The following is a 109,933-nucleotide window of genomic DNA, read 5'->3' as shown; positions in this document are numbered from 1 at the left end:
TGAGGTGTGCTTGCCTGGCGGTCGTATCGAGGCTGGCGACGAGGATGCGGTGGCGGCGGCGCGGCGCGAGGCATGGGAAGAAGTCGGTCTGGCGCCGGACCGGGCCGAGATCGTCGGTCATCTGCCGCCCTATCTTACAGGCACCGGGTTTCGGGTCGTGCCGGTCGTGGCGATTCTCGACCCGCCGGCCCGGTGGCGGCCGGACCCGGTGGAGGTGGCGGCGGTGTTCGAGGCGCCGCTGGACTGGGTGCTGGCGGCTGACTCCCTGCGGCTGCAACGGCGGCATATCGCCGGTCGTGAACGCCACTTCTACTCCGGCACATGGCAGGGATTTGAAATCTGGGGCGCTACGGCCGGCATGCTGCTGTCCCTGAAGGCGGCCCTGGATCGCCCCGACGAGTCCCTCCTCGCGGACAGCCGCGCATGACTCTCGCCCCCGTCACCCGCATTGACGTCCAGCCTTGGATGCAGGACCCCCACACCCTGTCGGTGTTGGCCCCGTTGCAGGGGGAGGGACGGGCCGCCCGATTCGTCGGCGGCTGCGTGCGTGATGCGGTCATCGGTCGGCCTGTGCACGATATTGATATCGCCACCGAATGGCGGCCGCAGGAGGTCATCTCCCGCCTTGCCGCGGCCGGTGTTCATGTGGTGCCGACCGGTATCGCCCATGGCACCGTAACGGCTGTAGTGGCGCGCCGCCCCTACGAGATCACGACCCTCAGGGTCGATGTGGAGAGCCATGGCCGGCACGCCACAGTCGCCTTCTCCGATGATTGGTCGGGTGATGCCCGGCGGCGCGACTTCACCATGAACGCCATGTACCTCGATTCAGACGGATCGCTCTATGACCCGACCGATGGCCTGCCCGACCTGCACCGGGGCCTGGTGCGGTTCGTTGGCGACGCCAGGCGGCGCATAGACGAAGACGTTCTGCGTCTGCTGCGTTTCTTCCGGTTTCACAGCCACTATGGTCGGGGGGCGCCGGACGGCCAGGCGGTGGAGGCCTGTCGCGCCATGGTCGACCGCCTGCCGGCCCTGTCGGGCGAGCGGGTGCGGGCGGAACTGCTCCGTCTGCTGCTGGCCGGCGATCCATTACCGGCGCTCACCCTGATGGCGGACATAGGCGTTTTCCGCCACCTGCCGCTGGCTGCGGAGGTGACCCCGGCTACCGGTCGCCTGTTCGCCATAGAACGGGCACATGATGGTCCGGATGCCCTGCGCCGGTTGGCGGCGATCATGCGGCCGCAGCCGGCCGCCGTGCGTGACGTCGCTTCACGCTTGCGCCTGGCCAATGCGGAGCGTGAGCGGCTGGTCGCCCTGACCAGTCCGGGGGGCGAGGTGCGGCAGCCACCGACAGATGCGGCAGATGGCCGGCGGCTGGTCTTTGCCCTGGGAGATCATGCGGCGGACCGGATCATGCTGGGTTGGGCACGTTACGGCGAGGTGGGGGCCCCTGCCTGGATCGATCTGTGGCGCCTGGCCCGCCGGTGGAAGCGACCGGATCTGCCGGTCGGCGGGGCCGATGTCATCGCCCGCGGCATTCCGTCGGGCCCGCAGGTCGGCGCTCTTCTGGCCGCGCTGGAGCGGTGGTGGGCCGATAGCGACTTTGCGCCGGAACGGGACGCCGTTCTTGTCCGTCTCGACGCTCTGATTGGCGGCGGAGCGACCGGCGAAGCCGGTTCGGACCCTGACACGCCACAGTGAAGCGGGTCCGATAGTGCGCGCTGACGCTCCGATTATTCCGCGACACGCACCAGATTGCCGCGCACGGTGCGACCCTTGACGCCATCCACCATGCGACGGAACTCCAGCGCCATGCCCTTGCTGTTCAGGCTGCGGTTGTAGACCTGAATATTGTAACGGCCGGTGTCGCCGATGGTGATGATGCTGACCGCAAGCGTGGCGCCGTCGATGGTTGCCCAGCCGAATCCCGCTGGGGACAGGGCATCGTTTGCTTCCTCCGCCAGCCAGACGCCGGACCGTTCGCTTGGACGGAAGGTCAGTTGTGCCGTCCGTCGGGCAGCGTCGTCATTGTCGTCATCCCCGTCGGTGCGCATCACAGTTTTCCAGCGGACCGTAAATCCGCCATCGCCGGTGGGTCGAATCTCCACGTCCAGGTCACGGACCCTGACGGCGAAGAACAGGCTGTCGGCGGATTCAGCGACGGCGGATCCCTCGAATGTCCCGAAGAAGGCGTCCAGCGTCAGATCCTGGGCCCGCACGGATGTGGCGAACACCGCCACGATCATGGTCAGCCCCGCCACCACTCCGGCCAGACGGTGGAGCGTTGTGACGCCATAGGTGCCGGTCATGCGGGTCTCCTGTCTGTGGTCGGGATCAGGGCCAGCTCGCCATTGGCGGCAGGCTCATCAGAATGGCGTCGACATTGCCGCCGGTCTTCAGACCGAAGACCGTGCCGCGATCATAGAGCAGATTGAACTCCACATAGCGACCGCGTCGGCGGAGCTGGTGTTCCCGGTCTTCTTCTGTCCATGGCCGGTTCATGTGGCGGCGGATGATGGTCGGGTAGACCTGGTGGAAGGCGCTGCCCACATCGCGGGTAAAGGCCATGTCGGCAGCCCAGTCGCCGCTGGCCAGATAGTCATAAAAAATACCGCCGACGCCACGCGTCTCGTTGCGGTGTTTGAGAAAGAAATAGTCATCACACCATGCTTTATAGCGCGGATAATAGGCCGAATCATGGCGCGCACAGGCCGTCTCAAGCGCCTGATGAAAGGCGGCGGTGTCTTCATCGTCAGGCGTCATCGGCGTCAGGTCGGCGCCGCCGCCGAACCAGCTCTTGCGAGTCACCAGGAACCGCGTGTTCATGTGGACGGCCGGGACGAACGGCGATTGCATGTGGGCGACAAGAGATATGCCGCTGGCCCAGAAGCGGCCGTCGTCGGCGGCGCCCGGGATCCGCTGGCGGAACTCCTCCGAGAAGGTGCCATGGACGGTGGAGATATTGACGCCGACCTTCTCGAAGACGCGGCCGTGCATGATTGCTATGGTGCCACCACCGCCGCCGGCCGTTGACGGGTCGCTATGGTCCGTACCGCCGGTATCGCGTGTCCAGGTGCGGCGGGAGAACCGCCCGGCCGGCTGGTCGGCGGTGTTGCCGCCAGTCAGCTCGTCTTCCAGCGCCTCAAAGGTCTGGCAGATGGAGTCGCGCAAGCTGGCGAACCAGGTACTGGCGGCGGTCTTCCGGCTGTCCAGCGTGGCGGCGTCGGCGGGCGGGGATTCCTCCACCATGGCGGCCGGCGTACGCTCATCGACCGGCGCGTCTTCCGGTGCTGGCGCAGCCATCGGTCGGGTTGGGGTCTGTGGTGTCATCGGGCGTTCCTGGCGGCAGAAGGCGTTGGCCACCTTTGGTGGCGATCAGGTTGCCAATACTGGCGGAATTGCGACACTTCTACCGCTCATGCGTCAGGTTGTCACATGGCCTGCGGGACGGTATTTGATACGACAACGGTTAGCACGCCGGCGGCAAGTGGCGCGAAGGCTGGGGTGTTGCCGTTCGGACGGGGTGTCCGGTGCGGCAGTGGGCTTGCGCCGCGGGTCATCGTCAGGCATCGGTAGGCGCGGGCACGGGTCGCCAGCGGCCCGGTGTCAATTTCCGATGATGCGCAGCACCGGTCGGGCATGAATCAGCATCCTGCCTGCGGCGGAAAGCCGACCGGGCGAGGGGACGACAGGGAGGGGCAGCATGGCCCATAGTGAGTCGGTGGCGGACACGGCCGGTCACGGTGATGATGGCCACGGCGACGGTACGCGGCGCGATTTCCTCTATCTGACAACTCTCGCGGTAGGCGCGGTTGGTGCGGCTGCGGTGGTCTGGCCGCTGGTTCAGCAGATGAATCCGGCAGCGGACGTTCTTGCTTTGTCGAGTACCGAGGTGGATCTGTCGCTGCTGGTCGCCGGCCAGGCGATCACCGTCAAATGGCGCGGCAAGCCGGTTTTCATTCGCTACCGCACGGAGGCGGAAATCGCCGCCGCCCAAAGCGTTGATCTGGACGCTCTGCCGGATCCGCAGTCCGACGCGGACCGTGTGCAACGGGCCCAATGGCTGGTCATGGTCGGGGTGTGCACACATCTTGGCTGTGTTCCCCTTGGCCAGAAGCAGACCGACCCCAAGGGCGATTTCGGCGGCTGGTTCTGCCCCTGTCATGGCTCACACTACGACACGTCGGGGCGCATCCGCCGCGGACCCGCGCCGCGCAATCTTCTGGTCCCGGACTATGCGTTCATGACCGACACCAGCATCAGAATCGGTTAGGGAAGCTCCGATGGCCGCACCTCAGTTCAAGTCCTCGCTCGTTCGCTGGATTGACCGTCGCCTGCCGGTCTTTACCTATATCCACCACGAGTATCACGAGTTTCCGATGCCCCGGAATCTCACCTATCTGTGGAGCTTCGGGGCGCTGGCGACGATCATGCTGTTGATCATGCTGGTCACCGGCATCGTCCTGGCGATGCACTACACGGCCAATGTGGACCTGGCCTTCGGCAGCGTTGAGCGCATCATGCGTGAGGTAAACTATGGCTGGCTGCTGCGCTATCTCCATTCCAACGGCGCCTCCATGTTCTTCCTCGTGGTCTATGTCCATATTTTCCGCGGGCTTTACTACGGGTCCTACAAGGAGCCTCGTGAGCTGCTGTGGATTCTGGGCGTCGTCATCCTGCTGCTGATGATGGCGACGGCGTTCATGGGCTATGTCCTGCCGTGGGGCCAGCAGAGTTTCTGGGCGGCGACGGTGATCACCAACCTGTTCTCCGCCATACCGCTGGTCGGCGAATCCATCACCACCTGGCTGTGGGGCGGCTTCTCGGTGGATAATCCGACCCTGACCCGATTCTTCGCCCTGCACTACGTGCTGCCGTTTGTCATCGTCGCCGTGGTGGCGCTGCATGTGGTGGCCCTGCACGTGCACGGCTCCAACAACCCGGTCGGCATTGATACGCGCGGACCACAGGACACCGTGTCCTTCCACCCGTTCTTCACCTCCAAGGACAGCGTTGCCGTGATGGTGATGTTGCTGGTCTTTGCCGGGTTTGTCTTCTACGGGCCGAACACCTTCCTGCATCCGGACAACTACATTCCGGCAAACCCGCTGGTGACACCGGCGGAGATCGTGCCCGAATGGTACCTGATGCCGTTCTACGCCATTCTGCGCTCGGTGCCGGACAAGCTGGGCGGTGTCATCCTCATGTTCGGCAGCATCCTGGTGCTGTTCGTCGTGCCGTGGCTCGACACATCGCGGGTGCGCAGCGCCCGTTTCCGGCCGATCTACCGCTGGCTCTTCGTGCTGCTGCTGGTGGATGTGCTGGTACTGCTGTGGGCGGGCGGCAACCCGCCGTCGGGCCCGGCGCTGATCATCAGCCGGATCGCCACCTTCTGGTATTTCTTCCATTTCCTGATTCTGCTGCCGCTGGTGGGCAAGATCGAGCGACCGAAGCCTCTGCCCGACAGTATCCGAACGCCGGTCCTTGGCGGCGGCGCGGTTGGTCGGCCGGCGACGATGGATAAGGTGCGATGATGACGGCCATGCGTTCTCTCTTCATTGGTCTGGTGGTGGCCGCGATGGCAGTTCCGGCGCTGGCCGCGGAAGAGGCCCATTCGCCGCCGGCCCGGGAATGGTCATTCGAGGGGATCTTTGGCGCCTACGACCGGGCCGCCGCCCAGCGCGGTTTTCTGGTCTATGATCAGGTGTGCGCCGCCTGTCACGCGCTGCAGTATGTGCACTATCGCAGCCTGCAGGAGATCGGTTTCAGCGAGGATCAGGTGCGCGAGATCGCGGCGGCCCGATTCATCACCGACGGGCCGGACGAAACCGGTGAGATGTTCCAGCGGCCGGGCCGTCCGTCCGACGCCTTTTTTCAGCCTTTCGCCAATGAGGAAGCGGCGCGCTTCGCCAATGGCGGGGCGGCGCCACCGAATCTCTCCACCATCGTTAAGGCGCGTCATGGCGGGGCCGACTATCTGTACGCCCTTCTGACCGGATATGAGGATCCGCCGGCCGACCTCACCATGCAGGCGGGCATGAACTACAACAGCTATTTCGCGGGCGGCCAGATCGCCATGGCGCCGCCGCTGTTTGAGGGCATGGTGGACTATGCCGACGGTACGCAAGCAACCGTCGAGCAGATGGCCAGCGACGTCTCCACCTTCCTGACCTGGGCCTCACATCCGGAACTGGAAGCTCGCAAGTCCATGGGGCTCAAGGTCATTCTCTTCCTGCTGGTGCTGTCGGCCCTGGTCTACGCGACAAAACGCAAGGTCTGGCGACAGATCCACTAGAGTCGGCCATGCGTTTGGGTCTTTGCCGGGCCCCCGTCCGGGCCGTTGTCAGGCGAGCGATTCCGCCAAAAATATGTTGGGGGCGGACAAACGCCCCGATCCGCTGCGATACTCTGGCGCGTTGGCGGCCGCGGCTGGTTTTGCGGCCGCGCAGGAAGGGACTGAGGTCATGGCCGACCCTATCAAAGGCATCGATCATGTGGTGATCAGCGTCACCGACGCCGCCGGCGCGGCGGAGGCATTTACGCGGCTGGGCTTTACGGTATCGCCGGCCGGTCGCCTGTCCGGCACACGGCTAGGCACCGAAGGCCGCGGCATCATGTTTCAGCGCAACCACATCGCCCTGATCGCGCCAGAGGCCGGGCGCAAGGATCAGCCCGAGGGCCTGGCTCTGGTGGCTATCGGTACCACCGACATGGCGGCGTTGCCGGTGGAGGTCGAGGAGTCCTATGAGGTGGTTCGCATCACCGAGTTGCCGGAGGGTCCGGCTGAGACGCGCCTGTGCATGGGGCGGGTCGGCGACAATGTGATGCCCGGCCTGGTGGCGCAGTTCGTCCAGCGTCTGTCCGATGAAGCGCAACGCAGGGCCGATTGGCTATCCCATCCCAACGGCGCCGCGGCCATCCAGTCCATCACCACCCTGGTGCAGGATCCCGAAGACCTCATGGGCGCCTATGACCGGTTGTTTGGCGAAGGCGCGGCAACCCGTTCCGATTCCATGGTGACCGTCAACACCGGCGACGGCCTGCTGGTCTTCGCCACGCCCAATTCGTTCCGCAACCTGCATCCGGATGTGGAAATCAGCCGCCGGCAAAAGCTGCCGCGCATGGCCGCCATCACCTTTACCGTCAGCGATCCTGGTGTGACCGCCAAGGTGCTGGCCGGACGGGGAATCGACTATACGCGCGAGGCCGATGGCAGTGTCCGGGTCGCACCGGAGGACGCCTCCGGCGTTCTGTTGTATTTCGCCCGCGGCTGACGGCCCGGCTGCAACCTGCATATGAGGCGGGCCGCCTGTGTGGCCCGGTCCCATAGCGCGCCCAGGCCCATGGCGAGCTTAGACGGAGAGCGTCTCGTCGAAAAACGCGACCGTGCGCTGGCGGGCCAACGCCGCCGACTCCGCATGATAGCTGGCCCGGTGGTCACAACCGAAGCCGTGGCCGGCTTTGTCGTAAATATGGACCGGCACGTGCGGATGGGCGGCGGCGACCTGACGGACGCCCTCCAGCGGGATGCCGCTGTCCAGAGCGCCGAAATGCAGCATGACCGGGCAGCCGGGCTGTTCGTCTCTGGCATCGGCGACCCCGCCACCGTAGTAGCCGACCGCCGCAGCCACCCCTGACAGGCGGGTCGCCGCCAGCCAGGCAAGCGTTCCACCCCAGCAATAGCCGACAACGCCCACTTTGCCGCCGGCCGCCGCTTCGTTGACGGCGGCCTGAGTGTCGGCCAGGGCCTGGTCAGTCGGCACCGCTCGCATCAGGCTGCGCGCCTTGTCCATGTCGGCACCGTCATAGCCAAGCTCGACGCCGCGCTCGGCCCGGTCGAACAGGGCGGGTGCTATGGCCAGATAACCGTCGGCGGCAAAGCCGTCCGCCACTTCGCGGATATGGCTGTTAACGCCGAAGACCTCCTGCACCACCACGATCGCGCCTTTGGGCGCACCGGTTGGCTTGGCGCGCCATGCTGCAAAAGTGTGGCCGTCGGCCGCTTTCAGCTCGATCCACTCACCCATGATGAGACTCCCGCATGGTTGTCGCCCGACGGGCCGGGCCAGAACTGGCCGACCATCCTTCAGACATTGAAGCGGAACAGCATGACATCGCCGTCGCTCACTACATAGTCCTTGCCTTCCTGCCGCAGTTTGCCAGCATCGCGCGCGCCCTGCTCGCCACCGCAGGCGATATAGTCATCAAAGGCGATGGTTTCGGCCCGGATAAAGCCGCGCTCGAAATCGTTGTGTATGGCGCCGGCCGCTTGCGGTGCGCGGGCGCCGCGGTGGATGGTCCAGGCGCGGGACTCTTTAGGGCCGGCGGTAAAGAAAGTAATCAGGTCCAGCAGGTCATAGCCGGCACGGACAACCCGGGCGAGTCCGGTTTCCGTAAGGCCCAGTTCGGCCAGGAAGGCGGCGCGTTCCTCGCTGTCGGCAAGCTGCGCGATCTCCGCTTCAATGGCCGCCGAGACGACCACGGAGGCGGCACCCTCCGTTGCCGCATACTCTGCGACTCTGGTCGACAGGGCATTGCCGTCGGCGGCTGACGCCTCGTCTACATTGCAGACATAGAGAACCGGTTTGGCGGTCACCAACTGCAATCTGGCCAGCACGGCGCGGCCATCCTCGTCCAGATCAAGCGCGCGGGCCGGGCGGCCGTCCTGCAACAACGCCATGGCCGCATCGCACATGGCCATCTCCTCACGCGCCTCCCGCTCCCCGCTGCGCACCCGCCGCACGAGCCCGTCGCGCCGTCGTTCCAGGCTGGCCAGATCGGCCAGCATCAGTTCGGTATTGACGATCTCCGCATCGCGCACCGGGTCAACGCCGCCCTCCACATGGGTGACATTATCGTCGTCGAAACAGCGCAGCACATGAGCGATGGCATCCACCTCGCGGATATGCCCGAGGAACTGATTGCCGAGGCCCTCACCGCGGCTGGCGCCACGCACCAGTCCGGCAATATCGACGAACTCCAGAAACGTGGGCACGATCCGCGCCGATTTTGCGAGAGCGGCGATTTTTTCGAGCCGCGGCTCGGGCACGGTGACGCGGCCGGTATTGGGCTCCACCGTGCAGAAGGGATAGTTGGCCGCTTCCGCCCGCGCCGTTTCGGTCAGCGCATTGAACAGCGTTGACTTGCCCACATTGGGCAGCCCGACAATGCCGCAATTAAATCCCATCGTTCGGATCCTCGCCGTTGCCGGCCAGCGGCGCTGGCGGCGGCGCGTTCTGGGCCAGCCGCGTCATGTAGGCGTTCTCATCGCCGTCCAGCAGCAAGGGCAGGGCGTCCGCTGCCTCGTCCAGCAGCGGCGCCAGCCAGTCCAGGTCGGCACGGGAGAAAGAGCGCAACACATATGACAGAACCGCCTCCCTCTCGCCCGGATGCCCGATCCCCAGGCGAACCCGCAGATAGTCGCGGCCGATGTGGGAATCGATATTGCGCAGTCCGTTGTGGCCGGCCGCGCCGCCGTTGCGTTTGACCCGTACCTTGCCCGGCCGCAGGTCCAGCTCGTCATGAATGACGATCACGTCTGTCGCCTCCAGCCTGTAGAAGGCGAGGGCCTTCACCACGGCGTTGCCGGACAGGTTCATGTAGGTTGTTGGCTTGAGAAGAAGGATGCGATGGTCGCCGATGCGACCTTCCGCCGTCTCTCCGTCGAAGCGCTTGCGAAATGGCCCCAGGCCATGCCGCCGGGCAATGACGTCCACAGCCATGAAGCCGATGTTGTGGCGGTCGCCGGCGTGCTCGGGCCCGGGGTTACCCAGTCCGACGATAAGACGCATGACGGCCTCTCTGTCTCGCTGGCCACCGTGTCGGGTTGCCGCCGCAGGTATCCGCCACCAACGGGCGACGGACGCCAGGTGCCGCAGCCGGCTGGCTAGTCGTCGGATTCGGAGTCCTTGTCGTCACCGTCGGTCTTGTCCTCGGCGTCTTCACCCTCGTCCGCGCCTTCACCCTCTTCCGCCTCTTCGCGCATCACGGTCGGGGCGGCAATGGTGGCGATGGTGAAATCGCGGTCGGTGATCTCCGGCCGCGCGCCTTCCGGCAAGGTGACGCTGCTGATATGGACGCTGTCGCCGATGTCTAGGCCGGCCAGATCTATGACCAGCTCGTGCGGCAGATTGCCGGCCGACGCCACAATGGCGACCTCGTGCCGGACAATGTTGAGAACGCCACCACGGGTCAGGCCAATGGACTCATCTTCATTGATGAAGTGGACCGGCACCTGGACGGTAATCCGGGTGTTCGCGCCGACCCGCAGGAAATCCGCATGAATGGGCTGATCATTGACCGGATCAAGTTGCACATCGCGCGGCACAACCTGCACCTTCTGGGCGCCCAGGCTGATCTCGAACAGGGTCGAGAAGAATCCCGGCTGATGCATCGCCTTGAACAGCGCAACCGAGTCCAGGGAGATATTCTCTACCAGCTTGTTGTCACCATAGACGATGGCTGGCACGCGTCCGCCTCTACGGACGGCTCTGGCGCCGCCCTTTCCGGTGCGCTCACGCGGCTCTGCCGCGAGACCCACTAGTTCTGCCATTCCTCTTACTCCCTCTGGCCCCGATGGCCTTAGTCAAACAGGCTCGACACCGAGCTCTCATCACTGATCCGCTGGATCGCCTCGCCCAGCAGGGGGGCGACCGTCAACTGACGGATCTTCGAAACATCCCGCACCGCCGGCGAGGCCATGATGCTGTCGGTAATCACCAGCTCTTCCAGGGGCGAGCCCGTGACACGACTTACCGCGTCCCCGCTCAGGACGCCATGGGTGATATAGGCGGAAACCGCCGTGGCGCCTGCGCTATGCAGCGCTACGGCGGCATTGCACAGGGTGCCGGCGGAATCGACAATATCATCCACCAGAATACAGCGGCGGCCCGCGACATCACCGATGATGTTCATGACCTGGCTTTCACCGGCCTGCGGGCGACGCTTGTCGATGATGGCGAGGTCGGCGTCAAGCCGTTCTGCCATGCCCCGGGCGCGCACTACACCGCCGACGTCGGGCGAAACGATGACCAGATTGTCACCATTGTGGCGGTCGTGGATGTCTTTCAGGAAGACTGGCTGGGCATAGAGGTTGTCCACCGGGATATCAAAAAAGCCTTGAATCTGGCCGGCATGAAGGTCGAGGGTCAGCACCCGATGGGCCCCGGCAACAGTCAGCAGATTGGCCACCAGTTTGGCGGATATGGGGGTGCGCGGACCGGTTTTCCGATCCTGGCGGCCATAGCCGTAATAGGGCAGGACGGCCGTGATGCGGCGCGCCGAACCGCGCTTGAGGGCGTCGATGGTGACCAACAGCTCCATCAGATGGTCGTTGGCCGGGAACGACGTGGATTGCATGGTGAACATATCCTGTCCCCGCACATTTTCCTGCACCTCGACAAACACCTCGAGGTCGGAAAACCGGCGCACGCTTGCCTTGGTCAGCGGGACACCGAGATAAGCCGCAATCGCCTCGGCAAGGGGCCGGTTGCTGTTACAGGTCAGGATCTTCATGGGGCGCCGGACTTGGGGCCGGCGCGGCCGTGCCGCCGCCAGCATTTTGGGAGGCCGGACTTTACCAGCAGGCTGGCCCGGCCGCAACGTGGCTTTTTCTCAAGAAATGGCGGATTTCCGCGCTATACTTCAGGAATCCGATTGCGCGGTGCGGCGCGCCAGATCCGCCAGGCCGGTGATCGCGGCGCTGGCCACCAGCGGCGCAATTTCCGCCCACACGGCCGCCGTCTGGCCGGCCGCAACGGTATTGGCCTGGCGAATGCGTCCGACCTCGCCGCTCGCACCGACCACGACCCATTCGATGGTGATCAGGTCCCCGCTGTCGGTGGTCGTGATGCCGGCCAGCGGCGTGATGGTCAGGCTGGCTTGCAACGGGTTGGCTGCCAGACGCAGGCCGGTGTCCTCGGCCGGCGCGCCGGCCACTGCGGCGCGCAGCGCCCGGGCCAGCGCCAGGCTGCTGGCACTGTCGCCGCCGTCGATCCAGATATGGTGGATGGTGGGCGCTGTCGGTTCGGCCGGCCGAAGGGCGCTGTCCAACGCTGCCACCACGTCCTGCGCCAGCCGTTGCATGAGGGACGGGTCGCCCTGCCGCCATGCGGTGGCTGGCTGCTCCTGGACCTGGGCGAAGGCGGCCCGCGTGTGCCCGTCAGCCGCCAGCAGGTCCCACTCCAGGTGCAGTGTGACCAATCCCTCGCCACTCGCCACGGCCATGGCGCTACCACTGAGAAACAGGCTCTGGCTGTTGCCGGAACCGGCCGCGGCCGGAATATTGGCGTCCTGCAGGGCGGCGATGACTGCCCGCCGCAGGGCGTCCGGGGCCGCCTCCACCGGCAGCACGATAACCCCGGCGGCGTCCTCCACTGTCAGCAGCGGATTGCTTGCCGCCGGATTGGCCGAGCGATGGGCGAAGGGCTGCGGCAGGGGCTGGCACGCCGCCAGCCCGGCCAGCAGTGCCGCCATCACCAGACCACAGGGCCAGGTCCGTCGCCGGCGCCGGGTTGTCATTCGTCGGCGAGGGCGATGGCCGACAGCAGGCGGCCATAGTCCGGCTCGCCGGCCAGCCTGCCGCGCCGGTAGCTGAAAAACCGATGCTCGTCGGCGCAGGTGTCGTTGCCGGTTGCGCTGACCGCCGCCAGGCCGAGTGCCGACAGGCGCTGGCAGAGATAGCCCGGCAGATCGAACAGCCAGTGACCCGCCCGTCGGGCCGGGCGGAAGAAAGCCGCCGCATCGGCCTGGCGGGCGAGGAAGGGCGCGGGGAATTCCGGGCCGACTTCGTAACTGTCAGGGCCGATGCACGGGCCGACCACAGCGATAATGCGCTCGTGGCGGGCGCCGGCGCGGACCATGGCGGCGACGGTCGCTTCGGCGATGCCGCCAAGAGCGCCCCGCCAGCCGGCATGGCAGGCGCCGATGACCCGGGCGTCTCCATCCGCCAGAAGGATCGGTCCGCAGTCGGCGGCCAGCACACCCAGCGCCAGGCCGGGCTGCCGGGTGACCAGGCCGTCGGCGCGTGGCGGGCCGGCCGCGGGCCATGGCCGGTCGACGCTAATCACCTCGCAGCTGTGTATCTGGTAGAGGGTCAGAAGATGGTCCGGGGCGACGGCAAGACTATGGGCGACGCGGCGGCGGTTCTCCTGCACATCATCGGGCGCGTCCCGTGATCCCGGCCCGCAGTTGAGCGAGGCATAAAGACCGCGCGAGGCGCCGCCGTGCCGCGTGAAGAAGCCATGACGCACCCCGGCCACGCGCGCCAGGGCCGGTGCGGTCAGGGGGGTGGGGCCGGTTTCGCTCACGGTTGGATCCGTCTGCCGTGTTTTCAGGTGTCGAAGCCGGGCGGCACCGCCAGGCCCGGTCCGGCTATTGCCAGGACTTTGAACAGGTCGCCCATTTGGCCGGCGGCGGTCAAGCGTGCCGCGGCGCCGATAGTGGCCGCGACCTGCGCCGGTGCCGCCTGCGCCAGTTGGCGGGCCCGCTCTTCAATGCCGAGCTGGTTGAGGAAGCGGCCCTGGCTCTGTGGTCCCCAGGTCTGCGCGCCGGCCGCCGCGGCGGCACGGGCCAGCGCCGAAAAATCCACATGCGCCGACAGATCGGCTTCGCCAGGTCGGGCCAGAATCGGCTCATGACGGTGCCGGCGTATGGCCGACAAGGTGGCGCCCAAGGCGGCGCCGGATGATTCGCCGTCCCGTTCATCTTCGCCATAGCCGTAGTCGACAAGCAGCGCTACGCCGCCGCCAGCAGGGTCGGTCAGACGCTGGGCGATATGCGCCACCAGGGCGCTGCCGGCCACCGGCACCTCAACAATACTGCCGACCGGCAATGCCCGCTGCCGCTCTGTTAGGGTGCCGGCAAGAAGGGATTCGCGCGCCGCCGGGGCACAGACCAGCCGGCCGGCGCCATCGAGCGCCACCAGCATCTCCGACCAGCCCGACCCGCCATCGTCGCGACGGACCAGTTGGCGAACCGGCAGGGCGTCGAAGAACTCATTGGCCAGGAGGATCATCGGCCCGTCAGGCAGTGTGGAAACATCGCTGTGCCAGACCGGCGTCCCGTCGGCCAAGGCGTCAGCCTGGCGGGCCCGCAGGGACTGGCTGCTTTCCACCAGATGGAGACGAAGGGCCGCGTGCCAGTGCCGCGCCCGGCGTGTGGCGCGCAACGCGTCCACCAACAGGGTGGCGCGGCCGGGGCCCAGCTCCACCAGCAGGACCGGGTCGGGCCGGCCCATGCGGTTCCACATCTCAAGACACCAAAGACCGATCAGCTCGCCGAACATCTGGCTTATGTCCGGCGCCGTGATGAAGTCGCCGGCCGCCCCGAAGGGTTCGTTGCGGCGGTAATAGCCGTACTCGGAATGGCCCAGACACACCGCCATATAGTCGGCCAGGGTCATGGGCCCGTCGCGGGCTATGCGCCGCGCCAGGATAGCGGCAAGCGGCGTCGGCGCCCTACTGATCGGCTCGTCGTCCGGCACGGGCGGCGCGGTGGCGGACACTCAGGACCGGCCGGTTGTGCCGGCCGGGGTCTGTCGCCGTCGCACGGCCCAGGCGATCAGCGCGACGCCGCCCACAATCATCGGCAGAGACAGCACCTGACCCATGGTGGCGCCAGCGGCGAGGAAGCCGATATGGGCGTCCGGCTCGCGGAACATCTCGGCGACAAACCGCGTCACGCCATAGCCGGCAACAAACACGCCGGTCACCGCGCCCGGGCGGCGGCCCAGCGGGGTGTGGCGAAGAAGCACATAGAGCACAGCGAACAGAAACGCGCCTTCCAGCAGCGCCTCGTAGATCTGGCTCGGATGGCGTGGCCATGGTCCGCCACCGGGAAAAACCACGGCCCATGGCGCATCGCTCAGTCGGCCGAACAATTCGCCATTGACGAAATTGGCGATGCGTCCGAAGAACAGACCGATGGGGGCGGCGGCGGCGATGGCATCGGCCAGAGGCAGCACGGGAATGTGTCGTTTACGGGCGAACAGCCACAGCGCCACCACAACCCCGACGGCGCCCCCATGGAACGACATGCCACCTTGCCAGACGAACAGGATCCGCAGTGGCTCGGCCAGGTAGAACCCTGGCTGATAGAACAGGACATAGCCGAGCCGACCGCCCAGCACCACGCCGATCAGGGCCCACATCAGGAAATCGTCGACCTGGACGGGCGTTATGGCGTGACGGGCTTCGCGCAGCATCCAGCGCGCATAGCGCCATCCCAGCAACAGGCCCGCAACATAGGCCAGGGCATACCAACGGATGGCGAAGGGGCCGAACTCCACCAGGACAGGATCAATGGCCGGAAATGCGATGGCGAGCATGCTTGCCCTGACGGTGGGTGATGGCGGGGTCGGAGCCAGCCAGTCTAGCGGTGTTTTAGCGAAGGCTCCATTGCCTGCCGGCGGCACGGCGTTGCTGCTGGTCGGCAGCGACGGCATAATCAGGTCTCACCGGCCGACGGGGAAACGCCATGCAGAGCGAGAAGAAAATCCTGGATGACCTGGCCCGAATGGCCAATGCCGTGTTGGGCACGGTCATGGGCGCGCGCGAAGAATTGAGCGTACAGATTCGCCAGCGCATAGAACGCGTCCTCACCGAGCTTGATCTGGTGCCGCGTGACGAGTTCGATGCCGCCCGTGACATGGCGGCCCGCGCCCGCACCGAGAACGAGGCCCTGGCCGCCCGCATTGCCGCGCTGGAAGCCGCCATGAAGGCTGCCGGCATGGCGGTCAGCAAGGCTCCGGCCCGCAGCGCTGGCGCGGCCGTGACCAAAGGCAAGAGGGCCACGGCGCAGAGGAGCCCGGCAAAGGCCCCCACGGCGAAGCGGAAGACCGCGCGAAAAAGCAAGACCAAGGTCAAAGCCGGGTCGAAAACGGGCAGTCGGTCGGCGGCGGCCAAGTCCACCCGCAAGGCCGCGTCAAAGACCGCGCCGCGCGCCGGACGACGCACCGCAGGGCGCGGTTAACGCCACCGGCCAGTCCATCGGCCAGTCCATCGGCCAATCCACCGGCCAATCGCGACGGGCCGGGGTGCATTGGTCTCTGCATGGACTCTTGCGAGCGGATTCCGCATCTGTCACCCTACGGGTCGTATACGGGGCGGACGTGAACACCAGATGATGTGGTGACCGCCACATATTGGGGTTTGGTTCGGCCAACAACCAAACGGGTGGGGGATGTTCATGGCGACCGGCATGGAATTCGTGGAGTCCGCTGCCAACCCCCTGGATGTGGTGGAAGAGATCGTCAGCGCCAATGGCTGGCCCTTTGATCGCGCCACGTCGCAGGAACTGTATGCGGAGATGACCGGTGACTGGTGCGGCTATCGTCTGTGCTTCACCTGGACCGCTGAAATGCATGTTCTGCACGTTGCCTGCACCTTCGATATGAAGGTGCCGGCGACGCGCCGTACAGAGGTCAACAGCCTGCTGGCCCTGGCCAACGAACGACTCTGGCTCGGCCATTTCGAGGTGGATTCCGACGATGGTGTGCCGGCCTTTCGTCACGCCATTCTGCTGCGTGGCATGTCCGGCCCGCGCGTCGAACAGCTCGAGGATCTGGTGGACATCGCCGTCACGACCAGCGAGCGGTTCTACCCCGCCTTTCAATACGTGATCTGGGGTGGCCATGGCGCTGAGGAGTCTATCGCCGCCGCTGTCCTGGAGACCGTAGGCGAGGCCTGAACCCGGTCATGTCCTTGTCGCCCGACGGCGCCGTGCTGCTGGTGGGTGGCGGCCGCATGGGTGGGGCGCTGGCCGCTGGCTGGCTGGCCCGCGGCATGGCGCCAGCCGAGGTCAGCATCATCGAACCCGACGACAAGGTTGCCGCGGCGCTGGTTGCCCGCCTGTCGGTCCGTCGCATCAGGGAGGTGTCGGCGTGGCCCGACGCCCGCCCGCCGGCGGTCGTCCTGTTCGCGATCAAGCCACAGACCATGGATGCGGTGGTGCCTGACTACCGACGCTTTGTCGGGCCGGACACCTTGTTCCTGTCCATCGCCGCCGGCCGCACGCTGGGTGGTCTCACTGCGCTTCTGGCGCCGGCCGATGCGCCGCTGCGCCTGGTGCGGGCCATGCCCAACACGCCCGCCGCGGTAGGTCGCGGCATGACCGTGCTGTGCGCCGGCGCCGGGCTGGATACGGCCGGCCGTGACCTGGCGACGGGGCTGATGGCGGCGGTGGGGGATACCGCCTGGGTGGCGGACGAATCCCTGATGGATGCGGTGACCGCCGTCAGCGGCAGTGGACCGGCCTATGTTTTTCTACTGGCGGAGGCGCTGGCCGAAGCCGGCATCGCCGCCGGCCTGGATGCGGACCTGGCCCGCCGGCTGGCGCGGCAGACCGTCACCGGGGCGGGAGAGCTGATGTATCGGGCTGAAGAGACGCCGGCCGACCTGCGCGCCGCGGTGACCAGCCCCGGCGGCACCACGGCGGCGGCGCTGCAGGTGTTGATGGGACCTGATGGCTGGCAGGACGCGCTGACCCGGGCGGTGGCGGCGGCGACCCAGCGGTCGCGGCAGTTGGCCGGCTGACCTTCTGACCCGTCCCTCCGCCCGGCTCCCCGGCGCCCGGCTGCGTGCTAGGATGTCACCATGAGTGACATGAGTGACACGGCTGACACAACCCGGACCGAATCCATCGCCGGCGCGGCGCTGGATCTGGCGGCGCGGCACGGCTGGCGCAACGTGACCCTGGGCATGATCGCCCGTCAATGCGGCGTTCCGCTGGTCGACCTGTCGCCGGACCTGACGGGTCGGCAGGCGGTCTACACCGCGCTCGCTGACGCTCTGGTGCGGCGCGCGCTGCAGGATAATGAGGCGCTGGGTGGCGACGAGTCAGCGCGTGACCGTCTCTTTGCCATGATCATGGCATCCTTCGATCTGCTGGCGGCACATCGCGCCGGCGCGCTGGACGTCCTGGCCGCCATGCGGCGCGATCCGGCCCGGCTGGCCTGGGGTTGGCGCCGTCTGGTGGATGCCGCGCGTCGTATTCTGCGGGCGGCAGCACCGGCGGAGCCCGACGGTCACGCTGGCCAGGCCCGGCCGTGTGCCGGTGTATGCGATGGCCTCGGCGCGCGGGTGATCGCCGGTGTGTGGCTGGCTGGCTTGCGTGCCTGGAAGGACGAGGACTCGCCCGACATGCCAGCCACCATGGCGGCGTTGGACCGGGCCCTGGACCGGGCCTATGGCTTGCGGACCGCCATCGCTGATCCGAGGGCCGCTGTCGGGCGTTTTCGCGACCAGATTCGTGGCTCATGACGGATACGCCAGACGCACCGGATGCAGCGGGCGCTCCGGTTAAGCCAACTCTCCGGCCCGCGCCGGTCACTATCGACGATTTTCTGCGTCTGGATATCCGTGTCGGTACGATTGTGGCGGTGGATCCGTTTCCCCAGGCGCGGCAACCGGCGTGGCGGCTGGAGATTGATTTCGGACCGGCCATCGGCCGCCGCCGCTCGTCCGCCCGGCTGACGGCGCTTTACGGGCGCGAGGATCTGCTGGACCGTCAGGTGGCGGCCGTGGTGAATCTGCCGCCACGCCGTATCGGCCCTTTTGACAGTGAGGTTCTGGTGCTGGGCTTTCCCGATGACGGGGGCCGCGTGGTCCTGATTAGCCCGGAGCGGCCCGTGCCTGATGGCGGTCGACTGTACTGATGCCGGGCGACAGCGGGCACGGGGTTTTATTCGGGTAACTGCACCACGGCGCCCAGCCCGCCCAGCGGGCTGTCCTCCAGATGCACGTCGCCACCGTGGCCGCGCGCAATATCACGGGCAATGGCCAGGCCCAGCCCGGCGCCGCCGGTATCCACGTTGCGGGAAGGATCGAACCGCAGGAACGGCCGAAAGGCCAGTTCCCGCTTGTCGGGCGGAATCCCCGGGCCATCGTCATCGATGCGGATCTCCACGCCGTTGGCGACGCGGCGCGCGGTAATCAGCACCTGGTCGGCATGCCGCACGGCATTGCCCACCAGATTGCCAAGGCAGCGGGCCAGTGCCTGTGGCCGCACCGGCAGCCGCAGATCGTCCGGCGCATCGATCCGGATCCGGGCCTCACCCGCCCGGCGGAATCCGGCCACCACCTCTTCCAGGTGCTGGCGCAGGTCGACCTCGCGAGTGGCCTCGCCGCCTTCGCCCCTGGCAAAATCCAGATAGCTCTGCAGCATGGTTTCCATTTCCGCCACATCGGCCTCAAGGCCGTGGGCGACCTCCTTATCCGGCAGCATAGCCAGTTGCAGCCGCATGCGTGTCAGCGGTGTGCGCATGTCGTGCGATACGCCGGTCAACATGTCTGTGCGCTGATGGAGTTGGCGGGCGATGCGTTCCCGCATGCGGACAAAGGCGGTTGCCGCCTGGCGCACCTCCTGCGCGCCGGCAACATGGAACGGTCCGCTGTCCCGCCCCTTGCCGAACGCGTCGGCGGCCAGCGCCAACCGACGGATCGGCCGCACCTGGTTGCGCATGAATACGGTGGCGATGGCGAACAGCACCAGCGAGGTGCCCACCATCCACAAAAGAAAGACCGTGGTGGTACCGCTGAACAGGCGTTCGCGGGTGGTGTCGATTTCCAGGATCCCGGCGGTCAACTGCACCTGAATATGAATCTCATTGCTTTCGGCCAGCACCTGAAAGCGCACCGGCCGCCGGACCCGGTTGGCCAGCGCGTCGTCAAACAACTGGGCGAAGCGTGCCGACGGTGGATCGGCCGCCGCATTAGGCAGAATGGCATCGCGTTGCAGGCCCACCGTCATGCGCAAATGCCCGGCCCGGCTGGCGATTTCGGCCATAGCGGCGGCGGAAGAGTCGTCTTCCGCCATGGCCACCAGCAAGGCGATCTCGCCGGCCAGACCGTCGGCCAGGCGGCGGGTGACGGTGTCCCACGGCCGGTCGAAGAAAATAAAGGCCGATACCACCTGCAGCAGAATCAGGGGAATCACCAGGATCAGCAGCGAACGGCCGAGCAGGCTGTTCGGTAATACGGCTTTCAGCGACCAGGGCCGCCGGGTCTCGGCCCCCGCCGCTGACGGTTGCCGGTCGCGGTTCAGTCCGTCCACAGGACATAACCATGACCGCGAACCGTCTTCAGATAGCGCGGTAGTCGGGGATCGCGTTCGATCTTGCGCCGCAGGCGGGTGACCTGCACATCCACCGCGCGGTCACTGCCGCCGATGCCGCAGTCGTGCTGCAGCCGCTCGCGATCCACGGTCTGTCCCGGATGCGCCGCCAGGACCGCCAGCATAACAGCCTCGGTTTCGGTCAGGCCAATCAGAGAATCGCCCTGCCGCAATTCGCGACGGTCAGGATCGAACACCATGGCGCCCAGGCGGATAAGCCGGCGCGGCTCACTGGGCGGCCCGGCGCGGCGCAGGATTGTGCGCAAACGCAGGATGAGTTCGCGTGGCTCGAACGGCTTGGTCAGATAGTCGTCGGCGCCGAACTCCAATCCCTGGATGCGATCAGACGGTTCGCCCATGGCGGTTAGCATGAGGATCGGTATGGCCGACTCGGTGCGCAGGCCCCTGGCCAGGTCGAGTCCGGACTCGCCCGGCAGCATGAGGTCCAGAACGATCAGATCGAACTCCATATTGCCGATGGCCGCCCGTGCCTCCTCGGCGTCGGCCGCCACCGACACACGAAAGCCATTGTCGCTCAGATACTGACGCAGCAAGTCGCGCAGGCGGGCATCATCATCCACCACCAGAATATGCGACTGGGCCGGCTTCTGCGGCGCGGTTGCCGGTGGTCTGGTCATGGCTCCACGCCTCCGCTGGCTGTATGGTCCGGGGCCGGGTCTGCCGGCCGTGGCCAGGGTTTCCGGTTTGTGCGGGAAATTGCTAGCTTGCGGTGAATCATACGCTTGGCAGGCGGCGGAAAACAGGGACTTATATCCCGCAATGGCGCTGATACGGCTGCAGGCGGCGGAGACGGAGCATCATGGCGATTATTCCTTTTGACGACCGCGATGGGGTCATCTGGTTCGATGGCGAGCTGCGCCCCTGGCGTGAGGCCAGGGTCCATGTGCTCAGCCACGGTCTGCACTATGCCAGTTGTGTCTTTGAGGGTGAGCGCTCCTACGGTGGACGCATCTTCAAATGCGACGAGCACACTGACCGCCTGTTTCATTCGGCCAGTGTGCTGGGCTTCGATATTCCGTACGACAAATCGGTGATCACTGCGGCCAAGTATCAGGTGTTGCAGGAGATGGGGATCGCCGACGGTTATGTCCGGCCGGTCGCCTGGCGTGGCAGCGAGATGATGGCGGTTTCGGCCCAGCAGACGCGCATTCACGTAGCCATCGCCGCCTGGGAATGGCCATCATACTTCAGCCCCGAAGCGCGCCTGAAGGGCATCCGCGTACAGACCGCGAAGTGGCGGCGGCCGGCCCCCGACACGGCGCCGACCAACAGTAAGGCGGCCGGCCTCTATATGATCTGCACCCTGTCCAAACACGAGGCAGAGCGCAACGGTTTCCAGGATGCGCTGATGCTGGACTGGCGCGGACGCATTGCCGAACTGACCGGCGCCAACATCTTTTTTGTCAAGGATGGTGTGATCCACACGCCCGAACCGGATTGCTTTCTTGACGGCATCACCCGTCGCACCGCCATCGAACTGGCGCGGGCGCAGGGCATGACCATTGTCGAGCGCGCCATCATGCCGGATGAGCTGGCGGATTTTGACGAGGTATTCGTCACCGGTACGGCGGTGGAAGTGACGCCCATCGCGGGAATCGATGATCGTGCCTATGCGGTCGGTCCCGTCACCCGTGCCCTGGTGGCGGCCTATGACGCCCTGGTTGTGGCCCATCGCGGCGGGGCTGCCAACGCCGCCGAATAAGCCTCCGCCGCCGTGGCCGGCCGGTTATGGCTGCAGGCCATAGCCGCGCGGGCCGTCTTCACCACGCAGGCCATAGGTCCGTTCAAAGGTGCGGATTTCATCGTTGAGGCATTTGTTGAAGGCCGGCGTTTCCGGGGTTATGCCGCGGGCGGCGCAGGCTTCATGGAAGCGATCACCGGTCGTGCAGGCGGCAAGGGTCACGGCGGTCAGCGCGAATGCGAGTGCGAGCCGGCGACGGCCCATGGGACACATCTCCTGTGCTGGCCCGCCTCAGACGGCCCCGGTCGTTGCTTCCTTCTGCCAGCGGGCGGCGGCGTCTTCATCATCCTGGCGGGCTTCGACCCAGCGTGTACCGGAGGCGGTCTCTTCCGCTTTCCAGAACGGCGCCCGGGTTTTGAGCCAGTCCATCAAAAAGCTGCACGACTCAAATGCCGCTTGTCGATGGGCCGATGCGGTGACGACGATCACGATCCGTTCACCGGGCGTGAGACGGCCAACCCGGTGGATGATCAGAACCTCATCCAATGGCCAGCGCCGCCGCGCTTCCGCTTCGATGGCGTTCAGCAGCCGTTCGGTCATGCCCGGATAGTGTTGTAGGGTCAGGGCGCGAATGGCCTGGGGGTCGCCCTTATCCGCCGCGCGGACCACACCGACGAAACTGACGATACCGCCGGTGCGGCCTGATGTGGCGCCGACGCGGTCAATTTCCGCACCGACGTCGAAGTCCTCGCTCTGCACGCGGATCATGGATCAGCCGCCGGTCATGGGCGGAAAGAACGCGACCTCGTCGCCGGCTGACAGTTTGTCCTCGGGTGCGGCAAAGACCTGGTTGACGGCGGCGCGAATGGCGTCCCGCTGGGCAAAGGCGGCAGCATGGCCGGGGCTGCGTTGACAAAGGCTGTCAATCAGCGCCTCTACGGTCACAACACCGTCCGGCAGCTCGATGGATTCCTCAGCCTGGCCAATGCGGTCGCGCAGCCAGGCAAAATACAAAACTGTAATCATGTGAGCTCGCCATAAGAATAAAAGGTGACCAGGTCGCCCGGCGTTACTTGGGTGGTGTCCTCCGGCAATTCAACCAGACCGTCGGCTGCCGCCAGGGACGATAGAATACCAGCGCCGTCGCTGGCGAATCGCTCGGCCGCCATCTGGTCGCCGGGACCTTTCACCAGACGGACGCGAACCCACTCCCGCCGTCCCGCTTTCTTGGCCATGGCAAATCCGGCACTGACGCCTTGCGGGTTGGGGATGGTGTCGGTTGCCCCGGCCAGCCGCAGCAAGGCCGGCCGCGCCAGCCGCATGAAGGTCACGCCGACCGCCACCGGATTTCCCGGAAGGCCAATGAATACAAGGGGTTCGCCGCCGGCCGCCGCTGCCGGATTGGCCTTGTGCCGATCAACCGCGCCCATCGCCACGGGCCGCCCGGGCTTTATGGCCAGGCGCCAGAAATCCAGACGCCCCACCGCCGCCACGGCGGCGCGCATATGGTCTTCCTCGCCGACGCTCATACCGCCGGAGGTGATCACCACATCGGCGGCGTCCGGGCCGTGCGCCGCCCGGGCCAGGGCCTCGCTGATCGCTGCGGTGGTGTCGGGCAGGATTCCAAGGTCGAGAGTGTCCATGGCAAGCCCGTCCAGCAGGGCCACAAGCATGTATCGGTTGGCATCATAGATGGCGTCATGCGGCGCAACAGCGCCGGGCTCATGGACTTCATCACCGGTGGACAGGACCGCGACGCGCAGGCGGCGGCGGACCGCAACCTCGGCCAGCCCCTGGGCCGCCAACAGGCCGATATCGGCGGGCCGCAAACGTCGTCCGGCGGTGATCAGCACCTGCCCGGCCATAACGTCCTCGCCGGCCTGTCGCCGGTTGGCGCCGACGCGAATGCCCGGGCTGACGGTGACCGTGTCGTTGGTTTGCACACAATCTTCCTGCATCAGGATGGTGTCGGCGCCGGCCGGCATCACGGCGCCGGTGAAGATACGCACCGCCTGCCCTGCCTGGAGATGACCGGGCCAGGGGTGGCCGGCAGTGGCGCGGCCGACCACGGTCAGTGTGCTGGCGGTATCGGTGCGCAGATCCGCATGGCGCACGGCATAGCCGTCAACCGCCGAATTGTCGGTTGGCGGCACACTGCGTGTGGCCATTACATCATTGGCCAGAATGCGGCCGGCCGCTCGGGACAGGGCGCAAGGTTCGTCGGGTACCACTGGCTTGAGCCGTTGGTGCAGAATGGTCAGCGCCTGGTCCAGGGACAGCAGTGCCGTGCCGGGATCAAAGCAATCGTCGCTCAGTTGCGCCATGGACCGGGCTTAGTCCGGCTTCAGATGGCAGTGGGCCACGATGAAATCGGCGATGGCCGCAATGTTGTTCACGTCCAGCCGCGGCCGGTCCAGGTCCGGCAAGGGCACGTCGCTGGCGACGGCGACAACATGCGGGTCGTCCGGCCACAGACACGCACTTCCATTGTCCTTGCGGTGCACTTCCAGCTTGTCGTGGGGATGCTTCTTGAACCCCTCCACCAGCACCAGGTCCACCTCCGCCATCTGTTTCAGGGCCTGATCGAAGTCGGGCTCGGGCTCGTCACGCAGTTCATGCATCAGGGCCCAGCGTTTGCCAGATACGATCATCACCTGCCGCGCGCCGGCGACACGGTGTTCATAGGAGTCCTTGCCTGGCGTATCCACGTCAAAGTTGTGATGGGCATGTTTGCAGGTGGACACCGTCAGGCCACGGCGGGTCAGCTCTGGAATCAGCCGCACCAGAAGGGTGGTCTTGCCGCTGCCGCTCCAGCCGGCGATGCCAAAAACCTTCATTCCGCCGCCGTGTCCTGTTTGGTCGGATGTGCCGCCGGCCCGTTCAGCACATCGCCAAGATGCGCCCGGAAATAGTCGAGACCGGTTATCACCGAGAGGATCGCCGCCAGCCACAGGCTGGCCTCCCCCAGCCACTGGGTATTGGGCAGGGGGTCGCCGTGACCGCCCAGAATCAACAGGCCCAGAGCCACCATCTGCACGGCGGTTTTCCACTTGGCCAGGCGGCTCACCGGCAGCGCTCGCCGGGCCCCGGCCAGGAACTCCCGCAGGCCGGAGATGACAATCTCACGCAGGGTGATGACGAACGCGGCGATAAGCGTCCAGCCGTCGATGCGATCAAGCGCCACCAAAGCGAGGATGACGCTGGCCACCAGAATCTTGTCGGCAACCGGATCGAGGAAAGTGCCAAAGGGGGAAAGCTGGCCTCGGCTGCGTGCCAGATGACCATCGAGATAATCCGTCAGTGCGGCCAGAATAAAAACTGTCAGCGCGGTCCATGATGCGCTTGATCCCGGCAGGAACAGGGCGACCATTACCACTGGCACGGCGAACAGCCGTGACCAGGTCAGAATGTTGGGAAGGTTCAGAGGCATCGCAAACGGGCCGCGAAAAGGATCGGCAGTCTAACCTTCGGCGCGAAAATAGCCATAGAGTTTCTCCGCGGCGGCCCGGCTGATTCCGGGTACTGTCTGCAGATCCGCAATGCCGGCGCGGCTGACCGCCTGGGCAGAGCCGAAGCGATGCAGAAGCGCCCGTTTGCGAGCGGGGCCGATGCCCGGCACATCGTCCAGCGGAGAGCGTGACAAGGCCCGGCTGCGGCGTGCCCGGTGGCCGCCGATGGCGAAGCGATGGGCTTCATCGCGCAGACGTTGCAGGTAATACAAGACCGGATCGTTTGGCGGCAGCCGTCGCGGCGACTGCCCCGGCAGATGAAAGACTTCGCGGCCGGCATCACGGTCCGGCCCCTTGGCAATGGCCATCAGCGCGATGCCGGTAATGCCCAGATCGCTCAATACGGACAGCGCCGCGGACAGATGCCCCGCCCCACCGTCAATCAGCACCAGGTCCGGCCACTGACCGGACGTGCGCTCCGGGTCCTCCTTAAGGGCGCGGCTGAAACGGCGGGTCAGAACCTCGCGCATCATGGCGAAATCGTCGCTCGCCGCCGCCTGGCGGATGTTGAAACGGCGATAGGCCGCCTTGATCGGTCCGTCGGGTCCGGCAACCACCATGCCGCCCACCGGATTAGTGCCGGAGACGTGGCTGTTGTCATAGACCTCGATCCGCTGTGGCGGACCGGCCAGGGAGAAGCGTTCGGCCAGCTGGCCCAGCAGCGCCGTCTGGCTGGCGGAATCGGACATCCTGCGGCCGGCCGCTTCGCGGGCATTGTCCAGGGCGTGGTCGACGGCCTTGCGGCGGGCGCCGCGTTGTGGCGCCGTCAGACGGACCCGGCGGCCGGCGCGCACCGACAGCGCCTCCGCCAGCAGGGCGCCCTCTGGCAAGGGCTCGCTGACCAGAATCTCGGCCGGCGGCGTTTTGTTGTCATAGAACTGGGCGATGAAGGCGGCCATGACATCGGCCGTCGCCATGCTCCGGTCATGTCGCGGGAAATAGGCCCTGTTGCCGTAATTGCTGCCGCCGCGGAAGAAGAATATCTGAATACAGATCTGGCCGCCTTCGGCCGCCGCTGCAACGACGTCCGCCTCACCCAGCAGGTCGAGATTGATGTCCTGGCGGGCCTGCACCTGGCTCAACGCCCGGATGCGGTCACGGCACAGCGCCGCTGTCTCGAAGTCCATCTGCTGACTGGCGGTCTCCATGTCACGCGCCAGTTCGCCCTGCACGGTGGCGCTGCGGCCGCCAAGGAAGGCACGGGCCTGATCCACCAGACGGCCATAGGCGGCCTCGTCCACATGACCGACGCACGGCGCGCTGCAGCGCTTGAGTTGGTATTTCAGGCAGGGGCGGGTGCGGTTGGCGAACATGGCATCGGAGCATGTGCGCAGCAGAAAGGCGCGTTCCAACGCATTGAGGGTGCGGTTGACCGCACCGGCGGACGCAAAGGGTCCGAAATAGTCCCCGCTGGCGCTGCGCGCGCCGCGGTACTTGGCAAGGCGCGCGAAGCGGTGACCACCGGCGATCAAGATGTAGGGAAAAGACTTGTCATCCCGCAGCAGGACGTTGAAGCGCGGTTTCAGGCGCTTGATCAGGTTGCTTTCCAGCAACAGCGCCTCTGCTTCGGTGTGGGTGGTCACCACTTCAAGGTCCGCCGTCCGGGCGATCATCCGTTGCAACCGGGCCGGCTGGCGGACGGGCTGGGTGTAGCTGGTCACCCGTCGCCGCAGGTTGCGCGCCTTGCCGACATAGAGAACCTCGCCGGCGGCATCGAGCATACGATAGACCCCCGGCCCGTCGGGCAGGGTGCGGACCCGGCGCAGCAACGCCTCGACCCCGGCGGCCAGACCGCCGGCCTCGGTCAGGCCGGTATCATGCGTGGTTTCCGGCCCGTCTTCCTGTGGCCCGACGTCGTCGGTCGCCGCATCATCGGCTGCGGTTTCATCCGGCGGCGTCAGCAGCGGGGCGGCGTTTTCGGCCAGCCCGGTCGGCAGATCGTCGGCGATGGCGGGTGGTGATGGCGGGCGTTGGGCTTTGCTCGGCATGATCGGGGTGGGGGCAATGCGACGGCGGGGCGGTGGCGCCAAGACAGTCATACTCGCCGCGGCGACGCAATGGCAGGGCCGGGGTCCGGTGCGGTGAAGCCGGGGGACCTGTGACGCCCCCCGCACCGCGCTCCGCCACAGGCGCGGCCGTGCGCCGCGATATCCACGGATATTGTGGACAAGTATGTCGAAAAAACCTCTCGCCAAGTCGTGAGGCCGCCCAAAACCGCCTTGAAGTGCGATCTGCACAAAAAAGGGGCAGAAATAATAAGTTGCTGATATATAACGTATTTCCTGCCACGAAAGACGGTATGTCCGGCGCCACCCAGCCTGATACACGGAACCGTCGCGGTCCGGGCGGGAGGAACGGGCGTCTGTGCACAACTATAAAGGGCGGGAGCCCGTTTCGGGGCGGAAACCGGCCACTTGGACCATGGTTTTATCGTGCGGGCGCGGGCTCCGGTACCGCGGGCCGGGCCAGGTCATGTCACTGGTCCAGTGGTGCGGCCTTGCCGGGCGCCCAGTTCAGGTGCTGGCCGCCATCCAGCGCCAGCATCTGGCCGGTCAGCGACGGGCTGGACAGGATGAACAGGACCGCACGGCGGATTTCCTCCGGTGACGCCGGGCGTTGCAGCGGCTGACGGGCGGCATAGGCGGCGAACTGCTCGTCGCTCTGGTGGGGGGAGGGCAGGGTCGGCCCCGGCCCGATGCCGTTGACCCGCACTCGTGGCGCCATGGCCAGCGCCAGCGATTGGGTCAGGGCCCAAAGACCCGCCTTGGAAACGGTGTAGGACAGGAAATGAGGCGTCAGGTTCCAGACACGCTGGTCCAGCAGGTTGACGATATGGCCGTCCGCGCCATCTGGCAGCCCGGCATAGAGTGACTGGCTGAGGACGAAGGGCGCCCGCAGATTGGGCTCCATATGGGCGTCCCAGCTTTCGCGGGTGGTGCTGGCGACCGAGTCATAGTCGAAACGCGACGCATTGTTGACCAGGCAGGTATAGGCCCCCAGCTCGTCCTGCACCCGACGCGCCAGGGTCTGCACCTGATCCTCGCGGGCGAGGTCGGCGGCATAGGCCCGCGCCCGGCCGCCGGCGGTCTTGATCTGCACAACCGTTTCTTCTGCCTCGGCGGCGGAGCTGTGATAGTGGACGGCCACTGTCCATCCGGCCTCGGCCAGGCCCAACGCAATCTCGCGGCCGATCCGTCTGGCCGCGCCGGTGACCAGAGCGACGGGGGATGGTTGGTTCAGGTCTGCCGCCACGTCATGTCCCTCGCCGTGAATGTTTCGCGGCCAGTCTTATGCCGCGCCGGTGTACTGGTAGGTGGTGTAGGCGCCATAGGCCAGCAGGAACCCGATGCCCAGGCCCCGTGAAGTACGCCCGGTCAGCAGGGCGCTGCCGGCAAATACCAGAGTCACTATGAGCATCAGCCAGATGTCCAGCCCGGCAATCGAGGGTGGGATCGTTACCGGCGCGATGATCGCTACCAGACCCAGGATGAACATGATGTTGTAGGTATTGGCGCCCAGGATATTGCCCAGCGCTACTTCCGGGTCACCCCGTCGCGCCGCCACCACGGCCGTCGCCAGTTCGGGCAGGGAGGTTCCGACGGCGACTACCGTCAGACCGATGACCGCGTCCGAAACGCCCAGGATCTGCGCCATGGTGACGGCGCCATCCACCAGCAGCGGCGCGCCGATCAGGATGCCGACCAAGCCGCCCAGCAACAGGCCGCCGGCGGCCGGCAGCGAGCTCGGTCCCTTGGGCAGTTCCTCTTTGGAAATCTCCGCCGCCAGCCGCCGCTGTCGGCGGTCGCGCCGCACCGACCAAAAGGTCAGGCCGACCAGCAGAGCGATCATGCCGATCCCGTGCCAGGGGGCCAGCTTTCCGTCCAACGCTAGCGCGGCCAGCAGGAAGGCCGCGAAGATGGCCACAACGCCTTCGCGGCGCATGGTCCGGCCCTCGCAGGGGATCGGCGCGATAACCGCGGCAATGCCCAGAATCAGCAGGATGTTGGCGATGTTGCTGCCCACCACATTGCCGATGGCGACGCCGACGGCGCCGTTTCGCGCCGCCTCCAGGCTGACCACCAGTTCCGGCATGGTGGTGCCATAGGCGACGATGGTCAGACCGATGATCATCGGCGATACGTGGATACGATGGGCCAGGGCCACGGCGCCGCGCACAAGGATTTCCGCGCTGCCGATCAGCAGGACAAAACCAAGAAGGATTTGCAGGGCGAACATCAGGACGGCCTTTGCCAGTAGAGCGACAGGGGAGCGATTGGATGGTGATTTCGGTGGAAGGTCCTACCATGCGCCGTGCCTGCGGGAAACGCTGCTCTGTTCGTGGCGGGCTCAGCGTCGGCGTTGCTTGCGGCGGCGTCCCGTTGACTGCGCGCCGGCGCGGCGGTCGCCTGCGCCGTCGCTAGCCCGGCCGCCACCCCGGCCGCCAACGGAGCGACCGCTGGTCGGGTCACGGAACGCCAGGTCGGCCGCCTCCAGGCGGCGGATTTCGTCACGCAGGCGGGCCGCCTCCTCGAACTCCAGGTTGGCGGCGGCGGAACGCATGCCTTCTTCCAGCGCGGCCAGCGTCTCATCCAGGCTCTGGCCGAGCTTGATGGTTTCCTGACCGACGCCAAGATCAACCGTCACATAGTCGCGTTCGAATACGCTGCCCAGAACGTCAGAGATGGTCTTGCGCACGCTTTCCGGCGTGATGCCGTGCTTGGCGTTGTAGGCGCGCTGCCGTTGTCGTCGGCGTTCGGTTTCCTCCAGCGCCTGTTCCATGGAGCGGGTTACCGAGTCGGCGTAAAGAATGACCCGGCCATCCAGATTGCGCGCCGCCCGGCCGATGGTCTGGATGAGGGACGTGCGGCTGCGCAGATAGCCCTCCTTGTCGGCGTCGAGGATCGCCACCAGGGCGCATTCGGGAATATCCAGGCCTTCGCGCAGCAGATTGATGCCAACCAGTATGTCAAAGGCGCCGAGGCGCAGGTCGCGGATGATCTCGATTCGCTCCAGGGTCTCAACGTCGGAGTGGATATAGCGCACGCGAATGCCCGCTTCGTGCATGTACTCGGTCAGGTCTTCCGCCATGCGCTTGGTCAGGGTGGTCACCAGCGCCCGCTGCCCGTTCTGCGCCACGGCGCGGCATTCCGCCAGAAGATCGTCCACCTGGTTGGCGGTCGGCCGGATGATGCACGGCGGGTCCACCAGGCCGGTCGGCCGCACCACCTGCTCCACGAATGCGCCGCCGGTGCGGCCAAGCTCCCAGTCGCCTGGTGTGGCGGAGATGAACAGGGTCTGCGGCCGCATGCGGTCCCATTCCTCAAACTTGAGCGGGCGGTTATCGACGCATGACGGCAGGCGGAAGCCATACTCGGTCAGGGTGGATTTGCGTGCATAGTCGCCGCGGAACATGCCGCCCACCTGCGGCACGGTGATGTGGCTCTCATCCACCACCACGATGGCGTCTTCCGGCAGGTATTCGAACAGGGTCGGCGGCGGCTCGCCTGGCTTGCGGCCGGACAGATAGCGCGAGTAATTCTCAATCCCGGCGCATGACCCGGTGGCCTCGATCATTTCCATATCGAAGTTGGTGCGCTGTTCCAGCCGCTGCGCCTCCAGCAGCTTGCCGGTGGTCTGCAGTTCATCGAGACGGCCGGCCAGTTCCTTGCGGATTTCCTTCACCGCCTGATGCAAGGTCGGCCGTGGCGTCACATAGTGGCTGTTCGGGAAAACCCGGATCGATTCCAGAACCGCGGTCTTTTCGCCGGTCAGCGGGTCGAACTCGTGGATGGCCTCGATTTCCTGATCGAACAGGCTGATGCGCCAGGCACGATCCTCATAGTGGGCCGGGTAGATTTCGATGGAATCGCCGCGGGCGCGAAAGGTGCCACGGTGGAAATCGGTGTCGTTGCGCCGGTATTGCAGTTCCACCAGCCCCTTGAGCGTCTGCGCACGGTCCAGCACCTGACCGGTTTTGAACTCCATGGTCATGCGGGCATAGGTTTCCGCCGCACCGATGCCGTATATGCACGACACGCTGGCGACGATGATCACATCGTTGCGCTCCAGCAGGGCACGGGTCGCCGAATGGCGCATGCGGTCGATCTGTTCGTTGACCGAGGCTTCCTTCTCCACATAGGTGTCGGTGCGCGGCACATAGGCCTCAGGCTGGTAGTAGTCGTAGTAGGAGACGAAATACTCGACCGCATTGTCGGGAAAGAAGGACTTCATTTCCTCATAGAGCTGGGCGGCCAGGGTCTTGTTGGGGGCCAGCACCAGCAATGGCCGCCTGACCCGGGCGGCGACGTGGGCGACGGTGAAGGTCTTTCCCGACCCGGTGACCCCCAGCAGAACCTGGTCCTGTTCGCCGGCGCGCAGGCCGTTCACAAGCTGCTCTATAGCCTGCGGCTGGTCGCCGGCCGGGGAAAAATCACTGACCAGGCGAAAGGCCGCCGTACCGTCGGCGCCGCTCGGCCGGGTCGCCGGCGGATCGTTATTCTGCAGGGTTTCGCTCAGGGTTCGGCTCATGGGGGTATAGTGGGTTGGCGGCGCGTCAAAGGCCAGACATGCTGGCACAAAGACATCGTCTGCCCTTGCCCGACTGGCTAGCCGGGCGGTCTAATGAGCCGTCGCCTGTCTGGCCCGTAACACCGTGGAGATCCGCCATGACCTTGCTATCCGAAATGGCTCCTGCCGACCTGTCGCCGCCGCCGCTGCGTCGCCTGTCGGCGGATCAGATGGCGACGTGGCGGGCCGATGGCTTTCTGCGGATCCCGGCGCTGTTCAGCCAGGCGGAGATCGACATCTTTCATCGCTTCATTACCACCGAGACAGAGTTCCGCGACGGCCGTGTGGGCGTCATCAACGCCGCCGGCAAGCCGGCGGAGCTGTTTGGTTGGAGCGGCCATTCCGAAGATCTTCTCGGCACCATGACCCGTATTCGCCGGGTGGTGGATATGACCACTGATCTGCTGGGCGGCGAGGACATCTATCACTGGCACTCCAAGATATCATTCAAGGAGCCGCACAGCGAAGGCGCGTGGGACTGGCATCAGGATTATGGAAGCTGGTACCGCGAAGGCTGCCTCAGGCCGGAAATGCTTACCTGCATGATCGCCATTGACGCCACCGACCGGGACAATGGCTGCGTCAATCTGGTCCGCGGCTCGCACCTCATGGGCCGGGTGGATCATGTCCCCATCGGCCAGTCGGTCGGCACCGACCCGGAGTTTGTCGAGAAGGCGCTGGGCGATATGGAGCTGGTGGAATGCGATCTGGCGCCGGGCGACGCGGTGTTCTTTCACGGCAATACCCTGCACGCCTCCGGCGCCAATACCAGCGACCGCAACCGCACCGTGTTGCACCTGTCATACAACACCGTGCGCAACGCACCGTTTCGCGGTTTCGATGGCCACAAGTATGTGCCGCTGCAGGTGTTGGACGACGACACGATCCTCTCCGGCACCTATCGGCCGGGGGTGGATCCCGCCAATCTGTGGGGCAAGCGCTCCCGGGACTGGAAGGAAAGCCGCACCGCCCGCAACGACTATGGCTATACGGTGGCGCCGCCGCGCAAGGCTGGTTGAACGCCCCGTCGCGCCGTCGCGCCGCCGGTCCGTCCGGCCCTCGCTTGAACCTGCTGTAGGCCGGTCTTAAGGTGCCGGCGGCAGCCGCCATTTCTTTCTCAGGAGTCACCTGTCATGGGATTTCTCGCCTCGCGCCTCGACCGCGTCCGGCCATCGCAGACCGTTGCCATTACCACCCTGGCGCGCGACCTGCAGGCGGCCGGTCGCGACATTATCGGCCTTGGCCAGGGAGAGCCTGACTTCGATACGCCCGAGCACATCAAGGCGGCGGCCATCAAGGCGCTGCAGGACGGCGATACCGGCTACCCGCCACCCAACGGCTCGCCGGCCCTGCGCCAGGCCATCTGCGACAAGATCAAGCGCGACAATGGCCTGAACTACGGGCTTGACCAGATTCAGATCGGCGTCGGCGGCAAGCAGATCCTGTTCAACGCCCTGATGGCGACGATCAATCCCGGTGACGAGGTGATCGTGCTGGCGCCCTATTGGGTCAGCTACCCCGACATGACCGCCATGTGCGAAGGCGTGCCGGTGGTGGTGACGGGGCGCGAACAGAATGGCTTCAAGGTAACCGGGCCAGAGCTGGAGGCGGCTATTACGCCGAAGACCAAGTGGGTCATCCTCAACAGCCCGTCCAATCCTACCGGCGCCGCCTATACGCGGGCCGAGATGAAGGGGTTGACCGACGTTCTGAAGAAGCACCCGGACATCTGGGTGATGAGCGACGATATCTATGAATACATCCTGTTCGATGATTTCAAGTTCGTTTCGCCGGCGGAGATCGAGCCGTCCCTGAAGGACCGCATGTTGATCGTCAACGGCGTGTCGAAGGCCTATTGCATGACCGGCTGGCGGCTCGGCTGGGGGGCCGGCCCGAAACCGTTGATGGCGGCCATGAACAAGGTCATGAGCCAGTCCACCACGTCCACATCGTCCATTGCCATGGCCGGTGCGCTGGCGGCCTATACCGGTCCCCATGACTTCATTGCCGAACACAATGCGGTCTTTCAACAGCGCCGTGACCTGGTGGTCTCCATGCTGAACCAGGCGCAGGGACTGACCTGCCGCCGGCCGGAGGGGGCGTTCTATGTCTATCCGTCCTGTGCCGGGGTCATTGGTCGCAAGGCGCCGGACGGCAAGACCATCGACAATGACGAGGCGTTCGCCGCCTACCTGCTGGAAACAGAAGGGGTTGCGGTGGTGTTCGGCGATGCCTTTGGCCTGTCTCCCTATTTCCGCATCTCCTATGCGACCGCCACGGAGCTGCTGGAAGACGCCTGTACGCGTATTCAGCGCGCCTGCGCCGCACTCAGCTAAGGCTGGCAGAGCCGGCAGGGCCCCTGATGTCCCGCAAGCAGATACCCCTGCCGCTGGCCCTTGTCCTGGCGGTTGCCGGACCGGCCGGGTTGCTGGCGTGGGCCTGGGCCGGCGATGTCCTGTCCACTGCTCATCACGCGGCAGCGGTCCTCGGCATCGCCCTGGCATCCGTGGTGTGGGTCGCGGCGCTGGCCTGGTGTCTGGGTGGCGGCGAGGCGGCGCTGGCGGTACGCGAACACCGGGCGCGCCAGCGCCTGCGCCAGAGGGCTGCGGCGACGGCGGACCATTAGTCCGGACTAAAGCAGGCTGTTCAGGGATTCAGAAGCATCGTCCTGGCGGACCGTGGCCACATTGGCGACGCGCAGCAGGTTGGTGGACCCGGCTGTGCCGAAGGGTACGCCAGCGGTGATCACCAGCCAGTCATCGTCCCCGGCAAAGCCTTCACGACGGGCCACACTGATCGCCTTGTCCACCATGTCATCGGCATCGCGGGCGTCTTCCGTGCGCACGCAATGGACGCCCCACACCAGACTCATGCGCCGCGCGGTCACCGCGCTGGGAGTCAGGCCCAGGATCGGCACCTGCGGCCGCTCCCGCGCCGCCCGCATGGTTGTTTTACCGGTCAGCGAATAGGTGATGATGCAGGCGGCGTTGATGGTCTCCGCCACCTGGCCGGCTGCCGCGGTGATGGCGCCGGCGACATTGGTTTCGGGCCGCGCATGAACCGAATCAATCACCATGCGGTAGTGGGTGTCGCCCTCCACCCGGCGGATGATCCGGCTCATCATGGTAACGGACTCGACCGGATGGGCGCCGGCCGCGGTTTCGGCCGACAGCATCACCGCATCGGCCCCGTCATAGACCGCGGTCGCCACATCGGAGGCCTCCGCCCGCGTCGGCGCCGGACTGTTGATCATGGATTCCAGCATCTGGGTGGCGATCACCACCGGCTTGCCGGCCTGGCGGCAGGCGCGGACGATACGTTTCTGCAGGCTGGGCACATCTTCCGGCGGCAGTTCGACCCCCAGATCGCCGCGGGCCACCATGACCGCGTCGGCCAGCGCGATGATTTCATCAAGCTGCTGAATGGCGGCGGGCTTTTCCAGCTTGACCATGATGGCCGCCTTGTCACCGATCAGGGCACGGGCTTCCGCCACATCCTCCGGACGCTGAACGAAAGACAGCGCCACCCAGTCCACGCCGATCTTCAGCGCTGTTTTCAGGTCCTTGCGATCCTTGTCGGTCATCGGTGACAGGGGCAGCAACACACCGGGCACGTTGACACCCTTGCGGTCGCGAACGGTGCCGCCGGTCATGACTTCCGTATCCAGAGCATCGGCCCCGGCACTCACCACGCGCAGGCGCAACCGTCCGTCGTCCAGCAGCAGTTCGCTGTCCGGTCCCAGGGCGCCATAGACCTCGCTATGGGGGAAACAGACGCGGCGATTGTCGCCTGGCGCCGGATCGAGATCGAGGCGGAAGGGCTCCCCGGCCTTCAATGTCGCCGATTCCCCCGTGAATACGCCCAGCCGCAGCTTGGGGCCCTGCAGGTCGGCCAGGATGGCTATAGGCCGGTCGCTCTCGTCTTCCAGCATGCGGATGGTGGCGGCGCGCGCCCGGTGGTCGTCCGCGGTGCCGTGACTGAAGTTGAGGCGAAAGATATCAACGCCGGCGAAAAACAGATCCGCAATCACCACCGGATCACTGGACGACGGGCCCAGGGTGGCGAGGATCTTTGCCGCCCGGTTGCGCCGCATCATGGCTTGGCCCTGCGGGCGGCGCAGGGTTCGGTTGGGTTATGGCGAGTCATCATAGTCGCGGTCATGACGCCTGAGGGTCGGACGGGTGGCAAATCAGTGTGGCCCTGAAATCATTAACATTCGTCAGTGTCGGGCCCGTGACAATCAGGCCGCCGGTGGCGGAAAACAGGCTGTAGGCATCGTTGTCGTCCAGTCGGGCCGCCGGGTCCAGCCCGCCACGACGGGCGCGCTCCAGCGTCGCCGGGTCGAAGACGACGCCGGCGGCGTCGGTGATGCCGTCGATGCCGTCGGTGTCGCCGGCGAGCCCGGCAATGCCGGCGGCGCCGTTCAGCGCCACCGCCTGGGCCAGTGCATATTCCGCATTACGCCCGCCTTTGCCGGTGCCGCGCACCACCACCGTGGTTTCGCCGCCACTCAACAGGACCAGTGACTGGCCGGCGGCCAGCGCCGCCTGACGGCGCAAGGCGAGGGCGGCATGGTCCTGGCCGACCGTGCGGGCGTGCCCTTCTATGGCATCGCCCAGATTTTCAACGCCCACGCCGGCTTTTTCGGCCAGCGCCGCCGCCGCCGCCAGCGCCGCCGCCGGCGAGGCAATCATATGATAGGCGTGGCCGGCCAGCCGGGGATCGCCCGGCTTCGGCGTCTCGTCGCCGGCTTCGCGCAGGATGCGGCTGGCGGCCGGCGGCAGGTCCAGGCCATAGCGGGCGACGATGGTGCGGGCCTCGCCATAGGTGGACGGGTCGGCGACGGTGGGGCCCGAGGCGATGACCGACGGGTCGTCGCCCGGCACATCCGATATGGCCAGGGTGACGACCCGGGCAGGTGCCGCGGCGGCGGCCAGCCGGCCGCCCTTGATGGCCGACAGGTGCTTGCGCACCGCGTTCATCTCACTGATGGACGCCCCCGCCCGCAGTAACTGGCGATTGATGTCCTGCTTGTCAGCCAGGGTCAGGCCGTCGGCCGGCGCCGCCAGCAGGGCCGAGCCGCCGCCAGAGATGAGGCACAGCACCAGGTCATCACGAGTGAGCCCGCGTACCAGTTTCAGTATGCGCCGCGCCGCCGCTTCGCCGGCCGCATCTGGCACCGGATGGGCCGCTTCGACAATCTCAATGTTCTTGCACGGCGCGCCATGGCCATAGCGTGTCACCACCAGACCGGACAGGGCGCCACGACGGCCGTCGGCCGCCCATGCCTGCTCCACCGCCTGGGCCATGCGCGCGGAGGCCTTGCCGGCGCCGATCACCAGGGTGCGGCCGGCCGGCGCGGGCGGCAGGAATGGCGGTACGCAATTGAGCGGATCGGCGCTGGCGATGGCCGCCCTGAACAGGTCTTCCAGAAAGGCGCGGGGGTCGTCCAACGGCCGGCTCACGGCGTTGCCATCACCGGCCGCCGCCGGCCTTTGCGGGCGATGAACACGCCACCCAGAACGATCACGCCGCCTATGGCCTGCAGCGGCCCTAAAGCCTCCGCCAGCAGCAGCCAGGCGAGAATCGCCGCCGCCACTGGCTGCAACAGCAGACCGACGGAGACGAATGTCGCCGGCAGATGGGCCAGCGCATAGGCGATCAGGCCCTGACCGCCCGCATGGGATACCGCCGCCAGGCCAAGCAGCACCAGCCAGCCGGACAGGGTTGTCGCCAGCAGGGGTTCGCCCGCCACCAGCAGGGCCGGCAGCATGATGAGAGCGGTGAACAGGCTCGACCAGAAAATGATGCGGCCCGGTCCGTGCTGGCGGCGCAGGCGCTCCACCACCAGGAAATAGCAGCCATAGAAGAAGGCCGTAACGATGGATAGCCCGTCACCCACAAGGGTGGATGCACTGACGGAAATGCTGTCGCCCATCAATACGGCCATGCCGGCAAATGCGACGGCCATGCCGGCCAGAAACAGGCGCGTCACCCGCTCGCGGAAAATCAGCCACGCCACTAGCGTGACAAAAATGGGCGCAGTGTTGGGTAACAGAGTGGCATTGGCGACTGATGTCAGGGCGATGGAGAAGTGCCAGAAGCCGAGGTCACCGGCGAAGCACAGTCCGGCCAGGGCGAACAGCGCCAGGTCGCGCCGGGTCATGGGCCGATGGGCGGGTGTCTCCACCGGCGTCGCCGCCAGCCACAGCCACAGCATGGGCATCGCCAGCAGCGGTCGCCAGAAGGCCGTGCCAAGCGGGCCGATTTCGCTCAGCCGCACGAAGATCGGCGCGAAGGCGATGGCCAGCGCGCCACAGGCCAGCGCGGCGAGAGCCAGACGTTCGCGTCGGGCAAGCTGAACAATATCAAGCGATGTGGCGGACATGGCGCCTGTTCTAGAGCAGTCGCGGGCCGGATGGAATTGCCGCTGCTGGCCCGGCGGCCAGCCGGGATTTCATCCGGCCGTGTGCGGGTGGCGGTTCTGCATAGCCCTGGCCGCCGTTAGACTGCCCGTCCCCGCGTGTGCCGGAGGTGTCCCATGCCATTGATCGGTCCCGATGATCCACCGTGTTTTGACCGCCTGGCCGGCCCGGCGGACGCGCGTGTGTTGCTGGTCTGCGATCATGCCAGTGCGCGGATTCCGGCCTCGCTCAAGGGGCTGGGCCTGAGCGCGGCTGATTTGCGCCGTCATATTGCGGTGGATATCGGTGCTGCGGCGCTGACTCGCCGTCTGGCGGCGGCGCTGCGGGTGCCGGCCATTCTCGCCGGCTATTCGCGGCTGGTGCTGGACGTCAATCGGCCGCCCGGCCATCCCACCGCCATCCCCCAGGTGAGCGATGGTACGACTATTCCGGGCAACCAGGGCCTGTCCCGGACCGCCAGACAGGCGCGGCACGATGCGCTGTTCGTCCCGTACCACCACGCCATCGCCATGGAACTGGACCGCTTGTCTGCCGCCTGTGAAGCGCCGGCCTTGATCTCCATTCACAGTTTCACGCCGGTCTTCGACGGCCAGGTGCGGCCGTGGCAGCTCGGCGTCCTGTGGGACTATGACCCGCGTATGGCGGTGCCCCTGATGGAGGCGCTGGCGGCCGATCCGGCTCTTACGGTCGGCGACAATCTGCCCTATTCAGCCCGCAACGAGACCGGCTATACCGCCGCTACCCACGCCCAGCCGGCCGGCCGGCCCCATGTCATGATCGAAGTGCGGCAGGATCTGTTGAGCGACCCGGCCGGCGTGGCGCACTGGGCCCATGTGTTGCTTGGCGCCCTGCGGCCGATCCTCGCCGACGGGACGCTGTACAAGCGCCAGATGCACCGTCGTACTCCGGCCTGGCAGCCGGACCACATGGCTTGACGGCAATGCTGGACAGCGCGCCGCCGGCGACCTAGCTCTAGCCCCACCGGCCATCCGACAGAGAGGGACCCGACCATGGACGACAAGACCCGGACGGAACTGGAAGCGGCGGCCTTTCGCCAGCTTGTGGCGCATCTGCGCGAACGCACCGACGTCCAGAATATTGACCTCATGAATCTGTCCGGTTTCTGCCGCAACTGCCTGTCCAAATGGTATCGGGCAGCGGCGGAGGAGCACGGCCTCGCCATGGATTATGAGGCGGCGCGGGAGATCGTCTATGGCATGCCCTACAGCGAATGGAAGGCGAAGTACCAGCGCGAGGCCACCGCCGAGCAGAAGGCGAAGTTCGCCGACAGCCATTCTCACTAGGCCGATCCCCCTGGCCGGCCTGCTTCGCCGGTCCATCGGGCTGGCCAGCTAAACCGGCCGAACGCGACGGCACCATTGTGCGCGCCGTCGCGCCCGGCGTGCCAGGCATTGCCCCTCTCTCGGGGGCATGGTTGCACCGGCCCGGCCCGCTTCCTATCGTGCGCCCCTCGCGGCCGCAGTGCGGTTGGTCGCGCATTTCACGCCAGGAGCCAGACATGAATGACCTGCAGGGCAGTGCGGCAGAGCGGCTGCGCAGTTTCATCGAGCGTATTGAACGGCTGGAGGACGAGAAGGCGGCGCTGGCGGCCGACATCCGGGAAATCTATGGCGAGGCCAAGTCCTCCGGCTTCGACGTCAAAATCATGCGCCAGATCGTTCGCCTGCGCCGCATGGACTCTGCTCAGCGGGCGGAGCAGGAGGCCCTTCTCGACACCTACCGCAGCGCACTTGGTTTGTAGGCCCTTTCATGGATGATCTGCCGCTGCCGCCGGCGTGTCTGGCGGTGATCGAGCGGGACACAAATGCAGCCGGCTTCGCCATGCCATCGGAGCATCGCACGGGCGCCCTGCTGCGTCTGCTGGCGGCCAGCCGGCCGGGCGGCCGCATGCTGGAGCTGGGCACAGGTACGGGGCTTGGCACGGCCTGGCTGCTGGACGGTATGGACCGCGCCGCACACCTCACCAGCGTCGATCCCGATGCGGCGGTGCAGGCCATTGCCCGTCGCCATCTGGGTGACGATCCACGGCTCAACCTGGTGACCGGGCCGGCCGAGGACTGGTTGCCGCGAGCCTCCCCTGGATCATTTGATCTCATCTTCGCCGACGCACTGGTCGGCAAGTATGAACGGTTCGATGAGGCCTTCCGCCTGCTGCGGATCGGCGGGCTTTATGTGGCGGACGATATGTTGCCGCAGACCAACTGGCCGGATGGTCATGGGCAGCGGGTGGCCGCTCTGCTGGTAGCGCTGGATGGGCGCGCCGATGCGCGGGTCGTTCGCCTGGCCTGGGCCAGCGGGCTGGTGTTGGTCGTACGGACCGACCCCTAGAACTTCTCCACCCACGGCCGGAGATCCAGTTCCTGAGTCCAGGCGCTGCGGGGCTGGCGGTGCAGGTGCACATAAGCGTCGGCGATGGCCTGTGGATCGAGAAACGAATCCTCTGGCTGGTCGCCCATGCGCGGGTGGCTGCGACCCTCGGGCGGGCGGATGCCGCCGTCGATATTGACGTGCGCCACATGCACCCCCCTTGGACCCAGTTCACGGGCCAGACTCTGGGCGATGGCGCGCAGGCTGAACTTGACGGCGGCAAAGCCGGCGAAGTTGGCGCCGCCGCGCATGCCGGCGGTGGCGCCGGTATAAATGATTGTGCCCGCACCGGCCGGGACCATGCGGCGTGCCGCTTCCTGGCCAGTGACGAAGGCGCCCAGAGCGCCGGCCCGCCAGGCCTGGGCTATGGCTTCAGGCTCGATGTCCAGGGCGCTGCCGCGAACGCCGGCGCCCACATTAAAGACCACCAGGGTTGGCGATCCCAGGTCCTTGTCCACCGCCGCGAACAGGGCGGCGAGGGCGGCAGGATCACCACTGTCGCAGCCATAGGCGCGCGCGCCACTTTCCTGGCAGAGCGCTTGCAGCTTGTCTGGTGAGCGCGCCACCGCCGCCACGGCCATACCCTCGGCGGCAAAGCGCCGGACACAGGCGCTGCCCAGTCCCGGCCCCACGCCCACTACAATAGCGACTTCAGAGACTTCCTGGTTCGCCATGAGTTGTCCTCCCGTTTGTGCCATTGGATTCGTGCAATCCTGCAATCAGCCTAACCTCCGCCATCGTCTTTGGAAAACCGGCCGCCGGTGGATGAACGGGAGGCGCTGACACGCTATAGCAGTCGCGAGCAGCCGGGCCATCAGGCGGGCCATCAGACGGGGCTAGAGATCATGACCATACTCGTCACCGGCGCTGCCGGATTCATCGGTTTTCATGTGGCCGAGGCATTGCTGCAGCGTGGCGAATCGGTGCTCGGTCTCGACAATCTCAACGCCTATTACGATGTGCGGCTTAAGGAGTCGCGCCTTGCCCTGCTGCACAATCACGAGCGCTTTCGCTTTCAGCGGCTGGATATCGCCGATCGCGCGGCCATGGAGAGTCTGGAGGCCGCCGGCGTCGACCGCATCGTCCATCTGGCGGCACAGGCCGGTGTGCGCCACTCCCTCATAGACCCCTACGCCTATGTCCAGGCCAACCTGCTGGGCCATCTGACGGTCATGGAACTGGCCCGTCGTCTGCCCGGCTTTCGGCACATGGTCTATGCCAGCTCGTCATCGGTCTATGGTGGTAACACCAAACAACCGTTCAGCGTGGAGGACCGGGTGGACAGTCCGGTATCGCTTTATGCCGCCACCAAGCGGGCGGACGAGCTGATGAGCCACAGCTACAGCCATCTGTTCGCAATTCCCATGACGGGACTGCGCTTCTTTACGGTCTATGGTCCGTGGGGCCGCCCCGATATGAGCGCCTATATCTTCACCCGGCGGATTCTCGCCGGCGAGCCTCTGGCGGTCTTTAACCACGGCCGCATGAAGCGGGACTTCACCTATATCGACGACATCGTTGCCGGGGTTCTGGCCTGCCTCGATTCACCTCCGGCCGGCGGCGGGCCGGCCGGCGGGGATGCGCCGCATCGTGTCTACAACATCGGCAACAACCGGCCGGAAGACCTGCTGCATTTCATTGATCTGATAGCGCGTGCCTGCGGCCGCCCGGCAAAGCTGGAGATGAAACCCATGCAGCCAGGCGACGTGGCCGAGACCTATGCTGATATCGACGCCATCAGCCGGGATGTGGGCTTTCGCCCCACCACCTCTATCGAAGACGGCATACCGCGCTTTGTCGCCTGGTATCGCGAGTATCACGGCGGCCAGCCTTAGCTCTGGCGGTACAGCGCCTCCAGACGGTCTCCATAGGCCTGTCGAATGGCGTGGCGCCGAATCTTCAGTGACGGCGTCATCATACCGTTTTCAGTGGTGAAGGGATCGGTGGTGACGGCGATAGCGCGTACCCGCTCGACCGGTGACAGTTCGCGATTGACCCGGCCCACCACCTCCATCAGCGCCGCTTTCAGGTCACCGTCGCCATGGCCCGCCACGAACTCTTCGTCCGGCACCAGCAAAGCCACCAGATGCGGCCGACGGTCACCATAGACCATGGCCTGGGCGATCTCCGGCTGCAGGGTAAGCATGCCCTCGATGCGCTGCGGCGAGACGTTGTCGCCACCGGAATTGACGATAATGTCCTTCTTGCGGTCGGTGATTTCGATCCGGCCCCTGTCATCCAGTCGGCCAATGTCGCCGGTATGAATCCAGCCATCGCGCAACACTTCGGCCGTCGCCTGCGGATTGTTCCAATAACCCTGCATGGTCAGTTCGCCGCGGACCAGGATTTCGCCGTCGTCGGCAATGCGCACCTCCGCCCCTTGAATCGGCGGGCCGACCGATTCCATACGGACACTGTCGGGCCGGTTGCAGCTCACCACCGGCGCCGTCTCCGTCTGGCCATAGCCTTGCAACAGGCGCAGGCCCAGCGCCGAGAAGAACAGGCCGATCTCCGTATTGAGCGGCGCACCGCCGCTCACCAGGGCCTTGAGGCGGCCACCGAAGCGCTGCTGCACCTTGCGGCGCACCAGGCGATCCAGCACCAGATTGGTAAGCCGTTCACTGAGGCTCAGTGAGCGTGGATCGAGAAACTTTTTCCGGCCCAGCGCCAGCGCCCGGTCGAACAGTCTCTTTTTCAGTCCGCCCTGGCGGTCCATGGCCGCATTGATCCGCCGGTGCATGGTCTCATAGAGACGCGGTACCGCCGTCATGATGGTCGGACGCGCCTCCACCATATTGGCGCTCAGGGCATCAATGCCTTCCGCATAATAGATCTGCGCACAGATGCTGATGGGAAAGAACTGGCCGGCGGTGTGCTCATAGGAATGGCTCAGCGGCAGAAAGCTGAGGAAGACCTCATCGTCCAGGCCCAGGGCCAGCAGCAGGTCGAAGGCGCCGCTGCAATTGGACACAATCGCCCCATGGCTCAGCATCACGCCCTTCGGCACGCCGCCGGTGCCTGATGTGTAGATGATGCAGGCGGTGTCACCGCGGCTGATCTGCCGGACACCGTCGGCAATGGTGTCGGCGTCGGCCGCGCCATCGGCCACAATCCGGTCCCAGTCATGGATGGTGACGCCGGTGGTCTGCTTCAGTCCCGGCGCCTCCATGGCGATGACGTGGCCCAGCGCCGGCGCGGCGATGGCTGCGGGCAGCAACCGGTGGGCCAGGCGCGCCGAAGAGACGATGGCCGCGCTGGCGCCACTGTCCTGCAGGATGTGGCGGTGGTCGTCGGACGTGTTGGTGGTATAGGCCGGTGTGGTAATGGCGCCGATGCTCATGATGGCCAGGTCGGCTATCAGCCACTCCGGCCGGTTCTCCGCCACCAGAACCACGCGGTCGCCGGCCGCGACTCCCAGGCGGCGAAGCCCCGCTGCCAGGCGGCGCACCTGATCGGCCGTCTCGGCCCAGCTCAGCGATTGCCAGCGACCCTGCGTTTTGCGCCACACGAACGGCGCATCGCCCATGGCGCCGGCGCGATCGAAGAACATGGCCGGCAGGCTTGTCCAGCCGTCGTAATCCTCTACTTTCACGATGGCACCATTCCCGGTCCTCCCGGCACCGTCGCTGGCCGTCCAGCGTCCCGTGGTCCGCAGCCAGAATATAGCCTGATGCCTGACAGCAAAGACAAACCCCCTTGCACCGACCTGCCACGGTGGCGTCTGGATGATCTGTTTCCTGGCCCCGAATCGCCGGACCTGGCGGCGGCTCTGACGGCCGCGGCCAGCGGGGCAAAGGCGCTGGCGGATCGCTATGCCGGTCGTCTCGGCGGGCTGTCCGCGGCCGGTCTGGCATCGGCCATTGGCGCGCTGCAGGCGGTCGAGGAAGGCCTCGGCCGCATAAGCGCTTATGCGGATCTGACCTTTGCCGGCGATGTCAGCGACGCCGCGACCGGTCGTTTGGTACAGCGCCTGCGCGAGCAGGTCTCCGACATAGCCGCGGGTCTCGTTTTCTTCCGGCTGGAAATCAACCGTCTTGACGATGCGGTCTTCACGCGGATGGTCGCCGACCCCGCGCTGGCGCGCTGGCGGCCATGGCTCGATCAGGTGCGCACCTTTCGTCCGCACAGCCTGGCGGATGATCTCGAACGTCTGCTGCACGACAAACAGGTCACCGGCAGCAGCGCCTGGGCGCGTCTGTTCGACGAGACGATGGCCGATATGCGGGTGGTGGTGGACGGTGAGAGTCTGCCTGAGACCGAAGTGTTGGAACGGTTGAGCGATACGGCCCCCGAACGGCGTCAGGCCGCCGGCCAGGCCTTCGCCGGGGCCCTGCGCGAGCGCCGCCGGTTGTTCGCCCTGATCACCAATACCCTGGCCAAGGACAAGGCCATTGAAGACGGCTGGCGCCACTATGGGCGGCCGGTATCGCCGCGCAATCTGGCCAATCAGGTGGAAGACCCGGTGGTGGATGCGCTGGTCAGCGCGGTGACCGGTTCCTACGAGGCACTGAGCCACCGCTACTACCGCCTGAAGGCGACGCTGTTCGGTGTGGACCGTCTCGCCTGGTGGGATCGCAATGCCCCGCTGCCCGGCGGCGAGCGACAGATCCCGTGGCCCGAGGCGCGGCGCTTTGTGCTGGAGGCCTATGGCGCTTTCGCACCGGAGCTGGCGGATATCGCCGGGCGGTTCTTTGATGGCGGATGGATCGATGCCCAGGTGCGAGCGGGCAAGGCCGGTGGTGCCTTTGCCCATCCCACGGTGCCGGCTGTGCACCCCTATGTTCTGTTGAGCTATCAGGGCAAACCGCGCAGCCTGATGACCCTGGCCCACGAACTGGGTCATGGCTGTCATCAGGTGCTGGCCGCAGGGCAGGGCTATTTCCTTTCCCAGACACCGCTGACCCTGGCGGAAACCGCCAGCGTTTTCGGCGAAATGCTGGTGTTCCGTCGGCTGCTGGCGGCAGAGGATGACCCGGCGCGTCGGCGCGTCCTTCTGGCCGGTAAGATCGAGGACATGCTCAACACCGTGGTCCGCCAGATCGCTTTCCATCAGTTCGAGACAGGCCTGCATGAGCGCCGCCGTAGCGGTGAGCTGACGGCTGACGATATCGACGCCCTTTGGATGGAAACCCAGAGCGAGAGCCTGGGTCCGGCCATCCGGCTTGATGACGACTACCGCACTATGTGGGCCTATATTCCCCACTTCCTGCACACGCCCTTCTACGTCTATGCCTATGCTTTCGGCGACTGTCTGGTGAATGCGCTGTATCAGCGCTATCAGGACGCCCCCGACGGCTTTGCCGCGAAATATCTCGATCTGCTGCGCGCCGGCGGGTCCATGCGTCATGGCGAGCTACTGGCGCCTTTCGGCCTGGACGCGGCGGATCCGGCCTTCTGGCGCGGTGGCTTGGGCGCGGTCAGCCGGCTGATCGACGAGTTCGCCACGGTGGTTGACTGATGGCGGTTGCCGGCCCGGACGGCGGACATGCCGCCGCTGCCGCCCGTCAGGCGGTCGCGCCACTGGTCGATACGTTTCGCCGTACCGGTGGCCTGCCGGACGGATTCTGGGACGATGCCTATGTCTTCGGCTATATGGGCGGCACCGCGGCCATGGCCGCGCGGCTGGCGGCCGGCGGCTCGCTGGACGAAGAGACGCTGGGCGAAGTGGTGCTGAGTGTGCTTGAGGAATGCGCCGGCCGCGACCGGGACTGGCTGGCCGGCCGCGCCGAAGCGCTCCACGGCGCGGCCGATGCGGCCTTCGCTGAAGGGCGGCGCAATGCTGAAAAGGTGATGACCGTCGCCATGGGCGGCAGGCAGTTCGACAAGGACCCCGACGTTCGGGCGGCGCGCGACCTGGTGCAGCGTATGCGGGCCATGAAGCTGTTGCAGAAAAATGCCGAGCCCAGGGCCGATGTAGCCGCCTGCCTGCAGACCCTGTTGCTGTTTGACCGCGTGCGCCATAGCGGGGACGAGAGATGAGCGGGCGCAAACGCGCCGGCTCGGGCGAGACGCCGCCGCCCGACCGTGAGGATGAGAGCCGCCTGGGTGGTCGTCTGATGCGCTATGCCCGGGTCGGCACCACGGTTGGCGGTCTGGCGGCTCGGCTGGCGGCCAGTCGCTATCTCGGCGTCGGCCTCGACCAGGATCGTCACGCCAGCGACCTGCGCGCGGCATTGGGCGGCCTCAAGGGTCCTCTCATGAAGGCGGCCCAGCTTCTCGCCACAATTCCCAATGCGGTGCCGGATTCCTATGCGGTGCAGTTCGCCGAGCTGCAGTCCAACGCGCCACCCATGGGCTGGCCGTTCGTCCGCCGCCGCATGGCGGCGGAGCTCGGTAGCGACTGGCAATCACGTTTCGCGTCTTTTTCCCATGAGGCGGCCCATGCGGCATCGCTGGGCCAGGTCCACAAAGCGGTGCATCCCGATGGCCGGCTGCTGGCCTGTAAGCTGCAATATCCCGATATGCGTTCGGCTGTGGAGGCGGACCTCGATCAGTTGCGTCTGGCCCTGTCGCTCTATCAGCGCTCCGACGGCGCCGTGAACATGAGCCACATCCAGGAGGAACTGGCCGCCCGCCTGCGTGAAGAGCTGGACTATGAGCTGGAGGCGGCGCACGTCCACCTCTATCGCCTGATGCTCAAGGACGTCGCCGGCGTCCATGTACCGGAAGTGGTGGGTGCGCTGTCCACCCGTCGCCTGCTGACCATGACATGGCTGGACGGCGGACGACTGCTGGATGCAGTGGATCTCAGCCAGGCAAAACGCAACGCCATCGCCCACAACCTGTTCCACTGCTGGTATGTGCCGCTCTATCGCTTCGGTGTGCTGCATGGCGACCCCCATCTCGGCAACTACACCGTGCGCGACGATGGCTCCGTCAACCTGCTCGATTTTGGCTGTATCCGCATCTTTGAGAGCAAGTTCATCGGCGGTGTCATCGCCTTGTACGAGGCCATCCGCGATGGGGATGAAGCCAAAGCGGTCAGTGCCTACGAGGCCTGGGGATTCACCGGCCTGTCGCGCCAGACCATCGCCACACTCAATCTGTGGGCCAACTTCATCTATGGCCCGCTGCTGGAAGACCGGCCGCGCACCATCAATGAAGGCGACGAGGCCGAGCGGGGGGTCTATGGCGCCCGCGTCGCCAATCAAGTCCATCGGGACCTGCGTCAGCAGGGTGGGGTGACTCCGCCCCGGGAGTTCGTCTTCATGGATCGTGCGGCAATTGGTCTCGGGTCGGTGTTCATGCGGCTGGGTGCGCGGCTCAACTGGCATGCTTTGTTCGAGTCCCTTATCGAAGGCTATACCGAGGTATCCATGACCCGTCGTCAGGCCCGGGCCATGAAATCTGCTGGTGTCGACGCTCCTCTCTGACGGCGCCGTTACGCGCCGGCCTGCCTTTGAAACAAAGGCGTGATCGTGTATGTCAAACAGGCAGGTCACGGCCCATCGGTTGGCGCCTCTACCCTGTCGGTCCGGCTACAAACCGTTGGTGCACACGCAGCATGAAGGTCGTTGCTCCCAAAGAACGACGGGACGGGGAAACACGGGTCGCGATTGTGCCCGATGCCGCGCGACGCCTGATTTCCCTGGGCCTTGAGGTCGCTGTAGAGGCCGGCGCTGGCGCCTCCGCGGGATTTTCGGACGAAAGCTACGCAGAGGCCGGCGCCACCGTCGTGGCGGATGCGGCACAGCTTTTTGCCGCCGGCGATATCGTCTTCAAGGTGCAGCGACCGCTGACCGCGAACGAGGGTGCGCCCGACGAACTGGCCATGATGAAGCGCGGCGCCATGCTGGTAGCCTTGCTGTCCCCCTATGACGGCGCCGAACCGGCCAAAGCCTATGCCGCCGCCGGCATTGACGCCTATGCCATGGAGTGGATGCCGCGCATCAGCCGGGCGCAGTCCATGGACGTCCTGTCGTCACAAGCCAATCTGGCGGGCTATCGCGCGGTTATCGACGCAGCCCACGCCTTTGGCCGGGCCTTTCCGCTGATGATGACGGCGGCGGGCCGGATCAATCCGGCAAAGGCCTTTGTCATGGGGGCCGGCGTCGCCGGTCTGCAGGCCATCGCCACGGCCCGGCGTCTTGGCGCTGTAGTCTCGGCGACGGACGTCCGGCCGGTAGCCAAAGAGCAGGTGGAAAGCCTTGGCGCCACGTTCGTCATGGTCGAGTCGGAAGAGACCCGTGCGGCCGAAACATCGGGCGGCTATGCCCGGGAAATGAGCGCCGAGTATCAGGCGCAGCAGCAGGCCCTGATTGCCGAGACCATCAGCGATCAGGACGTGGTCATTACCACGGCGGCGATCCCCGGCCGGCCAGCGCCAAAGCTGGTCAGCGAGGACATGGTGCGCTCTATGCGCCCGGGGTCGGTCATTGTCGATCTGGCGGTGGAGACCGGCGGCAACTGCGCGCTGAGCGAGGCCGGCGCTGTGGTGGAGCGGCACGGCGTCACCATCATTGGTCACCGCAATGTGCCGGGCCGGTTGCCGGCGGATGCGTCGGCGCTCTATGCCCGCAATCTGGTCAATTTCCTGACCTCGCTGATTGATCGCGAATCGGGTGCGCTCAAGATCAATCCCGACGATGCCATCGTCGCCGGCACGGCGCTGACCCGCGACGGTCAGGTGGTCCATCCCAACTATCTGCCCAAGGCGCCATCCGAGGAGACGCACAATGGCTGATCCGATCCTGGTTGGCGGCGTTGCCGACACGCTGTCACGACTGCCGGCGGAGGCCACGTTGCTCCTGGCCCAGGTGGGCGGTCATGGCGAGGCGGCGGGCCGTGATCCGCTGCTTTTCGGTCTGACCGTTCTGGTTCTGGCCGTGATCGTTGGCTACTACGTGGTGTGGAGCGTCACGCCGGCGCTGCATTCGCCGCTGATGGGCGTCACCAACGCCGTCTCCAGCGTCATCATCGTTGGCGCCCTGATCGCCGCCGGCCCGGCGGAGTTCGGCCTGTCCAAAGGGTTTGGTTTGGCCGCGGTGGTTCTTGCTTCGGTCAATATATTCGGCGGATTTATCGTCACCCAGCGCATGCTGGCCATGTTCCGTCGCCGCAAGCGCGACTGACGGCCATGACCCCCGAACTCGCGGCCATTGGCTATCTCATCTCCGGCGTGCTGTTCATCGGCGCGCTGCGCGGGCTGTCCCATCCGGAATCCGCCCGGCGCGGCAATGTCCTCGGCATCTCTGGCATGGCCATTGCCATAGCCGTGACGCTGGCCCTGCCCGGTGTGGTCAGCCTGGTGGAGATCATCCTCGGCATTGCCATCGGTGGCGCCATAGGGGCGGTGATCGCGCTGCGCATCAAGATGACGGCCTTGCCGCAACTGGTGGCGGCGTTCCACAGCCTGGTCGGTCTTGCCGCCGTCTTCGTCGCCGCCGCGGCCTTCCTGGCGCCGCAGCGCTTTGACATCGGTGTGGTGGGCGATATTCACACCATCAGCCTGATTGAAATGAGCATCGGCACCGCCATCGGCGCCATGACCTTCACCGGCTCGATCATCGCCTTCGGCAAGCTGCAAGGCATCCTCAGTGGCCGGCCGCTGGTTTTTCCGGCACAGCATGCCCTGAACGCCCTGCTCGGCCTCGGCCTTATCGCGATGGTGGCGTGGCTGGTGATGGCCGGGGAAAGCTGGACCTTCTGGTCCATCGTCGGCGTTGCCGGGGTGCTGGGCGTCACCATGATCGTGCGCATCGGCGGCGCGGACATGCCGGTGGTGATATCCATGCTGAACAGCTACTCCGGCTGGGCCGCCGCCGGCATCGGCTTTACGCTTGGCAATGATCTGCTGATCATCACCGGGTCGCTGGTCGGCTCGGCCGGCGCCATCCTAAGCTACATCATGTGCCGCGGCATGAACCGGCCGTTTCTCAGCGTCATTCTTGGCGGCTTTGGTGGTGAGACCGCGGCGGCGGCCAGCGCCGGCGGTGAGGACCGCAGCGTCAACCAGGGCGCGGCGGATGATGCCGCCTTCGTCCTGTCCAATGCCGCTTCCGTCATTGTCGTTCCGGGCTATGGCATGGCCGTCGCTCAGGCCCAGCACGCCTTACGCGAGATGGCCGATATCCTCAAGGAGAAGGGGGTAGAGGTGCGCTACGCCATTCATCCGGTGGCCGGCCGGATGCCCGGACATATGAATGTCCTGCTGGCGGAAGCCAATGTGCCCTATGACGAAGTGCTGGAGCTGGACGAAATCAATCGCGACTTCGCCAAGACCGAGGTTGTCTTTGTCATCGGCGCCAATGATGTGACGAACCCGGCGGCGCTGCATGACGAGGCCAGCGCCATCTATGGCATGCCCGTCCTTCACGTGTGGGAGGCGCAGCAGGTGCTCTTTGTCAAACGGTCCATGGCATCGGGCTATGCCGGTGTGGAGAACGAGTTGTTCTTCCGTGACAACACCATGATGCTGTTCGGCGACGCCAAGAAGATGTGCGAGGACATCGTCAAGGCCCTGGGCTAGTAGGCCCGGCCTGGAGTGAGGGATAGCGGGCCCGGTCGCGACGGCTTGCGCGGTCAGGGTGAGCCTCACGAACAAAACCGCGCCGGAGGGCGCGGTATGTCAGAGCTGGCAGAACAAGAGGATCGGTCGGCGCCTGATCGGCGCCGCGGCGGTCTAGCTTTCGCGCTCGGCGCGCTTGCGGGCCAGCTTGCGGGCACGCCGGATGGCTTCGGCCTTTTCCCGCGCCCGACGCTCGGACGGCTTTTCATAGCTGCGGCGCAGCTTCATTTCGCGGAATACGCCTTCGCGCTGCATCTTCTTTTTCAGCGCCTTCAGGGCCTGATCGACATTGTTATCACGGACGACGACTTGCACGTGGATGAACCTCCCCGGTTCGGCATGCGGCAAAACGAACCCGCTACAGGCGCCGGCCGGCTATGGCCAGCGTTCTGCAACGGGTGGCGGACCCTAGCACAGGCTGGCGCCTGGGGGAAAGGGCGGGTTTTAGGGCGACCGCAGGGCAGGCGCTGTCAGGCTGGCTGGGGCCGGCCCCAAAGCCCTATAGTGGGCGCGGGGTAGCAGACTCTCACGACCCGCGTCCAGCCAGGAAAAGATCATGGCCATTCGTAAGATCGCCCGCATGGGGCACCCCGTCCTGCGCCGTCCGGCGGCGCCGGTGCATGACCCGCGGGCGCCGGAAATCCGCCAGTTGATCGCCGATATGGTGGAGACCATGGAGGATGCGGACGGGGCCGGGCTGGCCGCGCCGCAGGTCCATGTGGGGCTGCGCGTGGTGATGTTCCATGTGCCAGCGGACCGCCAGTCTGCCTCGCTGGATGGCAGCTCGGCGGCGGACGACTCGGATGATGATGGGGGTGATGACGGGGCGGTGCCCCTGACGGTGCTGATCAACCCTGTAGTGGAGCCGCTGGATAGCGACACGGCCCTGGGTTGGGAAGGCTGTTTGTCGGTGCCGGGCCTGATGGGCGCGGTGCCGCGCTGGCGGCGGGTGCGCTATCGCGGGCTGGATCCGGACGGCAAGGTGATCGAGCGCGAGGCCGAAGGATTTCATGCTCGCGTGGTGCAGCATGAATGCGACCATCTCGATGGTATTCTCTACCCGCAGCGCATGAGCGACCTGTCGCTCCTGCTGTTTGCCGAGGAGACGCGCCACGGCTTGCCGGATCTGCCGTCGGATGGCGAGGATATTGATGTGATGGTGGACTGACATGGCCACGCCCGTTAACGCCGACGCTGATCTTGCGGAGGCCGTTTTGGCCAGGCTGGAATCCCACCTGCCTTTCGATGGCTGGTCGGAGCAAAGCCTGATCCGAGCCACCACTGATGCCGGCCTGCCGCGGGGCGCCGTCTGGATCGCCTTTCCGCGCGGCATCGGCGATGCTCTGCCGGCCTGTCTGGCGCGGCACCGGGTGATGCTGGCCGACCGGCTGGCGGCGGCCGACCTGGCTGGCATGCGGGTACGCGACAAAGTCGCGCTCGGTGTGCGCGTGTGGCTGGAGACATGGCCGGCCGACCGCGAAGCCCTGCGTCGCACCCTGGCGCGGCTTGCCCTGCCGGGACACGCCCGGCTGGCGGTGGCTGATCTGTGGAGCACCGCCGATGTCATCTGGCGCGCGGCCGGCGACCAGGCCAGCGACTTCAATCACTATACCAAGCGGGGCCTGCTGGTCGGCGTGCTGGCCACCACGCGCACCGTGTGGGTGGCGGACGACTCCCCTGGGGCCACTGCCACATGGGGCTTTCTGGAGCGCCGCATCGGCGATGCTCTGCGCTTGCCGCGGGCCGCCCAGCGGCTTGGCCGGATCGCCCGCTGCCTGCCGTCGCCGGTGGCTTTCTTGCGTCGCCGTGCCACGGCCCGCGCAGCGGCCAGGCCGGCCGGTCGCCCGGCTGACGAGCCTGTCTGACGCCGCTGACCGGCGCGGCCGGGGCTGCCTAACGAATTGTTAACTATGACTGCCCATGCTCGCTTCCCTGGCGGGGCCTGACTCCCGCCGGCGTTAGGCTATGGACGGACGGGCATGAAAATCGACGGCACGCGCAAGACCAACGAAGCGGCGCATGCTGCCTATCGCAGCACCGTTAAGGCCACCGGCGGCGGTCAGGCCCGGGTCGTCCGTTTTCCCGACAGCAGCACCGTTCTCGGCATCCCCGATGGCGAACTCACGCCTAAGGTGCGGCACGCCATTGAATCCCTGATGGCGGAAGTGGAGCGCCTGCGTAACGAACTGGCCGAACAGACCCGGCGGATCGGCTATCTGGAACGTCTGGCGGACGAGGATTCACTGGTGCCGGTCGCCAACCGCCGCGCCTTCGTCCGCGAGCTTGGCCGGATGTTCGCCTATGCCGAGCGCTACAAGGTGAGCGGCGCGGTGCTCTATTTCGATATCAATGACATGAAGACCATCAACGATAAGCATGGTCACGGCGCCGGCGATGCGGCCCTGTCTCTGGTCGCCAATGTGCTTATCGAGCAGGTGCGTGAATCTGACATTGTCGGGCGATTGGGCGGCGATGAATTCGGCGTCCTGCTGGCCCAGACCGACCAGGCCGGCGCCAACGAAAAGGCTGAACGTCTGGCCAGCGCCATCATCGACCGCCCTTTGCAATGGAACGGCGGCGTGATCCCCATCACCCTGTCCTATGGCGCCCATGCTTTTTCCGGCGGCGACAATCCGATCTCCGCCCTGGAGGCGGCCGACCGGGCCATGTATGTGCGCAAGCAGATGCAGCGACCGGCCTGAAGCCTCTGCTCAGGCAATAATGTCAGGCAGGAGGCGGCTCTCAAGCCGCTGAATCTGGTCCTTGAGGGCCAGTTTTCTTTTCTTGAGCCGTTGCAGGGTCAGTTGATTGAACGGTCCGCCTTCGACGACGCGCGCGATGACGTCGTCAAGCTCCTCGTGCTGGGCCTTGAGATCAGCCAGCCGTATCGCTACTTCGTCATTGTCGTCCATGGGGTTCGACGGGTCGCCTGAAAGGGCAATCAGATTAACAGGCCGTCGCCGCACACGCACTCCCGTGCCGCGGTCAGCGCGGCCGCGGAGCGCTGTATGACCCGGCACATCGGCGTCTTAACCAGTGGCGGTGACTGCCCGGGTCTCAACGCCTGCCTGCGGGCGATCACTCTGCGGGCTGTCCACACCTATGGCTGGCAGGTGAGCGGGTTGCTGGATGGCACGCTCGGCTTGCTGGACAATCCGCCGCGCAGCCGCTCGCTGACGCCGGCGGATTTTGGCGGTGATGTCTTTCGCCAGGGCGGAACGCTGCTTGGCACCACCAATCGCAATGATCCTTTTGCCTGGCCCATGCCCGACGGCAGCCGGCGTGATCGCTCGCCTGAACTGATCGCCGGCTGGCGCCAGTTGGCTCTTGACGGGCTGATCGCCATTGGCGGCGATGGCAGCCTGGCCATTCTCCGGCGTCTGGCGCAGCAGGGCGGCATTCCGCTGGTCGGTGTGCCGAAGACCATCGACAATGATATCGCCGTGACCGAGAACGCCATCGGCTATGACACGGCCGTGTCCGTCGCCGTCGAGGCGCTGGACCGGTTGCAGCCCACCGCCGCCAGCCATCACCGCATCATGCTGCTGGAGGTGATGGGCCGTGACGCCGGACATATCGCCCTTTATGCGGGCATTGCCGGGGGCGCCGACATCATCCTCATTCCAGAGATCGCCTGGCGGCTGGAACCGCTGGTCGCGCGGCTTGCGGCCTTGCGCCGTGGCGACGCGGGGCGCACCACCGGCAGCGCCCTGGTGGTGGTGGCGGAGGGGGCGAGAACGCCGGACGGGCGGCAGATCCGGGTCCGGGAGAAAAGCGGTAAGGGCCGGCTTGGCGGCATCGCCACCTGGCTCGGTCGTCGCCTGGCCGATGCCATCGGGGCGGAGGTGCGGGTGACCACCCTTGGCCACCTGCAGCGGGGCGGCGCGCCGACGCCACGGGATCGGTTCCTGGCGGCGGCCTTTGGCGCCGGTGCGGTCGATTCCATGGCCGCCGGGCACTATGATTGCATGATTGCCTGGCAGAACCGCCAGACTGTGCGGGTGCCGTTGGCCGATGCTGTGGCCAGCGGGCAGCCGGTGGACCTTGCCGGAACCATGTTGCGGACCGCTCGCGGTCTTGGCGTGTGCTTTGGCGACGAGCCGGGAGAAGCGTGATGGCAGCGGAGCAGCCGACGTCGGCCCACAAGGAGCAAGACACCTTTGCCGCACTTGCCGCGTTTGCCGCGCGACTGGAGGCAGCGGAAGACGCCCACCAGGCCGTTGGCGATCTTGCGTCACGCCGCGGTTGCAACCGGGACCTGCTTATTTTGCTGTGCTGGCTGGCGGCAAGCGGCCGGCCGGCGCTCGACGGCGATGCTATCGCGGTTCTGCTGGACACCGCCGATGCATGGCGCCGCACGGTCAGTGATCGGGTTGCAGAGATGGCGCTGCAGGCCCAGGCGCAGTCGGCGCTTCTGCCTCCGGCCACGCTGGATAGCTTTCTGCGTGATGCGGCGGCCCTGGAACTGAGCGCCCGCCATATAGAGCGGGCCCTGATGCTTGACGGTGTGGCTGACAGCTCGGTCACCCCGGCCCCCGCGGCCGATGACCATGCGGCCGCGCCGGCACTGGCACACAGCCTGACAGCCTATTTCAGCGCATTGGGGATTGCCGCTGTTCCGCGCGACAGGGTCATGGTGGCGCGGCTTCTGCGCTTTGTCGCCCCCCATCTGCCGATCGACAGGGTAGAGACCCTGTCCCGGCTGGAGGCTCTGGTCGGCGACGGCCGATCCATCTTCCAGCACGAGGTCAACTGGGTGCGCTGAACGCGGCTCCGCTCAGGCGGCCACAGTCGCCCGTTGCGCCTGGCACAGCCCGTCAGTTGTTGGAGACAAACCCCGCAATGGCTGCCGCCGCCGCGGCAGTGGCACTCTGCCGACCCTCATCCGCCGGCTGAGCCGGTGTCTCGCCCGGCGTCTTGTTCCGGGACTCAGTGTCGCTCTTGTCCTTGCCGCTGGTCTTGCGGCGGATTTTCGACACTGCATCGTTGAGGTCTGTATAGGTGCACAGACCCGCATCCATCGGGCTCTTGGGCTGCAACTGGTTGCTGTCGCGATGGGTGCCTTCGCGGATAGTCTTGACCGTGGGCTTGGTGGTGCCGATCAGACGACAGATCTGGGCGTCGGACATATCGGGATAGCGCCGCACCAGCCACAGGATGGCTGCCGGCTTATCCTGGCGCATGGCCACCGGCGTATACCGTGCGCCCTTGGCGCGCCGCTGCAACTCCGGCAGGTCACGATCCTGCATCTGCACAGGCTGCAAGGCATCGGCTTCACAGCGGCGAATTTCCTCGGCCGACAATTCGCCAGCGGCAACCGGATCGCGACCCTGGATGCCGGTCGCCACTTCACCATCGGCAATGCCCTGCACCTCAAGCGGATGCAGGCCGCACAGCTCGGCAATCTGGTCGAAAGTCAGGGTGGTGTTGTCCACCAGCCAGACCGCCGTCGCCTTGGGCATCAGCGGGTGGGCCATCTTGGAGTCTCCCCAATAGTCATCATGCCGCCTGAGAAAGGCGGCCCGGTTTCGTCAATAGATAGTGGCCATGCCAGCCAAGGTCAAAGCGTTACCCCGGTTTTGCCTGGCCAGACTGGCTCAGGCGCCCACGGAAATAGCGATTTTCCCGATATGACCACCGGCTTCGATCTCGCGGTGGGCGGCCGCCATGTCCTCCAGCTTGTAGGTCCGGTGGATCACCGGCCGGATCCGGCCGGCCTCGATCAGGGGCCAGATGTGCTGGCGCAGAGCCTTCGCGATCTCGCCCTTCTCGGCAACCGAGCGAGGCCGCAGGGTGGAGCCGGTCATGGTCAGACGCTTGCCCAGCATGGGGCCGAGATTAAGGCTGACCTCACCACCGCCGCGAAAGGCGATGAAGCTCAATCGCCCTTCCAGCCGCAGAATATCCAGGTTCTTCTGAACATAGTCGCCGCCCACCATGTCCAGAACGACGTCGACGCCATCACCGCCGGTTGCCTCGCGTATCGCCGGCAGCCAGTCGCCGTCCTGCGGGTTGACCGCCTTGACCGCCCCCAGCGCCTCACAGGCGGCGCATTTCTCCGCGCTGCGCGCCGTGGCGAAGACCGTGGCGCCCATGGCCCGTGCCATCTGGATGGCTGAGACGCCGATACCGCTGGACCCGCCATGCACCAGCAGGCTTTCACCTTTGGCCAGCCGGGCGCGGTTCCACACATTGGCCCACACGGTGAACACGGTCTCCGGCAGGGTTGCCGCCTCCAGAGCGGTCCAGCCTTTGGGGACCGGCAGACACTGGGGAACCGGCGCCAGGCAGTATTCCGCATAGCCGCCGCCGGCGACCAGGGCACAGACCTCGTCACCGGGCTTGAGTTCACTGACGCCTGGTCCCACCGCCACCACCGTTCCGGCAATATCCAGCCCCGGAATGTCGCTGGCGCCGGGCGGTGGCGCATAGTTGCCCTGGCGCTGCATCAGGTCCGGCCCGTTGACCGACGTACCGGCCACCTTGATCAGCACCTCGCCGGTGGCCGGCTGCGGCGTGGGGCGGGACACCGGCTGCAAACCCTCCGGGCCGCCGGGGGTCGTTATCTCTATCGCGGTCATGGTGGCGGGCAGGGTCAGGTTCATGGGGCTGTGTCCTCGGTTGGGGTGGGGCGGAGTGGGCCAGGCGATGGCGGCCAGAGCCTTGCCGGCACGCTGGCGACCCATCATCCTGTGTCAGGGCTGTATCTGAAGCGGGCCATTCTGGCCCGTGCCGGTGCGCCCGGCAATGCGGCGGGCCGCCCGGCCACGGCCAGTAGTATTTGGGGGAAGACATGAGCGACGAGGAACCGACCCGGTCGCGGGACTTTCCAACCAAGAGCGAGCTGGAACGCATGGCGGTAGCGGACCTGCACGCCTATATCGCCCGGCTGGAAGAGGAAATCGGCCGTGTCCGGCAGATGCTCGACTCCCGGCAAGGAACGCGGGCGGCGGCCGAAGCGCTGTTCCGCAAGGGTTAGCGGCGGCGGCCCGGCAAGGTCCGCCGTTAACCATTTCTTTACACGAGCCCCCTAGGGTGACTGACAGATGCAGAGATGCATCGCGTCATCCAGTCTCGTTGACGCCTCCCTGTTGTGAACTGGGCCGTCCACCCCCATGGACGGCCCTTTTTTTGTGCCGCCGGAAATCTGAAAGATCGAGCCCGCCAGGAAAAGAAAAAGGGCGGCGCCTGCTGACGCCGCCCTTGCGGTGTATACCGGATGGCCAGTGGCCTAGGCGGCTTTACGGCCCTCGATGGCCTGCCCGCTGTTCACCTGGATGCGACGCGGTTTCATGGATTCAGGAACCTCCCGTTCCAGAGCCACGATCAGCATGCCGTTCGCCAGGCTGGCGTCGCGCACCTCGATGTGGTCGGCCAACTGAAAACGCCGTTCGAACTGACGGCTGGCAATTCCGCGGTAGAGATAGGACGTGTCCTTGTCATCCTCCGCCTTGATCTGGCCGGTAATGGTCAGGGTGTTGTCCTTTACCGTCACGTCAATATCGTCCTCGCCAAACCCGGCGACCGCCAGGGCGATGCGGTAGCGGTTCTCGTCAAGCTTCTCGATGTTGTAGGGCGGATAGCCGACAGAATCCCCGTTGGCCGCATCCATCAGGCGCGACAGGGTTTCAAAGCCGACGGTATTCCGGAACAGGGGCGAAAAATCGATCGTACGCATGGCATTTGTCCTCCGTTGAGCAACAGCCATCGGGACCACCGGGCCCCGACCGTTGGTCGCGGGCCATGCAACGCATCAGCCCGGACCATCCGGACCCGCAAGGGCGTCCGGATGCTTTTCCATCTGGGGAGGCTTGCCGGGATTTCAAGGGGTCGGCGCCCCAAACTAGCAACCGCTAAGGGCTTATTTCAGGCCGAACTTGTCGAAGCGCCGGCTGAATTTCGCGAGCTGGCCGCCGCTGTCCACCAGGCGGTGAACGCCGGTCCAGGCCGGGTGGGTCTTGGGGTCGATTTCCAGGCGCAGCGTATCGCCCGCATCACCATAGGTGGAGCGGGTCGTGAAGCTGGTGCCGTCCGTCAACTGGACCGTGATCTCGTGATAATCGGGGTGGATGTCGCTCTTCATCGGTCCTGGCTCCGGTCGAACAGGCGAAAATAGCAATATTGGCAGACCGGCCGGATGTCGCCGGCCGGCCGGGCGAGGCCGGGTTATAGCCAAGGCGGCGGTGGCATGCAACGGCCAGGCTGCCGTACGGCCGGCTGCCCGGCGGCTTGTTGGGCCGGCCGGGCGCTGATAAGACGGCGGCTTCCCGGCAAAGACGGCGACCATGGCGCGATCACCTCATTCCACCGGCCCGGCGGGCAGCGGCCTGTCGGGCTCCCGTCTTGCCGACCGGCCTGCCGGCCACGGCCTCGGCACCTTGCGGCGGCTGGCGCCATTCCTGCGGCCCTACTGGCCCGCAGCGGCCGGCGCGGGCATAGCGCTGGTGATCGCCGCCGGCACGGTCCTGGCACTTGGCCAGGGACTGCGCCGTCTGATCGATCAGGGCTTCTCCCAGGCCGATGGCGCATTGCTCGATCAGGCCTTTGTCATACTCCTGGTGGTGGTGGTGGTTCTGGCGGGCGCCACCTATGCCCGTTTTTATCTGGTGTCGTGGATCGGCGAGCGGGTGGTGGCTGACCTGCGCCGGGCGGTCTTCGAGCGGGTCATCGCACTGGGTCCGGCCTTCTACGAAGTAACGCGCACCGGCGAAGTGATCTCTCGCCTGACCACTGACACCACCTTGCTGCAGACGCTCGTCGGCTCCACGGTTTCGGTGGCGCTGCGCAACGTGCTGTTGCTGATCGGCGGCAGCGTCCTGCTGGCGGTCACCAGCCCGCGCCTGACCGGCTTCGTCTTTCTGGTGCTGCCGTTCGTTGTCCTGCCGATCATCATTCTTGGCCGGCGGGTCAGGCGGCATTCACGCTGGTCGCAGGATCGCGTGGCTGATGTGGCCGGGTATCTGGATGAAACCCTGCACGCGGTGCGTACGGTTCAGGCCTTCAACCACGAGCCCCACGACCGGCGACAATTCTCCACCATTACCGAGGCCGCGGTGCAGGCGGCACTGGTGCGGGTGCGCTGGCGCGCACTGCTGACCGGTCTGGTGATCGTTCTGGTGTTTGGGGCGGTGGCAGCCATCCTGTGGCAGGGCGGTTATGACGTTCTGGAAGGGCGCATGAGCGCCGGCGAGCTGTCCGCCTTTATCTTCTATGCCATCGTCGTGGCCGGTGCGGTGGGGGCGGTCAGCGAGGTGGCCGGCGACCTGCAGCGCGCCGCCGGCGCCACGGAGCGTCTTATGGAATTGCTGGCGATGCGGCCCGACATTGCCGTGCCCGATCACCCGGTCGCCCTGCCGCAGCCGGCACAAGGCGCCGTAGCCTTTGACTCGGTCACCTTTCGCTATCCCGCCGCGCCCCAAACGGCGGCGCTGGATGATGTGAGCTTCACCATTGCGCCGGGCGAGACAATCGCTCTGGTCGGTCCGTCCGGCGCCGGCAAGACCACCGTGTTCCAGATGCTCCTGCGGTTCTACGATCCGGCGTCCGGCACGGTACGCCTCGACGGCGTGGATCTGCGGCAGGCCGATCCGGCGGTGGTGCGCCGGCGCATCGGGCTGGTGCCGCAGGAGCCGGTGCTGTTCGCCGCCGATGCCTGGGAGAATATTCGCTATGGCCGGCCCGAGGCCAGTGACCGTGAGGTCGAAGCGGCGGCCGAGGCGGCCGCGGCCGGCGAATTCCTGCGTCGCCTGCCGCAGGGTTTCGCCACCCACCTCGGCGAAAAGGGAGTGCGCCTGTCCGGCGGTCAGCGCCAGCGCATCGCCATCGCCCGCGCCATCCTGCGCGACCCGGCCCTGCTGCTGCTGGACGAGGCGACCAGCGCTCTCGACGCCGAAAGTGAACGCCTTATTCAGCAGGCGCTGGAACGCCTGCGCGCCGGTCGCACCACTCTGGTCATTGCCCATCGTCTGGCGACCGTGCGCAAGGCCGACCGGATTATTGTTCTGGATGCCGGCCGCATGGTGGCGACCGGCCGCCATGACGCCCTGGTGGCCGAAGGCGGGCTCTATGCGCGGCTGGCGGCGCTGCAGTTTTCCGACCGGGCGGCTTGACCGGGCCTGTCAGCCCGCCGGCCGGTCACCGCTGGGTCAGCTTCAGCTCGATGCGGCGGTTGCGGCGGAAGGCGACTTCATCATCGCTGTCGTCAATCGGCTGGAACTGGCCATAGCCGGTGGCCGACAGGCGTTCGGCCGGGATGCCGGCACTGGCCAGGGCCTTGACCACGGTGATGGCCCGCGCCGTCGAAAGCTCCCAGTTGGATGGAAAGCGACCGGTTGAGATCGGCACCACGTCCGTATGGCCGGAGACCTCGAGAATCCAGTTGATCTCCGGCGGAATCTCGCGGGCGATTTCGGCCAGGGTGCGGGCCAGGCTTTCCACCTGCTGGCGCCCCTCGGGGCCCAGCTCGTCGCTGCCGGAGGCAAACAGCACCTCGGACTGAAAGACAAAGCGGTCGCCGACGATGCGGATGTCCTGGCGGTCGCCCAGCACCTGCCGCAGGCGGCCAAAGAACTCAGAGCGAAAGCGTGACAGCTCCTCCACCCGGGTTGCCAGGGCGGCATTGAGGCGCTGGCCGAGATTGGTGATCTGCACTTCCTGCTGGCGGTTTTTAGCCTCCGATGCCTCCAGCGCCTCGGCAATCGCCGCCAGTTGTTCCCTGAGGGCCAGAATCTGCCGGTTGAGCAGGGCCACCTGATCTTGCGCCTCGGCGGTCAGTTGCCGCTGGGCCGTGGCTTCCGATTCCGCCTGCGCGGCGCGCACTTCCAGCGTGCTCAGGCGGTCCCGCGCCGCGGCCAGATCGCTGCCGGCCTGATCCAGCGTGGCCAGAAGCTCGCGGTTGGTCAGCTCCGCCTGTTCCAGCGCGCCAGCCAGGCGATCACGTTCCCCCAGGGTGGCACGCAACTCGTTGGACAGGGCGTTGACCGTGCTTTCCATCTCCGCCCTGGTGGACCGCTCGAGCTCCAGAATCTGCGCCAGCTCGGATATCTGGCGGTTGAGTTGGTCCAGCTCGCGATCACGGCCGCTCAGCGCTTCGCGCAGGACGAACTGCGCCACCGTGAACACCATCAGCAGAAAAATGATGACGATCAGCAGGGAGGCCAGGGCATCGACGAAACCAGGCCAGATGTCTGGTGGTGCGGTGCGCCGTCGGCCGCGGCCGTAGGTCAGCGACATGCCGGGTTCGACGCCGGCCTAGGCGTCATTGCGTCCGCTCTCCTCGCCCAGCGCCGCGAGGGTCCGGGTCAGAAGGCGGAACTCATTGCGGATTTCACCCATGGTGTCGTGCCGGTTCTGCGACAGCTCCTCGCTCATGCGTGTCAGATGCACATCGATGTTGCGCAGGTGGCCGCGCGCCGCTTCGTCAAACCCACCGCCCTGACCGGTTGTGGCGGCCAGCCGCGTCAGCACCGGCTGCAGCGCCATCTGGCTTTCGGCGATCTTGACCATCAGATTCTGCTCCGTGCGCATGCTGTCGGTCAGACTGCCGATGCGTTCGCCGAGCGTGGCCAGCCGCTGGTCCGCCTTGATGCGGCTTTCCTCGCCGCGCACCAGAGTGCGCTGCAAGGCCTCCAGGCTGTCGGCTGTCTGCTCCAGCAGCGCCTGCACATAGGCCGGTACGGAGGTCTCGCCGTCGCCGCCGATGGCGCCGCCGCCGATCCGTGTATGGCCGGATAACCATTCCTCCAGCTCATTGTAGAAGCGGTTCTGTGCCTGACCGCCCTGCAGGTCGAGGAAGCCAAGAACCAGGGCGCCGGCCAGACCGAACAGCGAGCTGGAAAAGGCGGTGCCCATGCCACCAAGCGGCGCCTGCAGGCCACGGGTCAGGGTCTCGATGAAGTCCGCCGCGTCCGCGTTGACCGTGTCCAGCCCGGCGATCAGGCCGCCCACAGCGCCGATAGTGCGTAACAGCCCCCAGAACGTGCCGAGCAGGCCAAGGAAGATCAGAAGGCCGATGATGTAGCGTGAAATCTCGCGCGATTCGTCTAATCGTGCGCCGATCGAATCGAGCACCGAGCGCATGGCCGGCGCGGTCAGCCGCATATGCTCCTTGCGCTCGCCGAACATGCGCGCCATGGGCGCCAGCAGCCGTGGCTTGGGGCCGGACAGGCCGCCGGTGCCACGCTGGAACGCCTCCATCCACTCTGCTTCCCGACGCAGTGTCAGGACCTGCCGGAAGACAAAGGCAATGCCCAACGCAAACGAAAAGAGAATCAGGCCGTTCAGCGCCACATTGGTCAGGAAGGCCGTCAGCAGGGGCTGCCACAGCAGCCCGGCGACGGCAGCCACGAGGCCGATAAAGACAATCATGCGGACCAGGTAGCGACGCGAGACGGTCATGGCGTTTCCCTAGCGAAGGAATGTGACCGGATTGCGCCGGCAGTTTTTCAGCCGGTCACGACCGTCTGGGCGACGGCGATACCCACAGGGCTCAGCCGGCCACAAGCATCAGGTCCACCCGGTCCGCCGGACCATCTTCCGCGCGATTGCCGAGCGCACGCACGTCCATACGGGTGCCGCCGATGCCGTTGTCGATAAGGTACTTGCGCACCGCCAGCGCACGGGACAGGGACAGGCGACGGGCCTGACTGCTGGTCTCGGCGGTACCGGCGGCATAGGCCAGAATCTGCAGCCGCAGGGTTTCGTCTGCCGCCATGCGGCTGATGATGGCATCCAGCAAGGGCTCCACGCCCTCCGGCAGCGCGGCCGTCTCGGCAGCGAACAGCAGCCGCTCCTGGCGGGCAGACGGCGGCAGGGCGGCGGTCTGGCTTGCCGCTTGCTGAGTCGTCGCTTCCGTCGTCGCTGCAGCGTCGGAGGTGGTTGCGGTGGCTGTCGTATCGTCTGTTGTGGCGACCGGGACGGCCGGCGCCGCGGCGGTGGCATCGGCACTGGCCGGTTCCGCCATGGCGGTGGCGGTGGGCTCGGTTGCGGCGTCCGCCGTCACGGCCGGCAATTGTGCAGCGGCGGTGTCCGCCGCGGCTTCATCGGCGTCTGTCTGGGCGGCGGTCGCCGTCAGGGCGGTAGCCTCTGTCGCTGCGGACTCTGTGGCGCTGGCCGGCGGACTGCCGGTTGTCGCCACAGCCGCCGTACTGGCTGCTGGCGCCGGCGGCGGGCGCAGGCTGACGCCTGGCAGTTGTCCAAGAGTCTGCTGTGCCGCCAATGCCGGTGTACGGCCGGTCGCGGCCTGGCCGCCCAGCAGAGCCAACGCCGCCGGTGACAGGCCGGAGCGTGGTGGGCTGGCCGGCGGAAGCTGAACGGCACCGGCGACGGGCAGGACAGACGATGGCGCACTGCCCGGCAGGCCGCCGCGATAGAAATCGGCGAGGTTGGGTGCGCGGCCCAGGCTGTCGAGGACGGCCTCGTTGACCACCACGCCGCCGCCGCTGCCACCGATGACCGTCGTCCCCTGGGCCAACGCCGGCAGGGACGGCACGGTCATCAGGCCAAAGCCAATGGCCATGGCCCATACCGCTTGTGACGCATGTGATCTGCGGGGGCCTCGCGGCGTCCGCTCGGGGGCACGTCCTGTCGGCATCTGTGTTTGCACGTGGCCAGCCTTCCCTAGGGTCTCCGGCGGTGAACGCCGCCGGGCCAAGATCGTCGGGCCAGAGTGTTTTCGGCCCCGGATTGGCCGCAAAACATAGCCCATCGGCCGGAATGGCCACAACCTGACTTTATTGGCTCGCCGGATCGGCGATACCCGGCCGTCGGGGCGGGCCTCAGGCCGTCATCTGACGGGGCGCCCGCAGACCCATGGCCCGCCGCAACAGCCGGCCGATAGCCTGGTGCATACGGTCATTGGCGGCCAGCACATCCCCGGCCGGCAAGGGATCGGTCGCCCCGTCAATCGCCGTTGCGAAGCCGCCCGCTTCGCGCACCAGTAGCAGGCCGGCGGCGATGTCCCATGGCTTCAGGCCAAATTCCCAGAAGCCCTCATAGCGTCCGGCGGCAACATAGGCGAGATCCAGGGCGGCGGAGCCGGATCGCCGGACGGAGGCGACCTCTCCCATCACCGCCTGCAGGGTGGCGAGATAGCGCTCATGGTCGCCCTGGCCCATGTTGGGGATACCTGTGGCGACTACCGATTCGTCCAGACGGCGGCGGCCGGATACCCGCAACCGGCGGTCGTTGATATAGGCGCCGATGCCCTGGGCGGCCCAGTAGAAATCATCGGTCAGCGGATGATAGACGGCGCCGGCGGTGATGCGGCCGGACTCCTCCACCGCAACGGAAATCGCAAAGTGCGGAATGCCGTGAATAAAGTTGGTGGTGCCGTCCAGCGGGTCGACGATCCAGCGCGTCAGCGCGTCGGGCGGACCGGAGACGCCGCTCTCCTCCATGTGCAGGGTCCAGTCCGGGTGGGCCTTGCTCAGATCTTCCTTCAGGGTCTTTTCCGCCTTGAGGTCGGCGGCGGTCACGAAATCGGCCGTGCCTTTGCGTGAGACCTGGAGTTCCTGCACCTCGCCGAAGTCGCGCACCAGGCCGCGGCCGGCGCGGCGCACGGCCTTGTCGATGACGTTGATGACGGGCGGGCGAAGTGCAGCCATAGCGGGCGCCGGGCGCCTAGTCCCTGGCCCGCTCGACGTAGGTCCGCTCTGTCGGATTGACTACCAGCCGTGCGCCGGCCTCGATGTGAGGGGGCACCATGATTCGCACACCATTACTCAGCATCGCCGGCTTGAAGCTGGACGATGCGGTCTGGCCCTTGACCACCGCATCGGCGTTGATCACTTCCAGAATGACATTGTCCGGTAGTTCAACGCCAAGAACCTCGCCCTCATAGGATTCGATGCTCACCCTCATCCCATCCTGCAGGAACGGCACCAGCTCTTCGCCGATGGTGGACGCGGGAATTGTCACCTGCTCATAGGAGTCGGGGTCCATGAACACATGCTGTTCGCCGTCTGCATAAAGATACTGGAACGACTTCTGCTCAAGCCGGACCCGTTCCACTTCTTCTGACGAGCGAAAGCGCTCGTTCAGCTTGGAGCCGTTGCGCAGGTCGCGCAGCTCCGCCTGCATATACGCGCCGCCTTTGCCGGGCTGGGTATGCTGCACCCGCGTCACCCGCCACAGGCGGTCTTTGTGCTCGATGACGTTGCCGGGACGCAGGGCATTACCGTTGATTTTCATGGGGCACGCTTTCGCAGGCAGGGCGCGCCGGCTGCGGGCGCGCAGGGCGCGGAAGCTATCAACTCGCCCCTTCGCGCGCAACGGACGGGTCGACCGGCGTACGGGCGATGACCGTGTGAAACGCCTGCACGGCTCTGGTCGGGCCTTCCGAATGGTTCCACACACCGCCGGAAACCGCGAGGAAATCCACTCCCGCCGCTACCAGCGGCGCACAGTTTGCGGCGGTAATGCCGCCAATGGCCACCTGCGGCACGGTCGCGACCTCATGCCACCAGGCGATCAGCCACGGCTCCGCCCGGGTCTTCGCCTCTTTTGTGCGGGTCGGAAAGAAGGCGCCGAAGGCCACATAGTCGGCGCCATCCTCCGCCGCCTGGAACGCCAGATCGCGGGAGTTGTGGCAGGTGACACCGATAACCGCGTCGGCGCCCATCATTCGGCGGGCTTCGCGTGCTGGCGTATCGTCCTGGCCAAGATGGACGCCGTCCGCTCCCATTTCCACCGCCAGATCGGGCCGGTCGTTGAGCAGGAAGACCACGTCGTGGCCGCGGCACAACGGCAGCAGGCGGGCAGCAGCGCGTCGCACACTGTCATCATCGCTGCCTTTGAGGCGCAATTGCAACGCCGCCACCGCGCCGCCGTCCAGCGCCCGCTGCAGGGCATCGGCAAAGGGTTCCAGATCAATCGCCGGCGGCGTCACCAGATAGAGCTGGCAGCCTGGAAAATCACCCATGTAGGGTTCGTCGGTCATGACGCCCGTGTCCGGCATGCCGGTTTGCGGGCGGGCGTGGCGCTTCCAGGGACCCTTGGCGCTTCATCAAGCCAGGCGCGGCAGGCGGCGACCGGGTCTGCCTGGCGCGACAGGTCGAGGCAGGGGCCGAGTTCGGCGACCATCCGGATGCCGGCCTCGCCGGCCATGGCGCGCAGTTTCGAGGCCACCGCCGGTGGTCCGTCATAACGCATGGCGGTAACTGGTTCCGCCAGCCCGGCCATGACATCACCGGCCCGGTCACCGCAATCGAGAATGGCAAGCGCAACGGTGCCGGGATACTCCGCCGCAACCGTGGCGGCCATGCGGGCGAACCAGCCGGCGCCGGCATAGGCCGACGCCGCCTCCTGGCTGGCCAGGCAAAAGGCCTTGCCCAGGCCGGCCGCCGCGGCGGCGGCGAGGCGGGCCTCCTCCAGTCCGCGCACCCGGATCACCGGTGCAGGCAGGATTGGTGGCCCGGCCCGGCCGGGTGCATTCATCGCCGCGCCTGTTTCAGCCGCCCCATGGCGGCCGCCACATCCACCATGCGGTGTGAATAGCCCCACTCATTATCGTACCAGGCCAGGACCCGGGCGAAGCGGTCGCCGATCACCTGGGTCTGAGTCAGGTCAAAGATCGCCGAGGCGGTGGTGTGGTTGAAATCGCTGCTGACCAGCGGCTCTTCATTGACCTCGAGAATCCCCTTCAGACGCGGTGAACGGCTGGCGGCGGTCATGGCCTTGTTGATGCCCTCCACCGTCACCTTGCGGCTGGCGTTGAACGAGAAATCAACCAGCGACACATTGGGTGTCGGCACCCGGATCGCCGTGCCGTCCAGCCTGCCTTTCAGTTCAGGCATGACCAGGCCGACCGAGCGTGCCGCACCGGTTGAGGTCGGAATAATATTGATGGCGGCGGCGCGGGCGCGGCGGAAATCACGGTGGTTCTTGTCCACCGTGTTCTGATCGCCGGTATAGGCATGGATGGTGGTCATATAGCCCTGTGCTATACCGCATAGTTTGTGCAGCACGGAGACCACCGGCACCAGACAGTTGGTGGTGCATGAGGCGCATGAGACAATGCGGTGGCCGCGCTTCAGCTTGTGGTCGTTGACTCCCTGAACCACCGTCAGATCGGCGCCGGTGGCGGGCGCCGAGACCAGCACCTTGCCGGCGCCGGCCTCCAGATGCTTGGCGGCTCCGTCTTTGCTGGTGAAGCTGCCGGTGCATTCCACCACCACATCCACCTTCAGCGCGCCCCACGGCAGACGGGTCGGATCACGCTCACTGAATACGCGAATGACGCCGCGGCCGATATCGATGCCGGTGCGCGTTTCCTTGATCCGGCCGGGGAAGGGGCCGTGCACCGAGTCATGGCGCAGAAGATGGGCGTTGGACTCGATGGAGCCGGAGCCGTTAACGGCAACGACCTGAATGTCGCGCCGTTTCGATTCATGAACCGCCCGTAAGACCAGGCGGCCGATGCGGCCGAAACCATTGATGGCAACGCGCACTGGCATGTCTGTCTATCCCTGCTGTGATGTCGGAGTCGGCACGAGGTGTGGCCGGGTAATCAGCCGCTCCGTTTCATGACCGTCCGGGCGCGCTGGGCAATCGCTTGCGGCGTGATGGCGAAATGATTGTACAGGTCGTCGGCCGGGGCCGAGGCGCCAAAGCCCGGCATGGCCACCACATCGTCTTCGCTCGCCACATAGCGGGTCCAGCCAAACGCCACGGCCGCCTCTACCGCAACGCGCGGCGCCGTGCCCAGCACGGCCCGACAATAGGTCTCATCCTGGCTGTCGAACAACTCCCAGCACGGCATGGAGACGACCGCCGCGGCAACCCCTTCCCGGGCCAGCAGATCCCGCGCCGCCATGGCCAGATGCACCTCCGACCCGGTAGCCAGCAGGGTGACCTGCCTGGCGCCCTCGGCCTCGGCCAGTACATAGGCGCCGCGGGCGCAGCGATTGTCGCGCCCGCTGTCATTGCGCAGCGCTGGCAGGTTCTGCCGACTCAGCGCCAGTACCGATGGCGTGGTGCGGCTTTTCAAAGCCAGAATCCAGCACTCTGCCGTCTCAATGGCGTCGGCCGGGCGAAAGACCTGCAGGTTGGGCACCGCGCGCAGGCTTGCCAGATGCTCCACCGGCTGGTGAGTCGGTCCGTCCTCGCCCAGGCCAATGGAATCGTGGGTCAGCACATAGATCACTCCCAGGCCCATCAACGCCGACAGGCGCAACGCCGGCCGCAGATAGTCGCTGAACACCAGGAACGTCCCGCCATAGGGGATGAAACCGCCGTGCAGGGCGATGCCGTTCATGGCCGCCGCCATGCCGTGTTCGCGGATGCCGTAGTGCAGGTAGCGATTGGTGAAATCGTCGGCTGTGATCGGCGTCATCACTTTGGATTTTGTATTGTTGGACCCGGTCAGGTCGGCCGAACCGCCGATCAGGCGGTCAATGCGCGGCGTGATGACTTCAAGCACTTCCTGACTGGACTTGCGCGTTGCCCAGTTGGGCATCTGGCCAGCGAATTGTCCCTTGATTTCCTCCAGCAAGGCGTCCAGGCCAGGCGGCGTATGATGCCGTTGCGCCGCGCGATAGGCGTCACGACGGTCAGCCGGCAGGGCGTCCAGGCGCTTCTCCCAGGCGCTGCGTGCCGCCGCACCGCGGCCGGCCGTGCCCCGCCACGCCGCCAGGATCGGTGCCGGCACGTCGAAGGGTGCGTACGGCCAATCGAGCGTCTGGCGGGCGCCGGCAATCTCTTTCTCGCCCAGGGCGGCGCCATGGGCGGCGGCGGTGCCCGCCTTGGTCGGCGCGCCATAGCCGATGGTCGTGCGGCAGGCGATAAGGGACGGGCGGTCGGCCTTGCGCGCTGTGTCGATGGCCTGGGCAATGGCCTTGGGGTCATGGCCGTCGATGCGTTCGACGGCCCAGCCGCTGGCGGTGAAGCGGCCCAACTGATCTTCGGACGTGGACAGGCCCGTCGGCCCGTCAATGGTGATCCGGTTGTCGTCAAACAGGACGATCAACCGCCTGAGGTGCAGGTGCCCGGCCAGTGAGATTGCCTCCTGGCTGACTCCCTCCATCAGGCAGCCGTCGCCGGCCATAACATAGATATAATGATCCACCAGATCGCGGCCGTGCCGCGCCGCCATCAATTCGGCGCTGATGGCCATGCCGACGCCGGTCGCCAGGCCCTGGCCAAGCGGGCCGGTGGTGGTCTCGATCATTGACCCGTGGCCATATTCCGGGTGGCCGGCGGTGCGGCTGCCGAGCTGGCGAAAGCGCTTCAACTCTTCGATCGGCATGTCCGCATAGCCGGTCAGATAGCCCAGCGCGTAGAGCAGCATCGAGCCATGTCCGGCCGACAGGACCAGCCGATCGCGGTCGCTCCAGTCAGGCCGCGCCGGGTCGAAGCGCAGGAAGCGGTCCAGCAGAACCGTCGCCACGTCAGCCATGCCCATGGGCATGCCGGGGTGGCCGGACTTCGCCGCCTCCACCGCATCCATGGCAAGCGCGCGGACGGCGTTGGCCATGTCGCGGTGGCGCTTCTCATCGGCATTCAAAAGGATGCCGGCGGCAGGTGCGGGGTTCAGCGGATCGGCCGGGGTCATGGCAGCGTTGCCTGGTCTGGAACGGGCCTGTATCGGGACTCACGTCGGGACACACGGGGCCGGCGGGGATGACCGGCACCATGCCGCCCGTCCCTGGCACCGTCAACTGCCGTCGCGTTGGCGATGGTGCCGCGTTGCGGTTAAAAAATGCAGGGCGTAAGGTCGCCACAGTCCGACCCGCCGCGCCTGCAGGAGACACCATATGAGCGACATCGACGCCGCCCAACAGAAACTGAGCGACGCCCTTGGCCGACTGGAGACTGCGGTCGAAAGCTGGAGGAAGAGCAGTGCGGCAAAGGCGTCGGATGCGGCAGCCGCGGCGGAGCGTATGGCCCGTCTTGAGGCGGAGAATGCCCGTCTGGCGGCACTTGCCGCAGAGGCGGGTGAGCGGCTGGAGGCGGCGATCAGCCGCATTAATCAAGCCCTCGCCGGTGGTGCCTGAGCCATGGCCCAGGTCAGCATTACTATCAACGGCCGCGCCTATGAAATCGCCTGTGATGACGGACAGGAATCCCATCTGCAGGAGCTTGGCCGCTACGTGGACAGTCGCGTCGCGGAACTGTCCGGGGCCTTGGGCCAGATCGGCGATGCCCGCCTGCTGGTCATGGCCGGCCTGCTGATTGCCGATGAATTGGGTGAGCTGCGCGACTCCCTGGCGGCGGAGGACGACAATCGCGCCGCCGCCGGCGCGGCTCATGACCAGACCGTGGCCAGCGGGCTGGCCGCCGCCGCCGACCGCGTCAACAGACTTGCCGCGCGCCTCGCGGCCACCTAGATTCCCTGCCGGGCGGTGGCTGCGCGGTTCGTTGGCATCGCATTCCCTGGGGCTGATCGTTTCTCTCGGGAGCTGTCCCTGTTCTGGCCCTGGCCAGGATATATGGCGCCCACCTGCATACGCAGGCCACAGAGGAATCATAATGCTGACGGCCGAGGTGGCGCCGCCCAATTTTTCCTCACCCGGGCCGGGCCCGGGCCCGGCCCGACATGCGGCGCTTGAGCGGGCCTGTGCCGATGGCTTCACTGGCTGACCTTCCGTCGCCCAACATGACCCGCCCCGGCCGCCGGCCTTTGTGCCAGCCGATTGCCTGACTCTGCAGCGACATATCAAAACCATGAACTCCACCCCCGCGCCTCAATCACCGTCTGCCGCGCACGGCACGGCGGCTATAGTCGCCGCCAAGAGTGCCTTGCGGGCCCAAATGATGGTGCTGCGCGATTCGCAGAGCGGCGACGGCGGACCTGCCGCCGCTCGTCGTCTGCGCGACAATTTCATGGCGGCCATCCCCCGCCGGCCCGGTGAACCGGTGTCAGGCTTCTGGGCGACACGCAGCGAGATCAGCACCGTGCCGTTGCTCACCGCTCTGGTGGAACAGGGCCATGCGGTTGGCCTGCCGGTCATGCAGGGGCGTGGCAAGCCCCTGCGGTTTCGCCGCTGGACGCCGGGTGCGGCGCTGGTGCCCGGACCGTTCTCTATTCCGGTGCCGGAAGACAGCGCCGAATCGGTCGTCCCCAGTCTGGTGATCGTGCCGTTGCTGGCCTTTGATAGCGCCGGTTATCGCCTGGGCTATGGCGGTGGATATTACGATCGCACCCTGGCCGAACTGCGCGGCGCCGGGTCCGTTCTGGCCGTGGGCATTGCCTTTGCCGCACAAGAAGTCGCCGCGGTGCCTCGCGAGTCCTTCGACCAGCCGCTCGACTGGATTGTCACGGACGACGGCGCGCGGGCCTTTTCCGGGTCTGCGGCGTCGACAGGTCAGGCGGGCTGATGCGGATTCTGTTTCTTGGCGATGTGGTCGGACGCGCCGCCCGCTCCGCCGTGATGGGCACCATGCCGGGCCTGCGTCAGGCGCTGGACCTGGATTTTGTCGTGGTCAATGGCGAGAACGCAGCCGGCGGGCGTGGCCTGACGGTGCAGATGGCCCGCGACTTCTATGCCGCCGGGGTCGATGTGCTGACCACCGGCAACTGGGTGTGGGGTCAGCGCGAGATCATCGCCTATATCGACAGTGATCCGCGCCTGCTGCGGCCGCTCAATTTTCCGCCGGGGTCGCCCGGCCTCGGCGCCGGCCTGTTTGACGCGCGCGGCCGGCGCAAGGTGGCGGTCATTCATGTCATCGGTCGCGTCCACATGGAGCCGATGGATGACCCCTTCCAGGCGGCCGAGCGGGCACTCGAACGCTATTCCCTGGGCGGCGCGGCCGATGCCATCATTCTTGACGTGCATGGGGAGGCCACGTCGGAGAAGCAGGCGCTGGCGCATGCCGTGGATGGACGGGTCAGCGTCGTGGTCGGCAGCCATACCCATGTGCCCACCGCCGACAATCACATCCTGCCCGGCGGCACCGCCTATCAGAGCGATGCCGGCATGTGTGGCGACTATAATTCGGTGATCGGCTACGACACTGACCACTGGGTCCAGCGTTTTGTGCGCAAGCTGCCCATGGCCCATCCGGCCGGGGTTGCCGGCGGCGAGCCCAGCCTGTGCGGCCTGTTTGTGGAGACCGATGACGCTACCGGCCTGGCCAGACGACAGGCGCCTGTGCGCCTGGGCGGCGTATTGTCGCCGGCCTGGCCGGGCGATTCGCCGCCGCCGCCCCTGATCCTGCTGGATACGGTCTGACCCGGCCAGCGTCCTGCCGACCGTAGCAGGCTCCTATAAGCCCCTATAAAGGGGTGCGGAGGGAACTGGGCCCTATATATAGGGAATCGTGGTATGCTATTGCATGCGCCAAGGGCGGGCCACGGGCCCGCTCGGGCGACGCTAGTCCTGTGCGGCCACGAACCGGTTTGACATCCCATGGCGGGGCATTCCCAGTTTAAGAACATCATGTTCCGCAAGGGCGCGCAGGATGCCAAGCGCGCCAAGCTGTTCACCCGTCTGGGGCGGGAAATTGTCGCCGCCGCGCGGCTTGGCGGGACGGACCCGGACGCCAACGCCCGACTGCGCGCTGCGATTACCGATGCCAAGCGCGCCAATATGCCCAAGGACCGTATTCAGCGGGCGGTCCAGCAGGGCAGCGGTGCCGGTGATGACAGCAACTATGAAGAAATCCGCTATGAGGGCTATGGCCCGGGCGGTGTCGCCATCATGGTCGAGGCCGTGACCGACAATCGCAACCGGACGGCGGCGGAGATTCGCTCTCTGTTTAACAAGAATGGCGGCAGCCTGGGTGAAACCGGTTCGGTCCATTTCCTATTCAACCGGGTCGGCGAGATTCGCTATTCGGCAGATGCGGCGGCTCCTGAGGCGATGTTTGAAGGGGCGCTGGAGGCCGGCGCCGACGACGTGGACTCAGGCGAGGACGGACACGTCATTACCTGCCAGGCGGGTGATCTGCACACCGTGGCCGAAGCGCTGGAAGAGCGTATCGGCGCGCCGCAGAGTGTGCGCCTGGTGTGGAGTCCGACTACTACGGTTGACCTGGATCAGGACGGCGCCGAGGCCCTGTTTCGCCTGATCGACGCCCTGGAGGAATCGGACGATGTGCAGGATGTCTCGGCCAATGCTGAGCTGTCCGACGATGTTGCGGCGCGGCTTGAGGGCTGAATGAGCCGCGGTCCGGCGATGGCGGGCTGGCGGCGATGATCATTCTCGGTCTCGATCCCGGTCTGCGCCGCACCGGCTGGGGCGTTATTTCTCTCACCGGCAACCGCCTCGACCATATGGCAAGTGGTGTGATCGACACGTCCGGCGGCGACTCTCTGGCTCTGCGGCTGGTTGCCCTGTTTGACGGCGTGGGGGCGGTTATCGCCGATCACCGGCCGGATACCGCGGCGGTGGAGGAGACCTTCGTCAATCGCAACCCGGCCTCTGCCCTGAAACTCGGTCAGGCGCGCGGTGTGGTTCTGATGGCGCCGGCCGCGGCCGGACTGCCGGTTCATGAATATGCCGCCAATCTGGTCAAGAAGACCGTCGTCGGCGTCGGCCATGCCGCCAAGGATCAGGTGGCGCTCATGGTCCGGCGCATTCTGCCGACCGCCCGACCTGCCAGCCACGATGCCGCTGACGCTCTGGCCGTGGCCATCTGTCATGCCCATCTGGCGGCCACCGCGCAGCGGGTGGGCGCCGGCAGCACGGCCGCCGCTACCACGGCCACCTGGGACAACTACCACGCCGCCGCGGGCAACGGACGCGGCCGGTGATCGGCAAGCTTACCGGACTGGTGGACGAGGTGCGGGGCGATCACCTCATTATTGATGTGTCCGGCGTTGGCTATCTGGTGCAGGCGTCGGCGGTGACGCTGGCCCAGTTGCCGGGCCATGGACGTAAGGTCAGCCTGCTGATCGAAACCGACGTGGGCGAGGACCATATTCGCCTCTATGGGTTCGCCGAACCGGCGGAGCGTGACTGGTTTCGTTTGCTGAACGGGGTGCAGGGCGTCAGCGGTCGGCTGGCCCTGGCGGTCCTGTCGGTCATGCCGCCGCGCCGCCTGGCGCAGGCCATTGCCGCTGACGACCGCCGTGCCCTGACGGCGGCTGATGGCGTCGGGCCGAAACTGGCGGCGCGCATCACTACGGAGTTGAAGGACCGGGCGACCACCCTGGCCCTGATGTCCGGCGCTTTGGCGGCCGGTGCCGACGGCGCCGCGCCGGCTGTGTTCGATGATGACCGGACCGGCGGATCGGCTTTGTCGGTGCTGGCCAATCTGGGCTACGGCCGCAGTGAGGCCTTCGCCGCCCTGGCGGCGGCCGAGCGCCGACTGGGACCGGATGCCGCCCTTGAGTCCCTGATCCGCGAGAGCCTGCGGGAGCTGGCATCGTGAGCCGTCCTTCTGGTCGACGCTCCAACCAGCGCTCAGGCCAGCGTCCGGACCACGCCGCGCCGCGCGACCCTGTGGCCGCCGCCGATACGGATGGCGCCGGCGGCGCGGGCCGCGATGTGGCGGCCGGACCGCAGACCGGCGACACGGTCGAAAGCGGGCTCCGACCGCAACGGCTGGCGGATTTCGTCGGTCAGCCGGATCTTTGTGGCAACCTCTCCGTTTTCATCGCCGCCGCCCGCCAGCGCGACGAGGCGCTTGATCATGTGCTGCTCTATGGCCCGCCGGGCCTCGGCAAGACCACCCTGGCGCAGATTGTCTCGCGTGAGCTGCGCACCGGCTTTCGCGCCACCTCCGGCCCGGTTCTGGCCAGGGCCGGGGACCTGGCGGCGATTCTCACCAATCTGGAACCGCGCGACGTTCTGTTCATTGATGAAATCCACCGTCTCAACCCGGCGGTGGAGGAAATCCTTTATCCGGCCATGGAGGACTTTGAGCTGGACCTGCTGATCGGCGAGGGCCCGGGCGCGCGGTCCATCCGTATCAGCCTGCCGCCCTTCACACTGGTTGGGGCCACCACCCGCACCGGCCTGGTGGCGTCGCCCCTGCGCGAACGCTTTGGCATACCGCTTCGCCTGTCTTTCTATGCGCCGCGCGACCTGGAGATCATCGTGCGTCGCGCCGCCGGTCTGCTGGACATGGTGATCAGCGACGACGGCGCGGCGGAAATCGCCCGCCGCGCCCGCGGCACACCGCGCATTGCCCTGCGCCTGTTGCGCCGGGTGCGGGACTTCGCGGCGGTGGATCAGGTCAGCGAAGTGACCGCGCGCGTGGCCGACGCGGCGCTGCTGCGGCTGGCGGTGGATGGCAGCGGTCTGGACGCCATGGACCGGCGCTATCTGCGGTGTATCGCTGAGAATTATGGCGGCGGGCCCGTCGGCGTGGAGACCATTGCCGCCGCCCTGTCGGAACAGCGTGACGTGCTGGAAGAGGTGATTGAGCCCTTCCTGCTGCAGCAGGGGATGCTGCACCGCACACCGCGTGGCCGGGTCCTGTCCGAAGGGGCGTGGCGCCACCTGGATCTGGCGCCGCCGGCGGCGGCGCAGCTCAGCTTGCTGGCCGGCGCCGACCCGGACCTGGATGAGCCGGACCCGGATAGCCATGACCCTTGACCGGCGGCCAGCCACAGGCCAGGGCAGCGCCGGCGGCGGCCATCGCCACGACGTCCGCGTCTATTACGAAGACACCGACGCCGGCGGCGTTGTCTATTACGCCAACTACTTGCGCTATGCGGAGCGGGCGCGGACAGAGTTTCTGCGCAGTCTCGGGGTCGAGCAGGAGATGCTGCGCCGGACCCAGGGTTTGGCTCTGGCGGTGCGGCGGTGCGTCTGTGACTTTCACCGGCCGGCCCATCTGGACGATGTGCTGACGGTGGAAAGCGCCCTGGTCGGGCAGGGACCGGCCCATCTGGACCTCAACCAGACGATCCGCCGCGAGGCCCTCACCCTGGTTGAACTGTTCGTGACCATCGTTTGCGTACGGGACGGGCGGGCGGCCCGGATACCGGGCCCGGTACGCGCCGCTTTCGCCAAACTTGAGTCGGATTTGCCATTTTCACGTCGAAAAGACGTGGTCAGGTCACCCGCTGCCCGCGGGGTCGGAGCCGGCTGAGCCCGTCTGTCAGGACGGACATTGGCCATACAGCACAGGGGAGGAAGGCCAGGGTATGGAAAATAGCGTCGTCGAATCCGTCACCATCGGGACATCCGTGGGGGCTGCGGATTTTTCGTTCATCGGGCTCATCGTGAAGGCTGATCCCGTGGTGCAGACGGTGTTGCTGCTGCTGTTCGCCAGTTCGATCTGGTCGTGGGCGATCATCTTCGAAAAATGGCTTCGCCTTCGCCGCATCAATCAGCAGACGGACGCCTTCGAGGATCGCTTCTGGTCCGGCGGCTCGCTTGATGATCTGTATGAGCACGAAGGCCAGACGCCGGCCGAACCCATGTCGAGCATATTCTCCGCCGCCATGCGTGAGTGGCGGCGGTCTCTCGACAGTCCGGCGCTGCGCCATGCGGCGGGCTCGGTTCGCAATCGTATCGAACGCTCGATGGAAACCACCATGGGGCGGGAGACGTCGCGCCTGGAGCGTTACATGATCTTCCTCGCTACCGCCGGATCGGTGGCGCCGTTTGTCGGGTTGTTCGGCACGGTATGGGGCATCATGAACTCGTTCCGTTCCATCGCCGCGACCCAGAATACGACCCTGGTGACCGTGGCTCCGGGTATCGCTGAAGCGCTGTTTGCTACGGCTCTGGGCCTCGCTGTCGCCATCCCGGCGGTGGTCGCCTACAACAAGCTGGGTCAGGATATTGCCCGCTATGCGGCGCGTCTGGACGACTTCACCAGCGAGTTCAGCGCCATTCTGTCGCGACGCATTGAGGAATCAGAGTAGCCATGGCCGGCAATCTCACTGGCGGGTCCATCGGTCGCTCCGCCGGTCCGTCCCGCCGCCGTACCTACCGGCCCATGAGCGATATCAACGTCACGCCGTTTGTCGACGTAATGCTGGTTCTCCTGATCGTGTTCATGGTCACGGCGCCATTGCTGACCGCCGGCGTGTCGGTCGATCTGCCCCGGACGGACGCCCGGCCACTGACCGACTCGGTGGAACCCGTGGTCGTTTCGGTTGATGCGGAGGGGCGCATCTATCTGCAGGAGACAGAGATCGACTCCGCGACACTGGTGCCGCGTCTGCTTGCCGTGACGGAAGAGAATACCGAAGCCCGCATCTATGTTCGCGGTGACCGTGCCATCGACTATGGGCGGGTCATGCAGGTTATGGGATTGATCAGTCAGGCCGGTTTTGTTCGCGTTGCGCTGGTGGCCGAGGTGGCGGTGCCGGATACGGAGGCGGGCGGCGCGCCCTGACCGATAGCGATGCGCGGACTGGGCACATCCATTGCGGCGCACGTGGTGCTGGGCGTTGTCGCCATTTTCGGCGTGCCGTTTCTGGCGCGTCCGTTGCCGCCGCCGCCTAATGTGATCCCCATCGATGTGGTCGAGATCGATCAGATCACACAGGCGCCGCGGCGGGTGCCGCAGGCGCTGCCGGAACCGGAAGTGGTAAGCCGGCCGCAGCCACCGCCCCAGGCGCCGCCACCGGAGCCGGCAAGCCCGCCGCCCTCGCCGCCGCAGGCGGTCGCCCCGCCGCCGCCACTGGAGGTGGCGAAGGCAGTGCCGGAGCCCGTACCGGCGGTGCCGCCGGCCGCGCCGGCCGAACAGACGCAGGTGCAGCCGCGCCAGAGCGACCCGGCTGTCGCCGTGCGCCGCCGGCCCGCGGACGAAAACCGGCTCGATTTCGGCTCGGTGCTGCGCGATCTCACGGAACGGCGCCAGTCACAGTCGGCCGAAGAGAGTGAGCCCCAGGCCGCAGCGCAGGCGGCAACCGAGCCACAGCCGCCGCAGGTGCGTGACGGCGCCCGCATGACCCTCAGCGAGATCGACGCCATCCGCCAGCAGATCTATGGCTGCTGGAGCGTACCGGTTGGCGCCCGCGGGGTCGGCGAAATGGTGGTAGACGTGGCGGTGGACGTCAATCCTGACGGCGAAGTTCTGCGGGCCGAGATCCAGAGTCTCAGTCGCATGTCGGATCCGTTCTATCGCAGCGTCGCCGAAAGCGCCCGTCGCGCGGTCCACATCTGCAGTCCACTGCGCCTTCCCGCCGGCAAATACGAAGAGTGGAAGTCGTTTATTCTGTCATTCAATCCAAGGGACATGATCCGCTCATGACTGAAACGCTGCCGACCCGACCGCTTTGGCGGCGCGGGGTTCTCTTGTCCGGTCTGATGTTGCTTGCGGTCGTGCTGCTGGCGGCGCCGGCGCGGGCCGAACTCAGGATCGACATCACTCGCGGCCAGGTGGAACCGGTGCCGGTTGCCATCGTGCCGTTTCAGGGCGAGGGCGGCGACGCAACCCGCATCGGTCGCGAGATCAGTCAGGTGATCAGCGCCAATCTGGAGCGTTCCGGCCTGTTCCGGCCAATCGACCCGGCATCGTTCATCGATACCGCTACCGCCGTCAATTCCCGGCCGCGCTTCGGGGACTGGCGAATCATCAATGCCCAGGGGCTGGTCCATGGGGCCGCGGACCTGCAGGCCGATGGCACGCTGCAGGTGGAGTTTCGACTGTGGGACGTTTTCGCTGAGACGCAGATGGAAGGCCAGCGTTTCACCACCCAGCCGCAGAACTGGCGTCGTGTGGCCCACCTTATCTCCGACAAGATCTATGAGCGCCTGACCGGCGAGTCGGGCTATTTCGATACGCGAGTCGTCTATGTATCGGAATCCGGCCCCGGCGATGCCCGGATCAAGCGTCTGGCCATCATGGACCAGGACGGTGCCAATCACCGCTTTCTGACTGACGGCAGTTTTCTGGTGCTGACGCCACGCTTTTCACCGGCGGCTCAGGAGATTACCTACTTGTCCTATGAGAACGATGAGCCGCGCGTCTATCTGCTGAATATCGAATCGGGCCAGCGCGAACTGCTTGGTGATTTTCCTGGCATGACCTTCGCGCCGCGCTTTTCGCCCAACGGCAATCAGGTGATCATGAGCCTGGCCACGGCTGGCAATTCGGAGGTCTACACCATGGATCTGCGCACCCGGGCGGTGCGCCGCCTGACCAAGAACCCGGCGATTGATACCTCACCCAGCTATTCACCGGACGCCAGCCAGATCACTTTCACGTCCGACCGCGGCGGCACCCCACAGATCTATGTAATGGATGCGGACGGCGACGACCCCCGGCGCATCAGCTTCGGCAAGGGGCGCTATCTGACCCCGGTCTGGTCGCCGCGTGGCGATCTGATCGCTTTCACCAAACTGACCGGCGGGCGGGCCTTTATCGGCGTCATGGCGCCGGACGGCAGCGGCGAGCGGTTGCTGGCGGAGGGCGACTGGGTGGAAGCGCCGACCTGGGCCCCCAATGGTCGGGTTTTGATCTTTTTTAAGGAGACCGACGTTGATCCCGGGGGCCTGCGCAAGGCGGTACGCCTGCATTCCATTGATCTGACCGGGTTCAACGAGCGTCAGATTCTGACGCCGTCAGACGGCTCAGACCCCGCTTGGTCGCCCTTGATTCCTTAGGGTTCTCAAAGTATAGAATAAGTGGAAGCTGCAACTGGCGCACCGGCGACTCCACGCAGCCTTTGGGTCTGTCGGTGTATATCCGGGAGACACCCAGGCTCCGTTACCATCCGGATGTCGCCGAGGGGGATATCGTAAGATGAAGACTAAAGTCGTTACCCTTATCGCGGGTCTGTTTCTGCTGGCCGCATGTACCACGGCTGGCGATCAGGGTGCCGGTGCCGACGCTGGCGGCGGAGCGGCTGCCGCACCGCAGGTCGCTGCGGCGGTTGGCATTGTGCCGGGGTCGCAAGAGGACCTGGCTGTCAATGTTGGCGACCGTGTCTATTTCGCCTTTGACAAGTTCGACCTGACGGACGAGGCCCAGAATGCCCTGCGCGCGCAGGCGCAGTGGCTTGCCCGCAACCCGTCTGTGACGGTCACCATCGAGGGCCATGCGGACGAGCGTGGTACGCGGGAGTACAACCTCGCACTGGGTGAGCGTCGTGCCAATTCAGCCAAGGAGTTCCTGGTTGCGCTGGGTGTCGACGGCAGCCGTGTGACCGTCATCAGCTTCGGCAAGGAACGCCCTGCCGTTCTCGGCAGCAACGAGGCTGCATGGGCGCTGAATCGTCGGGCGGTAACGGTGGTCAATCCCGCCGAGTAAGGACCGCAGAGGCGCGGGCGGGCCGGTGTGCCCGCCCGCAGCCGCTGCAGACGTGTCGAGGATCGGGCGGCTATGGCCGTCATGTTCAGGTGGCGGGTCGTACAGGATAAGGGCCGCAAGGTCCGGTCGCCTGTCGTCCGCCGCCTTTTTGTTGCCCAGGACTGGGCCTATCAGGGACCGGACATGACGTCGCTACTGTCAACCTTCGGGCCGCTCTTGGGGCTGGCTGGCCGCCATCTGGCCGCCTTTGCCGGCGGGCTGATTGTGGCTGCCGGGCTCCTGTTCTCTCTGCCAGCCGCCGGCCAGACCGTGCAGCCGAACGACATTCAGGCGCTGCTCGCCCGCATCCAGAGCCTCGAACGGTCCCTGTCCACCCTGGAGCAGCAGGTCTTCCGCCAGGCTGCCCAGGGCCAGGCTGCCCAGGCGGCATCGGCTGCGCCGGCTGACACCGCGGCCCTTCTGGTTCGCCTGCAGACGCTCGAATCGGAATTGCGCACCACCACCGGCCTGGTGGAGGAGCTTTCCTTCGAGATCCGTCAGGTGCGCGAGCGTCTGGACAAGCTGGTTGCTGACATGGATTTCCGTCTGCGTGCGCTGGAGGACGGCGCAACCGGCGGCGCCGTGGCGGCGGCGGCCGATCCTGCGCCGACGACAGCGGCCGCCCGCCCGACCGCCGGTACGCCGCAGGAGCAGTATGATGAGGCGCGCCGCCTGCTTCTCGCCCAGGACTTCGCCGCGGCGGAGATTGCCATGCGTCAGTTTGTAGAGACCCATCCGACCGACGATCTGGCCGCCGCCGCCCAGTACTGGCTGGGGGAAACCTACTATGTGCGCAGTGATTTTGAGAATGCGGCACTGGCGTTCGTTGATGGCTACCAGACCTACCCGGCCAGCACCAAGGGGCCGGACTATTTGCTGAAGCTTGGTATGTCCCTGGCGCGTCTTGGCCGCAACGAGCAGGCTTGCGCCACCTTCGACGAGCTGGATGCCGCCTTCCGCACGATCGCCAGCAATATCCGTCAGCGCATGGCGGCGGAGCGCGACAACCTGTCCTGTCCCTGACCGCGATGACGGTTGGCCCGGCGCGCGTTCTGACCCGGGGTGCGCCGGGGCCTGACCGTGCGGCGGCGCAGCCCTGCCTGCCGGATCGGTGGTTGCCGGGTGAGGACGCCTTTCGCCGGGCCATGGCCCTCTTCCGGCCTTTCGAACCCTGCCCGCACCTGGCCATAGCCGTCTCTGGCGGGCCGGACAGCGTGGCCCTGCTGCATTTCGCCCGGCGCTGGACGGCTGCCGTCGGCGGCCAGGTGACGGCGCTGACGGTTGATCATGGCCTGCGGTCGGAGTCCGCCGCCGAGTGTGCCGCCCTGGGGTCGCGTCTGGCCGCCCGGGGCATCCCCCACCACCGTCTGGTCTGGGCGGGCCGGAAGCCCGCCACCGGGGTGCAGGCGGCGGCGCGCCAGGCGCGCTACGACCTGCTGGGGCGCTGGTGCGAAGATCACAACGTGCTTCATCTGCTGTTCGGTCATCAGGCGCTGGACCAGGCAGAGACCGCCGCCATGCGGGCGGAACGCGGCTCGGGCACGGCCGGCCGGGCGGGCATGAGCGCGCAGCTCTTCCTCCCCCGTTTGCGTGTCCTGCGACCGCTCCTGGCGGTGTCGCCGGCTGATCTCCGGCTGGCTCTTCGCCAGTTGGGGGAAACGTGGATCGAGGATCCATCAAACCACGACCACGCATGGCGGCGCAGTCGCATGCGCCACCACCTGAAACAGCAGGATGCGGCGGCAAGGGGCGGGATGCCGGACGAAGCCGCCGCCGGCGGTTCCGCATGGTGGCTGCGGCAGGCCGCGTCCGCCGCCGCGATGCGCTGGTCCGATGCCTGCGGTGTCGCCTGGCTGGCGGCCCGCCATGTCTGCATCGACGCGCGCGGTTTCGCCTGGCTGAACCGCTGGCGCGCCCTCTCGCCAACTGCCCTGACAGGTTTGCTGGAGGTCCTGTGCCGGTGCATTGCCGGTGTGCCCTACCCGCGGCTGCGGCAGGCGGACAGGGCGGCGACGCGACTCATCGCCGGGGCCGGAGGGGCGACACTGGCCGGCTGCCATGTGGTCGTCCGCGGTGCGGCCCTGCTGGTAGTGCGCGAAGTGGCGCGAACGCGCCCTGTGGCCGCCAGGGAGCGTGGCCGGTGGGACGGAAGGTTTGCGTTTTGCCTGGATCCTGCCTACCGGCAGGCGGACATGGCGGTCGGCGCCCTGACCGTCGCGGGCTGGTCCGAGGTCCGGCGCCTGCGCCCGGACCTGGCCCGCACCGCGCCGCCGGCCCCGGCCCGTTTTTCCCTGCCGGCTCTGTGGCAGGCTGACCGGGTGCTGGCGGTGCCGGGTCTGGGCGCCGGATCGGGATATCTGGCGGCTGGCCGGGCCATTCCACCGTTCCAGAGGCTCAGTTTTGAGCCGCCGCACCCGGTCGTGGCGGCCGGGTTTTCGTCGCCTGACGCGGGTTTGTGTTCACCATTGCGTAAGGCCGCCATTGTGTAATCTGGCTGCGACCCTATGTCTTGGCCTATGTCTTGGTATGTTTGGGCCTGGGTCTTGGTATCTTTGTGACTGATACTGGCACTATCCTGAACGATGTCTGGCGCAGTCTGTTGCGCTTGCCGCCGGACCCACGACAATGACGCAACTGCGGCTCGCTTCTCGGGTCGCGCAGGCAAGGCGGATCAGCGCACGTGAACAATCTCGGTAAGAACCTCGCTCTATACATCATCATCGGCCTGTTGCTGGTGGCTCTGTTCAATCTTTTTCAGGGCTCTTCCATGCGCAGCAGCGATACGAGCCTGGCTTTCTCCGACTTTCTCGTGGAAGTGGACGCCGGCCGCGTGTCCGATGTTTTGATCCAGGGAAATAATGTCAGCGGCACCCTGTCCACCGGCGAGCCCTTTACGTCCTATGTGCCCAATGACGCCAATCTGGTGGAGCGACTGACCAGCGCCGGGGTGCGCATCAAGGCCCAGCCTGCGGATTCCGGAATGAGTCCGTTGTGGAGCATCCTGATCTCCTGGTTCCCGATGCTTCTGCTGATTGGTGTGTGGATTTTCTTCATGCGCCAGATGCAGTCCGGTGGCGGCCGGGCCATGGGCTTCGGCAAGTCGCGGGCGCGGTTGCTGACCGAGAAGGTCGGTCGGGTGACCTTCGATGATGTGGCCGGGATCGATGAGGCCAAGCAGGAGCTTGAGGAAGTGGTGGAGTTCCTCAAGGATCCCCAGAAGTTTCAGCGCCTCGGCGGCAAGATTCCCAAGGGCGTGTTGCTGGTCGGTCCGCCCGGCACCGGGAAGACGCTGCTGGCCCGGGCCATTGCCGGTGAGGCGAATGTGCCGTTCTTCACGATTTCCGGTTCGGATTTCGTCGAGATGTTCGTTGGCGTCGGCGCCAGCCGCGTGCGGGATATGTTCGAGCAAGGCAAGAAGAATGCGCCGTGTATCATTTTCATCGATGAAATTGATGCGGTCGGTCGTCACCGTGGGGCCGGTCTGGGCGGTGGCAATGACGAACGCGAGCAGACGCTGAATCAGCTTTTGGTGGAAATGGATGGCTTTGAAACCAATGAAGGCGTCATCCTGATTGCGGCGACCAACCGGCCGGACGTTCTGGATCCGGCCTTGCTGCGGCCCGGTCGTTTCGACCGCCAGGTGGTGGTGCCCAATCCTGACGTTCTGGGCCGTGAAAAGATTCTGAAGGTGCACATGCGCAAGGTGCCGCTGGCGCCTAACGTGGACGCCCGCATCATCGCCCGTGGCACACCCGGCTTTTCCGGCGCCGATCTGGCCAATCTGGTCAACGAAGCGGCGTTGCTGGCGGCGCGCAAGAACAAGCGCATGGTCGCCATGGTCGAGTTCGAAGAGGCCAAGGACAAGGTTATGATGGGAGCCGAGCGGCGCTCCATGGTGATGACCGACGAGGAAAAGACGCTGACCGCCTATCATGAGGCCGGTCACGCGCTGGCGACGATTCACTCGCCGGCGTCCGATCCTATCCACAAGGCGACGATCATTCCCCGTGGCCGTGCGCTGGGCATGGTCATGCGTCTGCCGGAAAAAGACCAGTTGTCGCAGACCCGCGAGCAACTGGAGCAGTTTCTGGTCATCGCCCTTGGTGGCCGTGTGGCGGAAGAATTGGTGTTTGGCCGTAACAAGGTTACGACCGGCGCCTCCAACGATATTTCGCAGGCCACCAAGATCGCTCGCAAGATGGTCACCGAATGGGGCCTCAGCGATGTTCTCGGTCCGCTGCGTTATGACGACAATGACGAGGAAGTGTTCCTCGGACACTCGGTGACCCAGCGTAAGAACGTGTCGGATGACACCGCGCGCCTCATCGACAAAGAGGTGCGTGCCATCATTGATACGGCGGAGGTCGCCTGCCGCAAGATTCTGACGGAACGGCGCGATGAGCTGGAACGTATCGCCCAGGGTCTGCTGGAGTATGAATCGCTGACCGGTGAAGAAATCAAGGCGCTGGCCCGCGGTGACAGCATCAGTCGGCCAGAGGATACGGATTCTGCGCCGCCGCGGGGCAGCGATCCGGCAAAGCCGGAAGCGCCGGCGTCGTCGGTGCCCAGCGCCGGCGGCCGCGGCAAGGATGGCTCCGGGGGAATGGCGCCGGAGCCCCAGCCGGGCTCCTGAGCCGGGCTACGGGGCTGTGCCACGCGCCGGGTGAACCGGCACGGGCAGGGTTCATCCGGGTCTGCGATTTGTTGCTGTCATGTCCTCTGTTGATCAAACCCCCACTGTTGATCAGGTCATAGAGCGCGTCAGTGCTGTGGATGCGCTGCCGGCGATCACGGACATTGCCGCGCGCAGTGTCTATCTGCGCCCTGTATTCGACCATGCCGCGCCTGGCCCGAGCACGGTTCCGGCCGGGTGGGACATCCTGGTGCGGCGGACCGGTGGTGCGCTGGCGGTGCGGGTTGCGCCGGATGGTCTGGCCGCCTGGTCGGCCGCTCAGTCGACAGCGGTGCAGGACCGTTTGGCGCTGTTGCAAGAGCGGGTGCGGCGGCGGGCAACAGCCTTTGCCGGCCTTTCGCTGGTCCGCACCCGGGTCATGGGCATCGTCAATGTGACGCCGGACAGCTTTTCCGACGGCGGCCAGTTCGCCGACGCGGCGGCGGCCATTGCCCGTGGCCAGACCATGGTGGACGACGGCGCGGATATACTGGATATCGGGGGTGAGAGCACCCGGCCGGGAGCGACCCCGGTCGATCCGGCGGAAGAGATCGAACGGGTGCTTCCGGTGATCGGCGGTCTTGTCGGCGCCGGGCCGGTTCTGTCGGTTGATTCGCGACGGGCCGCGGTCATGACCGCTGCCGTCAGTGTGGGAGCGACTGTCATAAACGATGTGACCGCGCTGGCCGGCGACGACAGCAGCCTGATCACCGTGCCCGCCCTGGCCACCAGGGAGGGGGCTGAACCGTCCATCATTCTTATGCACATGCAGGGCGATCCGCGCACCATGCAGGACAATCCGCGCTACGCGTGCGCGCCGCTGGACGTGTTCGACTATCTGGCGGACCGCATCGCAGCGGCGGAGGCGGCGGGTATTGCCCGCCACCGCATGGCCATTGACCCCGGTATCGGCTTCGGTAAGACCGTCGCCCACAACCTGCAGATCCTTCACTGGCTGGAGCTCCTGCATGGCCTGGGCTGCCCGATTGTGCTGGGTGCGTCGCGCAAGGGCTTCATCGCGCGCCTGAGCCGTGGCGAGACGGCGCGCCAGCGGCTGCCGGGGTCGCTGGCGGTGGCCCTGGCCGGCGTCCGCGCCGGGGTTGGCATCCTGCGTGTGCACGATGTGGCCGCCACGGTCCAGGCCCTGGCCCTGTGGCGCGCCGTGGCGCGGGCGGCGCCGTCCTGACAGGGGCGGTCAGGCCGGTTCTGGCCGCGCCGGAGCGTGATATAAGACCCACAGGCCGGACGGACCGTCCGGTGGAGGCCTGCCATGACACGCACCCTGTTCGGCACTGACGGCGTCCGCGGCACAGCCAACACCGAGCCCATGACTGCGGCGACGGCGTTGCGTGTCGCCATGGCCGCGGGTATGCATTTTCGCCGCGACGGCCCCCATCGGCTGGCGGTCATCGGCAAGGATACGCGTCTGTCTGGCTATATGCTGGAGCCGGCCATGACGGCCGGGTTCATTTCCATGGGCATGGACGTGGTCCTGCTCGGACCGCTGCCGACGCCCGCCGTGGCCATGCTGGCCCGTTCGCTCAGGGCCGATCTCGGGGTGATGATCTCTGCCTCGCATAACCCGTTTCAGGACAATGGCATAAAGCTGTTCGGCCCGGACGGCGGCAAGCTGTCGGACGCCATCGAAGGCAAGATCGGGGCGCTGGTGGAAAACGGCGTAGAGGACCACCTGGCCTCGCCCAGGGATCTGGGTCGCGCCCGCCGGCTCGACGACGCCCAGGGACGCTATATCCAGTTCGTCAAGCAGACCCTGCCGCCGGGCCTCAGCCTCAATGGCCTGCGCATCGTCATCGATTGTGCCAATGGCGCCGCCTATCGGGTTGGCCCCAGTGTCCTGTGGGAACTGGGGGCCGATGTCATACCGCTTGCCGTGGAGCCCGACGGTTTCAATATCAATGCCCGCTGCGGCGCCACGGATACAGAGCGCATGGTCGATCAGGTGCGCTTTCACAAGGCCGATGCCGGCATCGCCCTGGACGGGGACGCCGACCGTATCATCATGTGTGATGAGACAGGCGCTTTGCTGGACGGCGACAAGATGCTGGCGGTCATCGCCGCCGACTGGGCCGCGTCGCAGCGCCTGGCGACGCCCTCGGTGGTTGCCACGGTCATGAGCAATCTGGCGCTTGAGCGTCATCTGTCGGGCCTTGGCATACGCCTCGACCGGGCGCCGGTGGGCGACCGCTATGTTCTGGAGCAGATGGCGGAAAGCGGCGCTAATCTGGGCGGCGAGCAGTCGGGCCACCTGATCATGAGTGACCACGCCACCACCGGCGATGGCCTGATCGCCGGCCTGCAGGTGCTGGGTGTGCTGGTCAAGTCCGGCAAGCGCCTGAGCGAGATCGGCCATCCCTTCACGCCACTGCCGCAGGTCCTGCGCAGTGTGCGCGGTGACCGCGCCATTGCCCGGCTCGATAGCGCGTCTTTCCGCGATAGCCTGGCGCAGGCGGAAGCCAGCCTGGCCGCCGCTGGCCGTATTCTGGTCCGCAAGTCTGGCACCGAGCCTGTGGTTCGGGTCATGGCGGAGGGAGAGGACCAGCAGCGGGTCGTCGCCATTGTTGACGGTCTGGCCCGCGCTCTGGAGGCCGGTTGACCACGCCCGTGCCCCGCGTTCTGACAATTGCCGGGTCTGATTCCGGCGCCGGCGCCGGTATTCAGGCGGACATCAAGACGGTCATGGCTCTTGGCGGCTACTGCCAGACGGCGATTACCGCGCTCACTGCTCAGGACACCCGTGGGGTAGGCGCCGTCCAGCCGGTGCCGGCCAGTTTCATTCGCCGCCAGATTCACATGGCGTTTGACGATATCGGCGTTGATGCGGTCAAGACCGGAATGCTGCACAGTGTGGAGGTTATCGAAACCGTTGCTCAGGCGCTGTCGCAGCGCTCCGGTGTGCCGGTTGTGGTGGATCCGGTCATGGTCGCCAAGGGCGGTGCCCGCCTGCTCGACCGTGACGCGGTCAACGCCCTCCTGTCCGCCCTCCTGCCGCTGACCAGTCTGCTGACTCCTAACGTGCCGGAGGCCGAAAGCCTGGCCGGCATGTCTATCCATGACACGGCAGACATGGCGCGGGCGGCGGAGAGTCTGAAAAAGCGCGGCGCCGGCGCTGTTCTGGTCAAGGGCGGCCATATGCCGGGCCAGCAGGTGGTGGACCTGCTGCTATGGTCCGGCGGCGTGACGCGGTTTGCGGATGCGCGGATTGCCTCGCGCAACACCCATGGAACCGGCTGTACCCTGGCCGCGGCCATAGCCTGCGGGCTGGCGGCCGGCATCCCGCTCGACAAGGCGGTGGCCCGGGCCCGCGCCTTTGTCCGGCAAGCGATCATCCGGGCGCCTGGCCTGGGCCACGGGCAAGGCCCGCTTGGTCACGCGGCCGCACAGTGTAGCGACACGGCTGATGGCTGACTCCGTGATCATCGCGGCCCAGGCCGACCTGCCGGTGACGGACTTCATCGACGTGCTGCGCCGCTCCGGTCTGGCCGAACGGCGACCGGTCGATCAGGTGCAGCGCATGGCCGCCATGCTGGCGAACAGCGATCTGGTCCTGACGGCGCGCGCGCACGGTGTTCTGCTGGGTGTGTCGCGGGCCATTACGGATTTCCAGTCCTGCTGTTATCTGGCTGATCTGGCGGTGGACCGCGCCGCGCAGCGTCAGGGCATCGGCCGCCGGCTGGTGGCGGAAACTCACCGTCTGGCCGGCGGCGACAAGGTTTCTCTCATTCTGCTATCGGCGCCGATGGCGATGGAATACTACCCGCGTATCGGGCTTGCCCCGCTGGACAGCGCCTTTGGCCGCCTGCGGCGGTCTTGAGGCGGCTGGCCGTGGCCTTTGCCGCACCCTATGATGGGGTGAAACAAAGCGGGAGATATGCGTGATGGCCGACATCGAAATTGTCAGCACCAAGACTTGTCCCTATGCCCAGCGCAGCCGCATGGCGCTGGTCGAAAAGGGTGTCGACTTTGACTACAAGGCCGTTGACCTGTCCAACAAACCGGACTGGTTCTTGCGCCTGTCGCCATACGGCAAGGTGCCGGTGGTCCGGCGTGGCGATGAGGTGGTGTTCGAGTCCGCCATCATCAATGAATATCTTGATGAGATCTTTCCGCAGCCGGCGCTGCTGCCGCGCGATCCCTATCTGCGCGCCTGGGCCCGCATCTGGATTGATTTCGCCAATACCCGTTTCACCGCTGCCTATGGCGCGGTGATATATCATCCCGATGCGGACAAGGCGGCGGTCGACACGCTTATGGCCCATGTCCATACCATGGAGAGCAATGGTCTTGCCCGCTTCGCTGACGGTCCCTACTGGCTGGGCCGTGATGTCAGCCTGGTGGATATCACCTATTGGCCATGGTTTGAGCGCTGGACCGCCCTGGCCGAGGCGCGCGGTATCGCCATACCTGCCGACTGCGTCCACACGCTGAAGTGGGTCGACGTCATGCGCCAACGGGAGTCGGCCCGGCAGACGGCCAATCCGCCGGAGTCGTTCGTTGAATCCTGGCGGGCAAGACTGGCGCCTCGCCAGGCCGCTGAATAAGAGCTTCCTGCCACCCGGATGGATGCGCCGGGGCGGCGCCGAGGCTGCCCCCGGGGCCCGGAGTGCGTGTGATGATCGCCCAACCCAATCTGCGTCCGGCCCGGCCGCACTTCTCGTCCGGGCCGACCGCCAAGCGGCCTGGCTGGTCGCCCGATGTGCTGGCGGGTGCTGCGGTGTCGCGTCTGCACCGCTCGCCGGCCAGCAACGCAAAAGCGCATGAACTGATTGCCCGAAGCCGGCGGCTGCTGGGCCTGCCGGACGACTTCAGCCTGGCCATCGTTCCCGGTTCTGATTCCGGCGCATTCGAGTCTGCCATGTGGAATCTTCTGGGGCCGCGCGGCGTGGATTGCGTGTGGTCTGACGCCTTCGGCGCCCGCTGGCATCATATCGCCCGTGACCGGTTGAGGCTGCCGGACGTGCGACAGATAGCGGCGCCCTACGGGCGGCTGCCTGACCTCAACCGGGTGGACTGGTCACGGGACGTGACTTTCGTGTGGAACGCCACCGCCGGTGGCGTTTGCATACCGGATGGCCATTGGATCGCGGCCGATCGCCAGGGCCTGGCCATGTGCGACGCCACAAGCGCCGCCTTCGCCATGACCCTGCCATGGGAAAAGCTGGATGTGGTCACCTGGTCCTGGCAGAAGGTCATGGGCGGCGAGGGGGCCCATGGCATGCTGGCGCTTGGTCCCCGCGCCATTGACCGGCTGCGCGCCCACACCCCGTCATGGCCGTTGCCCTGGCTCTATCAATTGACCGCCAATGGTGAGCCGCTGGACCATGTCTGGCGTGGCGAGGCCATCAACACCATTTCCATGCTGTGTGTGGAAGACGCGCTCGACGCGCTGGGCTGGATGGAGTCGATCGGTGGTATCCCGGAAGTCATCCGTCGCAGCCGCGACAACTATCGGCGCATAGAAGACTGGGTGGAGCGCACCGATTGGGTGGCGTTTCTCGCTGCCGATCAGGCCAGCCGTTCGTGGACCAGTGTCTGCCTTAACCCGGTGGCGCCCTGGTATACCGCGTTGCCGGAGCGCGCCCGCGCGGCCACTATCGATAGTCTGGCCGGCACACTGGAGCGCCATGGCGTGGCCTTTGACATCAAGACCTATCGTGACGCGCCGCCGGGCCTTCGCCTGTGGGCTGGGGCGACCGTGGACGGAGCCGATCTGGACGCCCTTTTCCCCTGGCTGGACTGGGGGTGGGAGCAAGCCAGGCTCGCCTCATCCGCCGGAGTCGTATCCGTCTGAATCCTTTCCGGAGATCTGAAGAATGGCCAATGTGGTGGTGGTCGGCGCCCAGTGGGGTGACGAGGGCAAGGGCAAGATCGTCGACTGGTTGTCGGAGCGGGCCGATGTGGTCGTGCGTTTTCAGGGCGGTCACAATGCCGGCCACACCCTGCAGGTGGGTAATACCACCTACAAACTGAGCCTGTTGCCGTCGGGTGTCGTGCGGCCGGGTAAACTGTCGGTCATCGGCAATGGTGTGGTGGTGGATCCGTGGGCGTTGCTCAAGGAAATAGAGACCGTGCGGGCCGCCGGCGTCACGGTGACGCCGGAGACCCTGCGACTGGCGGACAATGCGGCGCTGATTCTGCCGCTTCACCGCAGTCTCGATCAAGCGCGGGAGCGGGCGCTGAAGAAAGATGCCATCGGCACCACCGGCCGCGGCATCGGTCCGGCCTATGAGGACAAGGTGGGACGTCGGGCGATCCGCGTTTGCGATCTGGCTGATGACGATGTTCTGGCGCGGCGGGTCTCTGCCCTGCTCGACCATCACAACGCCTTCCTGCGGGGCGTCGGTGCGCCAGAGGAAGATGCGGCCGACCTGCTCTCGGCCCTGCGTGACGTGGCCCCGAAGATTCTGCCATACGCAGAGCCTGTGTGGCGTAGCCTGAACGCGGCGCGCCGGGCCGGCCGTCGCCTGCTGTTCGAGGGCGCGCAGGGGGCCATGCTCGATGTGGACCACGGCACCTACCCCTACGTCACTTCGTCCAACAGCGTCGCCGGCCAGGCGGCAACCGGCAGCGGTCTGGCGCCCGACGCCATCGGCTATGTGCTCGGCATTACAAAGGCCTACACTACCCGGGTCGGCGCCGGTCCGTTTCCTACCGAGCAGAATAACGATACGGGCCGGTTGCTTGGTGAGCGTGGCCGCGAATTCGGTGTGGTTACCGGCCGCGCGCGGCGCTGCGGCTGGTTCGATGCCGTCATGGTGCGGCAAGCCGTCCAGGTCGCTGGTATCAACGGAATCGCCCTGACCAAGCTGGACATCCTGGATGGATTCGAGGCCATACAGGTCTGTACCGGTTATCGCTACCGGGGCGAGACCCTTGATTACTTCCCGGCCTCCGTCAGCGGCCAGGCGGGAGTCGAGCCGATCTATGAAACCATGGAAGGCTGGTCGGACAGCACCCGTGGCGCCCGTTCCTGGGCGCAGTTGCCGGCGACGGCGGTCAAATACATCCGTCGCATTGAAGAGTTGATCGACTGTCCCGTAGCCCTGCTGTCCACCAGTCCGGAGCGGGATGACACCATACTGGTTCACGATCCCTTCGCCGACTGAACGGCCCTGATCCGGCTGGCGCAATGCGGCCGGGTCGTTAACAGTTTCTTTGCCGTCTTCGGCAAGACTCGTGGCGGGAAGCCACTGCCGGAGCGAACGCCCATGGCCGATGCGGGCCAGACCGAGGCGGCCGTTCACCAGCCCGCCAGCCAGTTTTCAGACCAGGGGGATGGCGCGGTGGTCACGGCCGGCCGCTATGACATTCTTGTCAGTCAGCGCCTGGAATCCTTCGATTCCCCGCAGGCCCGCGCCTATGCGGTCACAGATCGCGAGTCCGGGCGCCGCGACCTTGTGGCCCTGGTCGCCGGTCGACGCCTGCCGCCGCGACGCGCCATGCTGGATAAGCTCGTGCGCTTCGAAGTGCCCGATAGTGTGCGCGTCTATGACACCATGGCGACGCCATGGCCACCGGCCGCCGGCGCGGCGGCCGGTGGCACGGTTCATGTGACAATCATGTCGCGGCCGCCGGGCGCACGCATCATGAGCGGGCCGCAAGCGCAATTTACGCCATGGCCGGCGCGCGCCCTGCTGGATGGGTTCCTGCAACCGGCGGCGCGGGCGATGATGACGTTCGCCAGCCATGGTCTGACCAGCCGCGCTGTTCGGCCAACCAATTTGTGGCGCGTCGGAGAGAGCGACGCCGTCGTTCTTGGCGAAGCCGTCTCGGCGCCGCCGGCCATGGATCAGCCCGCGGTCTTTGAGCCCGTGGAGTCCATGATGGCGGACCCGGCGGGTCGTGGCGACGGCAGACCGCCTGATGACATGTATGCGGTAGGTGTTTGCCTGCTGGTCCTGGCGACCGGTCGATGGCCGCGGATTGATCTTGATGATGCGGCTCTGCTGCGGGAAAAGCTGGAGCGGGGCAGCTATGCCACGCTGGCCGGTGAGTACACCTTGTCGCGGGATATTGCCGAGGTGCTGCGCGGCCTTCTGGTCGATGACGGACAGGCGCGCTGGACGGCGGACCGGCTGTCTGCATGGTTGGCCGGCCAGCGGCTGGGATACAGTCAGGCGCCGGTTGAGCGACAGGCGGCCCGGCCGTTCGAGTGGCGTGGTGCCCGTCACGGCACCCTGCGCGCGGTGGCGCACCACCTGTCGGTGGACTGGCAGGAAGCGCCGGAGCTGCTGGCGGACAGCAAGCTTGATATCTGGATACGGCGCAGTGCGGCCCGGCCAGAACGCGCCGATGCCTTGCTGGTTTCCGCAGACACGCCGCAATCTGTGGCTCTCTCGGATGACCACAAAGTGTCGCGGGCGGCGGCCGCGCTTGATCCGGCGGCCCCTCTCCGGTTTCGCGGGCTGGCCTTCTTCCCCGATGCCACCGGTTCCATGCTGGCCTCGGCCATGGGTGATGAGACACGCATCCGCTCGCTGATTTCCCTCCTGACCAGCATGACGCCGCAGTTCTGGGCACGGATGCAGGCATCGATACGCCCTGGCCAGGAAGCGGACGCCACCAATCGCACGTTTGACACTCTCAGAGCCTATCTGCGGTCCCCGGCGACAGGGCGCGGCGTAGAGCGCTGCGTTTACGAAGCCGATGCCGCCATGCCCTGTCTCAGCCGGGTTCTGGAGCAGGAACTTGTCAGCGACCCTGAGATGCTGCTGCCGGCGCTGAACCGGGCGGCGGAGTCGGCCGACCGTCAGAGGCTGCCGATCGACCGGCATGTGGCGGCGTTTATCGCGGCCCGTGGCGGACGTGCGCTGGAAACGACGCTGGAAAGAATCCGTCCGGCCGGTGAACCGGCGGGCAGCGCTCGTGCCTGCCTCTATGCTCTTGCCGAGATGCAGAAACGGTATCGGCATGGCCCGTTGCCGGCGCTGGCGGCATGGATGAATGAAGTGCTGCGGCCGGCCTTTCTCACCTATCGCCACGCAAAAGTGCGCAACGGGCTGGAGCGCGAAGTGGCAGAAGCCGCTACGGCGGGCAGTCTGACGGAGATGCACCGCATCCTGGAAGACCCCGCCGCCCGGCAGGCCGACAATGCCGGTTTCGCCGCCGCCCGACAGCGCTATCGCGCGCTGGCCACTCAGGTCCATCAACTGGAGACCAATCCGGCCTGGCGCACCGGCCGTATCCGGGCTCTTGGCAACCGCCTGGCGCTGTCGCTGGCCGGCGCAATTTCCGCCGGCGTTATCGCCGTCGTGGTGAGCGGCTGATCATGGTTCGTCCGCCCGCCCGCGTGTCACGTCCAACCGCTGACGCCACCGGTGTGCCGAGCTCGCGGATACCGACGGCATGGATTGTTCTGCTGGTCGGCCTGATCGGCCTTCTGGCCATTGCCCTGCCGACGGCTATCGTCGTTGGCGTCGGAATGGCGCCGAGTATCGTCGCCTTTGTCGCGGATGTGGAGCGGCCGCGCTATCGCACCTACACCATCGGCCTGCTCAATATGGCGGGAACCATGCCGTTCGTCTTTGATTTGTGGAGTGGCGCCAACACGCTGGCGACCGCGGTTGCCATTGTCGGCAACGTCTATGCCTGGTTGGCCATGTATGGTGCGGCCGGAATCGGCTGGGGCCTGACGGTCATGATGCCGGGAATTGCAGGCGTTTTCTTCAATGCCTGGGCCGAGCGGCGCATCGTGCTTGACCGTGAAGAGCAGGTGCGCCTGGTTCAGGACTGGGGGCCGGAGGTGGCCGAAGGCGACAACGGCCCGACGCCGCGGGTGAGACTCTGACCACCGACGATCCAGTCACGCCGGCACGGTGAGATTGTCGTCAAGCCGCTCCTTCTGCGCCATGTCGCGGATGGCTTGCTGCAGCTTCTCGAAGGCGCGCACCTCGATCTGTCGGATTCGCTCCCGACTGACGCCATAGTCCTCACTCAGGGCTTCCAGAGTAAGCGGTTCCTCACGCAGGCGGCGGGCCTCGAGTATGCGGCGTTCGCGGGTGTTGAGCGTCTTCAGCGCCCGGTTGAGCAGGTGGCGCCGGGCTTCTGTCTCGTCCTGTTCGGCCAGCGCCACATCATGGGTCTGGCGGTCGTCGCTGAGCCAGTCCTGCCACTCCCCGTCACCGTCCTCGTGCACCGGGACGTTGAGTGAACGGTCAGGGCCGGCCAACCGCCGGTTCATCTGGATAACGTCGTCCTCGCTGACCGCCAGGGTGGTGGCGATCTCGCTTACCTGCTCGGGGCTGAGGTCGCCCTCGTCAATGGCTTTCATCTGTCCCTTGAGCCGTCGCAGATTGAAGAACAGCTTCTTCTGTGCCGCGGTCGTGCCCATCTTCACCAGTGACCAGGAATGCAGGATGTATTCCTGAATCGAGGCACGAATCCACCACATGGCGTAGGTGGACAGGCGGAACCCGCGCTCCGGGTCAAAACGCTTGACCGCCTGCATCATGCCCACATTGCCTTCGGAAATAAGTTCAGCCAGGGGCAGACCGTAGCCGCGATACCCCATGGCGATCTTGGCCACCAGGCGCAGATGACTGGTCACGAGTTGGTGCGCCGCCTCCTGGTCCCCGTGCTCCTTCCAGCTTTTGGCCAGCACATACTCTTCATCCGCCTCCAGCATGGGAAACTGGCGGATGTCATGGAGATAGCGGGAGAGATTGCTCTCCGGTGTCAGAACGGGGGCCAAAGCCCGGCTACCGCTCATTCCAGCCTCCGAACGGTCATGGACGACAAATCCCCAGTGGGCCCGCGGGGCACGGACAATCCAATGTATTACAAACGGCGTCCGTGACCAATTCGTTCACGTCGGGGCCGGTTCAGTCCAGCATCTGATCAAGGATTTCGGCCCTTGCCAGCGTGTCTGGCCACTGGCCGCCACTCAGTCCGGCCAGGGCCGCCCCCAACTTGTTGAAGTCGGCCGGTGGTTCAGCCCGAAAGAGCATGGAGTCTCCGCTCGCCGGGTGGCGGAAACCAAGGCTGGCGGCATGCAGGGCCTGGCGCGGAAATGCGCCCAGCAAAGTGGCCGCTGCGGCCTCCATCTCCGTCTGGTGGCTTGTGCTCGCCCGGCGCGGCCGGCGCCGGCCATAGACCGGATCGCCGACCAGCGGGTGGCCCGCATGGCTCAGGTGAACCCGAATCTGGTGGGTGCGACCGGTGGCCAGGCGACACAGCAGCAGGCTGGCATAGGGGGCAAAGCTGAGCAGGCGGCAATACGCCGTGGCGGCGTCGCGGCCGCCGCTGTCCACGACCGCCATGCGCTTGCGGTCGTGGGGGCTGCGGCCAATGGCGCCGCTGAAGTGTCCTGTGGCCGGCCGTGGCTGGCCGTGAACCAGCGCCAGATAGCGCCGATGCACCGTGCGGGCGGAGAACTGGGACACCAGATCCGCATGGACAATCCCTGTCTTGGCGACAACCAGCAGGCCACTGGTATCCTTGTCCAGGCGGTGGACGATACCCGGCCGGCGCTCGCCGCCGATGCCGGTCAGGCTGTCGCCGCAGTGGGCCAGCAGGGCGTTGACCAGTGTGCGGTCGGGATTGCCGGGGGCGGGATGCACTACCAGACCGGCCGGTTTGTTCACCACGATCAGGTGGTCGTCCTCATAGGCGACGGCCAGGTCCATGGCCTGCGCCGGCAGGGTGGTGATCTCGGCTGGCGGTACGTCAACGCGCCATTCTTCTTGCAGTTTGACCCGGTGCGCCGGCTCTCTTATGGTCCGGCCGCCCACAAGGGCGACATGGCCGCCTTCCACCAGCGCCTTGGCGCGGGAGCGGGACAGCGGACTGAGGGCTTCGGCGACAAACCGGTCCAGCCGCTTGCCGGCATCCTCCTGGCCGACGATGGCCATATGGCGTTGGGGCGGGTCCGCGGGCACCGTCATTCACAGGCAGTGGATTGGGGCGACACGATCATGCAGACGACTCCGGTCAATCTCCGCGCCCTCAAGATGGCCGTGGTCATCATGGCAGTTCTCATCGTTCTGGTGGCGTCAGCCATTGTCGCGGTCATTGCTTTTCGCCTGTCCGGCGGGGCGGAGAGCCGCCATACGCCGCCGCCTGCCTGGCAGGTAGAGATCGCAGCGGCCGCTACCATTCTTTCAGTCGTTGCCACCGATGACGGACTGGCCATCCTGGTGGAGGCCAGAGACGGTCGCCGGTCCGTGCTGTTGATGGACCCTGATGATGGCCGCATCCTTGGCCGGGTTGAGGCGACAGAACCCTGATGGGGACGGGTCAGGCGGTTGCCTTGAACTTACTGCGATAAGCCATGGTTGTATCGAAGCGGCCAAGCACATAGTCACCGGCCAGCACGGGTTCATACTTCGAGTCCATGCCTGCGGGCAGTCCGGCGTCGCGCGGATCAACCACCGTCTCATAGGTCGGGTCGTAGAAGTGCGAGATGGAATAGCGCGCGTGGCCCGACCGATTGATGACCCGGTGCGGCGTTGACGTAAACCGGTCATTGCTCCAGCGCTCCAGCAAATCGCCTACATTGATGACGAATGTGCCGGGGATCGGCGGGGCTTCGACCCATTGGCCCGCCTTGTTCATTACCTGCAGGCCACCGCTGGAATCCTGTGACAGGACGGTCAGGCAGCCATAGTCCGTATGCGGCGCCACGCCGAACTGGTCATCGCCCCGTGTGGGATCCTGGTCGGGATAGTAGAGCAGTCCGGTACGGGCGATGGGCTTTGCATAGCGTTTGGCGAAGAAGTCCTCGGCCAAACCAAGACTCACCGCCGTGGCCCGCAGAATGCTGGCGCCTATGCCCATGACCCCCTCGAAGTAGGCATAGACCGTATCTGCCATGCCCGGAACATCGTCGGGCCAAACATTCGGTCCGGCCAGAGGCAGGCCCGCCAGCACATCCGGATCATCCAGCGGCAGGTCCAGCCCGATCTTGAAGCTCTCTTTCAGGTCCGGCAGCTTGGCCCCGGTCATTTTCGCCTGGCCCTCGGCAATCCAGCCGCGGTTAATGGCGTTGATCTCCACCGCCTTCTTGCGGGCTTCGGGCAGGTCGAAAAACTGCCGCGACAGATCGTAGGTGCGGCTCACCAGATCCGCCGGGAGGCCATGGCCTGCCACATAGAAAAAACCGACGCGGGTGCAGGCGTCATAGATTTTGTCGGCGGTTTCCTGCAGGCGCCGGGCATCGCGGTCGGCGCCTTCGATGTCGATGACCGGTACGCTGTCGAACGACGGCGTTGATCCGGCTGGGGGCTGGCTGTTGGACATGGGTGGATCTCCCGGGTCAGGCGGTCAGGGGTTCAACGTGTGATGCGGCAGCCAGATGCACGCCGCCGCCACGGCGCATATACAGGCGGCAGCCATCGGCAGTGGAGCCAGTGAACGATTCTCCGGGCGCCAGATTGAGCCAGGCGCCGGGCGGCCGTGTGCCGCCACCACTGGTGAGTGTGCCCGTGACAATGAATATCTCCAGCCCGTCCGGGCAGGCCGTTGGCGTGTGGACGTGCCCGGCCGGCCAGTCCTCCAGCCAGGTGGCGTCGGGCTGGTCGGCAGGGCGGTGCAGGTCGAGGTGCTGCGGCCCGCCGACCTGGCCCCGCCAGGCGGCCTCGCCGCTCGTGGTCATGGCGATCGCCCGGCGCGGGCCCGGGTGTTGGCGCAGCCGCACGAACAGCGTACAGCCTGTTTCCGACCATGGGGCATGGACGAACCCTTCCGGGTTCAGCAGATAGGTGCCGGCTGGCCAGTCACCCTGCGCGTCGCTGAATACACCGTCCAGGACCAGGATTTCCTCACCGCCCGGGTGAGGGTGCATGGCAAAGCGGCTGCCCGCCGCAAAGCGCACCACCGACGTCACCTGGCCGGACTCGGGCGGCCCCAGATGAATCAGGCGCTTGCGGGATACGCCGCCGGCTGGACTCCCGGTCCAGGCCATGGTGCCGGTGTCACACCAGCCGGACTGACAATGCCGTGTCATGGGCCGGAGTCTGCCACAGGTCAGGCCGCAAGGGCGAGGCGGCTTGCGCCGTTTGCCGTGGCGCACCCGGCGCGGCCCCTGCCGGCTGCGGTCAGGCCTTGAATCCGGCCGCCCCTTCCCTTAGGTGAAGGTCCGCCGGTCCCCTTCGTCTAGCGGTCCAGGACATCGGCCTCTCACGCCGGAAACACGGGTTCGATTCCCGTAGGGGACGCCATTTCTTGTGGATTGGTTTGTATGGATGGTGGATCAGTCCGCCGTCGGGTCCTCGCTGTCACGCAGCAGGGCCGCCGCCTCACCGGCGATACGACGCAGTTCTTCCGGCGCGCAGGCCAGGCTCGATAGCCAGATAAGGCCGGTCAGCACCCGGTCGCCATCCACCGTCGCCCAGATCGCCTCGTCCGCTACGTCTTCCTGCGTGATGTCGCTGGCCATCAGGGCAAAGGGCGGCGGCCCCAGATGGGCGACCCACGCATCGTCGCCCACCAGCCCTTCATCGCTGTCATACAGGCTGCCGATCAGATATCCCGTCGGCATGTCCTCCAGTTCCACCCGTGTCTGGGCCGGGGCATAGCCACGGGTCGTGATGCCGATCAGGTCGAGGACCATATCGTCTTCGATGGCCGCGACCATGCCGGCAATGGCCTGCGCCACAACCGCCATGTCGGCGGGCCGCGGTTCGAAGAAGACCAGATTGCCCAGCGCCAGACCCGACCGGTTGGCAAAGGCGATCCGCGCCTCGGGCAGGCGGACCAGGCCATCGGCTGCAGCGTCCCCATCCTCCTCGCCGTCCCCATCCGCATCCGGGTCTTCGGCCGGCGGTTCCACTACGCGCATGAAAAAACCCGGCTCCTCCAGGTGAATGAGCCAGATATCCTGTCCGTCATCGCTGAACTCCGGCCAGCCATAGAGCCGTCCGGCAAGGATTTGCGCCATGCCTATGGCATACAGAACGCCGGGGATCGATCAAGAGCCGGCCGCGGGGCGCCATTTTCGCTCTTCTTTCAACCTTTGGTTAAGACGGGGATGCTTTGCTGTGCGGCTGGGCGCTATGCCTACGGCCTCGGGGGAGGGATTCATGACTGAGTCCGAAGCGGCGCTGCGCCGGGATGCAAGTGTGATATCGCAGGACGCCGGCGATTGCGACGGGCGTCTGGAGGCGATTCGCGAGCAGGTGCGCGGCACGTCGATCAATGACGAAACCCTCCTGACGACCGACTACCTCAATCGGTTCAACGAAATCCAGATGGTGATCGATCTCATTGCCGAGGATCGAGGCGCCCTGGACGAGGTCCGCAACTGGAAGCCGGTCAGCTACCAGGAGCATTTCCATCGTAGCCAGCTAGCCTTTCGCGAGCTTGCCGTCGAGGCCTATGAGCAGTCGCCCGACCCTTACAGGAGGGAGTTCGACTCTCTGATCGAGTGCATGAACGATCTCATCAGAGATAATATCGTCGCCATTGAGAAAGCCATTGCCGCTGACGACCAGAAAGCGCTGCAAGCGGTCAGTGCCGCCACCCGCGAGCAACTGGACCTGATGCTTGTCGAGGCCCGCGCCATCGTTAATGCCGGACGGGAAAGTCTTGGTCAGGACGCCATCGACGATTTGTTCTGATCGTCTGCCTCTATAGACCGGCGCGGCGCAGCGCGGCCCAGGCGGAACGGACGGCGTCGCTGCGCTCCCCCGATACGTCCAGCCTTGACCATGTCATCGGGCCGGTATCACGGGCGGCCTGTATGGCAACCACCTCCGGGGTTGCGTCGGATTCATCACCGGTTCGACCGGCGATGCGCGACGTCAGGGTTGCCGTATCCGCCTCCAGCCACAGTCCGGCAAAGGGCGTGCCGGCGTGCCGCGCCACGTCGGCAATGGCGGTTCGCTCCTGCGGCCGGCCATGGACCGCATCAACGATGACGCTCTGACCACGCGCCAGGCCATCGGCCGCCATCTGCCACAACCGTCCATAGACTGCGGCGCTGCTCTGCGGCGTATAGGAATCCGGCCGCAGGCGGTCCAGCCGGCCGGCCCCGGCCATGATCTTGCGGGTCACATCGCTACGCAGGACCAGGGCGCCCGGCGGTGTGCCCAGGTCAGGGGCCAGCGCCCGGGCCAGGGTCGTCTTGCCGGTGCCCGAGAGGCCACCGATGGCCGCCAGCCGTGGCGGGCGCGGCGCCAGAAACAGGCGGGCGCTCCGCAGATAGGCACGGGCTTCGTGGGCCAGAGCCGCCCGGCCGCCAGGGGGCGCCAGTGCATGGGCGCTGGCCGCAACCTTCGCCCGAATCACTGCGCGTGCCGCCAGATACAGAGGCAGCGGCGCCATTCCCGCATAGTCAGCGGTGTTCTCCGCGTAACGGTTCATGGCGCCATTGGCCAGATGGCGGGCGCCGCGATGCCACAGGTCCATCAGCAGGTAGGCCAGATCGTCCCACACGTCTACCGTCACCAGATCAATGCTGAACTCCGCCGCGTCGAACGGCACGGGCCGTCCGTCCGCCGTCACATAGACATTGCGCAGATGCAGATCGCCATGACAGTGGCGAACGAAACCGTCCCGTCCGCGCTGGTCCATCATCGGTCCGAAGCGGGCCATAGCCTGCCTTGCCGCCTGGCTCAGCGCCGCGACGTCGGTGGAGGGAAAGAGATGCGGTGCGCTGCGCAGCTCGTCCAGAGATTCCTCCAGGCTGGAGGCAAAGCGAGCCGTCGTATTGTCCTGCCGGCGCGGTTGCACGGAGCCATGGAAGTGCGCCAGTTCATCCACCAGGCGGTTGACGGTCGCCAGGTTCAGCCGGCCGGCCTCGGCCATGGCGGACATAAGACAGTCATTGTCGAACCGACGCATGGTGACCAGCCAGTCCACCACGCTGTCCGCCTCCGGCACGGTCGCATCGGGCTCCGTCAGACGGCCGAGAGCCAGGCCCGTACCGCGCTGCACCACGGGCGTCAGGCCGAGATAGAGCTCGGGTGCCGTGCGGCGATTGATCCCGACCTCGGCCCCGGCCATGGCATGTCGCCGATCGACGGTGCTGTAGTCGAGATAGGGATAGCGGACGGCGCGTTTGAGCTTGTAGGCCCGTTCTCCCGCCAGAAAGACCCGGTGCACATGGGTCTCGATTACCGTGACCGGGACGCCGCCATGGGTCGCCGGGTCAGCCAGCAGGCGGACCGTCCGGGCCTGGCTGGCCTGATTGTCTGCCAGCGGGCCTGCCGCCTTCTCAGAGCCGCTCATAGGCGATCGGACCATGGCGGTCGAGCCGCGCTGGCGCCGCCGGCATGGGGTATTTGAGCGGTGAGCCACAGTTGAACAGAACCACATGGGCATCCTTGTGGATCAGCCCGCGGCTTACGGCCTGGCGCCAGGCGGCGGCCGTGGCCGCGCCCTCCGGTCCCAGCAGCATGCCGTCCGCCGCGGCGATCTGCGCTTGTGCCGCCAGAATATCCGAATCGTCCACGGCGATGGCAAAGCCGCCGCTGTCGCGCACCGCCCGCAGGATAAGGAAATCGCCGATGGCCACCGGCACCCGGATGCCCGCCGCTACCGTGTGCGCGTCCGGCCAGACCGGGGCGCTGTCGGCACCGTCTTCCCAGGCGCGGACCATGGGGGCGCAGCCGCTGGCCTGGACCGCCACCATGCGCGGTCGCCCGGCGCCGATCCAGCCAAGCTGCTCCATCTCGTCAAAGGCCTTCCACATGCCGATCAGGCCGGTGCCGCCGCCGGTGGGATAGAAGATGGCGTCCGGCAGGGTCCAGCCGAGCTGCTCCGCCAGCTCCAGGCCCATGGTCTTCTTGCCTTCGATGCGATAGGGCTCCTTCAGGGTCGATGTGTCGAACCAGCCCATGGGCTCCTTGCCCTCGCCGACGATCCGGCCGCAGTCATTGATCAGACCATTGACTCGCCACACGCGGGCGCCCTGCAGGGCAATCTCCCGTACATTCACCTCCGGCGTGTCGTCCGGGCAGAAGACATAGGTCTCCATGCCGGCGCGACGGCCATAGGCGGCAAGTGCCGCCCCCGCATTGCCATTGGTCGGCATGGCCATGCGCGTGACGCCAAGGGCTTTCGCCATGCTCACCGCCATGGCCAGACCCCGCGCCTTGAATGACCCGGTGGGCAGGCGGCTTTCATCCTTGACCGTCAGGCGCCTGGCGCCCAGCTCTCCACCCCAGCGTGGCAGGCTGACCAGCGGCGTCATCACCTCGCCCAGGGATACGATATCCTCGGTCCGGCGCACCGGCAGCAATTCGCGATAGCGCCAGAAGTCCGGTGCGCGCCGTTGCAGGGCGTCGCGGTCCACGGCGCGACCGACAGCCGCCAGGTCATAGCGCACCAGCAACGGCGCGCCCGCATCGGACAGTCCCACCAGCGCGTCAGCCGGCCTTGTGGCGCCGGTGCGGCTGCACTCCAGATGGGTTGTGAAGGTCGGCCGCTCGCACGCGGTATTGTCTTCCAGCAGGGCCATTGGCAGGTCCGTCCGTAGGAGGCGGGGGAAATCGATCAAACGATCCTAGCCTCCCGCCGTTCTGCTGTCGGCCCCGGTCGCGGCCCTCAGGGCTAGCCCGCTTCTTTTTGGTCCGCCGGCATGTCGTGGTTGGCCGCGACGCCCCGTGCCCGCGCCGCCGGCAGCACCACGAGCGCCGTGGTGCCGTGTCCGGGCCGGCTGGTCATATCCAGCCGTCCGCCATGCAGCTCGACCAGGCGGCGGGCGATGGGCAGGCCGAGGCCGGTTCCGGAGTCGCTGCCTGAATTATCGCTGCCGGTGATCTGGCCGAAGGGCGTGAAGGCGATGGCGATCTCGCGGGCCGTCATGCCGCGCCCGCTATCGCGCACCACCAGGTGGCCGTCCCCGTTGGCCGCCCTGGCAATGCGCAGGCTGACGCGACCGCCGGGCGGTGTCGCCTTGAGGGCGTTGGACAGGAGGTTGAGCAGTACTTGCCGCAAGCTTCGGTGATCAACGATAAACGGAGGCAGCGGCTGGACTTTGAGGGACAGAGTCAGGCCGCGGCGGTCGGCGTCCGGCTTCAGCATGCGCGTACATTCTGTGGCCAGGTCAGCCAGGCTCACTTCCGATTCGGTCAGCCGGACGGCGCCGGCCTCCAGCTTGGCGTGATCCAGCAGGTCGTTGATCAGGGCCAGCATGTGCTCGCCTGAATCGTGAATGTCCTTGAGATACTCGGCCAGGCGTGGGTTGTTCAGCGGGCCCATATGGCCTTCGCGCATCAGATCGGAAAATCCCATGATGGCCGTCACCGGCGTACGCAACTCATGGGTCACATCGGCCAGCAGGCGGCGGCTTCTGTCACTGGCCGCCTCGGCCTCCAGACGCGCTGTTTCAAGCGCGGCCTGACGGTGTTTGACATCGCTGATATCCACATAGGTGGAAATCGTCGTGCCATCGTCCAGCTTTCGTTCGCGGACCCAGATCCAGCGGTCATCGGGCAGTTGCTGCTCGAAGGCGCCGGACGGGTGTTCATGTCTAAGCATACGCTGACGCAGCCGCTCTTCCACCGATCCGGTGCGACGGGCCTGTTTGCGCGCCGCGGCGCGGGTCTCCACCCGGACCAGGCTCCTGAAACGGACACCGGGTCGGATCATCTGGCCAAGATGGGGAAAGAGATCGCGGAAGCGGTTGTTGCAGCACACCAGCCGGTCCCTCGCGTCGAACACGGCAACCCCTTCCTGCAGCGAGTCGAGAATCGCATCCAGGGCTGGCGCGTCGGCTGATGGATTGCTTGGCCGGGGCGTGGGCATGACGACGACAGCCGGTGTCGCGGCGGTGCCCTCAGCAATTGGAGCTTGGGCGGCTGGGACCGTGGGGGCTCTTCGCGTGGCTTTCATGGCTCACTCCATCCCGGCTGCATCGCACCAGGGTCGAGACGCCTTGCCGGCCCCGACTACAGGGGCCCCCTCCTGTGGATAACAACCGCTTGTGCGGCCGTTCTTAGGGTTAACAACGCAACATACAACCATGAATTGTAGCTGTATTGCAACCTTCTTTGTTAAAGCTATGATTAATAGGGATTATGGCAAGGGCGTGTCCGTTTTTGGGCTTTTGCCCGGTCTTTAGCGTAATGCCCGGGCCGGCATCTCGATCTGCCGGATCCAGCCTATGTACTCGGCCATCGCCGCGGCCAGCGGTGTTGGCTGCCAGCCGAACTCGTCCCTGAGCCGCGCGATGTCATAGGCACCCCAGCGGCCGCCGGTATAGGGGCCGCCCTGCAGCACGTCGGCGCTGTCCGCCGCGCTCTCCTGCCAGCGGGTCTGGGGCAGCACCGCCCGGGTATGGCGCAGCAGATCAGCCACGGTATCGGTGCGGCCCTGGGCGATATTGTAAACGGAGTGACGGGGCGACTCCGCCAGCAGCAGGTGGACCAGCGCACGGGCAATGTCCGGCGCGCTGATCCAGTCACCGATGGCGTCCAGGCGGTCGACCCGGATGGTGCGCCCGGCGAGCGCCAGATGCGCAACACGGTTCGGTGCGCACTCATAGGTGCGGGCCGGTGTGGCCCGGTCGAACGGGCCGAACACGCCGGACAGGCGGACCGACACGGCACTCAGGCCGAACAGTTCCGCATAGCGTCGGGTGATCAGCTCCGAACTGTATTTGGAAACAGCGTACAGCTCGTGCGGTTCGACCCATCCGTCCTCCGGCAACGGCGCACCAGCGATGTCCGGTCCATGATCGCCATAGACCGACCCGGAACTGACATAGATGAACCGCTTCAGGTCAGGGCACTGACGTGCGAACTCCAGCATTTGCACGGTGCCCATGATGTTGACGTCGAGAATGCGCGCCGGAATATCGCGCTCTGGCACCACCTTGGCTTTCTCCGGTGGCCCCTGGGTATTCGGCGTGATGGTGGCGGCATGGACGATGGCGCGGATGGTGCGGCCGGCGACCGCATGGTTCCAGCTTTCCGGCCGCGTAACGTCGGCCTGAACATAGGTCAGCCGGTCGCCCGCATCGGCAAAGGCGCGCCGGAATACTGGGTCGGGTGCGGCCGCGTCCAGCACCACCACGTCAGGCGATTGGCCATCGGGCGTGGACTCCAGCCACAGCCGCGCCAGGTTGGCCATGACAAAGCCGCCGCCACCGGTGATCAATACGGTCATCAATCGCTCCCCAAACGCTGCCCGGGCGGACCCTAGGCGATGGTAGCGCAGGCCGAAAGGTCGCTCCGCCCGGTCTGGACCCGGGTATCAGCCGGATGGGACAATGGGGCCGAACACAGTGGAATACAGCGGAGAGGCGGCATGGATCAGCCACGCGACGAGTCCGATATCGACGGTTTTCACGCGCACATCTACTACGACGGAGCCAGCCGGCCGGTGGCGGAGTGGCTGCGCCAGGAAATCGAGCAGAGGTTCCGGGTGGTCATGGGCCGCTGGCGCGAGGCGCCCGTCGGGCCGCACCCTCAGTCCATGTATCAGGTGGCCTTCGCCAATGATCAGTTTGACCGGCTGGTGCCCTGGCTGATGCTGAACCGCCGCGACCTGGACATCCTGGTTCACCCCAATACAGACGACGCTTACGCCGACCATGCGGTCAATTGTCTGTGGCTCGGTGTGCCGTTGCCACTCAGGCTCGAAGGCCTGCGCGCGCTGGTCGCCGCATGAGCGCTGAGACCGCTGCGCCGCTCGATCCTGCGGCGGTGGCGCGGGACGTTCTGGACTATTGGTTCGCGCCGGCCGGCCATGGCGAACATGGCCGCCGCCGCGACCACTGGTTCGCCGGCGGTCCGGCGGTGGACGAGGAAATCCGCCGCCGCTTCGGACCGGCCTATGAAGCCGCCGCCGCCGGGCAACTGGATGAGCTGACCGGGTCGCCGCGCGGGACGCTCGCCCTGGTCATTCTGTTCGATCAGTTCTCGCGCAACATGTTCCGCGATGACGGCCGTGCCTTCCAAACGGATGCACGGGCGCGCCAACTGGCCGGCGCGGCAATCGCCAGCGGCGGCGATACGGCGTTGTCCTATTATGAGCGGCTCTTCCTCTACATGCCTTTCATGCATGGCGAAGACATCGCCATTCAGAAGCGTGCCCTGGAGCTGTTCGGATCGCTGGTGGACGGCTCGCCTGACGGTGACGGTGACATGACCATGCGCCAGGCTCAGCGCCACCATGACGAGATCGCGCGCTTCGGCCGCTTTCCTTACCGCAATGCCGCGCTCGGCCGCCAGACAACCGCTGAAGAGGCACAGTATCTGAAGGAGCTGGAGGAGCAGCGCGCCCGGTGGCGGGCCGAACAGGCGGCGCGACGCAACGCATCGGGTTCATCCGCGTCATGATGGGTGCGTGGGTGACAGACCGGCTGTCCCATGACCTGGATGACCTGCCCCATACGGCCGCCGACATCCTGACCTTCTGGTTCGGTCGGCCGGACTCCTCCCTGTGGGGCGTCTCCCGCCGTCTGTGGTTTGCCGGCGGTGATGCCATAGACTCCACTATCCGGCAGCGTTTTTCTGCAACCTTTGCTGAGGCCGAGGCCGGTGCGCTGGCCCATTGGCGGGACCATCCGGCCACTTGTCTCGCCAACATCATTCTTTACGATCAGTTCTCACGGAACATGTTCCGCGGCGAGGGGCGCGCCTTCGCCCGTGACGCCGACGCCCGGGCGCTGGCCCGCCATGCGGTGCTGCGCGGTTGGGATCGTCATGTGCTGCCGGTCCAGCGCTGGTTTTTCTATCTGCCGTTCGAGCACAGCGAGGACCTGGCCGATCAGGATCGTTCGGTCGGTCTGTACCGCGAGCTGGGGGAGGATTCCGAAAGCCTCTCCGCCATTGCCGGCGCCATCGCCCACCAGGAGACCGTCTTCCGCTTCGGTCGCTATCCGTTGCGCAATGACGCACTGGGCCGCGAATCAACAGCGGAAGAGCGGGCCTATCAGATCGCCACACGGATTCGCTGGGGCGAATCGCCCGGTGACGAGCCCGATCAGGGGCCCATCGTTCTGCCGCCGGTGCCGCGCCCCGCCGCCTCGGTCTTTGGCGATGCGGTGGCGGACGCGTTGCAGGACGGGGACGTACCGGCGGCGGCACGGGACGTGCTGACGTTCTGGTTTCTCAGGCCCGGTGAAACCGGCTATGGCGCCCGGCGCGTTGTGTGGTTCGAGCACGGGCGCCAGCAGGATGATGCCATCCGTGCGGCATTCAGCGATCTGCACGGCGCGGCGGTGGCTGGCCGGTTGGACGAGTGGGCGGCAAAGCCCGCCTTATGCCTGGCCTTGATTGTTCTGCTGGATCAGGTCTCCCGTCACCTCTACCGCGGCACGTCGGCGGCTCATGCGGCCGACGCAAAGGCGCGCCAGGTGGCGCGACATGCGATCATGCATGGCTTCGACCGCCATGTGCTGCCGGTTCATCGCTGGTTCTTCTATCTGCCCTTTGAGCACAGCGAAGACCTGGCCGATCAGGAGATATCGATTCGTCTGTTTGCTGGTCTCGGCGAGGAACCGGAGCATCGATTCGCTCAGGCCAGCGCCCGCCACCATCATGAGGCCATCGCTTTGTTCGGTCGATTTCCCTGGCGCAACAAGGCGCTGGACCGCCAGACAACACAAGGCGAGGCGGCCTGGATGGCGACCGAGGCCGTGCGCTGGGGCTGACGGCTCGCCGATGCGCCGTCGCGGTCAGGCGGTGCGCCGGGCAACGATGTGGTGGACATGCCAGTGCTTGGCGCGGCCGGTTGCCGTCTCGCCGTCATTCTCCCGTTCGGCCCAAAACTCGACCTCGAGCCCGTTCAGCAGGTGGTGCAGATCGTCCCGGCTGAAGGTGGACATGTCATCACGTCCCGCCCAGGTGTCGTGCTTACCGATGAAATGTCCGGCAAAACGGCCGCGCGGACGCAGGCTTGCCGGAATGGTCGCCCACAGAGCCCGAAAGTCGGGCGGCGCCAGGGTGTGCAGGACAAAGCTGGCCACCACCAGATCAGCGCTGCCCCATGGTTCGGTCCGAATGTCGC

Annotated in this window: 117 protein-coding genes, 1 tRNA gene and 1 other RNA gene (2 of these 119 cut by a window edge); 66 read left to right on the top strand and 53 right to left on the bottom strand. The window is 66.3% G+C overall.

Annotation, left to right across the window (positions count from 1 at the left end):
* Together RIE31_06775 and RIE31_06770 are read left to right on the top strand one after the other, a co-directional pair.
* Positions 1 to 427, top strand: the 3' portion of a protein-coding gene (locus tag RIE31_06775; protein MEQ8640290.1) for a CoA pyrophosphatase. The gene continues 326 nt to the left of window position 1, outside the view; the window shows 427 of its 753 coding nt (coding positions 327–753); its start codon lies off the left edge, out of view; its stop codon occupies positions 425 to 427.
* Positions 424 to 1,704 (top strand): CCA tRNA nucleotidyltransferase, encoded by a 1,281-nt coding sequence (locus RIE31_06770; protein MEQ8640289.1) that lies wholly within the window; start codon positions 424 to 426, stop codon positions 1,702 to 1,704. Before RIE31_06775 ends, RIE31_06770 begins: the two co-directional genes overlap by 4 nt.
* Positions 1,705 to 1,736: 32 nt before the next feature.
* On the opposite strand, the gene RIE31_06765 is transcribed toward RIE31_06770, so the two are convergent.
* Positions 1,737 to 2,312 carry a hypothetical protein gene (locus RIE31_06765; GenBank protein MEQ8640288.1) on the bottom strand — a complete coding sequence of 192 codons (576 nt, stop codon included), beginning with the start codon at positions 2,310 to 2,312 and terminating at the stop codon, positions 1,737 to 1,739.
* Between the two features lie 25 nt (positions 2,313 to 2,337).
* Positions 2,338 to 3,252 carry an oxygen-dependent coproporphyrinogen oxidase gene (gene hemF / locus RIE31_06760; protein MEQ8640287.1) on the bottom strand — a complete coding sequence of 305 codons (915 nt, stop codon included), beginning with the start codon at positions 3,250 to 3,252 and terminating at the stop codon, positions 2,338 to 2,340.
* A gap of 454 nt (positions 3,253 to 3,706) precedes the next feature.
* Between hemF and petA the strand changes: the two genes are divergently transcribed.
* The 4 genes from petA to RIE31_06740 all read left to right on the top strand — a co-directional run bounded on the left by petA (position 3,707) and on the right by RIE31_06740 (position 7,277).
* Positions 3,707 to 4,276: a ubiquinol-cytochrome c reductase iron-sulfur subunit gene (gene petA / locus RIE31_06755; protein ID MEQ8640286.1), complete on the top strand. Its 570-nt coding sequence runs from the start codon at positions 3,707 to 3,709 to the stop codon at positions 4,274 to 4,276.
* A gap of 10 nt (positions 4,277 to 4,286) precedes the next feature.
* Positions 4,287 to 5,537, top strand: coding sequence for a cytochrome b N-terminal domain-containing protein (locus RIE31_06750; GenBank protein MEQ8640285.1), 1,251 nt, complete (start codon positions 4,287 to 4,289; stop codon positions 5,535 to 5,537).
* 8 nt (positions 5,538 to 5,545) lie between these two features.
* On the top strand, positions 5,546 to 6,298 hold the full coding sequence (locus RIE31_06745) for a cytochrome c1 (GenBank protein ID MEQ8640284.1): 753 nt from the start codon (positions 5,546 to 5,548) through the stop codon (positions 6,296 to 6,298).
* A 169-nt stretch (positions 6,299 to 6,467) separates the two neighbouring features.
* Positions 6,468 to 7,277 carry a VOC family protein gene (locus RIE31_06740; GenBank protein ID MEQ8640283.1) on the top strand — a complete coding sequence of 270 codons (810 nt, stop codon included), beginning with the start codon at positions 6,468 to 6,470 and terminating at the stop codon, positions 7,275 to 7,277.
* A gap of 78 nt (positions 7,278 to 7,355) precedes the next feature.
* On the opposite strand, the gene RIE31_06735 is transcribed toward RIE31_06740, so the two are convergent.
* The 9 genes from RIE31_06735 to lgt all read right to left on the bottom strand — a co-directional run bounded on the left by RIE31_06735 (position 7,356) and on the right by lgt (position 15,328).
* Positions 7,356 to 8,030 carry a dienelactone hydrolase family protein gene (locus RIE31_06735; GenBank protein MEQ8640282.1) on the bottom strand — a complete coding sequence of 225 codons (675 nt, stop codon included), beginning with the start codon at positions 8,028 to 8,030 and terminating at the stop codon, positions 7,356 to 7,358.
* 59 nt (positions 8,031 to 8,089) lie between these two features.
* Positions 8,090 to 9,190 carry a redox-regulated ATPase YchF gene (gene ychF / locus RIE31_06730; protein MEQ8640281.1) on the bottom strand — a complete coding sequence of 367 codons (1,101 nt, stop codon included), beginning with the start codon at positions 9,188 to 9,190 and terminating at the stop codon, positions 8,090 to 8,092.
* The gene (gene pth, locus RIE31_06725) at positions 9,180 to 9,794 is read right to left on the bottom strand and encodes an aminoacyl-tRNA hydrolase (GenBank protein MEQ8640280.1); all 615 of its coding nucleotides are present in this window, start codon (positions 9,792 to 9,794) and stop codon (positions 9,180 to 9,182) included. The genes ychF and pth overlap by 11 nt, the downstream gene beginning before the upstream one ends.
* Positions 9,795 to 9,889: 95 nt before the next feature.
* Complete coding sequence (locus RIE31_06720; protein ID MEQ8640279.1) at positions 9,890 to 10,555, bottom strand: 50S ribosomal protein L25/general stress protein Ctc; 666 nt, start codon at positions 10,553 to 10,555, stop codon at positions 9,890 to 9,892.
* Positions 10,556 to 10,584: 29 nt separating this feature from the next.
* Complete coding sequence (locus RIE31_06715) at positions 10,585 to 11,517, bottom strand: ribose-phosphate pyrophosphokinase (protein MEQ8640278.1); 933 nt, start codon at positions 11,515 to 11,517, stop codon at positions 10,585 to 10,587.
* 129 nt (positions 11,518 to 11,646) lie between these two features.
* Positions 11,647 to 12,477, bottom strand: a complete 831-nt coding sequence (locus RIE31_06710) for a hypothetical protein (GenBank protein MEQ8640277.1) — start codon at positions 12,475 to 12,477, stop codon at positions 11,647 to 11,649.
* Positions 12,478 to 12,518: 41 nt separating this feature from the next.
* Entirely contained in the window at positions 12,519 to 13,310 is a 792-nt protein-coding gene (gene pgeF / locus RIE31_06705; protein ID MEQ8640276.1) for a peptidoglycan editing factor PgeF, read from the bottom strand.
* A gap of 23 nt (positions 13,311 to 13,333) precedes the next feature.
* On the bottom strand, positions 13,334 to 14,506 hold the full coding sequence (locus tag RIE31_06700; GenBank protein MEQ8640275.1) for an SAM-dependent methyltransferase: 1,173 nt from the start codon (positions 14,504 to 14,506) through the stop codon (positions 13,334 to 13,336).
* Entirely contained in the window at positions 14,507 to 15,328 is an 822-nt protein-coding gene (gene lgt, locus RIE31_06695; GenBank protein MEQ8640274.1) for a prolipoprotein diacylglyceryl transferase, read from the bottom strand.
* A 149-nt stretch (positions 15,329 to 15,477) separates the two neighbouring features.
* Here lgt and RIE31_06690 point away from each other — a divergent pair, with 149 nt between their 5' ends.
* The 5 genes from RIE31_06690 (at position 15,478) to RIE31_06670 (ending at position 18,655) form a co-directional block, all read left to right on the top strand.
* Positions 15,478 to 15,972, top strand: coding sequence for an accessory factor UbiK family protein (locus RIE31_06690; GenBank protein MEQ8640273.1), 495 nt, complete (start codon positions 15,478 to 15,480; stop codon positions 15,970 to 15,972).
* A 216-nt stretch (positions 15,973 to 16,188) separates the two neighbouring features.
* Positions 16,189 to 16,689, top strand: coding sequence for a YbjN domain-containing protein (locus tag RIE31_06685; protein MEQ8640272.1), 501 nt, complete (start codon positions 16,189 to 16,191; stop codon positions 16,687 to 16,689).
* Between the two features lie 8 nt (positions 16,690 to 16,697).
* Positions 16,698 to 17,534: a pyrroline-5-carboxylate reductase gene (gene proC, locus RIE31_06680; protein MEQ8640271.1), complete on the top strand. Its 837-nt coding sequence runs from the start codon at positions 16,698 to 16,700 to the stop codon at positions 17,532 to 17,534.
* Positions 17,535 to 17,594: 60 nt separating this feature from the next.
* A complete protein-coding gene (locus RIE31_06675) occupies positions 17,595 to 18,260 on the top strand; it encodes a hypothetical protein (GenBank protein ID MEQ8640270.1) in 666 nt (221 codons plus the stop codon).
* The gene (locus RIE31_06670) at positions 18,257 to 18,655 is read left to right on the top strand and encodes a tRNA-binding protein (protein ID MEQ8640269.1); all 399 of its coding nucleotides are present in this window, start codon (positions 18,257 to 18,259) and stop codon (positions 18,653 to 18,655) included. Before RIE31_06675 ends, RIE31_06670 begins: the two co-directional genes overlap by 4 nt.
* A 26-nt stretch (positions 18,656 to 18,681) precedes the next feature.
* On the opposite strand, the gene RIE31_06665 is transcribed toward RIE31_06670, so the two are convergent.
* Both RIE31_06665 and RIE31_06660 read right to left on the bottom strand, forming a co-directional pair.
* On the bottom strand, positions 18,682 to 20,052 hold the full coding sequence (locus RIE31_06665) for an ATP-binding protein (protein ID MEQ8640268.1): 1,371 nt from the start codon (positions 20,050 to 20,052) through the stop codon (positions 18,682 to 18,684).
* A complete protein-coding gene (locus tag RIE31_06660; protein MEQ8640267.1) occupies positions 20,040 to 20,750 on the bottom strand; it encodes a response regulator in 711 nt (236 codons plus the stop codon). Before RIE31_06660 ends, RIE31_06665 begins: the two co-directional genes overlap by 13 nt.
* Positions 20,751 to 20,932: 182 nt before the next feature.
* Here RIE31_06660 and RIE31_06655 point away from each other — a divergent pair, with 182 nt between their 5' ends.
* Positions 20,933 to 21,835, top strand: coding sequence for a branched-chain amino acid aminotransferase (locus tag RIE31_06655; GenBank protein MEQ8640266.1), 903 nt, complete (start codon positions 20,933 to 20,935; stop codon positions 21,833 to 21,835).
* A gap of 24 nt (positions 21,836 to 21,859) precedes the next feature.
* Here the strand turns inward: RIE31_06655 and RIE31_06650 are convergent, their stop codons facing one another.
* From RIE31_06650 to uvrB, 10 genes are all read right to left on the bottom strand, one after another.
* A complete protein-coding gene (locus tag RIE31_06650; protein MEQ8640265.1) occupies positions 21,860 to 22,078 on the bottom strand; it encodes a hypothetical protein in 219 nt (72 codons plus the stop codon).
* A 27-nt stretch (positions 22,079 to 22,105) separates the two neighbouring features.
* On the bottom strand, positions 22,106 to 22,582 hold the full coding sequence (locus tag RIE31_06645; protein ID MEQ8640264.1) for a molybdenum cofactor biosynthesis protein MoaE: 477 nt from the start codon (positions 22,580 to 22,582) through the stop codon (positions 22,106 to 22,108).
* A gap of 3 nt (positions 22,583 to 22,585) precedes the next feature.
* Complete coding sequence (gene moaD / locus RIE31_06640) at positions 22,586 to 22,840, bottom strand: molybdopterin converting factor subunit 1 (GenBank protein MEQ8640263.1); 255 nt, start codon at positions 22,838 to 22,840, stop codon at positions 22,586 to 22,588.
* The gene (locus tag RIE31_06635; protein MEQ8640262.1) at positions 22,837 to 24,138 is read right to left on the bottom strand and encodes a molybdopterin molybdotransferase MoeA; all 1,302 of its coding nucleotides are present in this window, start codon (positions 24,136 to 24,138) and stop codon (positions 22,837 to 22,839) included. Before RIE31_06635 ends, moaD begins: the two co-directional genes overlap by 4 nt.
* A gap of 9 nt (positions 24,139 to 24,147) precedes the next feature.
* The gene (mobB, locus tag RIE31_06630) at positions 24,148 to 24,651 is read right to left on the bottom strand and encodes a molybdopterin-guanine dinucleotide biosynthesis protein B (protein MEQ8640261.1); all 504 of its coding nucleotides are present in this window, start codon (positions 24,649 to 24,651) and stop codon (positions 24,148 to 24,150) included.
* Positions 24,648 to 25,244 (bottom strand): CDP-diacylglycerol--glycerol-3-phosphate 3-phosphatidyltransferase, encoded by a 597-nt coding sequence (gene pgsA, locus RIE31_06625; GenBank protein MEQ8640260.1) that lies wholly within the window; start codon positions 25,242 to 25,244, stop codon positions 24,648 to 24,650. Before pgsA ends, mobB begins: the two co-directional genes overlap by 4 nt.
* Positions 25,245 to 25,274: 30 nt before the next feature.
* The gene (gene uvrC, locus RIE31_06620) at positions 25,275 to 27,311 is read right to left on the bottom strand and encodes an excinuclease ABC subunit UvrC (GenBank protein MEQ8640259.1); all 2,037 of its coding nucleotides are present in this window, start codon (positions 27,309 to 27,311) and stop codon (positions 25,275 to 25,277) included.
* Positions 27,312 to 27,798: 487 nt separating this feature from the next.
* Entirely contained in the window at positions 27,799 to 28,575 is a 777-nt protein-coding gene (locus tag RIE31_06615) for an SDR family oxidoreductase (protein ID MEQ8640258.1), read from the bottom strand.
* 36 nt (positions 28,576 to 28,611) lie between these two features.
* Positions 28,612 to 29,559, bottom strand: coding sequence for a calcium/sodium antiporter (locus RIE31_06610; GenBank protein ID MEQ8640257.1), 948 nt, complete (start codon positions 29,557 to 29,559; stop codon positions 28,612 to 28,614).
* A gap of 111 nt (positions 29,560 to 29,670) precedes the next feature.
* Positions 29,671 to 31,851 carry an excinuclease ABC subunit UvrB gene (gene uvrB, locus RIE31_06605; GenBank protein ID MEQ8640256.1) on the bottom strand — a complete coding sequence of 727 codons (2,181 nt, stop codon included), beginning with the start codon at positions 31,849 to 31,851 and terminating at the stop codon, positions 29,671 to 29,673.
* Positions 31,852 to 31,988: 137 nt separating this feature from the next.
* On the opposite strand from uvrB, the gene RIE31_06600 reads away from it, so the two are divergent.
* The 3 genes from RIE31_06600 (at position 31,989) to RIE31_06590 (ending at position 34,516) form a co-directional block, all read left to right on the top strand.
* Positions 31,989 to 32,909 carry a phytanoyl-CoA dioxygenase family protein gene (locus RIE31_06600; GenBank protein ID MEQ8640255.1) on the top strand — a complete coding sequence of 307 codons (921 nt, stop codon included), beginning with the start codon at positions 31,989 to 31,991 and terminating at the stop codon, positions 32,907 to 32,909.
* A gap of 114 nt (positions 32,910 to 33,023) precedes the next feature.
* Entirely contained in the window at positions 33,024 to 34,226 is a 1,203-nt protein-coding gene (locus RIE31_06595) for a pyridoxal phosphate-dependent aminotransferase (protein MEQ8640254.1), read from the top strand.
* Positions 34,227 to 34,252: 26 nt separating this feature from the next.
* A complete protein-coding gene (locus RIE31_06590; protein ID MEQ8640253.1) occupies positions 34,253 to 34,516 on the top strand; it encodes a hypothetical protein in 264 nt (87 codons plus the stop codon).
* A gap of 6 nt (positions 34,517 to 34,522) precedes the next feature.
* Here the strand turns inward: RIE31_06590 and pyk are convergent, their stop codons facing one another.
* The 3 genes from pyk to RIE31_06575 form a co-directional block, all read right to left on the bottom strand.
* Positions 34,523 to 35,983 (bottom strand): pyruvate kinase, encoded by a 1,461-nt coding sequence (gene pyk / locus RIE31_06585; GenBank protein ID MEQ8640252.1) that lies wholly within the window; start codon positions 35,981 to 35,983, stop codon positions 34,523 to 34,525.
* A 64-nt stretch (positions 35,984 to 36,047) separates the two neighbouring features.
* The gene (locus RIE31_06580; GenBank protein MEQ8640251.1) at positions 36,048 to 37,355 is read right to left on the bottom strand and encodes a glycerate kinase; all 1,308 of its coding nucleotides are present in this window, start codon (positions 37,353 to 37,355) and stop codon (positions 36,048 to 36,050) included.
* The gene (locus RIE31_06575; protein ID MEQ8640250.1) at positions 37,352 to 38,278 is read right to left on the bottom strand and encodes a DMT family transporter; all 927 of its coding nucleotides are present in this window, start codon (positions 38,276 to 38,278) and stop codon (positions 37,352 to 37,354) included. Before RIE31_06575 ends, RIE31_06580 begins: the two co-directional genes overlap by 4 nt.
* Before the next feature lie 153 nt (positions 38,279 to 38,431).
* Here RIE31_06575 and RIE31_06570 point away from each other — a divergent pair, with 153 nt between their 5' ends.
* The 4 genes from RIE31_06570 to RIE31_06555 all read left to right on the top strand — a co-directional run bounded on the left by RIE31_06570 (position 38,432) and on the right by RIE31_06555 (position 40,664).
* The gene (locus tag RIE31_06570) at positions 38,432 to 39,250 is read left to right on the top strand and encodes an N-formylglutamate amidohydrolase (GenBank protein ID MEQ8640249.1); all 819 of its coding nucleotides are present in this window, start codon (positions 38,432 to 38,434) and stop codon (positions 39,248 to 39,250) included.
* A 75-nt stretch (positions 39,251 to 39,325) separates the two neighbouring features.
* Positions 39,326 to 39,619 carry a DUF1244 domain-containing protein gene (locus RIE31_06565; protein MEQ8640248.1) on the top strand — a complete coding sequence of 98 codons (294 nt, stop codon included), beginning with the start codon at positions 39,326 to 39,328 and terminating at the stop codon, positions 39,617 to 39,619.
* A gap of 215 nt (positions 39,620 to 39,834) precedes the next feature.
* Positions 39,835 to 40,077, top strand: coding sequence for a DUF2312 domain-containing protein (locus RIE31_06560; protein ID MEQ8640247.1), 243 nt, complete (start codon positions 39,835 to 39,837; stop codon positions 40,075 to 40,077).
* An 8-nt stretch (positions 40,078 to 40,085) separates the two neighbouring features.
* A complete protein-coding gene (locus RIE31_06555) occupies positions 40,086 to 40,664 on the top strand; it encodes a class I SAM-dependent methyltransferase (GenBank protein ID MEQ8640246.1) in 579 nt (192 codons plus the stop codon).
* Here RIE31_06555 and RIE31_06550 read toward each other — a convergent pair.
* Complete coding sequence (locus tag RIE31_06550; protein MEQ8640245.1) at positions 40,661 to 41,377, bottom strand: SDR family NAD(P)-dependent oxidoreductase; 717 nt, start codon at positions 41,375 to 41,377, stop codon at positions 40,661 to 40,663. The genes RIE31_06555 and RIE31_06550 overlap by 4 nt on opposite strands.
* A gap of 171 nt (positions 41,378 to 41,548) precedes the next feature.
* Here RIE31_06550 and RIE31_06545 point away from each other — a divergent pair, with 171 nt between their 5' ends.
* Positions 41,549 to 42,538, top strand: a complete 990-nt coding sequence (locus RIE31_06545; protein ID MEQ8640244.1) for an NAD-dependent epimerase/dehydratase family protein — start codon at positions 41,549 to 41,551, stop codon at positions 42,536 to 42,538.
* Here the strand turns inward: RIE31_06545 and RIE31_06540 are convergent.
* Entirely contained in the window at positions 42,535 to 44,253 is a 1,719-nt protein-coding gene (locus tag RIE31_06540; protein ID MEQ8640243.1) for an AMP-dependent synthetase/ligase, read from the bottom strand. The two genes, RIE31_06545 and RIE31_06540, sit on opposite strands and share 4 nt — an antisense overlap.
* A 120-nt stretch (positions 44,254 to 44,373) precedes the next feature.
* On the opposite strand from RIE31_06540, the gene RIE31_06535 reads away from it, so the two are divergent.
* The 6 genes from RIE31_06535 (at position 44,374) to RIE31_06510 (ending at position 51,171) form a co-directional block, all read left to right on the top strand.
* Complete coding sequence (locus tag RIE31_06535; GenBank protein ID MEQ8640242.1) at positions 44,374 to 46,161, top strand: M3 family oligoendopeptidase; 1,788 nt, start codon at positions 44,374 to 44,376, stop codon at positions 46,159 to 46,161.
* A complete protein-coding gene (locus tag RIE31_06530; protein ID MEQ8640241.1) occupies positions 46,161 to 46,682 on the top strand; it encodes a hypothetical protein in 522 nt (173 codons plus the stop codon). The genes RIE31_06535 and RIE31_06530 overlap by 1 nt, the downstream gene beginning before the upstream one ends.
* Positions 46,679 to 48,076 (top strand): AarF/ABC1/UbiB kinase family protein, encoded by a 1,398-nt coding sequence (locus tag RIE31_06525; GenBank protein MEQ8640240.1) that lies wholly within the window; start codon positions 46,679 to 46,681, stop codon positions 48,074 to 48,076. The genes RIE31_06530 and RIE31_06525 overlap by 4 nt, the downstream gene beginning before the upstream one ends.
* A 131-nt stretch (positions 48,077 to 48,207) precedes the next feature.
* Positions 48,208 to 49,386, top strand: coding sequence for a Re/Si-specific NAD(P)(+) transhydrogenase subunit alpha (locus tag RIE31_06520; protein ID MEQ8640239.1), 1,179 nt, complete (start codon positions 48,208 to 48,210; stop codon positions 49,384 to 49,386).
* Positions 49,379 to 49,774 carry an NAD(P) transhydrogenase subunit alpha gene (locus RIE31_06515; GenBank protein ID MEQ8640238.1) on the top strand — a complete coding sequence of 132 codons (396 nt, stop codon included), beginning with the start codon at positions 49,379 to 49,381 and terminating at the stop codon, positions 49,772 to 49,774. Before RIE31_06520 ends, RIE31_06515 begins: the two co-directional genes overlap by 8 nt.
* 5 nt (positions 49,775 to 49,779) lie before the next feature.
* Positions 49,780 to 51,171, top strand: a complete 1,392-nt coding sequence (locus RIE31_06510; GenBank protein MEQ8640237.1) for an NAD(P)(+) transhydrogenase (Re/Si-specific) subunit beta — start codon at positions 49,780 to 49,782, stop codon at positions 51,169 to 51,171.
* A gap of 153 nt (positions 51,172 to 51,324) precedes the next feature.
* On the opposite strand, the gene rpsU is transcribed toward RIE31_06510, so the two are convergent.
* Positions 51,325 to 51,525, bottom strand: coding sequence for a 30S ribosomal protein S21 (gene rpsU, locus RIE31_06505; protein MEQ8640236.1), 201 nt, complete (start codon positions 51,523 to 51,525; stop codon positions 51,325 to 51,327).
* A 241-nt stretch (positions 51,526 to 51,766) separates the two neighbouring features.
* On the opposite strand from rpsU, the gene RIE31_06500 reads away from it, so the two are divergent.
* From RIE31_06500 to RIE31_06490, 3 genes are all read left to right on the top strand, one after another.
* A complete protein-coding gene (locus RIE31_06500) occupies positions 51,767 to 52,378 on the top strand; it encodes a peptide deformylase (GenBank protein ID MEQ8640235.1) in 612 nt (203 codons plus the stop codon).
* A gap of 1 nt (position 52,379) precedes the next feature.
* The gene (locus RIE31_06495; protein ID MEQ8640234.1) at positions 52,380 to 53,075 is read left to right on the top strand and encodes a COQ9 family protein; all 696 of its coding nucleotides are present in this window, start codon (positions 52,380 to 52,382) and stop codon (positions 53,073 to 53,075) included.
* A 114-nt stretch (positions 53,076 to 53,189) separates the two neighbouring features.
* A complete protein-coding gene (locus RIE31_06490; protein ID MEQ8640233.1) occupies positions 53,190 to 53,912 on the top strand; it encodes a GGDEF domain-containing protein in 723 nt (240 codons plus the stop codon).
* 9 nt (positions 53,913 to 53,921) lie between these two features.
* Here RIE31_06490 and RIE31_06485 read toward each other — a convergent pair whose 3' ends face one another.
* On the bottom strand, positions 53,922 to 54,122 hold the full coding sequence (locus tag RIE31_06485; protein MEQ8640232.1) for a DUF465 domain-containing protein: 201 nt from the start codon (positions 54,120 to 54,122) through the stop codon (positions 53,922 to 53,924).
* Positions 54,123 to 54,218: 96 nt separating this feature from the next.
* Between RIE31_06485 and RIE31_06480 the strand changes: the two genes are divergently transcribed.
* Both RIE31_06480 and RIE31_06475 read left to right on the top strand, forming a co-directional pair.
* Positions 54,219 to 55,325 carry an ATP-dependent 6-phosphofructokinase gene (locus tag RIE31_06480; GenBank protein ID MEQ8640231.1) on the top strand — a complete coding sequence of 369 codons (1,107 nt, stop codon included), beginning with the start codon at positions 54,219 to 54,221 and terminating at the stop codon, positions 55,323 to 55,325.
* Complete coding sequence (locus RIE31_06475) at positions 55,325 to 55,975, top strand: hypothetical protein (GenBank protein MEQ8640230.1); 651 nt, start codon at positions 55,325 to 55,327, stop codon at positions 55,973 to 55,975. Before RIE31_06480 ends, RIE31_06475 begins: the two co-directional genes overlap by 1 nt.
* A gap of 52 nt (positions 55,976 to 56,027) precedes the next feature.
* On the opposite strand, the gene RIE31_06470 is transcribed toward RIE31_06475, so the two are convergent.
* Both RIE31_06470 and RIE31_06465 read right to left on the bottom strand, forming a co-directional pair.
* Positions 56,028 to 56,687, bottom strand: a complete 660-nt coding sequence (locus tag RIE31_06470; GenBank protein ID MEQ8640229.1) for a DUF1013 domain-containing protein — start codon at positions 56,685 to 56,687, stop codon at positions 56,028 to 56,030.
* A gap of 120 nt (positions 56,688 to 56,807) precedes the next feature.
* Positions 56,808 to 57,791: an NAD(P)H-quinone oxidoreductase gene (locus tag RIE31_06465; protein MEQ8640228.1), complete on the bottom strand. Its 984-nt coding sequence runs from the start codon at positions 57,789 to 57,791 to the stop codon at positions 56,808 to 56,810.
* 212 nt (positions 57,792 to 58,003) lie between these two features.
* Between RIE31_06465 and RIE31_06460 the strand changes: the two genes are divergently transcribed.
* Positions 58,004 to 58,189, top strand: a complete 186-nt coding sequence (locus RIE31_06460; protein ID MEQ8640227.1) for a DUF1192 domain-containing protein — start codon at positions 58,004 to 58,006, stop codon at positions 58,187 to 58,189.
* Positions 58,190 to 58,441: 252 nt separating this feature from the next.
* Here RIE31_06460 and RIE31_06455 read toward each other — a convergent pair whose 3' ends face one another.
* Together RIE31_06455 and rpmE are read right to left on the bottom strand one after the other, a co-directional pair.
* Positions 58,442 to 58,888 (bottom strand): Hsp20 family protein, encoded by a 447-nt coding sequence (locus RIE31_06455; GenBank protein ID MEQ8640226.1) that lies wholly within the window; start codon positions 58,886 to 58,888, stop codon positions 58,442 to 58,444.
* A 183-nt stretch (positions 58,889 to 59,071) separates the two neighbouring features.
* Positions 59,072 to 59,293 carry a 50S ribosomal protein L31 gene (gene rpmE / locus RIE31_06450; GenBank protein MEQ8640225.1) on the bottom strand — a complete coding sequence of 74 codons (222 nt, stop codon included), beginning with the start codon at positions 59,291 to 59,293 and terminating at the stop codon, positions 59,072 to 59,074.
* Between the two features lie 202 nt (positions 59,294 to 59,495).
* On the opposite strand from rpmE, the gene RIE31_06445 reads away from it, so the two are divergent.
* Positions 59,496 to 61,319, top strand: a complete 1,824-nt coding sequence (locus RIE31_06445; GenBank protein ID MEQ8640224.1) for an ABC transporter transmembrane domain-containing protein — start codon at positions 59,496 to 59,498, stop codon at positions 61,317 to 61,319.
* Between the two features lie 25 nt (positions 61,320 to 61,344).
* Here the strand turns inward: RIE31_06445 and RIE31_06440 are convergent, their stop codons facing one another.
* From RIE31_06440 to tkt, 9 genes are all read right to left on the bottom strand, one after another.
* Complete coding sequence (locus RIE31_06440) at positions 61,345 to 62,442, bottom strand: peptidoglycan -binding protein (protein MEQ8640223.1); 1,098 nt, start codon at positions 62,440 to 62,442, stop codon at positions 61,345 to 61,347.
* 18 nt (positions 62,443 to 62,460) lie between these two features.
* Positions 62,461 to 63,606, bottom strand: a complete 1,146-nt coding sequence (locus RIE31_06435) for a flagellar motor protein MotA (GenBank protein MEQ8640222.1) — start codon at positions 63,604 to 63,606, stop codon at positions 62,461 to 62,463.
* A gap of 91 nt (positions 63,607 to 63,697) precedes the next feature.
* Positions 63,698 to 64,726 (bottom strand): OmpA family protein, encoded by a 1,029-nt coding sequence (locus tag RIE31_06430; protein MEQ8640221.1) that lies wholly within the window; start codon positions 64,724 to 64,726, stop codon positions 63,698 to 63,700.
* Between the two features lie 259 nt (positions 64,727 to 64,985).
* Positions 64,986 to 65,813 (bottom strand): inositol monophosphatase family protein, encoded by an 828-nt coding sequence (locus RIE31_06425; GenBank protein MEQ8640220.1) that lies wholly within the window; start codon positions 65,811 to 65,813, stop codon positions 64,986 to 64,988.
* Between the two features lie 16 nt (positions 65,814 to 65,829).
* On the bottom strand, positions 65,830 to 66,399 hold the full coding sequence (gene efp, locus RIE31_06420) for an elongation factor P (GenBank protein ID MEQ8640219.1): 570 nt from the start codon (positions 66,397 to 66,399) through the stop codon (positions 65,830 to 65,832).
* Between the two features lie 58 nt (positions 66,400 to 66,457).
* The gene (thiE, locus tag RIE31_06415) at positions 66,458 to 67,147 is read right to left on the bottom strand and encodes a thiamine phosphate synthase (protein ID MEQ8640218.1); all 690 of its coding nucleotides are present in this window, start codon (positions 67,145 to 67,147) and stop codon (positions 66,458 to 66,460) included.
* Positions 67,144 to 67,644, bottom strand: a complete 501-nt coding sequence (locus RIE31_06410) for a hypothetical protein (GenBank protein MEQ8640217.1) — start codon at positions 67,642 to 67,644, stop codon at positions 67,144 to 67,146. The genes thiE and RIE31_06410 overlap by 4 nt, the downstream gene beginning before the upstream one ends.
* Entirely contained in the window at positions 67,641 to 68,663 is a 1,023-nt protein-coding gene (gene gap, locus RIE31_06405; GenBank protein ID MEQ8640216.1) for a type I glyceraldehyde-3-phosphate dehydrogenase, read from the bottom strand. Before gap ends, RIE31_06410 begins: the two co-directional genes overlap by 4 nt.
* A 53-nt stretch (positions 68,664 to 68,716) precedes the next feature.
* Positions 68,717 to 70,759, bottom strand: coding sequence for a transketolase (gene tkt, locus RIE31_06400; protein ID MEQ8640215.1), 2,043 nt, complete (start codon positions 70,757 to 70,759; stop codon positions 68,717 to 68,719).
* 202 nt (positions 70,760 to 70,961) lie between these two features.
* Between tkt and RIE31_06395 the strand changes: the two genes are divergently transcribed.
* The 27 genes from RIE31_06395 to RIE31_06265 all read left to right on the top strand — a co-directional run bounded on the left by RIE31_06395 (position 70,962) and on the right by RIE31_06265 (position 95,825).
* The gene (locus RIE31_06395; protein ID MEQ8640214.1) at positions 70,962 to 71,201 is read left to right on the top strand and encodes a hypothetical protein; all 240 of its coding nucleotides are present in this window, start codon (positions 70,962 to 70,964) and stop codon (positions 71,199 to 71,201) included.
* A 3-nt stretch (positions 71,202 to 71,204) separates the two neighbouring features.
* A complete protein-coding gene (gene zapA / locus RIE31_06390) occupies positions 71,205 to 71,534 on the top strand; it encodes a cell division protein ZapA (protein MEQ8640213.1) in 330 nt (109 codons plus the stop codon).
* A 13-nt stretch (positions 71,535 to 71,547) separates the two neighbouring features.
* Positions 71,548 to 71,702, top strand: a non-coding RNA gene (gene ssrS, locus RIE31_06385) — 6S RNA.
* A 169-nt stretch (positions 71,703 to 71,871) separates the two neighbouring features.
* Positions 71,872 to 72,525, top strand: coding sequence for a 5-formyltetrahydrofolate cyclo-ligase (locus RIE31_06380; GenBank protein ID MEQ8640212.1), 654 nt, complete (start codon positions 71,872 to 71,874; stop codon positions 72,523 to 72,525).
* Positions 72,525 to 73,379 carry a TIGR00282 family metallophosphoesterase gene (locus RIE31_06375; protein ID MEQ8640211.1) on the top strand — a complete coding sequence of 285 codons (855 nt, stop codon included), beginning with the start codon at positions 72,525 to 72,527 and terminating at the stop codon, positions 73,377 to 73,379. Before RIE31_06380 ends, RIE31_06375 begins: the two co-directional genes overlap by 1 nt.
* A 177-nt stretch (positions 73,380 to 73,556) precedes the next feature.
* Positions 73,557 to 74,306 (top strand): YebC/PmpR family DNA-binding transcriptional regulator, encoded by a 750-nt coding sequence (locus RIE31_06370; protein ID MEQ8640210.1) that lies wholly within the window; start codon positions 73,557 to 73,559, stop codon positions 74,304 to 74,306.
* Between the two features lie 35 nt (positions 74,307 to 74,341).
* On the top strand, positions 74,342 to 74,902 hold the full coding sequence (gene ruvC / locus RIE31_06365) for a crossover junction endodeoxyribonuclease RuvC (GenBank protein MEQ8640209.1): 561 nt from the start codon (positions 74,342 to 74,344) through the stop codon (positions 74,900 to 74,902).
* Positions 74,899 to 75,522: a Holliday junction branch migration protein RuvA gene (gene ruvA / locus RIE31_06360; GenBank protein MEQ8640208.1), complete on the top strand. Its 624-nt coding sequence runs from the start codon at positions 74,899 to 74,901 to the stop codon at positions 75,520 to 75,522. The genes ruvC and ruvA overlap by 4 nt, the downstream gene beginning before the upstream one ends.
* Positions 75,523 to 75,638: 116 nt before the next feature.
* Complete coding sequence (gene ruvB / locus RIE31_06355) at positions 75,639 to 76,691, top strand: Holliday junction branch migration DNA helicase RuvB (protein ID MEQ8640207.1); 1,053 nt, start codon at positions 75,639 to 75,641, stop codon at positions 76,689 to 76,691.
* Positions 76,681 to 77,190, top strand: coding sequence for a tol-pal system-associated acyl-CoA thioesterase (gene ybgC, locus RIE31_06350; protein MEQ8640206.1), 510 nt, complete (start codon positions 76,681 to 76,683; stop codon positions 77,188 to 77,190). Before ruvB ends, ybgC begins: the two co-directional genes overlap by 11 nt.
* 55 nt (positions 77,191 to 77,245) lie before the next feature.
* Positions 77,246 to 77,971: a protein TolQ gene (gene tolQ, locus RIE31_06345; protein MEQ8640205.1), complete on the top strand. Its 726-nt coding sequence runs from the start codon at positions 77,246 to 77,248 to the stop codon at positions 77,969 to 77,971.
* A 2-nt stretch (positions 77,972 to 77,973) separates the two neighbouring features.
* Positions 77,974 to 78,447: a protein TolR gene (gene tolR, locus RIE31_06340; GenBank protein ID MEQ8640204.1), complete on the top strand. Its 474-nt coding sequence runs from the start codon at positions 77,974 to 77,976 to the stop codon at positions 78,445 to 78,447.
* A 9-nt stretch (positions 78,448 to 78,456) separates the two neighbouring features.
* A complete protein-coding gene (locus RIE31_06335) occupies positions 78,457 to 79,308 on the top strand; it encodes a cell envelope integrity protein TolA (protein MEQ8640203.1) in 852 nt (283 codons plus the stop codon).
* The gene (gene tolB / locus RIE31_06330; GenBank protein ID MEQ8640202.1) at positions 79,305 to 80,663 is read left to right on the top strand and encodes a Tol-Pal system beta propeller repeat protein TolB; all 1,359 of its coding nucleotides are present in this window, start codon (positions 79,305 to 79,307) and stop codon (positions 80,661 to 80,663) included. Before RIE31_06335 ends, tolB begins: the two co-directional genes overlap by 4 nt.
* A 139-nt stretch (positions 80,664 to 80,802) precedes the next feature.
* Complete coding sequence (gene pal, locus RIE31_06325) at positions 80,803 to 81,309, top strand: peptidoglycan-associated lipoprotein Pal (protein ID MEQ8640201.1); 507 nt, start codon at positions 80,803 to 80,805, stop codon at positions 81,307 to 81,309.
* Between the two features lie 183 nt (positions 81,310 to 81,492).
* Positions 81,493 to 82,371: a tol-pal system protein YbgF gene (gene ybgF, locus RIE31_06320; protein ID MEQ8640200.1), complete on the top strand. Its 879-nt coding sequence runs from the start codon at positions 81,493 to 81,495 to the stop codon at positions 82,369 to 82,371.
* A gap of 92 nt (positions 82,372 to 82,463) precedes the next feature.
* On the top strand, positions 82,464 to 83,837 hold the full coding sequence (tilS, locus tag RIE31_06315) for a tRNA lysidine(34) synthetase TilS (protein ID MEQ8640199.1): 1,374 nt from the start codon (positions 82,464 to 82,466) through the stop codon (positions 83,835 to 83,837).
* Positions 83,838 to 84,028: 191 nt separating this feature from the next.
* A complete protein-coding gene (gene ftsH / locus RIE31_06310) occupies positions 84,029 to 85,981 on the top strand; it encodes an ATP-dependent zinc metalloprotease FtsH (GenBank protein MEQ8640198.1) in 1,953 nt (650 codons plus the stop codon).
* 79 nt (positions 85,982 to 86,060) lie between these two features.
* Entirely contained in the window at positions 86,061 to 87,206 is a 1,146-nt protein-coding gene (gene folP / locus RIE31_06305) for a dihydropteroate synthase (GenBank protein MEQ8640197.1), read from the top strand.
* A gap of 84 nt (positions 87,207 to 87,290) precedes the next feature.
* Positions 87,291 to 88,634, top strand: a complete 1,344-nt coding sequence (gene glmM / locus RIE31_06300; protein MEQ8640196.1) for a phosphoglucosamine mutase — start codon at positions 87,291 to 87,293, stop codon at positions 88,632 to 88,634.
* Between the two features lie 8 nt (positions 88,635 to 88,642).
* Entirely contained in the window at positions 88,643 to 89,446 is an 804-nt protein-coding gene (thiD, locus tag RIE31_06295; protein MEQ8640195.1) for a bifunctional hydroxymethylpyrimidine kinase/phosphomethylpyrimidine kinase, read from the top strand.
* Complete coding sequence (locus RIE31_06290; protein ID MEQ8640194.1) at positions 89,439 to 89,852, top strand: GNAT family N-acetyltransferase; 414 nt, start codon at positions 89,439 to 89,441, stop codon at positions 89,850 to 89,852. Before thiD ends, RIE31_06290 begins: the two co-directional genes overlap by 8 nt.
* A gap of 64 nt (positions 89,853 to 89,916) precedes the next feature.
* On the top strand, positions 89,917 to 90,579 hold the full coding sequence (locus RIE31_06285) for a glutathione S-transferase family protein (GenBank protein MEQ8640193.1): 663 nt from the start codon (positions 89,917 to 89,919) through the stop codon (positions 90,577 to 90,579).
* A 71-nt stretch (positions 90,580 to 90,650) separates the two neighbouring features.
* Positions 90,651 to 91,829, top strand: coding sequence for a phosphoserine transaminase (locus RIE31_06280; GenBank protein MEQ8640192.1), 1,179 nt, complete (start codon positions 90,651 to 90,653; stop codon positions 91,827 to 91,829).
* Positions 91,830 to 91,851: 22 nt separating this feature from the next.
* Positions 91,852 to 93,144, top strand: a complete 1,293-nt coding sequence (locus tag RIE31_06275) for an adenylosuccinate synthase (GenBank protein MEQ8640191.1) — start codon at positions 91,852 to 91,854, stop codon at positions 93,142 to 93,144.
* Between the two features lie 102 nt (positions 93,145 to 93,246).
* Positions 93,247 to 95,304, top strand: coding sequence for a hypothetical protein (locus RIE31_06270; protein MEQ8640190.1), 2,058 nt, complete (start codon positions 93,247 to 93,249; stop codon positions 95,302 to 95,304).
* A 2-nt stretch (positions 95,305 to 95,306) separates the two neighbouring features.
* Positions 95,307 to 95,825, top strand: a complete 519-nt coding sequence (locus RIE31_06265) for a hypothetical protein (protein MEQ8640189.1) — start codon at positions 95,307 to 95,309, stop codon at positions 95,823 to 95,825.
* A gap of 15 nt (positions 95,826 to 95,840) precedes the next feature.
* Here the strand turns inward: RIE31_06265 and rpoH are convergent, their stop codons facing one another.
* The gene (rpoH, locus tag RIE31_06260) at positions 95,841 to 96,746 is read right to left on the bottom strand and encodes an RNA polymerase sigma factor RpoH (GenBank protein ID MEQ8640188.1); all 906 of its coding nucleotides are present in this window, start codon (positions 96,744 to 96,746) and stop codon (positions 95,841 to 95,843) included.
* Between the two features lie 112 nt (positions 96,747 to 96,858).
* The gene (locus RIE31_06255; protein ID MEQ8640187.1) at positions 96,859 to 97,920 is read right to left on the bottom strand and encodes an RluA family pseudouridine synthase; all 1,062 of its coding nucleotides are present in this window, start codon (positions 97,918 to 97,920) and stop codon (positions 96,859 to 96,861) included.
* Positions 97,921 to 97,950: 30 nt separating this feature from the next.
* On the opposite strand from RIE31_06255, the gene RIE31_06250 reads away from it, so the two are divergent.
* Complete coding sequence (locus RIE31_06250) at positions 97,951 to 98,262, top strand: DUF6476 family protein (protein MEQ8640186.1); 312 nt, start codon at positions 97,951 to 97,953, stop codon at positions 98,260 to 98,262.
* A gap of 10 nt (positions 98,263 to 98,272) precedes the next feature.
* On the opposite strand, the gene RIE31_06245 is transcribed toward RIE31_06250, so the two are convergent.
* On the bottom strand, positions 98,273 to 99,274 hold the full coding sequence (locus tag RIE31_06245) for a 2-oxoglutarate and iron-dependent oxygenase domain-containing protein (protein ID MEQ8640185.1): 1,002 nt from the start codon (positions 99,272 to 99,274) through the stop codon (positions 98,273 to 98,275).
* 16 nt (positions 99,275 to 99,290) lie between these two features.
* Positions 99,291 to 99,980, bottom strand: a complete 690-nt coding sequence (locus RIE31_06240; GenBank protein ID MEQ8640184.1) for a cupin domain-containing protein — start codon at positions 99,978 to 99,980, stop codon at positions 99,291 to 99,293.
* A gap of 138 nt (positions 99,981 to 100,118) precedes the next feature.
* Here RIE31_06240 and RIE31_06235 point away from each other — a divergent pair.
* Positions 100,119 to 100,194: transfer RNA gene (locus tag RIE31_06235), tRNA-Glu, on the top strand.
* A gap of 32 nt (positions 100,195 to 100,226) precedes the next feature.
* Here RIE31_06235 and RIE31_06230 read toward each other — a convergent pair.
* The gene (locus tag RIE31_06230; protein ID MEQ8640183.1) at positions 100,227 to 100,913 is read right to left on the bottom strand and encodes a hypothetical protein; all 687 of its coding nucleotides are present in this window, start codon (positions 100,911 to 100,913) and stop codon (positions 100,227 to 100,229) included.
* 142 nt (positions 100,914 to 101,055) lie between these two features.
* On the opposite strand from RIE31_06230, the gene RIE31_06225 reads away from it, so the two are divergent.
* Positions 101,056 to 101,592: a hypothetical protein gene (locus RIE31_06225; GenBank protein MEQ8640182.1), complete on the top strand. Its 537-nt coding sequence runs from the start codon at positions 101,056 to 101,058 to the stop codon at positions 101,590 to 101,592.
* Between the two features lie 10 nt (positions 101,593 to 101,602).
* On the opposite strand, the gene RIE31_06220 is transcribed toward RIE31_06225, so the two are convergent.
* The 4 genes from RIE31_06220 to RIE31_06205 form a co-directional block, all read right to left on the bottom strand.
* Positions 101,603 to 103,204, bottom strand: a complete 1,602-nt coding sequence (locus RIE31_06220) for an AAA family ATPase (protein ID MEQ8640181.1) — start codon at positions 103,202 to 103,204, stop codon at positions 101,603 to 101,605.
* The gene (locus tag RIE31_06215; protein ID MEQ8640180.1) at positions 103,191 to 104,435 is read right to left on the bottom strand and encodes a threonine synthase; all 1,245 of its coding nucleotides are present in this window, start codon (positions 104,433 to 104,435) and stop codon (positions 103,191 to 103,193) included. Before RIE31_06215 ends, RIE31_06220 begins: the two co-directional genes overlap by 14 nt.
* Positions 104,436 to 104,527: 92 nt before the next feature.
* Positions 104,528 to 105,724: an ATP-binding protein gene (locus RIE31_06210; GenBank protein ID MEQ8640179.1), complete on the bottom strand. Its 1,197-nt coding sequence runs from the start codon at positions 105,722 to 105,724 to the stop codon at positions 104,528 to 104,530.
* A 312-nt stretch (positions 105,725 to 106,036) separates the two neighbouring features.
* Complete coding sequence (locus RIE31_06205) at positions 106,037 to 107,086, bottom strand: NAD(P)-dependent oxidoreductase (GenBank protein MEQ8640178.1); 1,050 nt, start codon at positions 107,084 to 107,086, stop codon at positions 106,037 to 106,039.
* Between the two features lie 141 nt (positions 107,087 to 107,227).
* Here RIE31_06205 and RIE31_06200 point away from each other — a divergent pair, with 141 nt between their 5' ends.
* The 3 genes from RIE31_06200 to RIE31_06190 are packed head-to-tail and all read left to right on the top strand — an operon-like array spanning position 107,228 to position 109,577.
* Positions 107,228 to 107,590 carry a DOPA 4,5-dioxygenase family protein gene (locus RIE31_06200; GenBank protein ID MEQ8640177.1) on the top strand — a complete coding sequence of 121 codons (363 nt, stop codon included), beginning with the start codon at positions 107,228 to 107,230 and terminating at the stop codon, positions 107,588 to 107,590.
* On the top strand, positions 107,587 to 108,261 hold the full coding sequence (locus RIE31_06195; GenBank protein MEQ8640176.1) for a DUF924 family protein: 675 nt from the start codon (positions 107,587 to 107,589) through the stop codon (positions 108,259 to 108,261). Before RIE31_06200 ends, RIE31_06195 begins: the two co-directional genes overlap by 4 nt.
* Positions 108,207 to 109,577, top strand: a complete 1,371-nt coding sequence (locus tag RIE31_06190) for a DUF924 family protein (protein ID MEQ8640175.1) — start codon at positions 108,207 to 108,209, stop codon at positions 109,575 to 109,577. Before RIE31_06195 ends, RIE31_06190 begins: the two co-directional genes overlap by 55 nt.
* Positions 109,578 to 109,601: 24 nt before the next feature.
* On the opposite strand, the gene RIE31_06185 is transcribed toward RIE31_06190, so the two are convergent.
* Positions 109,602 to 109,933, bottom strand: partial view of a class I SAM-dependent methyltransferase gene (locus RIE31_06185; protein MEQ8640174.1) — the 3' portion only. 151 nt of this gene lie beyond the right edge of the window; 332 of the gene's 483 nt are visible here — the last part of the coding sequence; its start codon lies off the right edge, out of view; its stop codon occupies positions 109,602 to 109,604.

It is taken from the genome of Alphaproteobacteria bacterium (genome assembly GCA_040218575.1).
GTDB lineage: Bacteria > Pseudomonadota > Alphaproteobacteria > JAVJRE01 > JAVJRE01 > JAVJRE01.
This window is presented reverse-complemented; position numbering and strand designations above follow the sequence as displayed.

Bases quoted from the DNA above. Each gene is read 5' to 3' on its own strand.
- RIE31_06770 (MEQ8640289.1), top strand. From the start codon at position 424: ATGACTCTCGCCCCCGTCACCCGCATTGACGTCCAGCCTTGGATGCAG.
- RIE31_06765 (MEQ8640288.1), bottom strand. From the start codon at position 2,312: ATGACCGGCACCTATGGCGTCACAACGCTCCACCGTCTGGCCGGAGTG.
- hemF (MEQ8640287.1), bottom strand. From the start codon at position 3,252: ATGGTGGAGGAATCCCCGCCCGCCGACGCCGCCACGCTGGACAGCCGG.
- petA (MEQ8640286.1), top strand. From the start codon at position 3,707: ATGGCCCATAGTGAGTCGGTGGCGGACACGGCCGGTCACGGTGATGAT.
- RIE31_06750 (MEQ8640285.1), top strand. From the start codon at position 4,287: ATGGCCGCACCTCAGTTCAAGTCCTCGCTCGTTCGCTGGATTGACCGT.
- RIE31_06745 (MEQ8640284.1), top strand. From the start codon at position 5,546: ATGCGTTCTCTCTTCATTGGTCTGGTGGTGGCCGCGATGGCAGTTCCG.
- RIE31_06740 (MEQ8640283.1), top strand. From the start codon at position 6,468: ATGGCCGACCCTATCAAAGGCATCGATCATGTGGTGATCAGCGTCACC.
- RIE31_06735 (MEQ8640282.1), bottom strand. From the start codon at position 8,030: ATGGGTGAGTGGATCGAGCTGAAAGCGGCCGACGGCCACACTTTTGCA.
- ychF (MEQ8640281.1), bottom strand. From the start codon at position 9,190: ATGGGATTTAATTGCGGCATTGTCGGGCTGCCCAATGTGGGCAAGTCA.
- pth (MEQ8640280.1), bottom strand. From the start codon at position 9,794: ATGCGTCTTATCGTCGGACTGGGTAACCCCGGGCCCGAGCACGCCGGC.
- RIE31_06720 (MEQ8640279.1), bottom strand. From the start codon at position 10,555: ATGGCAGAACTAGTGGGTCTCGCGGCAGAGCCGCGTGAGCGCACCGGA.
- RIE31_06715 (MEQ8640278.1), bottom strand. From the start codon at position 11,517: ATGAAGATCCTGACCTGTAACAGCAACCGGCCCCTTGCCGAGGCGATT.
- RIE31_06710 (MEQ8640277.1), bottom strand. From the start codon at position 12,477: ATGGCGGCACTGCTGGCCGGGCTGGCGGCGTGCCAGCCCCTGCCGCAG.
- lgt (MEQ8640274.1), bottom strand. From the start codon at position 15,328: ATGCTCGCCATCGCATTTCCGGCCATTGATCCTGTCCTGGTGGAGTTC.
- RIE31_06690 (MEQ8640273.1), top strand. From the start codon at position 15,478: ATGCAGAGCGAGAAGAAAATCCTGGATGACCTGGCCCGAATGGCCAAT.
- RIE31_06685 (MEQ8640272.1), top strand. From the start codon at position 16,189: ATGGCGACCGGCATGGAATTCGTGGAGTCCGCTGCCAACCCCCTGGAT.
- proC (MEQ8640271.1), top strand. From the start codon at position 16,698: ATGTCCTTGTCGCCCGACGGCGCCGTGCTGCTGGTGGGTGGCGGCCGC.
- RIE31_06675 (MEQ8640270.1), top strand. From the start codon at position 17,595: ATGAGTGACATGAGTGACACGGCTGACACAACCCGGACCGAATCCATC.
- RIE31_06670 (MEQ8640269.1), top strand. From the start codon at position 18,257: ATGACGGATACGCCAGACGCACCGGATGCAGCGGGCGCTCCGGTTAAG.
- RIE31_06660 (MEQ8640267.1), bottom strand. From the start codon at position 20,750: ATGACCAGACCACCGGCAACCGCGCCGCAGAAGCCGGCCCAGTCGCAT.
- RIE31_06655 (MEQ8640266.1), top strand. From the start codon at position 20,933: ATGGCGATTATTCCTTTTGACGACCGCGATGGGGTCATCTGGTTCGAT.
- RIE31_06650 (MEQ8640265.1), bottom strand. From the start codon at position 22,078: ATGGGCCGTCGCCGGCTCGCACTCGCATTCGCGCTGACCGCCGTGACC.
- RIE31_06645 (MEQ8640264.1), bottom strand. From the start codon at position 22,582: ATGATCCGCGTGCAGAGCGAGGACTTCGACGTCGGTGCGGAAATTGAC.
- moaD (MEQ8640263.1), bottom strand. From the start codon at position 22,840: ATGATTACAGTTTTGTATTTTGCCTGGCTGCGCGACCGCATTGGCCAG.
- RIE31_06635 (MEQ8640262.1), bottom strand. From the start codon at position 24,138: ATGGCGCAACTGAGCGACGATTGCTTTGATCCCGGCACGGCACTGCTG.
- mobB (MEQ8640261.1), bottom strand. From the start codon at position 24,651: ATGAAGGTTTTTGGCATCGCCGGCTGGAGCGGCAGCGGCAAGACCACC.
- pgsA (MEQ8640260.1), bottom strand. From the start codon at position 25,244: ATGCCTCTGAACCTTCCCAACATTCTGACCTGGTCACGGCTGTTCGCC.
- uvrC (MEQ8640259.1), bottom strand. From the start codon at position 27,311: ATGCCGAGCAAAGCCCAACGCCCGCCATCACCACCCGCCATCGCCGAC.
- RIE31_06610 (MEQ8640257.1), bottom strand. From the start codon at position 29,559: ATGTTCGCCCTGCAAATCCTTCTTGGTTTTGTCCTGCTGATCGGCAGC.
- uvrB (MEQ8640256.1), bottom strand. From the start codon at position 31,851: ATGAGCCGAACCCTGAGCGAAACCCTGCAGAATAACGATCCGCCGGCG.
- RIE31_06600 (MEQ8640255.1), top strand. From the start codon at position 31,989: ATGACCTTGCTATCCGAAATGGCTCCTGCCGACCTGTCGCCGCCGCCG.
- RIE31_06595 (MEQ8640254.1), top strand. From the start codon at position 33,024: ATGGGATTTCTCGCCTCGCGCCTCGACCGCGTCCGGCCATCGCAGACC.
- RIE31_06590 (MEQ8640253.1), top strand. From the start codon at position 34,253: ATGTCCCGCAAGCAGATACCCCTGCCGCTGGCCCTTGTCCTGGCGGTT.
- pyk (MEQ8640252.1), bottom strand. From the start codon at position 35,983: ATGCGGCGCAACCGGGCGGCAAAGATCCTCGCCACCCTGGGCCCGTCG.
- RIE31_06575 (MEQ8640250.1), bottom strand. From the start codon at position 38,278: ATGTCCGCCACATCGCTTGATATTGTTCAGCTTGCCCGACGCGAACGT.
- RIE31_06570 (MEQ8640249.1), top strand. From the start codon at position 38,432: ATGCCATTGATCGGTCCCGATGATCCACCGTGTTTTGACCGCCTGGCC.
- RIE31_06565 (MEQ8640248.1), top strand. From the start codon at position 39,326: ATGGACGACAAGACCCGGACGGAACTGGAAGCGGCGGCCTTTCGCCAG.
- RIE31_06560 (MEQ8640247.1), top strand. From the start codon at position 39,835: ATGAATGACCTGCAGGGCAGTGCGGCAGAGCGGCTGCGCAGTTTCATC.
- RIE31_06555 (MEQ8640246.1), top strand. From the start codon at position 40,086: ATGGATGATCTGCCGCTGCCGCCGGCGTGTCTGGCGGTGATCGAGCGG.
- RIE31_06550 (MEQ8640245.1), bottom strand. From the start codon at position 41,377: ATGGCGAACCAGGAAGTCTCTGAAGTCGCTATTGTAGTGGGCGTGGGG.
- RIE31_06545 (MEQ8640244.1), top strand. From the start codon at position 41,549: ATGACCATACTCGTCACCGGCGCTGCCGGATTCATCGGTTTTCATGTG.
- RIE31_06540 (MEQ8640243.1), bottom strand. From the start codon at position 44,253: ATGTTCTTCGATCGCGCCGGCGCCATGGGCGATGCGCCGTTCGTGTGG.
- RIE31_06535 (MEQ8640242.1), top strand. From the start codon at position 44,374: ATGCCTGACAGCAAAGACAAACCCCCTTGCACCGACCTGCCACGGTGG.
- RIE31_06530 (MEQ8640241.1), top strand. From the start codon at position 46,161: ATGGCGGTTGCCGGCCCGGACGGCGGACATGCCGCCGCTGCCGCCCGT.
- RIE31_06525 (MEQ8640240.1), top strand. From the start codon at position 46,679: ATGAGCGGGCGCAAACGCGCCGGCTCGGGCGAGACGCCGCCGCCCGAC.
- RIE31_06520 (MEQ8640239.1), top strand. From the start codon at position 48,208: ATGAAGGTCGTTGCTCCCAAAGAACGACGGGACGGGGAAACACGGGTC.
- RIE31_06515 (MEQ8640238.1), top strand. From the start codon at position 49,379: ATGGCTGATCCGATCCTGGTTGGCGGCGTTGCCGACACGCTGTCACGA.
- RIE31_06510 (MEQ8640237.1), top strand. From the start codon at position 49,780: ATGACCCCCGAACTCGCGGCCATTGGCTATCTCATCTCCGGCGTGCTG.
- RIE31_06500 (MEQ8640235.1), top strand. From the start codon at position 51,767: ATGGCCATTCGTAAGATCGCCCGCATGGGGCACCCCGTCCTGCGCCGT.
- RIE31_06495 (MEQ8640234.1), top strand. From the start codon at position 52,380: ATGGCCACGCCCGTTAACGCCGACGCTGATCTTGCGGAGGCCGTTTTG.
- RIE31_06490 (MEQ8640233.1), top strand. From the start codon at position 53,190: ATGAAAATCGACGGCACGCGCAAGACCAACGAAGCGGCGCATGCTGCC.
- RIE31_06485 (MEQ8640232.1), bottom strand. From the start codon at position 54,122: ATGGACGACAATGACGAAGTAGCGATACGGCTGGCTGATCTCAAGGCC.
- RIE31_06480 (MEQ8640231.1), top strand. From the start codon at position 54,219: ATGACCCGGCACATCGGCGTCTTAACCAGTGGCGGTGACTGCCCGGGT.
- RIE31_06475 (MEQ8640230.1), top strand. From the start codon at position 55,325: ATGGCAGCGGAGCAGCCGACGTCGGCCCACAAGGAGCAAGACACCTTT.
- RIE31_06470 (MEQ8640229.1), bottom strand. From the start codon at position 56,687: ATGGCCCACCCGCTGATGCCCAAGGCGACGGCGGTCTGGCTGGTGGAC.
- RIE31_06465 (MEQ8640228.1), bottom strand. From the start codon at position 57,791: ATGACCGCGATAGAGATAACGACCCCCGGCGGCCCGGAGGGTTTGCAG.
- RIE31_06460 (MEQ8640227.1), top strand. From the start codon at position 58,004: ATGAGCGACGAGGAACCGACCCGGTCGCGGGACTTTCCAACCAAGAGC.
- RIE31_06455 (MEQ8640226.1), bottom strand. From the start codon at position 58,888: ATGCGTACGATCGATTTTTCGCCCCTGTTCCGGAATACCGTCGGCTTT.
- rpmE (MEQ8640225.1), bottom strand. From the start codon at position 59,293: ATGAAGAGCGACATCCACCCCGATTATCACGAGATCACGGTCCAGTTG.
- RIE31_06445 (MEQ8640224.1), top strand. From the start codon at position 59,496: ATGGCGCGATCACCTCATTCCACCGGCCCGGCGGGCAGCGGCCTGTCG.
- RIE31_06440 (MEQ8640223.1), bottom strand. From the start codon at position 62,442: ATGTCGCTGACCTACGGCCGCGGCCGACGGCGCACCGCACCACCAGAC.
- RIE31_06435 (MEQ8640222.1), bottom strand. From the start codon at position 63,606: ATGACCGTCTCGCGTCGCTACCTGGTCCGCATGATTGTCTTTATCGGC.
- RIE31_06430 (MEQ8640221.1), bottom strand. From the start codon at position 64,726: ATGGCCATTGGCTTTGGCCTGATGACCGTGCCGTCCCTGCCGGCGTTG.
- RIE31_06425 (MEQ8640220.1), bottom strand. From the start codon at position 65,813: ATGGCTGCACTTCGCCCGCCCGTCATCAACGTCATCGACAAGGCCGTG.
- efp (MEQ8640219.1), bottom strand. From the start codon at position 66,399: ATGAAAATCAACGGTAATGCCCTGCGTCCCGGCAACGTCATCGAGCAC.
- thiE (MEQ8640218.1), bottom strand. From the start codon at position 67,147: ATGACCGACGAACCCTACATGGGTGATTTTCCAGGCTGCCAGCTCTAT.
- RIE31_06410 (MEQ8640217.1), bottom strand. From the start codon at position 67,644: ATGAATGCACCCGGCCGGGCCGGGCCACCAATCCTGCCTGCACCGGTG.
- gap (MEQ8640216.1), bottom strand. From the start codon at position 68,663: ATGCCAGTGCGCGTTGCCATCAATGGTTTCGGCCGCATCGGCCGCCTG.
- tkt (MEQ8640215.1), bottom strand. From the start codon at position 70,759: ATGACCCCGGCCGATCCGCTGAACCCCGCACCTGCCGCCGGCATCCTT.
- RIE31_06395 (MEQ8640214.1), top strand. From the start codon at position 70,962: ATGAGCGACATCGACGCCGCCCAACAGAAACTGAGCGACGCCCTTGGC.
- zapA (MEQ8640213.1), top strand. From the start codon at position 71,205: ATGGCCCAGGTCAGCATTACTATCAACGGCCGCGCCTATGAAATCGCC.
- RIE31_06380 (MEQ8640212.1), top strand. From the start codon at position 71,872: ATGAACTCCACCCCCGCGCCTCAATCACCGTCTGCCGCGCACGGCACG.
- RIE31_06375 (MEQ8640211.1), top strand. From the start codon at position 72,525: ATGCGGATTCTGTTTCTTGGCGATGTGGTCGGACGCGCCGCCCGCTCC.
- RIE31_06370 (MEQ8640210.1), top strand. From the start codon at position 73,557: ATGGCGGGGCATTCCCAGTTTAAGAACATCATGTTCCGCAAGGGCGCG.
- ruvC (MEQ8640209.1), top strand. From the start codon at position 74,342: ATGATCATTCTCGGTCTCGATCCCGGTCTGCGCCGCACCGGCTGGGGC.
- ybgC (MEQ8640206.1), top strand. From the start codon at position 76,681: ATGACCCTTGACCGGCGGCCAGCCACAGGCCAGGGCAGCGCCGGCGGC.
- tolQ (MEQ8640205.1), top strand. From the start codon at position 77,246: ATGGAAAATAGCGTCGTCGAATCCGTCACCATCGGGACATCCGTGGGG.
- tolR (MEQ8640204.1), top strand. From the start codon at position 77,974: ATGGCCGGCAATCTCACTGGCGGGTCCATCGGTCGCTCCGCCGGTCCG.
- RIE31_06335 (MEQ8640203.1), top strand. From the start codon at position 78,457: ATGCGCGGACTGGGCACATCCATTGCGGCGCACGTGGTGCTGGGCGTT.
- tolB (MEQ8640202.1), top strand. From the start codon at position 79,305: ATGACTGAAACGCTGCCGACCCGACCGCTTTGGCGGCGCGGGGTTCTC.
- pal (MEQ8640201.1), top strand. From the start codon at position 80,803: ATGAAGACTAAAGTCGTTACCCTTATCGCGGGTCTGTTTCTGCTGGCC.
- ybgF (MEQ8640200.1), top strand. From the start codon at position 81,493: ATGACGTCGCTACTGTCAACCTTCGGGCCGCTCTTGGGGCTGGCTGGC.
- folP (MEQ8640197.1), top strand. From the start codon at position 86,061: ATGTCCTCTGTTGATCAAACCCCCACTGTTGATCAGGTCATAGAGCGC.
- glmM (MEQ8640196.1), top strand. From the start codon at position 87,291: ATGACACGCACCCTGTTCGGCACTGACGGCGTCCGCGGCACAGCCAAC.
- RIE31_06290 (MEQ8640194.1), top strand. From the start codon at position 89,439: ATGGCTGACTCCGTGATCATCGCGGCCCAGGCCGACCTGCCGGTGACG.
- RIE31_06285 (MEQ8640193.1), top strand. From the start codon at position 89,917: ATGGCCGACATCGAAATTGTCAGCACCAAGACTTGTCCCTATGCCCAG.
- RIE31_06280 (MEQ8640192.1), top strand. From the start codon at position 90,651: ATGATCGCCCAACCCAATCTGCGTCCGGCCCGGCCGCACTTCTCGTCC.
- RIE31_06275 (MEQ8640191.1), top strand. From the start codon at position 91,852: ATGGCCAATGTGGTGGTGGTCGGCGCCCAGTGGGGTGACGAGGGCAAG.
- RIE31_06270 (MEQ8640190.1), top strand. From the start codon at position 93,247: ATGGCCGATGCGGGCCAGACCGAGGCGGCCGTTCACCAGCCCGCCAGC.
- RIE31_06265 (MEQ8640189.1), top strand. From the start codon at position 95,307: ATGGTTCGTCCGCCCGCCCGCGTGTCACGTCCAACCGCTGACGCCACC.
- rpoH (MEQ8640188.1), bottom strand. From the start codon at position 96,746: ATGAGCGGTAGCCGGGCTTTGGCCCCCGTTCTGACACCGGAGAGCAAT.
- RIE31_06255 (MEQ8640187.1), bottom strand. From the start codon at position 97,920: ATGACGGTGCCCGCGGACCCGCCCCAACGCCATATGGCCATCGTCGGC.
- RIE31_06250 (MEQ8640186.1), top strand. From the start codon at position 97,951: ATGCAGACGACTCCGGTCAATCTCCGCGCCCTCAAGATGGCCGTGGTC.
- RIE31_06245 (MEQ8640185.1), bottom strand. From the start codon at position 99,274: ATGTCCAACAGCCAGCCCCCAGCCGGATCAACGCCGTCGTTCGACAGC.
- RIE31_06240 (MEQ8640184.1), bottom strand. From the start codon at position 99,980: ATGACACGGCATTGTCAGTCCGGCTGGTGTGACACCGGCACCATGGCC.
- RIE31_06230 (MEQ8640183.1), bottom strand. From the start codon at position 100,913: ATGGCGCAAATCCTTGCCGGACGGCTCTATGGCTGGCCGGAGTTCAGC.
- RIE31_06225 (MEQ8640182.1), top strand. From the start codon at position 101,056: ATGACTGAGTCCGAAGCGGCGCTGCGCCGGGATGCAAGTGTGATATCG.
- RIE31_06220 (MEQ8640181.1), bottom strand. From the start codon at position 103,204: ATGAGCGGCTCTGAGAAGGCGGCAGGCCCGCTGGCAGACAATCAGGCC.
- RIE31_06215 (MEQ8640180.1), bottom strand. From the start codon at position 104,435: ATGGCCCTGCTGGAAGACAATACCGCGTGCGAGCGGCCGACCTTCACA.
- RIE31_06210 (MEQ8640179.1), bottom strand. From the start codon at position 105,724: ATGCCCACGCCCCGGCCAAGCAATCCATCAGCCGACGCGCCAGCCCTG.
- RIE31_06205 (MEQ8640178.1), bottom strand. From the start codon at position 107,086: ATGACCGTATTGATCACCGGTGGCGGCGGCTTTGTCATGGCCAACCTG.
- RIE31_06200 (MEQ8640177.1), top strand. From the start codon at position 107,228: ATGGATCAGCCACGCGACGAGTCCGATATCGACGGTTTTCACGCGCAC.
- RIE31_06195 (MEQ8640176.1), top strand. From the start codon at position 107,587: ATGAGCGCTGAGACCGCTGCGCCGCTCGATCCTGCGGCGGTGGCGCGG.